This window comes from Methanocalculus alkaliphilus (genome assembly GCF_024170505.1).
Classification (GTDB): domain Archaea; phylum Halobacteriota; class Methanomicrobia; order Methanomicrobiales; family Methanocorpusculaceae; genus Methanocalculus; species Methanocalculus alkaliphilus.
The window spans coordinates 1-101,263 of record NZ_JALJYG010000007.1; the positions used below are offsets into that span (position 1 = coordinate 1).

General features: G+C 53.3%; 77 protein-coding genes and 2 pseudogenes. 39 read left to right on the forward strand and 40 right to left on the reverse strand.

The features are described from left to right. Positions 1 to 135 precede the first annotated feature (135 nt). The 10 genes from brxL to J2T58_RS06430 form a co-directional block, all read right to left on the reverse strand. On the reverse strand, positions 136 to 2,172 hold the full coding sequence (brxL, locus tag J2T58_RS06385) for a BREX system Lon protease-like protein BrxL (protein WP_253488280.1): 2,037 nt from the start codon (positions 2,170 to 2,172) through the stop codon (positions 136 to 138). A 4-nt stretch (positions 2,173 to 2,176) separates the two neighbouring features. Next, entirely contained in the window at positions 2,177 to 4,471 is a 2,295-nt protein-coding gene (gene pglZ / locus J2T58_RS06390) for a BREX-1 system phosphatase PglZ type B (RefSeq protein ID WP_253488281.1), read from the reverse strand. Further along, positions 4,468 to 5,142: a DUF4276 family protein gene (locus J2T58_RS06395; RefSeq protein WP_253488282.1), complete on the reverse strand. Its 675-nt coding sequence runs from the start codon at positions 5,140 to 5,142 to the stop codon at positions 4,468 to 4,470. Before J2T58_RS06395 ends, pglZ begins: the two co-directional genes overlap by 4 nt. A 4-nt stretch (positions 5,143 to 5,146) precedes the next feature. Beyond that, complete coding sequence (locus J2T58_RS06400) at positions 5,147 to 6,244, reverse strand: AAA family ATPase (RefSeq protein ID WP_253488283.1); 1,098 nt, start codon at positions 6,242 to 6,244, stop codon at positions 5,147 to 5,149. Next, positions 6,241 to 9,531, reverse strand: a complete 3,291-nt coding sequence (locus tag J2T58_RS06405; protein ID WP_253488284.1) for an Eco57I restriction-modification methylase domain-containing protein — start codon at positions 9,529 to 9,531, stop codon at positions 6,241 to 6,243. Before J2T58_RS06405 ends, J2T58_RS06400 begins: the two co-directional genes overlap by 4 nt. Continuing rightward, entirely contained in the window at positions 9,528 to 12,995 is a 3,468-nt protein-coding gene (gene brxC, locus J2T58_RS06410; RefSeq protein ID WP_253488285.1) for a BREX system P-loop protein BrxC, read from the reverse strand. The genes J2T58_RS06405 and brxC overlap by 4 nt, the downstream gene beginning before the upstream one ends. A 3-nt stretch (positions 12,996 to 12,998) precedes the next feature. After that, complete coding sequence (locus tag J2T58_RS06415; protein ID WP_253488286.1) at positions 12,999 to 13,544, reverse strand: BREX protein BrxB domain-containing protein; 546 nt, start codon at positions 13,542 to 13,544, stop codon at positions 12,999 to 13,001. Further along, positions 13,544 to 14,320 (reverse strand): hypothetical protein, encoded by a 777-nt coding sequence (locus tag J2T58_RS06420; RefSeq protein WP_253488287.1) that lies wholly within the window; start codon positions 14,318 to 14,320, stop codon positions 13,544 to 13,546. The genes J2T58_RS06415 and J2T58_RS06420 overlap by 1 nt, the downstream gene beginning before the upstream one ends. 283 nt (positions 14,321 to 14,603) lie before the next feature. Beyond that, complete coding sequence (locus J2T58_RS06425; RefSeq protein WP_253488288.1) at positions 14,604 to 15,227, reverse strand: 3'-5' exonuclease; 624 nt, start codon at positions 15,225 to 15,227, stop codon at positions 14,604 to 14,606. Positions 15,228 to 15,230: 3 nt separating this feature from the next. Further along, positions 15,231 to 21,578 carry a PAS domain S-box protein gene (locus tag J2T58_RS06430; RefSeq protein WP_253488289.1) on the reverse strand — a complete coding sequence of 2,116 codons (6,348 nt, stop codon included), beginning with the start codon at positions 21,576 to 21,578 and terminating at the stop codon, positions 15,231 to 15,233. A 349-nt stretch (positions 21,579 to 21,927) separates the two neighbouring features. On the opposite strand from J2T58_RS06430, the gene J2T58_RS06435 reads away from it, so the two are divergent. The 4 genes from J2T58_RS06435 (at position 21,928) to J2T58_RS06450 (ending at position 26,844) form a co-directional block, all read left to right on the forward strand. Continuing rightward, positions 21,928 to 23,091, forward strand: coding sequence for a tubulin/FtsZ family protein (locus J2T58_RS06435; protein ID WP_253488290.1), 1,164 nt, complete (start codon positions 21,928 to 21,930; stop codon positions 23,089 to 23,091). 227 nt (positions 23,092 to 23,318) lie between these two features. Next, on the forward strand, positions 23,319 to 24,986 hold the full coding sequence (thsA, locus tag J2T58_RS06440; protein ID WP_253488291.1) for a thermosome subunit alpha: 1,668 nt from the start codon (positions 23,319 to 23,321) through the stop codon (positions 24,984 to 24,986). 76 nt (positions 24,987 to 25,062) lie between these two features. Next, positions 25,063 to 25,536 (forward strand): redoxin domain-containing protein, encoded by a 474-nt coding sequence (locus tag J2T58_RS06445; RefSeq protein WP_253488292.1) that lies wholly within the window; start codon positions 25,063 to 25,065, stop codon positions 25,534 to 25,536. 60 nt (positions 25,537 to 25,596) lie between these two features. Then, the gene (locus J2T58_RS06450) at positions 25,597 to 26,844 is read left to right on the forward strand and encodes a hypothetical protein (protein WP_253488293.1); all 1,248 of its coding nucleotides are present in this window, start codon (positions 25,597 to 25,599) and stop codon (positions 26,842 to 26,844) included. Here the strand turns inward: J2T58_RS06450 and J2T58_RS06455 are convergent. After that, positions 26,835 to 27,305, reverse strand: coding sequence for a hypothetical protein (locus tag J2T58_RS06455; protein ID WP_253488294.1), 471 nt, complete (start codon positions 27,303 to 27,305; stop codon positions 26,835 to 26,837). The two genes, J2T58_RS06450 and J2T58_RS06455, sit on opposite strands and share 10 nt — an antisense overlap. Before the next feature lie 168 nt (positions 27,306 to 27,473). Here J2T58_RS06455 and J2T58_RS06460 point away from each other — a divergent pair, with 168 nt between their 5' ends. From J2T58_RS06460 to J2T58_RS06470, 3 genes are all read left to right on the forward strand, one after another. Next, positions 27,474 to 29,990, forward strand: a complete 2,517-nt coding sequence (locus J2T58_RS06460) for a beta-galactosidase trimerization domain-containing protein (protein ID WP_253488295.1) — start codon at positions 27,474 to 27,476, stop codon at positions 29,988 to 29,990. A gap of 199 nt (positions 29,991 to 30,189) precedes the next feature. Then, the gene (locus J2T58_RS06465; protein WP_253488296.1) at positions 30,190 to 31,830 is read left to right on the forward strand and encodes a sensor histidine kinase; all 1,641 of its coding nucleotides are present in this window, start codon (positions 30,190 to 30,192) and stop codon (positions 31,828 to 31,830) included. Between the two features lie 23 nt (positions 31,831 to 31,853). Then, on the forward strand, positions 31,854 to 32,456 hold the full coding sequence (locus J2T58_RS06470; protein ID WP_253488297.1) for a flavodoxin family protein: 603 nt from the start codon (positions 31,854 to 31,856) through the stop codon (positions 32,454 to 32,456). Positions 32,457 to 32,465: 9 nt separating this feature from the next. Here J2T58_RS06470 and J2T58_RS06475 read toward each other — a convergent pair whose 3' ends face one another. Then, complete coding sequence (locus tag J2T58_RS06475; RefSeq protein WP_253488298.1) at positions 32,466 to 34,232, reverse strand: histidine kinase N-terminal 7TM domain-containing protein; 1,767 nt, start codon at positions 34,230 to 34,232, stop codon at positions 32,466 to 32,468. A gap of 140 nt (positions 34,233 to 34,372) precedes the next feature. Here J2T58_RS06475 and cooS point away from each other — a divergent pair, with 140 nt between their 5' ends. Together cooS and J2T58_RS06485 are read left to right on the forward strand one after the other, a co-directional pair. Next, positions 34,373 to 36,346 carry an anaerobic carbon-monoxide dehydrogenase catalytic subunit gene (gene cooS / locus J2T58_RS06480; protein WP_253488299.1) on the forward strand — a complete coding sequence of 658 codons (1,974 nt, stop codon included), beginning with the start codon at positions 34,373 to 34,375 and terminating at the stop codon, positions 36,344 to 36,346. Then, on the forward strand, positions 36,336 to 37,106 hold the full coding sequence (locus tag J2T58_RS06485; RefSeq protein WP_253488300.1) for an ATP-binding protein: 771 nt from the start codon (positions 36,336 to 36,338) through the stop codon (positions 37,104 to 37,106). Before cooS ends, J2T58_RS06485 begins: the two co-directional genes overlap by 11 nt. Here the strand turns inward: J2T58_RS06485 and J2T58_RS06490 are convergent. Beyond that, on the reverse strand, positions 37,103 to 37,573 hold the full coding sequence (locus J2T58_RS06490; protein ID WP_253488301.1) for a peptidylprolyl isomerase: 471 nt from the start codon (positions 37,571 to 37,573) through the stop codon (positions 37,103 to 37,105). The genes J2T58_RS06485 and J2T58_RS06490 overlap by 4 nt on opposite strands. 82 nt (positions 37,574 to 37,655) lie before the next feature. On the opposite strand from J2T58_RS06490, the gene J2T58_RS06495 reads away from it, so the two are divergent. Beyond that, entirely contained in the window at positions 37,656 to 38,348 is a 693-nt protein-coding gene (locus J2T58_RS06495; protein ID WP_253488302.1) for a SagB/ThcOx family dehydrogenase, read from the forward strand. Then, positions 38,345 to 40,030 carry a serine hydrolase domain-containing protein gene (locus tag J2T58_RS06500; protein WP_253488303.1) on the forward strand — a complete coding sequence of 562 codons (1,686 nt, stop codon included), beginning with the start codon at positions 38,345 to 38,347 and terminating at the stop codon, positions 40,028 to 40,030. Before J2T58_RS06495 ends, J2T58_RS06500 begins: the two co-directional genes overlap by 4 nt. Here the strand turns inward: J2T58_RS06500 and J2T58_RS06505 are convergent. The 10 genes from J2T58_RS06505 to J2T58_RS06550 form a co-directional block, all read right to left on the reverse strand. Further along, positions 40,014 to 40,271, reverse strand: coding sequence for a hypothetical protein (locus J2T58_RS06505; RefSeq protein ID WP_253488304.1), 258 nt, complete (start codon positions 40,269 to 40,271; stop codon positions 40,014 to 40,016). The two genes, J2T58_RS06500 and J2T58_RS06505, sit on opposite strands and share 17 nt — an antisense overlap. Position 40,272: 1 nt before the next feature. After that, entirely contained in the window at positions 40,273 to 40,713 is a 441-nt protein-coding gene (locus J2T58_RS06510) for a hypothetical protein (protein WP_253488305.1), read from the reverse strand. Between the two features lie 3 nt (positions 40,714 to 40,716). Further along, complete coding sequence (gene feoB / locus J2T58_RS06515) at positions 40,717 to 42,717, reverse strand: ferrous iron transport protein B (protein WP_253488306.1); 2,001 nt, start codon at positions 42,715 to 42,717, stop codon at positions 40,717 to 40,719. Continuing rightward, positions 42,714 to 42,953, reverse strand: a complete 240-nt coding sequence (locus J2T58_RS06520) for a FeoA family protein (RefSeq protein WP_253488307.1) — start codon at positions 42,951 to 42,953, stop codon at positions 42,714 to 42,716. The genes feoB and J2T58_RS06520 overlap by 4 nt, the downstream gene beginning before the upstream one ends. A 1-nt stretch (position 42,954) precedes the next feature. Continuing rightward, positions 42,955 to 43,209, reverse strand: a complete 255-nt coding sequence (locus J2T58_RS06525) for a FeoA family protein (RefSeq protein ID WP_253488308.1) — start codon at positions 43,207 to 43,209, stop codon at positions 42,955 to 42,957. Positions 43,210 to 43,295: 86 nt separating this feature from the next. Next, on the reverse strand, positions 43,296 to 44,306 hold the full coding sequence (locus J2T58_RS06530; RefSeq protein ID WP_253488309.1) for a lysylphosphatidylglycerol synthase transmembrane domain-containing protein: 1,011 nt from the start codon (positions 44,304 to 44,306) through the stop codon (positions 43,296 to 43,298). Beyond that, positions 44,306 to 46,036: a FeoB small GTPase domain-containing protein gene (locus J2T58_RS06535; protein ID WP_253488310.1), complete on the reverse strand. Its 1,731-nt coding sequence runs from the start codon at positions 46,034 to 46,036 to the stop codon at positions 44,306 to 44,308. The genes J2T58_RS06530 and J2T58_RS06535 overlap by 1 nt, the downstream gene beginning before the upstream one ends. After that, entirely contained in the window at positions 46,000 to 46,908 is a 909-nt protein-coding gene (locus J2T58_RS06540; RefSeq protein WP_253488311.1) for a nicotianamine synthase family protein, read from the reverse strand. The genes J2T58_RS06535 and J2T58_RS06540 overlap by 37 nt, the downstream gene beginning before the upstream one ends. After that, positions 46,905 to 47,471 (reverse strand): SAM-dependent methyltransferase, encoded by a 567-nt coding sequence (locus tag J2T58_RS06545; RefSeq protein WP_253488312.1) that lies wholly within the window; start codon positions 47,469 to 47,471, stop codon positions 46,905 to 46,907. Before J2T58_RS06545 ends, J2T58_RS06540 begins: the two co-directional genes overlap by 4 nt. A 119-nt stretch (positions 47,472 to 47,590) precedes the next feature. Then, positions 47,591 to 48,040, reverse strand: coding sequence for a PPC domain-containing DNA-binding protein (locus J2T58_RS06550; RefSeq protein WP_253488313.1), 450 nt, complete (start codon positions 48,038 to 48,040; stop codon positions 47,591 to 47,593). Between the two features lie 86 nt (positions 48,041 to 48,126). On the opposite strand from J2T58_RS06550, the gene J2T58_RS06555 reads away from it, so the two are divergent. The 3 genes from J2T58_RS06555 (at position 48,127) to J2T58_RS06565 (ending at position 50,895) form a co-directional block, all read left to right on the forward strand. After that, on the forward strand, positions 48,127 to 49,692 hold the full coding sequence (locus J2T58_RS06555) for a beta-ribofuranosylaminobenzene 5'-phosphate synthase (protein WP_253488314.1): 1,566 nt from the start codon (positions 48,127 to 48,129) through the stop codon (positions 49,690 to 49,692). 96 nt (positions 49,693 to 49,788) lie between these two features. After that, a complete protein-coding gene (locus J2T58_RS06560) occupies positions 49,789 to 50,475 on the forward strand; it encodes a glycerophosphodiester phosphodiesterase (RefSeq protein ID WP_253488315.1) in 687 nt (228 codons plus the stop codon). 6 nt (positions 50,476 to 50,481) lie between these two features. Beyond that, the gene (locus tag J2T58_RS06565) at positions 50,482 to 50,895 is read left to right on the forward strand and encodes a rhodanese-like domain-containing protein (protein ID WP_253488316.1); all 414 of its coding nucleotides are present in this window, start codon (positions 50,482 to 50,484) and stop codon (positions 50,893 to 50,895) included. A 2-nt stretch (positions 50,896 to 50,897) separates the two neighbouring features. Here the strand turns inward: J2T58_RS06565 and J2T58_RS06570 are convergent, their stop codons facing one another. Then, complete coding sequence (locus J2T58_RS06570; RefSeq protein WP_253488317.1) at positions 50,898 to 51,815, reverse strand: tetratricopeptide repeat protein; 918 nt, start codon at positions 51,813 to 51,815, stop codon at positions 50,898 to 50,900. Between the two features lie 173 nt (positions 51,816 to 51,988). Between J2T58_RS06570 and J2T58_RS06575 the strand changes: the two genes are divergently transcribed. The 3 genes from J2T58_RS06575 to J2T58_RS06585 all read left to right on the forward strand — a co-directional run bounded on the left by J2T58_RS06575 (position 51,989) and on the right by J2T58_RS06585 (position 55,381). Further along, on the forward strand, positions 51,989 to 52,450 hold the full coding sequence (locus J2T58_RS06575; RefSeq protein ID WP_253488318.1) for a hypothetical protein: 462 nt from the start codon (positions 51,989 to 51,991) through the stop codon (positions 52,448 to 52,450). 44 nt (positions 52,451 to 52,494) lie between these two features. Further along, positions 52,495 to 54,294, forward strand: coding sequence for a dipeptidase (locus J2T58_RS06580; RefSeq protein ID WP_253488319.1), 1,800 nt, complete (start codon positions 52,495 to 52,497; stop codon positions 54,292 to 54,294). A gap of 340 nt (positions 54,295 to 54,634) precedes the next feature. Further along, on the forward strand, positions 54,635 to 55,381 hold the full coding sequence (locus J2T58_RS06585; protein WP_253488320.1) for an SAM-dependent methyltransferase: 747 nt from the start codon (positions 54,635 to 54,637) through the stop codon (positions 55,379 to 55,381). Between the two features lie 100 nt (positions 55,382 to 55,481). Here the strand turns inward: J2T58_RS06585 and J2T58_RS06590 are convergent, their stop codons facing one another. After that, complete coding sequence (locus J2T58_RS06590; RefSeq protein WP_253488321.1) at positions 55,482 to 55,847, reverse strand: HTH domain-containing protein; 366 nt, start codon at positions 55,845 to 55,847, stop codon at positions 55,482 to 55,484. Between the two features lie 342 nt (positions 55,848 to 56,189). On the opposite strand from J2T58_RS06590, the gene J2T58_RS06595 reads away from it, so the two are divergent. From J2T58_RS06595 to J2T58_RS06615, 5 genes are read left to right on the forward strand one after another with little or no spacing between them, the layout of a single operon-like run. Further along, a complete protein-coding gene (locus tag J2T58_RS06595; protein ID WP_253488322.1) occupies positions 56,190 to 57,743 on the forward strand; it encodes a type I restriction-modification system subunit M in 1,554 nt (517 codons plus the stop codon). Positions 57,744 to 57,745: 2 nt separating this feature from the next. Continuing rightward, on the forward strand, positions 57,746 to 58,957 hold the full coding sequence (locus tag J2T58_RS06600) for a restriction endonuclease subunit S (protein WP_253488323.1): 1,212 nt from the start codon (positions 57,746 to 57,748) through the stop codon (positions 58,955 to 58,957). A gap of 6 nt (positions 58,958 to 58,963) precedes the next feature. Beyond that, positions 58,964 to 60,793, forward strand: coding sequence for a GmrSD restriction endonuclease domain-containing protein (locus J2T58_RS06605; protein ID WP_253488324.1), 1,830 nt, complete (start codon positions 58,964 to 58,966; stop codon positions 60,791 to 60,793). A 3-nt stretch (positions 60,794 to 60,796) separates the two neighbouring features. Further along, positions 60,797 to 63,832 carry a type I restriction endonuclease subunit R gene (locus J2T58_RS06610; RefSeq protein WP_253488325.1) on the forward strand — a complete coding sequence of 1,012 codons (3,036 nt, stop codon included), beginning with the start codon at positions 60,797 to 60,799 and terminating at the stop codon, positions 63,830 to 63,832. After that, positions 63,829 to 64,176, forward strand: a complete 348-nt coding sequence (locus tag J2T58_RS06615; RefSeq protein ID WP_253488326.1) for a M48 metallopeptidase family protein — start codon at positions 63,829 to 63,831, stop codon at positions 64,174 to 64,176. The genes J2T58_RS06610 and J2T58_RS06615 overlap by 4 nt, the downstream gene beginning before the upstream one ends. A gap of 69 nt (positions 64,177 to 64,245) precedes the next feature. Here the strand turns inward: J2T58_RS06615 and J2T58_RS06620 are convergent, their stop codons facing one another. Beyond that, on the reverse strand, positions 64,246 to 66,642 hold the full coding sequence (locus tag J2T58_RS06620) for an AAA family ATPase (RefSeq protein ID WP_253488327.1): 2,397 nt from the start codon (positions 66,640 to 66,642) through the stop codon (positions 64,246 to 64,248). Between the two features lie 2,115 nt (positions 66,643 to 68,757). Between J2T58_RS06620 and J2T58_RS06625 the strand changes: the two are divergent. After that, a pseudogene (locus J2T58_RS06625) lies at positions 68,758 to 69,492 on the forward strand (DUF4367 domain-containing protein); the annotation flags it as partial. 135 nt (positions 69,493 to 69,627) lie between these two features. Here J2T58_RS06625 and J2T58_RS06630 read toward each other — a convergent pair. Beyond that, entirely contained in the window at positions 69,628 to 70,956 is a 1,329-nt protein-coding gene (locus tag J2T58_RS06630) for an ATP-binding protein (protein ID WP_253488328.1), read from the reverse strand. A 399-nt stretch (positions 70,957 to 71,355) separates the two neighbouring features. Between J2T58_RS06630 and J2T58_RS06635 the strand changes: the two genes are divergently transcribed. Continuing rightward, the gene (locus J2T58_RS06635; RefSeq protein ID WP_253488329.1) at positions 71,356 to 71,787 is read left to right on the forward strand and encodes a small multi-drug export protein; all 432 of its coding nucleotides are present in this window, start codon (positions 71,356 to 71,358) and stop codon (positions 71,785 to 71,787) included. 366 nt (positions 71,788 to 72,153) lie between these two features. Here J2T58_RS06635 and J2T58_RS06640 read toward each other — a convergent pair whose 3' ends face one another. Continuing rightward, the gene (locus J2T58_RS06640; protein ID WP_253488330.1) at positions 72,154 to 72,381 is read right to left on the reverse strand and encodes a dodecin family protein; all 228 of its coding nucleotides are present in this window, start codon (positions 72,379 to 72,381) and stop codon (positions 72,154 to 72,156) included. 179 nt (positions 72,382 to 72,560) lie between these two features. On the opposite strand from J2T58_RS06640, the gene J2T58_RS06645 reads away from it, so the two are divergent. Beyond that, positions 72,561 to 73,076, forward strand: a complete 516-nt coding sequence (locus J2T58_RS06645; protein ID WP_253488331.1) for a shikimate kinase — start codon at positions 72,561 to 72,563, stop codon at positions 73,074 to 73,076. A 38-nt stretch (positions 73,077 to 73,114) separates the two neighbouring features. Here the strand turns inward: J2T58_RS06645 and J2T58_RS06650 are convergent, their stop codons facing one another. Next, positions 73,115 to 73,816 (reverse strand): DUF4013 domain-containing protein, encoded by a 702-nt coding sequence (locus J2T58_RS06650; RefSeq protein ID WP_253488332.1) that lies wholly within the window; start codon positions 73,814 to 73,816, stop codon positions 73,115 to 73,117. Positions 73,817 to 73,878: 62 nt separating this feature from the next. On the opposite strand from J2T58_RS06650, the gene J2T58_RS06655 reads away from it, so the two are divergent. The 7 genes from J2T58_RS06655 (at position 73,879) to J2T58_RS06685 (ending at position 79,726) form a co-directional block, all read left to right on the forward strand. Beyond that, entirely contained in the window at positions 73,879 to 74,484 is a 606-nt protein-coding gene (locus J2T58_RS06655; protein ID WP_253488333.1) for a DOMON domain-containing protein, read from the forward strand. Positions 74,485 to 74,488: 4 nt separating this feature from the next. After that, a complete protein-coding gene (locus tag J2T58_RS06660; protein ID WP_253488334.1) occupies positions 74,489 to 74,719 on the forward strand; it encodes a hypothetical protein in 231 nt (76 codons plus the stop codon). A gap of 204 nt (positions 74,720 to 74,923) precedes the next feature. Continuing rightward, on the forward strand, positions 74,924 to 76,036 hold the full coding sequence (locus J2T58_RS06665; RefSeq protein ID WP_253488335.1) for a putative sulfate/molybdate transporter: 1,113 nt from the start codon (positions 74,924 to 74,926) through the stop codon (positions 76,034 to 76,036). Positions 76,037 to 76,173: 137 nt separating this feature from the next. Further along, on the forward strand, positions 76,174 to 77,619 hold the full coding sequence (locus J2T58_RS06670; RefSeq protein WP_253488336.1) for a DHA2 family efflux MFS transporter permease subunit: 1,446 nt from the start codon (positions 76,174 to 76,176) through the stop codon (positions 77,617 to 77,619). 85 nt (positions 77,620 to 77,704) lie between these two features. Further along, positions 77,705 to 78,832, forward strand: coding sequence for a GNAT family N-acetyltransferase (locus J2T58_RS06675; RefSeq protein WP_253488337.1), 1,128 nt, complete (start codon positions 77,705 to 77,707; stop codon positions 78,830 to 78,832). 212 nt (positions 78,833 to 79,044) lie between these two features. Beyond that, positions 79,045 to 79,305 (forward strand): UPF0175 family protein, encoded by a 261-nt coding sequence (locus J2T58_RS06680; protein WP_253488338.1) that lies wholly within the window; start codon positions 79,045 to 79,047, stop codon positions 79,303 to 79,305. 160 nt (positions 79,306 to 79,465) lie between these two features. Continuing rightward, a complete protein-coding gene (locus J2T58_RS06685; protein ID WP_253488339.1) occupies positions 79,466 to 79,726 on the forward strand; it encodes a type II toxin-antitoxin system HicB family antitoxin in 261 nt (86 codons plus the stop codon). Between the two features lie 228 nt (positions 79,727 to 79,954). On the opposite strand, the gene J2T58_RS06690 is transcribed toward J2T58_RS06685, so the two are convergent. After that, the gene (locus J2T58_RS06690) at positions 79,955 to 80,326 is read right to left on the reverse strand and encodes an HIT family protein (RefSeq protein ID WP_253488340.1); all 372 of its coding nucleotides are present in this window, start codon (positions 80,324 to 80,326) and stop codon (positions 79,955 to 79,957) included. Positions 80,327 to 80,496: 170 nt separating this feature from the next. Between J2T58_RS06690 and J2T58_RS06695 the strand changes: the two genes are divergently transcribed. Next, complete coding sequence (locus tag J2T58_RS06695) at positions 80,497 to 83,151, forward strand: PEP/pyruvate-binding domain-containing protein (protein ID WP_253488341.1); 2,655 nt, start codon at positions 80,497 to 80,499, stop codon at positions 83,149 to 83,151. Positions 83,152 to 83,493: 342 nt separating this feature from the next. On the opposite strand, the gene J2T58_RS06700 is transcribed toward J2T58_RS06695, so the two are convergent. Next, positions 83,494 to 84,672, reverse strand: coding sequence for an ATP-binding protein (locus tag J2T58_RS06700; RefSeq protein ID WP_253488342.1), 1,179 nt, complete (start codon positions 84,670 to 84,672; stop codon positions 83,494 to 83,496). A 79-nt stretch (positions 84,673 to 84,751) separates the two neighbouring features. Between J2T58_RS06700 and J2T58_RS06705 the strand changes: the two genes are divergently transcribed. From J2T58_RS06705 to J2T58_RS11305, 3 genes are read left to right on the forward strand one after another with little or no spacing between them, the layout of a single operon-like run. Next, positions 84,752 to 84,976, forward strand: coding sequence for a hypothetical protein (locus tag J2T58_RS06705; RefSeq protein WP_253488343.1), 225 nt, complete (start codon positions 84,752 to 84,754; stop codon positions 84,974 to 84,976). Beyond that, positions 84,973 to 85,221, forward strand: coding sequence for a type II toxin-antitoxin system HicA family toxin (locus J2T58_RS11210; protein ID WP_366518452.1), 249 nt, complete (start codon positions 84,973 to 84,975; stop codon positions 85,219 to 85,221). The genes J2T58_RS06705 and J2T58_RS11210 overlap by 4 nt, the downstream gene beginning before the upstream one ends. Beyond that, positions 85,202 to 85,462, forward strand: coding sequence for a hypothetical protein (locus J2T58_RS11305; protein ID WP_253488344.1), 261 nt, complete (start codon positions 85,202 to 85,204; stop codon positions 85,460 to 85,462). Before J2T58_RS11210 ends, J2T58_RS11305 begins: the two co-directional genes overlap by 20 nt. Before the next feature lie 106 nt (positions 85,463 to 85,568). On the opposite strand, the gene J2T58_RS06715 is transcribed toward J2T58_RS11305, so the two are convergent. From J2T58_RS06715 to J2T58_RS06725, 3 genes and pseudogenes are all read right to left on the reverse strand, one after another. Beyond that, complete coding sequence (locus J2T58_RS06715; RefSeq protein ID WP_253488345.1) at positions 85,569 to 86,117, reverse strand: hypothetical protein; 549 nt, start codon at positions 86,115 to 86,117, stop codon at positions 85,569 to 85,571. Between the two features lie 190 nt (positions 86,118 to 86,307). Further along, a complete protein-coding gene (locus J2T58_RS06720; protein ID WP_253488346.1) occupies positions 86,308 to 87,192 on the reverse strand; it encodes a hypothetical protein in 885 nt (294 codons plus the stop codon). 426 nt (positions 87,193 to 87,618) lie between these two features. Continuing rightward, positions 87,619 to 87,870, reverse strand: a pseudogene (locus J2T58_RS06725) (ARPP-1 family domain-containing protein); the annotation flags it as partial. A 54-nt stretch (positions 87,871 to 87,924) separates the two neighbouring features. On the opposite strand from J2T58_RS06725, the gene J2T58_RS06730 reads away from it, so the two are divergent. Next, positions 87,925 to 88,455, forward strand: a complete 531-nt coding sequence (locus tag J2T58_RS06730) for a hypothetical protein (protein WP_253488348.1) — start codon at positions 87,925 to 87,927, stop codon at positions 88,453 to 88,455. 61 nt (positions 88,456 to 88,516) lie between these two features. On the opposite strand, the gene J2T58_RS06735 is transcribed toward J2T58_RS06730, so the two are convergent. Further along, entirely contained in the window at positions 88,517 to 89,722 is a 1,206-nt protein-coding gene (locus J2T58_RS06735; RefSeq protein ID WP_253488349.1) for a cache domain-containing protein, read from the reverse strand. Between the two features lie 365 nt (positions 89,723 to 90,087). On the opposite strand from J2T58_RS06735, the gene J2T58_RS06740 reads away from it, so the two are divergent. Further along, a complete protein-coding gene (locus J2T58_RS06740) occupies positions 90,088 to 90,771 on the forward strand; it encodes a LytS/YhcK type 5TM receptor domain-containing protein (RefSeq protein ID WP_253488350.1) in 684 nt (227 codons plus the stop codon). Positions 90,772 to 91,272: 501 nt separating this feature from the next. On the opposite strand, the gene J2T58_RS06745 is transcribed toward J2T58_RS06740, so the two are convergent. Next, positions 91,273 to 92,259 carry an ARPP-1 family domain-containing protein gene (locus J2T58_RS06745; protein ID WP_253488351.1) on the reverse strand — a complete coding sequence of 329 codons (987 nt, stop codon included), beginning with the start codon at positions 92,257 to 92,259 and terminating at the stop codon, positions 91,273 to 91,275. Positions 92,260 to 92,449: 190 nt separating this feature from the next. Here J2T58_RS06745 and J2T58_RS06750 point away from each other — a divergent pair, with 190 nt between their 5' ends. After that, positions 92,450 to 92,893, forward strand: a complete 444-nt coding sequence (locus J2T58_RS06750; protein ID WP_253488352.1) for a hypothetical protein — start codon at positions 92,450 to 92,452, stop codon at positions 92,891 to 92,893. Positions 92,894 to 92,912: 19 nt separating this feature from the next. Here J2T58_RS06750 and J2T58_RS06755 read toward each other — a convergent pair whose 3' ends face one another. The 4 genes from J2T58_RS06755 to J2T58_RS06770 form a co-directional block, all read right to left on the reverse strand. Then, the gene (locus J2T58_RS06755) at positions 92,913 to 97,082 is read right to left on the reverse strand and encodes a PAS domain S-box protein (RefSeq protein WP_253488353.1); all 4,170 of its coding nucleotides are present in this window, start codon (positions 97,080 to 97,082) and stop codon (positions 92,913 to 92,915) included. Further along, complete coding sequence (locus J2T58_RS06760) at positions 97,079 to 100,024, reverse strand: response regulator (RefSeq protein ID WP_253488354.1); 2,946 nt, start codon at positions 100,022 to 100,024, stop codon at positions 97,079 to 97,081. Before J2T58_RS06760 ends, J2T58_RS06755 begins: the two co-directional genes overlap by 4 nt. Before the next feature lie 271 nt (positions 100,025 to 100,295). Next, on the reverse strand, positions 100,296 to 100,700 hold the full coding sequence (locus J2T58_RS06765; protein WP_253488355.1) for an AbrB/MazE/SpoVT family DNA-binding domain-containing protein: 405 nt from the start codon (positions 100,698 to 100,700) through the stop codon (positions 100,296 to 100,298). 214 nt (positions 100,701 to 100,914) lie between these two features. Next, on the reverse strand, positions 100,915 to 101,100 hold the full coding sequence (locus J2T58_RS06770; RefSeq protein WP_253488356.1) for a hypothetical protein: 186 nt from the start codon (positions 101,098 to 101,100) through the stop codon (positions 100,915 to 100,917). Positions 101,101 to 101,263: the final 163 nt, after the last annotated feature.

A 101,263-nucleotide genomic window follows, 5' to 3' on the forward strand; every position in this document is an offset into this window, starting at 1 on the left:
CCATACTGGCATTATATTTGTTTGTACATATAATTGTACTTTATGGTTTTTCAATATAATTAGGTGGTACTTTTACAAAGGGTTCGCAAAGTGAGGGCATGCCCCTTGGATGGCGGGGCGGATTTGCACAGTCATTCACTCGCCAAGCACTTTGTAGAGAGCATCTCGTGAATCCTTATAATAGACGACCGTCAGCCGGGAGGCGAGATCATCAGACATATCATTGAGCTGTTTCCTGCTTGATACCGGCAGCAGTATCGCTGATGCACCATTATCTGCTGCCATCTCGGCCATATCAAGGGCATTATAGACCGGTTCAATCGTTCCACCGACACTCATCGTCCCGGCGATCACGACACCCCCCTTGATACTCCTGCCAAGTGCAGCGGATGAGAGGGCAAGGAGAATGGGTATGCCAATCGAAGAGGCGCCCTTTGCAGCACTCAACGCCCGGACCTGAACGGAATACTCATTTCCATGAGGATCACGATCCCCTATCAGCATCTTATTCTGGGTATAGAGGACCTGCTCTGCTGCACGGAGACTCTCTTTGAGACCAAATGGCGCCCGGACATTTACCAGCCGGATTGATGAGCCGGGTGTAACGGTCACTTCAATCTTATAGAGGCCGCTCCCTTCGTTCGCCTCTCCCGGTCCAATCGCCCATACCTGTCCGGGAGGGAGGGGATCCGGCGAGATCTCGCTGTCACTATGGAGCTCGGGGGTTGAGACATACTGCTCGATCCCATCCATTCCGAGCCGGTAGCTGAACATCGTATTTCGGAACTCTGCTGATCCGATCCGTTTTTGCTGTTCCTTTACTCTCCGCCGGCATTCAAGTGCTATCCTGACAACCCATTCAAGCTGATCATCTTCAATCTCCATCTCCGAAGAGGGGTAAAGAATCTTGAGAAGACCATTCACCGTTTTGTGCACTGCACGCCGATCACGACCACTGAGTGCATCCCCGAAGAAGACCCGGTCACTGATGAGATGGAGGCGGCTTTCACTCCTCAGCTGCCGCCAGGCTTCACTCAGAAAGTCACTGACCAGCCCATAATGCTCCGTCATCATATCCGGGTGGATCTTTGGATAGTCCCATCCGGGGGCATAGGAATGGATTCGATCCATGAATGCGGTGTCGTCACGGATCTCTTTTGGCATGGGGCCAAAGAGATGGCCTATCCTCTGCTGGTGCTCGACATCGACATCGAAGTTGCCGAGCATGACGATACCACCCTCTGCCCGGATACTTTCCCGGCCTCGTGAGAACTCGCCACTCTCCATGTAGCCCTTCATAATATTGACACCGTCTTTCTGGTCGAAGCTGATCCCGGATACCTCATCAAAACAGACGACATCATACTGGCAGACCAGTCCCCTCTGCCCATTAGCGTTATTCACAAACATCTTGGCAACCGTGGCTTTCCCTCCGGATACCAGGTGTGAGTAAGGACTGATCTGCTGATAGAGGTAACTTTTCCCGGTTCCTCTTGGCCCAAGCTCGATCATGTTGTACCCTTTCTCGACAAACGGCACCATACGGAGGAAGAGGACATCCTGTGCACGTGCTGAGAGTGAGGAGGGCTCAATGCCGACACTCCGGATAAGAAAATCCTTCCATTCCTGTGTCGTCATCTCTTTCCGGCCACGTGCAACGTCCTGAAGAACACCCCGTTTCGAGAGCTGGATCGGACGGAGGCGTTCAAGGGAGAACGGGCGGTTGCTCTCCGGATCTCCATATGCCAGCTCCACTTCTGCATAGAAGCCACCGGTCAGCATCCGCTCATGTTCATAGACAAGATCTGAATTGATATGGACATCATTTAAGAGAAGAGAGGGAATGGTCGCCAGGAAAGTGTCTGAACGGACATCAAGCCGTGCGGTGATGAGATCGATCACTTTGACGATGCCGTGTACTTTCGCATTGGCCTTATAGAGCTCCTGCTCCCCTGCCCTGACGATCCGTTCGCTTAACTGACGCTGGACAATCTCAAGCCCTTCTTTGATCTCCTCTTCATCGGTGGTTGCACAGTATTTACCGATGAGAAACTCGGCGACATAGGTTGGAACCGCATAGTTTCCCTTGAACTTCTGAGCGAGATCCTTCCGGACGACATAGCCGTCGAAAGCTTTTGTGACAAGTTGATCGAGCTGATCCAATGCTGGCATACTCTCATTCCCCTCCGATAATCACCTTTCTCTGGGCTATTGGATTGCCATTATCATCCAGGATTACAATGAACGCTTCGGCTCCTTCAAACCGGTCATCCGGTATCACAAGAGATATCGTTCCATCTGCGGGGATGGTTTTGCCCGCCTGTGTGATGCTGGTTGCCGGATCTCCGGGCCTCTCACGGATATCAATTCTATATCCTTCTGCACCGTCCGTATGTACTGAGAGGCGTAACCCTCTCCAGACCGGAGGCTCGACCTCTATCACAGACTGCATACCCCCTCCCCGCCTGACAACGATCTCGGGAATGACCACTTCTTCAGGGCTCAACCCTCCGTGATCGAACTCTTTTCCTGCTTCAAAACAGCTGATTCCGGGAGCAAGGGCGATCCGGACCCTTCGATCCCAGAACCACGGCAGCACAGGATAGGCAACCTGGGCATCCGGATGGAGCCGGGCACACCTCCCTTTTTTGATGAGGGTATATGCCGGGGGGAGCTCGGTCTTCTGCAGGCCACCCGGGATAAGAAGCCACCCGTGATCGGTGACGATACGAACCTGTCTCCATCCTGCCTGGAGGAGAGACTGTATCCGCTTCCTGATGAGGGAGAGTTCGTGATCAAGGATTGAGGCAAGGGCGATTCCCCTGTCATGGCCGCTATGATCGATGTTACCGATCTCGGTCCATGCCGAACCTGCAGGATCACCATACTCTCCTTCTTTCAGGACCTGATACGAATGTGCCTCAAGGATCCGTCTGAGTGCCTGGATCTCTGCTGCAGCACCGCTCTGCGTGCATGGGGTAAGCCCTTCTCCTGATGCGAGCTCTCCAGCTATGGGCATAACAGCCGGCTTTGCCGTCTCGGTCAGGGTTGGGAGCACCGAATATCTGTATGAAAGGTTGCATTCCTCGCCTCCATCTTCGAGGATTTTTTTGAGCCGGTGACCACAGTCCATACGAAGCCCGTCAACAAAGAGGATCACTTCTCCCACAACTGGAGGACTGGTTTGTTTCACCTGCTCAGGAGGGGATAGAGACCATGCCCTCTGGAACTCCTCTGCACGTGCAGAGAGCCAGTTCATGGAAACCGCCCTGATAGCAGTGGTTACTGCCCTCATTGTATCAGCATCAGATGCATACGCAAGACTGCGTAGGATGGCATTATCAGCTTTATAGAGCGTCTCGGTATAGCGCTTCGCCTGCTCATCCACCGTGCCGCCAAAGGTGTACTGTGTGGAGAGCCCTGCCAGTTCGGCGAGTGGTTCTATTGCCATCGCAAGGGGGCTCTCCCCTATGGCTGCCCAGACCCAGCCCCTCCGCTCGGCATGGGCTTTTTCAAGCCTTTGAATTGTATCTGCAGCGATAGGTGGAGATACCTGCTCAAGTGCAAGGAGTTCGGTATGAAGGGTCTTCTCCTCTTCGTCATTGATCTGGGGCCATGACTCCTTAAAGACAATAAATGGCGGTCGTTGAAGGTTTCTGAGAAGGTTTGGAATATCCGAAAACCTCTCTGGCGTCTCGATAAAACGCTCCCACATCTGTTGCCACTTCCTCTCCTGGGATGCGAGTTTCTCGGCTGCGGTTGCGACGCCATCGATCTGGGGATCAAAGCCATAATCGACTTTACAGATAAAACGGAAGGATTTCCATTCATCATGCGACATCTTTCCCCGCTCCTCTTCCGGAGCATTCATCCAGAGGAGTATCTGCTTCTTCTCATCCGGATGGGTGAGGCTGGTGAAGAAACCGGCTTTGAGTGGCTGGTTTGCACTGAGTGTCTGCATCGTCTCCTGGCAGAGTTTCTCTATTGAGCTTCTGAGTGCATCTTTTGTCGCCTGATCCGGTTGGGTTTCGATACTATAGTTTGCCTGAAGATAGCCTGCAATCGTCCAGTCCCGCCCATTCCTGTGCGACCAGAGGAGGCCACGATACTGGAGATCAATCAGTGGCTTGATCTCATCAGGACAGTCCCTGCTATTCCTGAATGCATCGCGTGAATATCCCGGGAGGTAGATGATCGGGCAGTCATCCTTTGGGAAGGTGGTGTCGGGGATTGCTTCTTCGAGGAGGCATCTGAGATAGATGGCGGGACCCTGCCAGGCATCAGGATCATAGGAGCCGAATGTCATGATCGGCATCTGAAATGTCTTCTTGAGCAGCGAAACGACCGGTCGCCACTCTTCTGTGGGATCTGTCCAGAGGAGGGCAACAGGGGGCGCAGCATCATTGCGGTTGTATTCGGTTGTAGCGGTTGTCAGGGTATTGCGTACTGCCTCAAGAAATGTTTGTCTCATAATCTGCCTCCGGAGAGTTTCTCAAGCCGGGCGATCCATGCATCAAAGTGCGGGCATTCCTCCCGCATGGTGCCAAGGGCGATCCGCCGGGCAATCTGGATGCCCCTTGTTCTCTTCTGGTATGATGGATAAAGTTTCAGAAGCCGCTTTGAGGGGGCTGTCTCCTCTCCATCGTTTATCGACTCAGGGCCATTTGGGAACTGGCGGATTATCATATCCAGGTCATGAATCCTTGATCGTTCCTGGGCAGTCATCACCTCATCTATGGTTGTCACATCAGAGAAGAGGAGCGCCTCGAACTCATGGACCTGGATATAGGGGATGAAGAACCGGTTATTGATGCTCGCCTGGAGTGCTGATTCTATTGTTTCAACACGAGTATGGGGGTTTGAGATGCGTTCGGCCTCATCCATTCCCGGAAAGGTCTCCGGGAGTTTATAGAGATCAAACATGGTGGTGACATAGGCACCCTGCTTCTCAAATGATTGAAGAATGATCTTCCTGACACGGTCATAGGGCATGATACCACCGCGATGAGTCTTTTCTCTGACTGCTGTCGGGAGGTTGATGGCAAAGGCCTCAATATGGAACTGCCGGAGATGGGGGGCGAGGATTTGACTCACGAACCCCTCTTCGGTCTGGCCTTCTGTGATAATCTTGAGCCTGATCATCTGATCACCGTGAAGGCTTCCCACCGAGGATGTTCATCTCCCAAAGTTCACCCAGCGAGTAGTCGTTCAGCCAGTCCCGAAGCTCTTCCTCTAAAAGCCGTTTAATTGTTGTCTCTCCATTATAGCGGTCAACAACAAGGATATCCTCCACCTCAAACTGGTTTACCAGGCTGACAGATTGTGTCGAGATGATGATCTGCGATTTTGTTGCCGCACTCTTGATCAGATCAACCAGGATATTCAATGCATAAGGATGGAGGCCGAGCTCCGGTTCATCAATGAGGATCAGATCCGGAGGATTTGGCTGGAGGAGAACTGTTGCGAGGCAGATGAACCGGAGTGTCCCGTCTGAGAGATGGGAGGCGATGAACGGGTAATCGGAGTCTTTTTCCATCCACTCAAGTTTTATCAGATCCTGGTTCTCGGGGAGCGGTCTCAGAGAGAAGTCGTCAAAGAATGGTGCGACAAGCCGCACCATATCCCGGATATCATTGTAGTGCTTCTCATGGGCGTTTTTTAAATAGTAGAGGAATGGGGCGAGGTTTGATGCATTGTAGCGGAAATACCTGTTGTCATTTATCTGCTCGATTGCCTTCATCGGGGATTCATCGCTTGTATCATGAAAATGATAGACCCGCCAGCTCTTCAGGCTGTTCAGCACATGGCGGGTTACGTTGTGATCCGACTTTTTTGCATAGGGGATCAGTTGTGTCTCCTCATGACCGGATTGTACAAAGTCATAATAGGGTGGTTCATCCGGACCATGACCATAGAACTCAGCAACTTCCCTTCCAAAGACGATCCCTTCGCCCTCTGCCTTCTCCCAGGTGCAGGAGTACCCGTTCTTCCCAAAGAGCAGTTCGATCTCAATTCTCCCTGTCTTCTTTGGGCCGTAATGCAGGAGCGACCTGATGCCTCCGGCTTTCCCGACCGCATACCGGAGCCTCCCCTCGACCATCTGGTTCAGAAGCCGGAAGAGCGTGATGAAGTTTGTTTTTCCTGCTCCGTTCGCCCCAATCAGGATATTGAGGTTGGTTAAGGTGATATCAAGATCCTTGATCGATTTGTAGCCTGAGATATGAATCTTATCCAGTGTATTCATCCCTCTTCTCCTTCTCCCCTCTCCCGTGCCTGCTTCTTCTCTGCAATGGTGAAGTGCCGGTCATTATGCCGTTCCACCGTCCCGGATGCATTCGGCACCGGATCTTTCCCCCGGTCTGTCCTCCAGTGGATCTTCGGGGTGGATCGAAGCACCCCCGCCTCAACAAATGGCCGGATATTCAGCCGGACACCATCATTGAGATCGGGGTCCCAGCCGATGGGCTGCTCATGAATCGGCTTCCACCTGATAAAAATATCATAGGGCTTCTCACCCTCAAGTATCTTCTCAAGCCGTCCTTTCAGGTCCAGGGCGGCAACCAGCCGCTCTTCTGCACCGGGGGTGGCAGCGGCGATCTCTGATCGCTGCTGGGTGATCCAGCCGCCGAGGTAGGTGTAGATGAGCCGCTCAAGGTTGCGCCGATCCAGTTTATGATAGTTGAGGAGGACCGAAAACCCGTCCGGCCTCCCGTCCCAGACCTGCCAGACGAAGGGCCGGTGGTGGAAGAGCTTTGCATGCGATGCGAAGAACTCATCCCTCAGGAATCCTTCAAGATCACCTTTCAGCCGCCCGTCATTCCTTGTATAGCCGGCTGCCCTGAGGAGTTCGTTCTCCATATCTGGCGACCACGCAGCCCCGTATGCGGCGGCAAGAAGCGACCGCAGCCGGTCCACGAGCCGGCCTTCGCCCCGGAGCGAGGGGATACCGGCGATTCCGTCATCATCGGCGAATGGGAGCAGGGCATCGCACCGCTGCACCCATTCCCGTGCCTCTGCTGCAAGCTCCATATCGGGATCGGTCTCGGCAGGCCATCTATAGCCGAGGAGGCGGGCGATGGCGACATGGAGGACGGTGCCATCGGTCCGGAGCGGCCCGTGGGCGAGCCGTTTCGTCTCCTCATCCCAGATGACGGAGCCGCAGGGGTGGCCGTGGAAGAGCCACTGGGTGGGATCATCGGAATAGGGGTCGGGGAGGCCATTGGGGTACTGCTCCTCGGCGACTTTTGTCCAATGGTCGAGATCGAAGGGGACTTTGACGAGGGTAGTACATGTGACATAGAGTTTAGAATCAATTTTGCGAATATTACTGCAATACTCTTCACTTGAACAATAGCTAATAATGGCAGGAAGATATGATGGATCGGTTGGTATTATTGCAGAAACGCCATTTCGATAAAGACCACCGTGGTAATATGTTGCTGGTAGGTTAGCCATCATACTAATTGCGACACCCTTTTTACCCCAAGCCAGTCTTCCTTGAACACGGGCTTGAGGGTTATCAAAATGTAACTGGCCTTTGTTTTTCCAATAAAGCACATAATTTAAACCAGAATATAACTTGGAATTAGGAACCGCATTTTGCATTTTTTGCCATAATTCAGATGGATATGTACTATCCCAAAACTCTCTTCTGAATCGTTCCCAGTCTCCTACATGTAATCCAATATATGGTGTTGTATATTTAAGGAGCAATTCACTTTTTGATCCCTGTTCAATCAAAATTCTAGAGTCTGGATTGTTAAATTGTTTTTTTTGTTCAATGCATTTCAATTCTGCATCCAACAAAGATTCTGCCTTTCCCGCCGCGTCACGTTCTTCCGATACATCAAGCCCGCAGAGTTCGTGACTTCCAAGTGCTTGTGTATGGGCGATACTCAGGAGAATGGCTTTCACCACCTCTCCGGAGATGGTTTCAAAAGCTCCCGGACCAAGTCTCACCACCAGCTCCCACCGCTCCTGCTTCAGCAGCTCCTCCCGGAACTTCGTATATGATGTAAGGAAGAGCCAGTTTTGCGGCAGAACAGCACTGACCGTACCTCCTGTTCGACAGAACGTAAGGCACCGATCAAGAAAAACCGTTGCGATATCAGCTTTTGCATCCGGGTGTCGTTCTTCACAAAATGAACGCAACAGATCTCCATGCTTCCCCCGTGAGAGATACGGCACATTCGTCACAATACAATCATACTTCCTCGAAAGCAGATCAACCGCTTTCATCACCCCGTGTGCCGTCTCCCCGAAGATGGCGGCAACCGGATCCCCGGCATCCTTCTCCTGCCGGATTGCCCGGTCAAGTGCCTTCTTCAAAGTAGCAGGGTCGGCAAGCGTCCCCCCGGAATCAACCTGAATCAGGCTCCCGAGGGTGTCAGCATTCTTAAAGAGCTCATAGTACTTCGCCAGCTCCCCTTCAAGCAGCCCTTCGCCTCCGGCGAGCCGAAGCCACTCCTCCTTCTCCGCCTTGATCGGAATCCCGGTACAGGCGAGATTTGGGACCGGCAGGTAAGATGCCGTCGGCGAGAATCCCTCCTTCCATGCCTCAAGGGCAATAGCAAAGGTGGCGATCTGGATGCACCGGGGATCGAGTTCGAGGCCGTGGAGATTCTTTCCGATGATCGCCCTGATGGCCGATTCATCATCCTCGCCCATTTCCTGCCGCATCGCAAGGAGCATATGGAATGCCCGGACGAGGAAATGCCCGGATCCACAGCAGGGATCGAGGATTCTGAGCTCATCAATATTCGTCGGCCAGGTGGAGAAGTCATGCTGCACCTGATCCTTATAATAGACCCATTCAGATCGGAGCGGGCTCTCGGGATGGCGGTCAAGCCACCAGGCACCAAGGCTGTTCTCAAGCAGGAACTGTACCATGTACGGCTCGGTGAAGAGCTGGGTGACAGCACAGAGATCATATCCCTGGATCTTCCGTTCAGAGGCATTCACCTCCTTCTTCTTCTCGGTCTGCCAGAACTGGTAAGTCCAGCCGAGGGCATCTTCGGCAAGGAAGGTGGTATCGGAGATCCCGGCGAGGATCGCCTGGAGTGCGGCAGAATCTTCAGGTGCATACCGGATCGCAAGGAGCGGATCACCCTGCCTGAAGATGCCGGGGAGCATCCACTCGGCATACTCAGCCGCAAGCTCAAAGAGATCCCGGTTCTCTTCGCTGGCGATCTCCCCGCACTCGGCGAGGTTGACAGGAATCTTATACTTTGGATGGAAGAGGAGATCGTTCTCGGCAAGGAACCGGGCAAAGAGCATCCGGTGCCACTGCTCATACGCAACCGTCCGGACCAGTGCCTCAAATCCCTCGGGATTGATCCCCCCAAGCCTTCTCAACTCTACCCGGAGCCGCCGCCGGAGCTCTGCCTGCTCCTCTGTCAGATGGGCCGGCTTCTTCTCCTCACAGACGCCGAGGACATGGAGGGCGTTTCGTGCCCCTGTTTCTGCCACACGGCGGGCCGCCTGGACGGCGGTATCGAGGCCACCCCGTTCTTCCCGGGAGAGGACGGTCATGAGAGCATCACCGGATTGCCCTTCTCAAGTTCTGCGAGAACCCTGTTCCGTACCTCCGCAAAATACTCATCCAGATCCTCAATTCTCTTCACGGTCATCGATCTCCCAAGAGGTACCATCACCGTCTTCGGCTCAAGGATTGTTGCTGCCTGCTTCCGGATGCTGGTGAGAGCATTCTCGATCAGCCGGACCGTGCCATCAAAGGATTGGAGGGGCCTCTTCTTCAGCTCCTCGATGATCTCGCCATCGGTGCCGGTCTTTAAGGGGGGGAGTTCCTCCAGATGATAGGTGCGGATCAGCCGTCCCCGATCATCGTCAGAGAGCCGCTGCCAGAGTGGATCGTCTTCCAGTGTAGCAAGCACATCAGATCGGGCCGTCTCAATCCGCCCCCTTCCTTCCCGGATCGCTTCCCGAAGCCCATTCCGGAGATCCGCAAGCAGCGGCCCGACCGGATCGGGATCTGCGAGCAGACTCCGGTGTTCATGAATCGATTCCGCTTCGGAACGAATCTCATCAAGTTCAGGGAGTCCCTCGGCATGGTCGATCAGGTTCCAGAGCCATCTCCACTGCGGGAGCTTCTCCTGGATCGTATCTCCTGTCTTTTGCCAGCGCCTGATATCCGGAGTGATCTCATCCTGCCTGACAACAAGCTCCCTGATGAGCTGATTTCCCGAGTAACCATGTAATTCAGAGAGATATCCGGGACGCACAATATTTGGAAGCGGCTCCTCCCCCCCGGATGACTGGAGAAGCTCCTCAATCTTTTGAAGAAACAGAATAGCCTGTTCAACTTCTCTCCCTGATTCAGGGGTGAGCGAAACGGTCGTGTAGAGTGATCGTGCTGCAAGCCGTTCATTCTGCGTCAGAACAACATTCTCAGCTGCAAATGCCGCTCTTCCAATCTGCTGCCGGTCAAGATCCGTCGCTGACAATGGTCGGCCGTTTATCCCTGCCTTCAGATGGTTGGTCGCAACCAGCACCAGCAACCCCCCATCGATTGCATCCTTTGGCCATCCAAATGGCGGCTGATCAAGAGAACGCCGGAGATCATTTCCGCTCTTTGGATTCGTCACCCGTTTGAGGATCTCCTTACAGACAGGATGATCTTCTGCACCTCTCTCCCATCCCACTTTTGTCAGAGGGGCCTGATCTCCGCTCTTTACCCGGGTAATGACCTGATCCCAGCCCCTGGTGTCAGCATCCCTGAATCGTGGGTACATACGGATAGCAGCGCTCTCCGTTGCCTTCTGAATGGCACCGTCGAGCGTATCATTCTCAACCTTCAGACCACCCCCGAGATAGACTGATGCCTGGGAGAAGATCTCCCTGACGATCTTCCCAATCCGCTGGATGTGTGCCATTCTCTTTGCATCAATATTGGATCGTGCCTGATCTCCTTCGGCGGTGGTTGGAGCAGGACGATCTTCAATCACCTTTTCTGCGGCGAGAAGCCCTGCAATCTCATCCTTGAAGGCATCATGTTCAATACGGGGGAGGAAGACAAAGACAAGCGGGCTCTCGCTCCCTTCAGCTGCTGCTTCATGTGTTACCGCCGTGTTATTCGTCTCCCATCCATGCCTGATCCAGATCGGCACTTTTGATCCGATCTCCGGTCTCTGGGATGTGAAGTAGACGAGATCTGCCTCACGCGGAGTTCTGCTCTCACCCTGCAGGATGGAGATTCGCCCCAGGTGCTGGTTGAGCTGCTTCTGGAGAATCTCATTCCGCTTGAAGATCAGCATGGAGTCATCGGCTTTATAATCGGTCTTCCGCTTCTGATAATCTCCTTCCCAGATACTTCCCTCTTCGGTCTGGATACGATATTCATCACCAACCTTTGCGATGACGCCCCGGTCATGCATATCTGTGAGGAGATCCGGCAGCTCACGCCTGAGATTCTCAGAGCCGGCGACGAGGTCGGTGATCAGGAGATCTGCAAGTATCTCGGGTGTTGCCCGAAGGCCAAACGAGGCATCGACCTTCTGAATAAGGAAGAGAAGAGCAGCAATACGGGATTGCAATATCCCCTGCTCGGTTCCATCATCTTCTTTTGCAATTGCATCGGCAATCTGCTGCGGGAGGATATTGTTATTTCTAAGCTGTGTCATCTGCTGTGAGAAGATGAAATCAGCAGGAATGATGGTTCCAAGCGGCTTGTCGGCATACTTCCTGGCACCATCGAAGGTGATCCGGAGCTGGTTTCGAAGCTGTGTGCTCATCCCCCCGGTATCGACCGCATGCAGCACCTTCTCCCAGAAGCGTTTTCTGGTTGGCAGAAGGGGGTAGTCAAGAGCAAGGAATTCGCCATCACCACTCCGATGGGCAAGTTTTGATCCATCCAGATGGCGTGAGATCTCCCCGGTGACAGAGTCGAGTGTCTTGTTGAGTGGTTCTTTCATCGACTCCTTTTTTCTGAGGATGGTCTGGCGGAGGACCGTATCGACATCTTTTGAATCGAGTGTGACCCGTAATGAGAACCTCCCCTGAAGCCTCTGGAGAAGGGTGTTTGCCTGCAGTGCTTCCTGACCGGTTGCCACAATCAGCAGCCGTGATTTGAATCTGCTGCAGATATCTTCTATGACACCCTGGAATGCAAGGAGCTGCTCTGCCCCCTCTCCAATCGTCAGGTACTGTTGTACTTCATCGAGGACGATCAGGACAAGCGGCATTCTGCCCTTCTCAGTACTCTTCATGGCAAAGATATCATTGAGCATCGATTCCATCAGATCGTTTGTCATCTCCATATCTGTCCCGAACTGCCGGCGGAGGTCATCTCTGGCCTCTTCAGGTGTCCGGTTTGAGAAATCCGGGTGGAACTCGATGAGTGCCTCCGCAAAGGCACTGGATACGAAGGGGCGGGTCATATCCCTTGGCTTCCCGCTACCAATGAGTCGCTGCCGCATCTTTTCAAGGATGCCATATTCGGCAAGCCAGAGATGAATTCGTGCGACATCAATCTTCTCTGGCAGATCGGCTGCCCGAAGAACGATCTGGAGGATTGCAGTTCTTGGGTCGTCACCAACACCGGCACTGAGTGTTCCTGCCGCAGACCAGATCCCCCCGTTTCGTCTTCCCTCTGTGTTCAGTTGTATAAGGAGATCATTAATCTCGGGTGGCACTTTGGCAAGATTTCGTGCGGTTGAACCATCGGGGAAAGCCAGATCGCTCCAGAGAAAATCAAGAACCCGGACAAGATGCGACTTTCCTGATCCAAAGAATCCGCTCACCCATACCGCAGGTTGAACCGGCTGATCGAGATTATCAAGGAATGACTGAAGAATGTTCTTCAGCCCGGTGTTGTAGGACCCCTCACAGACGAAACTCTCGAGTTCATATCTGGCGACGGTAAGCTGGTATTCATCGGTGATTCGTCCAACTTTGGTTACACCATCGTTTGGTATGGTGTACTCAGTCGGATCTCGATAAAAAACTGCTTTATTCTTGGTATCCCGGTTTTCTAACATAGCTTACTCCTCCACCTCAATAGGTGTCGCAAGATAATTCCACCCGTCCCGTGCCTTCAGAAGGCGGTAGTTTCTTCCGTCCCGATCACCAGGGAAGAAGAAGAGCAGCCGTCCGCTGACTCTTGTCTGCCTGATGAGATTATCGATGATGGTACTTGCACGAACAATCCCAAAAAGGGTGCCAATACCGGTGATTGCAGATACGGTGTTTGAATCCCCGTCTCCCAGCTTTGTACTGAGAGTATCTACCATATATGAGCAGAAATCAGGAAGATCATACTCGAGATCGGAAGGTTTTTTGAAGTATTCCTCATGGTACTCATTCTCTATCAGCCAGGACTCAAAATCCCCGCATATATCGTAATGAACCCATCTATGGCCGGCAGTTACGGTTTTGATCTTAAATTCCTCAAGCCGTGCCTGTATCCGGCGTTCATATACAGGTTCATAGACACAGAACCATACCTTCTCCTGATCTGAAAGCATCTCTTCCCATGGAAGTGCGACCCGCCTCCCATACACTTCAATGAGTTCTTCGACTCTTCCCATTATGTATCATCCCTTCTCTGATCAAACGTGAGCGTCAGTTCAATAATCCCTCCGGCGCTCCGATAGATGAGCCATCCTTTCTTCATGGCTGCATGGAGGTATGCCTGGATCTCGGTATCAGTTGCATCCAGAGCATCAACATAGACCGTATCAAAGAGAGAAGCGCCCTGCAACCCGGTGAGCTGGCCAAGGTAGATGGCATATGTCAGAGATGCAGGACCCGCTTGTGCTCTTCTCCGGATCTTCCTTATCCTCCCACGCAGATGGCCGGATTGTACCCAGGATGAGAGGAGATTGCGGGAGGTTGAATCTATTAACTTCGGTGAATAGCGTTTCCCATACTCCTGCTCGATGAATCCGATCATCTCTTCCTTTGTGATCGGCGTGTCACATTCAAGAGGAAGAATCTTTTGCGCGGAATAGCGCAGGATATGATCCCGAAAAAGAGCCGCTTCCAGAGCAATCAGCGGCCTCTCATCCGGTGCTTCATCCCAGAAGAAACGAAGGGCCGCAAAGAGCGGGTTTTGAATATCGAGACTATACAGAATCTCTACGTGATAATAACTTTTCTTCCTGCTTGAGATGCTGGTCTTCTTAAGAATATTCTCCTCAACAATCAGCCGTTTGATCTCCTCAGCCGGACAGTCCCAAGATGTGGAATCAAGAATCCGGGATAATTCATTGAGCATCATGGTCCTACCGGTATGGGCACTTGCAATGCTGGTAAAACCATAATCATCTGAGTCCGTACCTGCCTTGGGCGCTTCTAATGGCACTAAAGGAGATATATTCTTTTCAGACTTATAAAGGATTAGATTTGATTATGGGGGGCTTTCTTCGTATAAATCAGAGTCCGCACCTCTCATAGAACACATGCTCCATTAGCGGTTTTATTGAGAAAAAATTCAATCCCCACAGGTGTGGGGAACACAACTCCAAGATGGGCGGCACCCATCGTGTCATCGGTTCATCCCCACGGGTGTGGGGAACACTCATCAATCATATCATCTCAGGAAAGAAGTAGCTTTCTCCTGACTGGTCGGTATCCCCTCCCCCCTCCTATTTTTCACGTTCCCTCCTCCCACCATCATCCATCACAATACACCCCCGTCTCACCAGCTCAAAGAAACACCGGGCGGTCGCCTTCGCATCATGCAGAGCATCATGACAGCCCTCATACCCGGCACCAAACAGGAACCGATGCAACTCAGCCAATGTGGGGTACTTCCAGCCCTCCTTCCGCCGGAGCCGGCAGACCGGAACCGAAACCTCCATTGTACAGATCCGTAGCTGGTCCAGGAACGGGGTATCCCTTCCAAGACGGAGGCACTCAGAAGCGATCACCCCCTCATCAAAAGCGAGATTATGGGCAACAACACTATCAGAACGATCCATCTCATCCCGGAACCTTTGAAGAGCATCAGAGACCGGAATCCCTGTGACCTCTGCGGATCGGGTTGAGATCCCATGCACCCTCTCAGCGTCTGCGGGGATCGCAAATCCGTCAGGCCGGATGATCAGGCTCTCTTCAGCGATCTGTCCCCCGGAGGCAGTACAAACAACCCATCCAACCTGAACAAGACGTGGCCAGGCATGCAGATCCGAAAACGGTGCACCGGGATAGAGGGGCAGCCCGGTCGTCTCGGTATCGAAGATGAGGTATCGAGGCCCGTCACGAATCACCCATCACCCCTTCCTCCACTCACCCTCCGGCACCCGCATCACAAACCTCGCCCCCTCACCATCGACCCCCTCCTCGGTGATCGTGATCCTGGTGATCCCGAGGATCTCCCGGATAAAGAAGAGGCCAAGGCCGGTATTCTTCCCGACGCCACGCTCAAAGATCTTCTTTTTCTCCTTCTCCGGGATGCCGGGGCCGTCATCCTCCCAGACGAGGAGGAGATCCCCGCCGTCCTCCTCGCAGAAGACCCTGACCCGGGTCGCCCCGGTCGCATACCGCTCGGTATTCTCCATCAGGTTCGCAAAGGTTTGGGGGAGGAGGGGATCGGCAAAGATCGCAGTATCTCCTGTCTCATCGATGATCGGGATCGCCCTCGATCCGATCCCGGCAAGCTGCTCTCCGACCTTCTGCCATGCCGGAGCCTTAACCCCGAGTTCCTGGTATTCGCGGGTGAACTCGATCTGGCGCCTGATCCATCTGGTCGCCTCATCCATCCGGTTGAGATACTTCGCCAGCGTCTCATCGGTTGCCATCTCCTGTGAAAGCGAGAGATAGCCTCCAAGGACCGTCAGCTGGTTGGCGATATCATGCCGGGTGATCCCGGTCATCAGGTTCAGCTTCCGGTTTGCATCGGCGATGGCAGCAGCGTTCCGTGCAAGCTCATCATCGATCAGTTTTGCAGCCGTTATATCGCGGGCGATCCCCTCGATGGCGATCATCCGGCCGCCATCATCATAGACGGGGACATTCTTCTGCTCCACCCAGATGATCTCCCCGTCTCTCCGTATCCAGCGGAGGAGGAGCGGTTCGGCCAGCCTCTCTCCATCCGCCAGATCAGTGAGGAGGTGACGGTCATCGGGATGAATGATCGTATAGCCAAGCATCGGATCATGGTAATGATCCTCTGGTGTATATCCTGTGATCCGGGTCACTGCGGGGTTCAGATAGGTGAAACGTTGACTGGGAAGGAGATCGACCCGGTAGATGATATCCCCGGCATTCTCGGCGAGACGCCGGAACCGCTCTTCACTCTCCCGGATCTTCACCTCAGCCTCACGGCGCCGAAGTATCCCGTACGTCATGTTGCCAAGCGTCACGAGGGCGTCTGCATCATCCTCCATGTAGTGCTCGTCCTTGTTTGCAACCGCGATGACAGCAGCGATCCTCCCCCCCATAAAGATGGGGACGGCAAGGAACCTGGTGATCGCAACATGCCCGTCCGGGCAGCCCTTCTTCGCCGAGTGATCACCCGCGTACTCGTTGATGATCACCGCCTCTCGCATCCTGACACATTCACCCAGAATCCCTGAGGTCCGAACCGGGATCGCCACAGGCCCATGGTCCATCCGGCAGTCCGCCATCACCTCCTCAGACCAGGAATGGATCGCCATCACCGACTCATCAGGAGAGAGAAGCCCGATGAACGCATATCTGCTCTCCGCCATCTCCTTACTGGCATCAAGGGCAAACGCCATCATCTCCTCTTCCGGAGCATCACCAAGGCGGTAGAGGTCCAGAAGGTTCTTTGTCCTGATCAGATGGAGAAGAACCTCCTCCTCAGCCTCCTTCCGGTCGGTGATATCGGTGAGGATCCCCTGGATAGAGACCACCCCGTCGTCCCGGATCACTGGCCTGGCCGAGGTCCTCATCCAGATATAACTGCCATCCTTTCGTCTGAATCCAAATTCGGTCACGACAGGATTGCCTGCAACAACCTTGTTGAATACCTCAACCTGCCCGGCAACCTGATCGGGATGAATAAAATCACCGATGGTCTGCCCGATCAGCTCATCGCGTGAGTATCCGGTGATCCCCTCGACATTTGGGGAGAGATAGGTGATCTTCCCGTCGGTGTCGAGGGAGTAGACGAGCTCGGTCAGGTTCTCGATGAGTGCCCGGTACTTCTCCTCATTCTGACGGAGCCGCTCCTGTGCCTTCCTGATCTCTGTGACATCCCGGATCGTCTCTATCGCCCCTGTGCACCGGCCATGATCATCGAAGAGGGGGACCGCCCGGGCCCAGAGTATCGCCTCTCTCCCACGGGGGCGTGCATCGTCCGTCTCCACCTCAATGATATTCCCCTTCTGCCGGAGGCTCGGATACATGGAGATATCCCCGACTCCACGTGCGATATCGATGAGGATCGGTCTCCTCTCTGAATATAAAAAGAGTGAATACTCAAAATTCCCCTTCCCGATGATATCGGCTGCGGGAATACCGCTCATCTGCCCCATCGCCAGGTTCCAGGCGGTCACCACCCCGCTTTCATCGACGACGAAGGTCGGCTCAGGGAGCGATTCGATGATCTGGAGGAGCCGCTCTCTTCCGGCTGCAATCTCTGCCTGCATAAGGATGAGCTCATCCAGCTGTGACCTCATCTCCTCCTCTGCAGCCTGAAGATCATCGTTCTTCACAAGGAGCATCTCGCGGGACCTGATCTGCTCAAGATATCTCCCAAGCAGTGCAGCAATCGTCTCAAGGAGTGCCTCCTCCTCTTCAAGGAACGCTCTATCCTCATGATAGAAGAGGCCGATATCCCCGACTGCCTGATCGCCTGCGATGATTGCGCTCTGCAGTGACCAGGGGGTCTCCCGGAAGCCCTCGGTCGAATAGATCTGATCAGCAACGGTGATCTGGACAGAGAGAATATCCGGGTGCCGGTACCCTGTCGGGATCATCTTAGCCGACTCCCCGAGGATCTCATCTATGTTCATCCCCATCTGGCCCACAAGGGATGAGATCCGGTACAGGCACCCCGCCTCCTTCACCCGTTCATGGAGTGCAGTGGTTGCATTCTTCTCACTGGTGACATCCCGGATGATCGCAACCACCTCATCGTCGGCATACGGGGCGATTCGGGCCTCGAAATGGAGGGTTCCCGCTGGAACGTCAAGCGTATACTCGATCTGCTGTACATCTCCGGTCGCAAGGGCAGCTCTGATGGCCCCCCCCGTCCGCTCGCCAATATCCGGCGACAGCAACTCTCCAATCGTCCTTCCCACCATCTTCTCCTTTGGCAGGAATAACCGATCATCATCAGGGCTGAGGATATCGAGGTACGTTCCCTCGCTGTCAAGCCGGATAAGGATGTCAGGAATCGCGGTCAGGATCGCATGTTGAAGGGCTTCACTCCCCCGGAGCTTCAGCTCCTGCTCCTTCTGAGGTGTAATGTCCCGGATCGTCTCGATCCCGCCGATACACCGGCCGGAGTCGTCATACAGGGGGACCGCACGAATCCAGAGGGCGGCTCTTCTCCCCCTGGGGGTCGCATCCATCGTCTCTGCCTCAATAACATCCCCTTCTCTACGGACGGATGTATATGCATCACATCCACCCGTCACGCCCCGGGCGATATCGATGAGGATGGGCTTTCGCTCCCCGTAGAGGGGAACCGCATACGCATAGTCTCCCTCTCCGATCATATCGCCTGCAGGAACGCCGGTCAGCTCCTCCATCGCCTGGTTCCAGGCGGTCACGACCCCCTCTGCATCCACCGCAAGGGTCGGATCGGGGAGGGTATCGATGATCCGTGCAAGCTGATTTTTAATACGTTCGTTCTCTCTCTGGAGGGTGAGTACCTCTTCGAGCTGTGATCGGATCTCCTCCTCGGCTCCCGCAAGCTCTTCATTCCGCTGCCTGAGATCCTCCTCCATCAGCTTCCGATCGTTGATATCAACTGCAACCCCGTACCCGATGATGCTTCCATCAGACCGTGCTTCAGGTACTTCCCTGAGAAAGATCCACCTGATATCGCCATTTCGGTCCCAGATCCGGAACTCGGTCGTCAGCTGGCTCATCGTTCCAAGCGACGCCGCTTCAAGCCTGGCAAGCTGCTCATAATCCTCCGGGATGATCCGGCTGTACAGGAGGGAGGCATCCTGACAGGCCTGATCAACCGTTATTCCGCAGATCGATTCAATCCCGGAGCTGACGTACAGGAAGCGGCGTTCTCCGGACGGGCTCGTCTCAATCTGATAGATGATGCTATCCGGGATGGTGTCACTGATGATCCGGATCTGCTCCTCAAGCAGCCGCTGGTCGGTGATGTCCTGGCCCTGAGCGATTGTTGCGATGATCCCCCCGTTGCCGATGATGGCTGCCGAATTCCAGCGGATGATCCTCTTTGTTCCCTTCCTTGTGAGGATTGGGATCTCACGATCCATCCACCCTTCTCCGGCGCCCGCCCTGCGAATATATTCCATCGCCCTTTTCCGATCTTTGGGATCAAAGAGGATCGTAAGATCGGATCCAATCGCCTCCATCTCTGAGATCCCGGTGAGCTCTTCAAACGCATTGTTGAAGAGGGTGATCCGGCACTCACTATCCCAGACGATGATTGGGCAGCTGGCGTGGGTGATCAGTTTCCCGAGGTACTCGTTCGATTCTGACAGCCTCTTCTGTACCGAGACGAGCTCATCGACCTGTGACCGCATCTCCTCCTCTGCTCCCGCAAGCTCTTCATGTGCCCTCCTGGAACGGATGGTCTTCCAGAGCCCGTCCATCAGGAGGGTGAGCTGGCGGAGATCCTGGTCTGAGTAAGGCTCCTCTTTATTGCCGACCCCTGCAACGAGGACGATCCGTCCATCATCAAAGATCGGGAGATTCATATGCCGTGTGATCGGGAGATGCCCCTCCGGATATCCCTTCTTGAGGGGGTTATCTGCCTGGTAGTCATTTGTTATGACCGGTCTCCGCTGCCTGACCGCCTCTCCCCAGAGCCCTGTCTCAGAGACGGGATAGACCATCGGCGTATCCAGTACACCGCAATCATCCATCGCAGTCTGAGACCAGGAGTACATCGTCATCAATGACTCATCAGGTGAGAGGAACGCAAGATACCCGACCTGGCTTTCGGTGATAGTGACAGCCCGTTCAATCGCGGTATCGATGATCGCCGTCTCGGGCTGATCTGCAATCTCCGCAAGCTCAAGGAGGGCGGCCATCCGGCGTTCGTTCAGCTCACGCTCCTTCTCTACCCCTATCCTCCCGGTGATATCCCGGATATAGGCGAGAATATAGGTCTTCCCCTCCATCCCGACCCTTGTAAGGAAGACCTCGGCATCGAAGGTTGAGCCATCCCCTGGCCGCCTGGCCTTCCATGGGAAGAGGAGGTTCTCCCCTGCAATGACCCGCTCCCACTTCCCGGCAACCTCTTTCATTGACGACCCGGGACCACTAAACTCTGCAATGGTAAGCCTGAGTGCCTCCTCCCGGGTGACACCATACATCGAGAGCATCGTCTCGTTGACATCAAGGACTGTCCCCTTCAGATCATGGATGAAGATTGCATCATATGAATGGTCGATGAAGGTCCGGAAGAGATCCCGGGACTGGCGGAGCTCATCCTGCACCGAGACGATATCATCAAGCTGTGATCGCATCTCCTCATCTGCAGCCGCAAGTGCTTCGTTCTTCTCGAGGAGTGCCTCCTGTGCTCTCTTCTGTTCAAGAGCTCCTGAAAAGAGGCTTGCACTGATCCTGAGGAGATCTCCTTCTTCTTCTCCCCATGTACGTTCCGAGAGGTTATTGTCAAGCCCGATGAATCCGGCTATCTCTCCCCCGATGATGATCGAATGGACGATCAATGATTCGATACCCTGTGCCGCCAGGATATCCCGTTCAGCTGCTGCCTCGTCAGGGAGTGATGCGACACTGTTGATCCCGAAGTGCCCGTCTCCCTTTAACCTCTCCATCCACCAGGTAAAATGGGATGTCGGGAGATCCTGGAGATCTTCTTTCTGGGGGGTGATGCCATCTGCACACCACTCATGGGTGTTATCAACCACATGCCGCTCCTGGGTGAAGAGGAAGAGGTAGGCACGGGAAGCGTTTGTAAACTTTCCAATTTCAGAGAGTGCCTGGTTTGCCGCGATATCAAATGAGTTCGCATACAGGAAGAGCGAGGAGATGTCAGCCACCAACCGCTCAAACTCGAGCCGGTATGAGACCTCCTCCTCTGCCCGCCGCCTCCCGATCGCATGCTCGAGCTTCTTTGCAAGCTCGGCAAACTGTGACTTGGGATCTCCGCCCTTCTGAAGATAGAAGTCAGCACCGTTGTTGAGCGCCTCAATGACGACATCCTCGCGCCCCTTCCCGGTGAAGATGATGAACGGGACCCTGCACTCCGCCTTTCTGATCTCCTGTAAGAGTTCAATCCCGTTCATGCAGGGCATCTGGTAGTCGGAGATGACGGCATCGTATCCCCCGGTGAGCACCCTGCCAAGGGCACTCTCCGGATCCGCCTCAACATCCACTGCGTAATGGCCGGTCCGTTCGAGGAATATCTTTCCAATCTCAAGGAGGGCCGGCTCATCATCGATATAGATGATCCGAAACGGGGAGGATTGAGTCATCTGATATATTTATATCATTCCGAGCATCTTTATCCTTCCGAACTATGGGGTGTGTATACTATCTCATGAATAATTCGATCCCAGACTCCCCACCGATGCGCCACGACGGTTGAAAGGCTTCCTCTCTCCCCCTCTCACCAGCCGGGGCACGGACAAATCCCTCTGCCTGAACCCCCATTCTCCCCCGGATCCTCTCCACTCATCGGCTGGCCGGTATCGGTGATCCTGCAGATCAAACCAGAAGCGCTTTGTTGGAGGAGTATCAACCGTACAGGACCTTGTAGATACGTCCCCTCACCCAGTCCGGGATGCCGGGGAGGTATGATCTGCATTTTACTGGTGGTTAGAGATGAGAGTATTTTTTATCGGATATGGACAGGCCGGGGGCAAGATCGTTGATATGTTCCTTGCAATGGATAAGAAGATCCAGGGGAACAGCTTCCGGGGTATCGCTGTAAATACCGCACGAACCGATCTGATGGGGCTCAAGCACATCGAGATGAAGGATCGCCTCCTCATCGGCCAGACGGTCGTCAAGGGGCATGGTGTCGGGACCGACAACGTCACCGGCGCAAAGATCGCCGCTGATGAGATCGATACCATCATCAATGCCATCGATATGCGGGGGACCCATGACATCGATGCTTTTATCGTCGTTGCAGGTCTTGGAGGGGGAACCGGCTCCGGGGGAACCCCGGTCCTCTGTCGGCACCTGAAGCGTATCTACCGGGAGCCGGTCTATGTCCTCGGGATGATCCCGGCTCCGGAGGAGGGGAAACTCTACTCCTATAATGCCGCACGGAGCCTTGCAACACTCGTCAAGGAGGCGGATAACACCTTCATCTTTGATAACAGTGCATGGAAGAGTGAGGGGGAGAGTGTCAAGGCAGGATACGATACCCTCAATGACGAGCTTGTCCGCCGATTCGGCGTCCTCTTCCGGGCAGGAGAGGTTGGAAAGCTGGGTGTCGGTGAGATGGTCGTCGATTCGTCCGAGTTCATCAATACCCTCCGGGGCGGGGGCATCTCAACCGTCGGATATGCCATCTCCGAGGTGACCACAAAGACCAAGCCCAAGAAGAGTCTCTTCTCCGGATTTGGGAAGAAGAAGGAGGAGGCCGAGAGCCCCCTGACCGGGGAGGATAAGTCTGCAAAGATCATCGGGGTCATCCGGCGGGCGATGCTCGGCAGGCTGACACTCCCCTGCGACTATACCACAGCAGAGCGGGCACTGGTTCTTGTTGCCGGCCCTCCAAATGAACTGGATCGGAAGGGTGTCGAGAAGTCCAAGTCATGGGTTGAGGAGAATATCGCCGGGGTCGAGGTCCGGGGCGGTGACTATCCTGTGGATTCATCATATATCGCCGGGGTCGTCATCCTTGCGTCCATCGGTAATGCCCCCCGGATCACCGAACTCCTTGAGATCGCCAAGGAGACGAAGAAGGATGTCCTCGTCTCCCAGGAGCGGAGATCGACGATGTTTGAGGATGCCGTCGATCCCCTCTTTGAGTGATCACCCATCTGCCATCTTTTCTTTTCCATCGTATGCGCTGATACACCTCTGCAATAACGCCCATTCCTCCTGCCTCTGCCCCTCTCCCCGTTAAATAATTCGTTCATGGCATGGAATCACGTTCCCGTTCCCGGATGGTCAGGCCTGACAAATGAGACGGCTTCCCCCCGGTTTCAGGGTTAAATTTATGTAGACTCTCAAACCACGCACCTGTGGTAGTGATGAATATGCAGCAGTACGGAGGAGGACCAGAGATGCAGGCAGGCATCTATCGGGAAGGAACAGAGAAGACGGGCGGCCGTGATGCCCTGAGCAATAATATTGCCGCCGGAAAAGCCGTAGCTGCCGTCATCCGGACGACGCTTGGCCCTCAGGGGATGGATAAGATGCTCGTCGACTCGATCGGGGATGTGGTCATCACCAATGATGGCGTCACCATTCTGCAGGAGATGGCGATAGAGCATCCTGCCGCAAAGATGATGGTCGGGATCGCAAAGACCCAGGATGACGAGGCCGGGGATGGAACCACGACCGCCGTTCTCCTCGCGGGGGAGCTCCTCAAAACGGCGGAGGCCCTCATCGACCAGGACCTTCATCCGACCGTCATTGTGCAGGGATACCGGATGGCACAGGAGAAGGCAGCATCGATCCTTGATGAGCTCTCCTTTGCGGTCGGCCCTGAAGAGAGGGAGATCCTGACCAGGATCGCCTCAACCGCGATGACCGGGAAGGGTGCGGAGACGACAAAAGAATATCTTGCAGATCTCATCGTCGAGGCTGTCTCGCTGATCACCGATGATGAGGGGCATGCGGATGTCACGAATATCCGGATCGAGAAGAAGGTCGGGGGCTCGGCAGACGACGCAGAGATCATCGAGGGGATCGTCATCGATAAGGAGCGGCTTCATCCGTCGATGCCCGGCTCCGTCACCGATGCCGAGATCCTCCTCCTCAATGCCGCCATCGAGATGAGGAAGACCGAGATCGATGCCGAGATCACCATCACCCGCCCCGAAGAGCTGGACGGCTATCTGGCACAGGAGGAGGAGATGCAGCGGGAGATGGTCGGGAGGATCATCGCATCCGGTGCGGATGTCGTCTTCTGCCAGAAAGGGATCGACGAATTTGCTGAGAAGATCCTTGCACAGGCGGGTATCTTTGCCGTACGGAGGATGAAGAAGTCTGATATGGAGACGATTGCGGAGGCGACCGGTGCCTCGATCGTCTCCTCCCTTGATGCCATCTCCGGGGATGATCTGGGAAGGGCAGGAATGGTCGGGGAGAAGCGGCTCTCCGGTGAGCGGATGGTCGTCATCTCAGGGTGCAGAAATCCCCATGCCGTCACCATCGTCGTCAGGGGGGGAACCAGCCATGTGGCAGATGAACTCGGCCTTGCCGTAGAGGACGGGCTCCGTGCCGTCGGGGCGACCCTTGACGATAAGAAAGCGGTTGCCGGGGGCGGCGCCGTCGAGATCGAACTCTCCCGCCGCCTTTCTGCCTATGGCTCCGGTATCGGCGGCCGGGAACAGCTCGCCATCGATGCGTTTGCAACCGCCCTTGAGGCGATCCCCCGGACCCTTGCCGAGAATGCCGGCCTTGACCCCATCGATATGCTTGCCGCTCTCAGGACTGCACATGAGCAGGGGATGACGACGGCAGGACTCGATCCCGATGCTGAGGGGGCAGTCGATATGCGGGAGGCAGGGGTTATCGAGCCGCTCCGGATCAAGGCCCAGGCGATCTCCTCTGCCGCAGAGGCAGCCGCCATGATCCTCAGGATCGATGAGATCATCGCTTCATCCGGAACAGGCGGTATGCCCTCTGAAGAGGAGATGGCCGCCATGCAGGCGATGGGCGGCATGGGCGGCATGGGCGGCGGCATGCCGATGATGTAGATCCCTCATCTCTGACCGGATCTTCCCTTTTTTTTATTGGCATACTATTATCTTCTCATCTGATTGAACTCATTCTATGGACCCACAGCTCCGGATGGCCCGGCCTGGTGATCTGGCCGGAAACTTCTCGTTGAAAGACCAGAATAACGAGACCTTCAGCCTCCTCGAACACGCAGAGACCCGGCTCCTCCTCTCCTTCCACCCGCTTGCATGGACCGACTTCTGTGCAAAGCAGATGCTCTCCCTCGAAGAGAACCGGGATACCTTCGCATCGCTTGAGACGTACTGCGTCGGGATCAGCGTCGATTCGGTCCCCTGCAAGAAGGCATGGGCCGCAAGCCTCGGTATCCGGCATACCCGGATCCTCTGCGACTTCTGGCCGCATGGCCAGGTGGCCAGGCAGTTTGGGATCTTCCGGGAGGCAAACGGCTTTTCGGAACGGGCGAATATCATCGTGGATGCAGATCAGAACGTCATCTTCTCAAAGGTCTATCCCGTCCACAGTGTCCCGGATATCCATGAGATCATCAGTTTTCTGGAGAAGGGGTAAGGATCCGGGCTCCCGCCGATAACAGAAACGCTTTCATCTCCGGCACCTGATACCTTCTGTATGTTCAATAAGCTGCGTGCACTCCTTGGCAGGAAGGAGGAGAAGCCGGAGAGCCTGGTTCTCCCTTCCGCCGACCTCCCCGGCTGGCTTGACCGGAAGGAAGAAGAATACCAGGCAGAGCTTGCCACCAGGATGGAGGCGCCGCAGACTGAGATTGCTCTTGCATTACAATCGATCCGGGATCTCATCGCTACCATCGATCATGATCCTGAGAACGACGAGCTCCATCCGAAGGTGAAATCGGTGATAAAGACCGCCCGGCCGCAGGCGATCCGATCCCTGACGCTGATCCTTGAGAAGGAGCCGGCCGGTCCCCCGAGGGAGTACTATGCAACCGCAGCCGAGATCCTCAAAGGCTGTATCACCGTTGCAAAAGGGCCGGGGAAGTACCTTGCCGCCGCCTACAATGAGGAGATGGCACAGTACCGCCGGATCATCAAGGAGATAGGCCGTGCCGTCAACGACATGACAAAGGCGATCGGCGAGGATGATGCCAGGCAGGCACGGCTCCGGGAGATCCGTGATATGCATGGGAAGGTTCTGGAGATGGTCCGGGTGCATGAGACGGCGCTTAGGACGATCAAATCCGCCAATGAGGAGATTGATCACCTCGATTATAAAAAAGAGGAGCTTCAGGCGGCGATTGAGGCGGTCGATACCGGGGATGTCGCGGAGCGGATCGAGGCAGCGGTGGCAGAACGGGAGGCTGCGATCCGGCATCTCGCTCAGATACGGGCTCCGGCAGGCTCTGTCCTCGGGAGAGCAGAGAAGCTCCTCAGACGGCATAAGGCACCGGTCGGGGATATCCAGGAGCTCCAGAAGATCTGCAAAGAGGATCATCCCCGGAGGGAGGCACTGGATCTCATCCCGCCGGTCCTCTCCTCGATCCGATCCCTCATCCAGTCCGGCGAGCTGCAGCTGAAGAACCGGGAGGAGCAGCAGCTCTTCTCAGGCGATCACTTCGCAGAATCGATGAAGAAGGTCTATGAGGAGTACCTGGCGGCTGAAGAGAAACTCGCTACAGTACGGCAGGAGGCGGCCCGCCATCCGGGGGTACAGGAGGAGATCCGGTTAAGCGGGGAGCTGACCGTTGCTATCGAGAAGCAGGAAGCCCTGAAGAAGGATACTGCAAAGGCTGAGGAGGAGCGTCGAAGGATCGAGGAGGAGTACCCGCGTTCCTGTGAGATCCTCATCGACCGTCTCCAGAAGATTGACCCGGCGGTCAATCCCGAGCTCCCTCATCTCTGATGGGCCTCAACGGCTGCCATCATCTCCCCGCCCCTCTTCGTCCCGAGGAGGACCTTCTGGCCTGACCGGAGCGTGCACCGGAGTACGTCTGCTCCGCTGACGAGATAGGCGATCCCCTGCCCCCGGCAGAACCGTATCCCCCATCCCCCGCAGTCACGGATCGGCCGGACCGTCGTCAGGTCAGCCTTCTCCAGATCGCTCCAGGTGATGGTCCGCTCCTTCCGGACCACCGGGGGCATCCGGTAACGGATCCCGGCGGATGAGACATGGGTCTCAAGCCTGAGTGTCAGAAAGAGGAGGGGAACGATAATCCCGATCGTTCCGAGGATGAAGAGCTGAAGTGGTTTGAGCTCCTGAACTTCGGTGATGAAGGTGTACCAGGTGACCGTCGCCGTCCCCCCGACGATCGCAATGATGACCGGGTGGCGGAAGTACTGGGTCTCGTGAAAATCTTCTGCCATGAATGATAAACTGTATTTATGTATGCTTACGTTAACCTATCCATTGTATCTGGTGTCTGAAGGTCCGATATGGATATGACCTGAAATATCTTTTAATATTTTTATATAAAAACTATAATTTTCATTGGATCAGAACTGTCAAATACTGTATCTTCCAAAGACATCGTTATGTCAGAGTCATCTCGCCATCCATTCTGGTATGGGCTCATGGGCGGTATTATCGGTATTTTATCTGCTGCCCTGTTCTTCGCCATGGAGATCTACCCTTTGCTTCTCATTGCAGATCTTGGTGCAGCTGAAGCTCCCCTTATGGGAGAATTTCTCCCCATCATCATCGCTCTTCTCTTCTCACTGACAGGGATCGCCGGTGGCATTCTCTCCCACAACAGAATAGGAGGAGGATTAATGGCGATATCGGGTATCGTGCTTCTCCTTGTATTTGGACTGAACATCGCCATCATCGGGGGTTTGCTCCTGCTCTATGGAGGGTATCTCAGATTATCCGGTCAGGATTGTAGGATAATGACACTCCTCTCTTCACGAAATCAGGCAGGAAAAAGCCCTTTTATACTCGTAGCCGCAGGAATCGGAGCAATTGTTCTGATCGGTATCACAATGATGGCTGTTCTTCAGATCTGTCCGCCACCCGGACCATGGCCGAGCCCGCCATGGTGCGAGGATCCTGATTTTATGTATATACAGGCAGGAGAGGCTGACCTGTTCTTTGAAAGACCGGTATTCCTGCTTTCTGTTACACCCTATGATATCGATCGTGAGGTCCTTGATGATCTCCGGCCCCATGCAATCTCCTGGAGTCCGGTTGTTCTTGAATCGTTCTACCGTCTGGGCCATATGAACAAGATGGCGATCCTCAGAGAGAAAAATATCCATTTCATCGGTGCCGGGCGGGATGAAAATCTGCCGACCAGTCCACACCCGGTAAAACGGGAGGATCTCGCCAGTATCGATATTTATGGAAATCCGATTCTTTGGGTTGATCCTCACAATCCAGGCTATCTTGAAGGTCATTACTATCGGAATATCCTTCATCCCCTCTGGCAGGAGGAGATCAGATCTGATCTGAAGGACTATGTCGATGCGGGTGTGCAGGGGACACTTGTTGATCATCCTCAGAGCGGCTATGTGGTTATAAACATGGGCAGAGGATCGTTTGATGAATACTCCATGGCAGGGTTCAATGCATACATGAAAGGCAGGTATACGGAAGAAGAACTTCAATCCCGCTATGGCATCTCTGATATTGATTCATTCCATCTTGGCGAGTATCTGCTCGAACAGAATATGGAGCATCTTCTGGATGAGTCAGCATATAATCCCCATCCGTTGATCTATGAGTTTGGAAGATTTCAGAAGCTGGCTGGAATGGAATTTTGGGAGATGACTGTTCTGGAGATGAAAGACTACTCCAGAACAAACTATAACAGGGAGTTCTTCTTCAGTATGAATGTCGGCCCGGCATTTCCCGGTCGCTTCCTCCCGATGGATTCTCTGGATTATATCAGTGGTGAATTCTTCTACTTCAACACAGTATTTCATAGCCCACAGAAGCTTGGAATCGAGCAGAAGATGACAGAAGGATATTCGAAGCACTTCTCCCCCTATGTCGAGGTCAGCTTTGACCGGGGGAGACTACCCCGAAATACTGAAAATCTGTTCAAATACATCTTTGCAGATGCCTACTCATCAAATACCAACATACTGATTCGTGGGCCTGACGGGATCCTTACGATGGATGGAGAGCAATATGTTGATTTCCGTGAGTATGTGAGGTATGATGCCAAAGCCGCCGGAGAATACATCCGGTACCTCCATGACCATCCTGAACTCTTCCATGCCGGGGAGCCTGCAAAGGTTGCGGTTATCCATTCACTCCCTTCACGAAAAGGCCAGTATCTGCCGCTTGCATTAAGCGGAACATCTGACATTGACCTTACCGGAACACTCGATCTTCTCTTTGACCTCTATGTCCCTTATGGCATGATCGTCTCTGGCTGTGACATTGTCCCGCGTGATATAACACGATCTGACCTTGACGGGTATACGGTTGTCATCCTGCCATCTCTTACGATCATAGATGAAAATGAGATAGACATCCTGCTTGATTATGTCAGAGACGGAGGTGTTGTGATCCAGACAGGGAAGTTTGGCCTCTATAACAAGGAATTTGAGACCAACACTCACAATCGGCTTGCTGAACTGCGGAGACCTGGTGCAAAGCAGATAGGGGCCGGAACCTGGCACACGATAACCGAGCCGCTTGGGTACGAGTACTATCTCTATCATGGAGAGATTATCCTGCCCTCAGAGAAGACCGGTGTAAATCCATACCTGACACAGTACAGCACCATTCTCCATACCTACTATGATCCCGAGATCAGAACTGATGCACCAGGCACCGTTGGTATCCGGAGGTATGTGACAGATGAGAGCGTGTTGCTCCATCTCGTCAACTATCATTTCAATCACATGACCGATACATTCACCACCACTCCGGAATTTGAGATCTCTCTTGAAATGCCATATGATCGAACTCCGGAGAGGGTCATTCTCCATAATCTTGAGACGGGTAGTACCGGGGATATTCCGTTTACCTATGATGACAACCGGGTGATCGTTTCAATTGAGAGACTGGAGGTCTATACAATCGTGGAGATACGGTCATAGCTGAGAATAGTCGGAATATGATCCTGGCTGATGCTATTATGCAAATCCAGCAAGGATTCATCTCTTTTTTGTTTCCAGGTGCGCAAGGCCGGTATTAATTGAAGTACACTCCATTCAGACCCTGAAGAGAACACCAAGACATGGCAACTGTATTTATGTCTGCATACGTTAACATTGTCCTACCTTCCGGTGTCCTCCGATGATCCTCCAGTACTCCCCGTTCATCCTTATTTACCTTGGATCATGTCTCATCGGCCTCTATCTCCTCCATTACACCCGCCGCCTCCCTGATACCCCCGGCCTGCTGCCACTGCAGGGGATCTGCACCGGTGCCTCGATCTGGGCGCTGGCGTATGCACTGGAGCTTGTGATTATAACTCCCGGGGGAAATATCGTCACAACGGCAGGTGAGTATCTTGGCATCTTCATCCTCGTCCCGTCGCTCCTCTTCTTCGTCCTCTCCTATACCGGCCGGGCACGATACATTACCCGGAGAAACGTCCTCGTCATCGCCCTCCCCCTGATCCTCTTCTATCTCGCGATGATCACAAACCCGCTCCACTCCCTGTACTATACGTCGATCACCCCGTATTCTCTTGGGGATCTCGTCCTCTTTGTCTATGAGTACGGCCCGATCTTCTGGATCGCCTTTCTGTATCTGATGGCACTCGTCGGCTTCTCCCTCTCCCTCCTTCTGGCGGCATGGATCGATTATCCCTCCTTTTACCGACCGCAGATTGGGCTTCTGATCCTTGCCATCATCCTCCCGATCCTGACAAGTGGCGTCTATGTCGCCAAGCTCGGACCTGCTCCGGGCCTCCAGATAACCCCGGTCATCTTCCTCCTCGTCGCGGGTATCCTGGTCTTCGCCTCCGCGAAGTACAAGCTCTTTACCATCCTCCCAAGGACCCAGTGCAGTATTCCCGACATCCTCCCGGATGGTATCCTGATCGCAGATGAGACCGGGGCGATCATCTACCAGAACAGGGCATCGGTGGCATATCTTGCATCAGGAGATGCCATCGGGAAGGGTATCTCAGACGCTATCCCCCCCTTTCCACCCGGGGAAGAGACACAGGAACATGCGATGCCGGATGGCCGTATCCTTGAGATGAGGAGGTACCTCCTCGCCGGAACCGGTGCCGATGATCAGTGCATCATCATTCATGATATCACGAACCGGAGAATGGCTGAGGTCAACCTCCGTGAGGCGAACCGGAAGCTCTCCCTCCTCTCAAGCGTCACCCGCCATGATATCGTCAACCAGATCGCGGTTGCACAGAGTGCCATTGAGCTTGTACGGTTCGAGACCGATGATCCGACCATACTGAGATATCTTGCTGCAACGGAGACGGCGGTTCTGCGGATCCACTCAGAGATCGAGTTTACGCGGATCTACCAGGATCTCGGCAGCCAGGAGCCGCAATGGCAGCCCCTCTTATCTGTCATATCGCCCCCCTGCTGCCTCCCCCTTACCCTCTCCTGTGGGGAGTATACCGTCCATGCCGATCCGATGCTCCCGAAGGTCTTTGAGAACCTCTTTGATAACGCCATCCGGCACGGCAACGAGGTGACCGGGATCACCATCTCCTGTGAGGAGGTCGCCGGTGAGCTTCAGATCATGGTTGCAGATGATGGCATCGGGATCCCGGAGGATCTGAAGGAGCGTATCTTTGACCACGGGTTTGGAGGGAATACCGGGCTTGGCCTCTTCCTGATCCGGGAGATCCTTGCGATCACCGGGATCTCGATCATCGAGGACGGTGTCTCTGGTGAGGGGGCGAGGTTCCTGATCACGGTCCCCGAAGGGAGGTACCGGGTCCAACCGGTAAGCAGATGACTCCTGAAGAGAAACCGGAAGGCATGAACCGGAATACCACCCAAAATACCGTCCTTGGCATCTCCGGAAGCCCCAGAAAAGGCGGGAACTCCGATATCCTCCTCCATTACATCCTCAAGGGTGCAGAGGCCGCGATGATGGAGACAAAACCGGTATACCTCCGGGATATCGATTTCTCATCATGCACCGGCTGCGAACGGTGCCGGAAGGACAAGATCTGCACAGGCCTTCAGGACGGGCTCACCCCGTTGTATCCCTCCATCCAGCAGTCCGATGCCCTCGTCCTCGTCTCCCCGACCCATAACTACAATATCACCGCGTTGATGAAGGCCTTCATCGACCGGCTCTACTGCTTCTATGACTTCGGTGATGCCCGGCCCCGCCCATGGTCGAGCCGGCTTGCAGGCCAGGGGCGCCGGGCGGTCATCGCCGCCATCGCCGAGCAGGAGCATAAGGAGGATATGGGATTTGCCCTTGAGGCCCTCCGTCTCCCGCTTGAAGCCCTCGGCTATGAGATTGTCGATGAGGTTACGGTCTTCTCCATCTTTGATGCAGGCGGCGTGAAGAATCACCCGGATCTTCTGGATCGGGCGATGGAGGCGGGCAGGCGACTCGGACGCCCCTGATCGCGAGGATCAGATCGCGGTGCCGTGATCATCAGCCTGCCCCTTCCGGATCCATCCTTTCTCTGGAATCCTAATCCCAAACCGGGCTCCCCGCCCCTCCTCTCCGTCTTCGGTGAGGGTGATCCCTGTCACCGCCGTGATATCACGGGCAAAGGCAAGGCCAAACCCGGTGTTCTTCCCATACCCGTACTGGAATATCAACTCCTTCTCCCCATCCGGGATGCCGGTGCCATCATCCTCAAATACCAGAAGGAGGCTCCCGTCCTCCAGTTCACTGGTCGATATGGTGATGGTTGTGATGGTCCCGCCATGGCGAACCGCATTTTCGAGCAGCGTATGGATCACTTTGATGAAGAGGCGATCCGCATAGATTGTCACCGGATCAGCATGATCTACTACCCTGACCCCCTCCATCCGGATATCCCGGGCAACCTGTTCGATCAGGGGCTGAAGCGCCAGCCATACCGGGTCATATGCCCCGATATCCTGGTATTCGCGGGAGAATCTGAGATGGCCGGTGATGGTCCCGACCTTCCGGACAGCCTGGTCGAGATAATGATCCCGTCTCTTTGGATCCTCTTCATCTTTCAGCAGTTCAAGGTAGCCGCCAAGGGCGGTCACCTCGTTTGCGATATCATGCCGGGTGAGCCGTGTCAGCCAGCTGATCCTCTCGCTGGCGATCCGAAGGGCTTTCTCAGCCGCCTTTCTTGCTGAGATATCCCGGATAATGAGGATGCAGCCTGCCGGTTTGCCATCAGGGGCCCGTACCCCGGATGCTGCGATGCTGATAGCCTTTCCCCCGATATTTTCCGGATATGCCTCAAGATCTGTGATCGTCTCCCCCTCCTCCCCATGCATGCGTATTGTTGCAGAGATATCCTCGGGGAGGATCGTCCGGATGCTTGTTCCCGGAAGACTGCCGGCAAATGCTCCGAAGAGTCCGTCTGCTGCTGCATTGGCCGAGATGATCCTGCCGCCGGGATCGACCAGCAGCAGCCCGTCCGGCATCGTTGCGATGATCTCCGGCCCTGCAGTCTCCGGTTTCAGGGTGAAGAGGCCGTATCGCAGAATCGCGACGGTGATGCAGCATGAGAAGATGGCAAGTCCGATAAAGATGAAGTTCGGTGTTGTGATACCGAGTACCGGGAGGAGTAATCCGGAGATCATCCCAAAGCCGATGGCAGCGAGCAGTCCGATGCAGACGAGGCGGTTCTGCTGCCGGATTCGTTCGTTTGGTGCATTGAACCAGGCTGAGGCGATCAGATACACCGCGAGGATCATCACGATGATAACATAAAGTGCAGAGGCGATGTAGAAAGGCCCGGAGAGTACCGGCTGGTATATCCACCGTCCTTCATCGAAGACAACGGTATAGATGGTATCCGTAAAGCTCCCCAGCAGGGCAAAAAAAGAGGCGGGAAGATAGAGGAGAGCAAGGATTAGGGGTATCCTTCTCCTCTCAGATAATGGGTGTTCGGTGTATATCAGGATAAAGTGGGCGGCAAGGACCGCAAGGACCGGCCAGAATGAGCTGATCCTCAGCCAGAAATAGACTCCTTCATAACTGGTCGCCTGCCAGAGAAAGAACTCTCCGAGTGCCCAGTAGGTTGCAGTCGCCATTGCAGCGAGAAAAAGGATGGCGGCCTTTTCACCCGGGATCGTTGCATAGACATAGATCCCTAGCCCGAAGGTGATGAAAGCGGATACAAGGCAGGAGGCTATCAGGAGTGTTTCGAGGATCGTGCAGACCTCCCATAGATATCTATTGTGTTCCACTTAATGTTTGATACACTTTTGTATTATGGAGGATTTCCGGTTCATCAGATAGCAAAGCCCGGACCTTGGCAGTTGAGGCAAATCTTTATAATATACCAGGATAGTGAGATTCCTGTGGAGTATCCCACTCCGGAGAGGTGATGCTAGTGTCTGGTGAAGAGAAGAGAGTCAAAGCAGAGCTGATCGGGGAGCGTATGGAGACATGCGACCTTGACCGGGCGAAGATGTCGCTGATGAACCCGAAGGTGATCCAGGAGAAGGTTCTGGAGAGGACGATTGATGAGACCGCCATGAAGGCGATCGAACACTGCCTCAAAGAGGGGATCGAGACCGTCTGGGACAGGGACGAGATGCAGGATCCCCGGTGTAAATGGTGCTCCTCCGGCCTCTCCTGCAGCCGGTGCACAATGGGGCCCTGCCGGATCATCCCTGAACGGAACCGTGACCGGGGTGTCTGTGGCGCAGATGCCGACCTGATCGTCGCACGGAACCTGCTGGACACCCTCGCAACCGGGGCGGCCTCCCATTCGGATCACGGCCGGGAGATCGTCGAGACCCTCCTCCTTGTCGGCAAAGGGGAGACGAATGACTACATGATCACCGATCGGGAGAAGCTCTTTGCCCTTGCGGAGGAGTATGGCATCCCCACCAACCGTGAGGCGATCGAGATTGCCCATGATCTCGCACTTGCCTACCTTGATGAGTTTGGGAGCGTGAAAGGGGAGATCGAACTGACCCGGCGGGCACCGACTGCCACCCATGCCATCTGGGAGGAGACCGGGATCCTGCCCCGGAGCATCGACCGTGAGATCGTCGAGGCGATGCACCGGATCCAGATGGGTGTCGGGGCTCATTATGGCAACATCCTCCTCCATGGCCTCAGAACCGCGCTTGCCGACGGCTGGGGCGGGTCGATGATGGCGACCGAGGTCTCCGATGTTCTCTTCGGCACCCCGGTCCCCTGCGAGTCGCAGATCAACCTTGCCGTTGTGAAGGAGGATATGGTGAACATCTCCCTCCATGGCCACAACCCGATGCTCTCGGAGATGGTCGTCGCTGCCGCAGAGGATGAGGCGATGCAGCAGCGTGCCCGCGATGCCGGGGCGGCCGGGATCAACCTCGTCGGCCTCTGCTGCACCGGAAACGAGCTCCTGATGCGCAAAGGCATCCCGATGGCAGGCAACCACTTCAACCAGGAGCTGGTCATCGCAACAGGCGCCCTCGAGGCGATGGTTGTTGATTACCAGTGTATCTTCCCATCACTTCCGAGGACGGCAAGCTGCTTCCATACAAAGATCATCTCGACCAGCCCGAAGGCGAAGATTCCGGGTTCATACTACATGGAGTTTGAACCCTCGACCGCACGGGAGACCGCCGAAGAGATCGTCAGGACAGCAATCGGGAACTTCAGACTCCGGGACCCCGAGAAGGTCTTCATCCCTGGAAAACCGGTCGCCGTCCAGGCCGGGTTCTCGGTTGAGGCGATCACCGCCGCCCTCGGGGGAACCCTCCAGCCGCTCGTCGATGCGATCGCAGCCGGGACGATCCGGGGTGCTGTCGGGATCGTCGGCTGCAATAACCCGAGGATCAAGCATGATTACGGCCATGTCACCCTCTCAAAGGAGTTGATCAAGAATGATATCCTCTGTGTCGAGACCGGGTGTGCCGCCGTCGCCTCCGGGAAAGCCGGCCTTCTCACCCCGGATGCCGCGTTCCTTGCAGGAGACGGGCTGAAATCGATCTGCAAGGCGGTCGGTATCCCGCCGGTCCTGCATATGGGCTCCTGTGTGGACTGTTCACGGATCCTTGTCCTCCTTGCGGCACTCGGCAATACCCTCGGTGTCGGCATCCACCAGCTCCCGGTCGCCGGGGCAGCTCCGGAGTGGTACTCACAGAAGGCGGTTGCCATCGGTGCGTACTTTGTTGCATCCGGTGTCTATACCGTCCTTGGCCCGATGCCGAATATCAGCGGCAGCCCGGCGGTTGTTGATCTCCTGACAAACGGCCTCGATGATATCGTCAAGGCGAAGTTTGCTGTCGAGCCTGACCCGGTGAAGGCGGCTGACCTGATCATCGCCCATATCGAGGGGAAGAGGAAGGCGCTTGGTATCTGAACGGAGGATCAGGAGGAGAGGGCCGCTGCCGGGGCTTCGGATCCTCGTCAGCGGAAAGGGGGGTGTCGGCAAGACGACCCTCACCGCCCTCCTTGCCACCTCTTTCACCGGGGCAGGCTTCTCGGTCCTCGCCATCGATGCCGATCCGCAGGAGGATCTCGCCTATGCCCTCGGATGCAGTCAGTCCATGATCACCCCGGTCACAAAAAACCGCCAGTATCTCAGCGAGAAGATCGGGGGTGGCGGGGTGATCTCCCTCACCCCTGATCTCTCGGATCTCGCCTCGCGGTGCGGGATCATGACGCCGTCCGGCATCCGGCTTCTTGTGATGGGAACGGTCGAATCCGCAGGGACCGGATGCCTCTGCCCGGAGAATACCCTGATCCGTGGGATCGTCAGGCAGGTGAAAGTACGAGAGGACGAGGCGGTCCTGATGGATACACCGGCCGGCTTTGAACATCTCGGCCGTGGCCTCGGGCGGGGCTTCTCCCATCTCATCGCCGTCACCGAGCCGACGGAACGGGCGATCCGGACCGCATCCCGGACGGCAGCACTGGCAGCGGAGCTTGGGATTTCGGATCGCCGGCTTGCCATCAACAAGGTCCGTTCAGATGAGGAGTACGAAACAGCGATGGCGATCCTCGGCCCGGATCATGGCTTCTCTGCCATCTACCGGATACCGTATACTGAAAATGGACCCGGATCAGGGGCTGTCCTGACGATACTGTCGGATCTCTGCGGAAAAAAGGAGAGTGCTTAGATCATCGATGCCTTGATGATCTTGACTTCTGTCTGGGGCCGGTCGTTCCTGCCGGTCTTCGTCTTGCCGATGGCGTTGACGACATCGATCCCATTGACGACCTTTCCAAAGACCGGGTGCTTGCCGTCGAGGTAGGTGTTATCGACGAGATTGATGAAGAACTGGCTTCCGCCGGTGTTTGGTCCTGCGTTTGCCATAGCAATTGTTCCCCTGACATTCTTCCTCCCCGGTGCAAACTCATCCCGAATGGTATATCCCGGACCACCGGTTCCGGTTCCCTTCGGATCCCCGCCCTGGATCATGAATCCGGCGATGACCCTGTGGAAGATGATCCCATCGTAGAAGCCCTTCTTCACAAGGCTGGCAAAGTTGCCTGCCGTCACCGGCATATCATCAAAGAGTTCGATTGTAATATCGCCCATCGTCGTCTCGAGGAGGACGGAGCCCTGTTTCTCTGCTTCTGCCATGGTATGTACTTGGGGAAACGAAGACAATAATGGTTCTCCTGATCACCCATACCCTTTTTATTCCGGATGCTGAATGGAAGGTATGATCCGACTGTTGGTTCTCCTTGGTATCCTTGCCTGCATCCCCCTCTGCACCGGGGTTGCCGATGAGCCGGCTCCCGTTGCCCCCCTCTCCGATGCGATCAGCCTTCCTCCGCCGGATATGGAAGGCACCCTCTCGCTCGAGGAGGCGATAGAAGCCCGCCGTTCGATCCGCTCCTACAGCAGTGAACCGCTCAGTACCGCCGACCTCTCCTCCCTCCTCTGGGCGGCCCAGGGGATCACCGACGCAAACCGGGGCTACCGGGCGGCCCCGTCTGCGGGTGCCCTCTACCCGCTTGAGGTGACGGTCGCCATCGGGGATGTCGAGGGGATCGCCCCCGGTACGTACCGGTACCACCCCGATGGCCACCGGATCACCCTGCTAGAGGCTGGCGATCCCCGGAGTGCCCTCTCCGCCGCCGCCGTCGGGCAGCAGTCGGTCGCCGACGCCCCCGTCACCCTCGTCATCTCCGGTGTGTATGACCGGCTCCGGGTCCGGTATGGCGACCGGGCAGAGCGGTACACCATCCTTGAGGCGGGCCATGTCTCCCAGAACTGTTACCTCATCGCAACGAGCCGGGGGCTTGGAACGGTCGCGGTCGGTGCCTTCGATGATCGTGCCGTCCAGGAGGCGATGGGCCTCCCTGCCGATGAGGCCCCGCTCTACCTGATGCCGGTGGGTCGGATCGGATGATCCGGCTCCTCCTCTTTCTTCTTCTCACAACCCTTGTCGCACCCGTTGCCGCCATCGATCCCGATGCATGGATCGAAGCCGATCTCGAGGATCCCGGGATAGCCGGGGCGGTCCTTGCGGTTGTCCATGAGGGACGGATCATTCATCTGAAGGGATACGGAACCGCGGAGATTCATGGCAGCTATCCCCTTGATCCCAGGGTGACCCTCCTCCCGGTCGGTTCGGTGACGAAGCTCTTCACCTGGAAGGCGATGGAGCAGCTCGCAGCGGAGGGGAAGCTTGATCTCGACGGTGATGTCAACCTCTATCTTCCCGAGCCGATCATCCCTCCGACCTATCCCGATCCCATCACTCCCACGCACCTGATGACCCATACCTCCGGCCTTGATGAGCGGATCACCGGCCTCTTCGTCCGGGATCCCGGAGATATTCTCTCACCATATGAGACCTTTTTGAAGAACCAGCCTCCACGGGTCCGGCCGGCCGGGGCTGTCACAGGATACTCAAACAGCGGGGCACTCCTCGCGGGAGCTGTTATAGAAGAGGTATCCGGGATGCCGTACAGCCAGTACATCCGGGAGACGATCCTCACCCCGTACGGGATGTCCTCGACCGGGTTTGATCCCCTTCCCCCGTTCCTCGCCGCCCGGTATCCGGGTCCCGCCCTCACCGGCGGCGTACCCATCTATTCCGCCTACCTTCCGGCCGGGGGGATGTACGCAACGGCTGAGGATATGGCGATCTTCATGATCCATGAGCTTGAATCCGATACCGAATCCAGGCAGATCTTCACCCATGATCCCCGCCTCCCCGGCATCGCTGAAGGGGGCTATATGGAGCAGTACCGGGGAGATACCCGTATCCTGATGCATTCAGGGGATGTTCCCGGCGCCTCGTCCCTCCTTGCCATCATCCCCGAAGAGGATCTCGGGATCTTCATCTGCTATACCGGGGTGGGAGGATCATCAAGGCGGTATGCCCTTCTCAGCCTCTTCACCGGGGATGCTCCACCGGGAGCGGCGATCACCGATCCGGTGCCGGGATCGAAGGAGGAGTATACCGGGACCTATCTCTCCACCCGGAGCCCGGAGACCGGGTTTGAGGCATTCATCCGGGTCGTTGCCCCCGCCCAGAAGGTGATCACCGTCACCTCGCGGGACGACACCCTCATCATCGGGGATGGCATCTATATCGAGGCGGAACCGGGGTACTTCCTCGGGATCAACAACCCCGGCATGCTCGTCTTTGAGACGAGATATGGTGACGACTGGCTCTTCATGGGGGAGACGCCGGTCGTTGCCTGGAGGAAGGCGGCATGGCATGAGATCCCGGATCTTCATCTGGCGATCCTCATCCTCTTCTCCGGCCTCTTCCTCTCGGCCGCCCTCATCGGGGGTCTGCGGAGTCTCAAAGGGGAGGAGTACCGGATGATCATCATCCTCTCCGGCCTCGCCGTCCTCTTCCCCCTCCTCTTCTTCGGATCGATGGAGGTCTCAGGGCTCCTCTTCGGCACCCCGCCGTTCTTTGGAGTCATCCTCTGGATGCCGATGGCAATCGCGGTGCTTCTGCTCTACTCCGGACGTTCTCTCCTTAAAAACAAGGAAGGACGGTTTCTGGCCGGCCTTCTGATCCTCTATCTTGGATGGCTCCAGTACTGGAACCTGCTCATCTCTTTCGGATGAGTTTCATCCCTTTTTCGGTGAGGAAGAACCGGTCCCCCGACTCCTTCGAACACCCGGAGCAGCAGCCGCAGCCACCCTTCTCCGTCTCTTCCGGGGGACACTCCGGCCGGGCAAGATAGCCCATATGCTCCATCATAGCGAGCCGCTCCCTGAGCTGGTCCTGGGTGATCCCAAGGTCCAGTGCAAGGAGGGGGAGTGCAACCCCTCCTCCCGCTATCTTCTCTGCGATATCTGCAAACATCCTAACCCCGCAGCAGGCCGGCAGAGAACTCTTTGCCCCATGCGATGAACCCGGCAAGGGCGATGACGGCAAGGTACAGGACCGGCACCAGCTCCTCCCTCAGCATCCCGAGGGTGATCATCTCATCCTCAAAGAGTGCCATCGTGGCAAACTCTGCCCCAATCGAGAGGAGCCGGATCATCCCGAAGACAAGAGCGAGGGCGATCCCGACATGCAGGAAGGCGACCCCTTCATTGATCCCTCTTGAGAGCTCCAGGTACCCATAGAAGAGGGTTCCCCCGATGACGATGAGGATGAACCCGCCTGCGGGATCCCCGGTGATCCCGAGGATCTCAATGATCCCGATCTCCGGGATGGCGACTGCAATGAGGGTGGCTGCTCCCGCAAGGAGATAGAGGGCTCCAAGGAGAGCCGCAAAGATCCGTTTCTGGTATATCGACATCGTTTATGCACCTCCGAGGAAGAATCCGGCCAGATGGAACGTGACAAACGCCAGCACCCATGCAACCACCAGTCCATAGATGACCGAGAAGGTTGCCCAGCGCCATGATCCCGTCTCTTTTCTGATGATCGCAAGGGTTGCGACACAGGGCATATACAGCAGGACAAAGACCATCACCGCAAGGGCGCCGGCGGTCGAGAGGGCGGGGTCTGCAAGGAGTGCATCAGAGAGGGCGGCTGATCCCTCCTCTGCTCCATAGAGGACACCAAGCGAACTGACGACGATCTCCTTGGCAACGAACCCGAAGATGAGTGCAACGGCGATCTTCCAGTCGAGGCCGAGCGGGGCGACGAGCGGTTCAACCGTCTTTCCGATCATCCCCGCAAAACTCTCTTCGCTCCCGTATTCGACCCCGGCGGGGAACGAGGCGAGGAACCAGACGATGAGGGAACCGATGAGGATGATCCCTCCGGCCTTCTTCAGGTAGGTCGATCCCTTCTCCCACATATTGAGGAGTGCGTTCTTCAGGGTCGGGATCCGGTACGGGGGCATCTCCATGATGAAGGGGGAGGACTCCCCCGGAAGGACGGTGCTCCTGAAGAGCTTTGCCGAGAGGATGGCGACGAGGATGCCGAGGACATAGAGTCCGAAGATGACATTTCCTGCATCGCGGCCGAAGAAGACACCGGCAAAGAGGATATAGACCGGGAGGCGTGCTCCACAGGAGATGAAGGGATTGACCAGGATGGTGATGAGCCGGTCCCGTTCATCCTCGATGGTCCGGGTGGACATGATGGCAGGAACATTGCAACCAAAGCCCATCAGCATCGGGATGAAGGATTTGCCGGGCAGCCCTATCGCATACATCAGCCGATCCATGATGAAGGCGCCGCGGGCAAGGTATCCGCTCCCCTCGAGGATCGAGAGGATCAGGAAGAGGATGAAGATATTCGGGACGAAGACGAGGACGCCGCCGACACCCCCGATGACCCCGTCCCCGAGGAGGGAGGCGAGCCATTCGGTCCCGACCGATGCGGCAACCCCTTCGCCGAGCCAGCCGAAGATATGCTCGATCCCCTCCATGAACGGTTCAGCAACCGCGAAGGTGAGCTGGAATGCACCCCACATCAGGGCGAGGAAGATCGGGATGCCGAGATACTTGTTGGTGACGACCCGGTCGATCATATCCGATCCGGTCATCTTCCGGACACAGATAGTACAGGCCTGCGGAAGGATGGCGCCGATCGCCTCGTACCGCTTGTCTGCAAGGGTCGCCTCGTACTCATCAAAATCGATATCGGCAAGCCGTGCAAAGACGGCATCCCCGACACTGCTCCCGGAGACGACCCTCCTGATATCCGCGTCCCCTTCGATGAGACGGACGGCGAGCCAGCGGAGCGGGTACCGGGGAGCGAGATCGGGATCATCATCGAGGATCCCGACGAGGTCGGAGATGAGTGCCTCGGCATTGTCCCCGTATCCGATGGTATGGGTATGCTTCTCCCCTTTCGCCGCAATTGCGACGACTGCGTCCAGGAGATCCTCAAGACCCTTGCCAGATGTCCCGACGGTCCGGATGACCGGCATCGCAAGGAGTTCTGCGAGGCGTCTCTCATCGATGGTGTCGCCCCGTCCTTCTGCGACATCCACCATATTCAGGGCGATGATGACCGGCCTGCCAAGTTCGGCAAGCTGCATCGTCAGGTAGAGGTTCCGTTCCAGGTTTGAGGCATCCACCACCTGGACGACGACATCCGGCCGGTCCTCGATGATGAAGTTCCGGGCGACGACCTCATCGGCCGAGTATGCCGTCAGGCTGTAGGTTCCGGGGAGATCGGTCACCTCGATGGTCCTGCCGGCATGCTCACAGGTCCCCTCTTTCTTCTCGACGGTGACGCCGGGCCAGTTGCCGACATGCTGGCGTGAGCCGGTTAAGGTATTGAAGAGGGTCGTCTTTCCGACATTCGGGTTCCCTGTGAGGGCAACGGTGATCGCCTTCTTCATACCGCCACCATCTCCGGTGCAACCAGGATCTTCATCGCCATGCCACGGGAGAGTGCATACCGGCATCCGGCGACGGAGACGATGATCGAGCCGCGATCTGCCGTGACAACCGTCACATTCGCCTCAGGGACGAGTCCGAGGTCATAGAGGCGCCGGCGAAGCCCTTCTCCGGCATTCACCATCGTGACGATGGCCTTCGTCCCCGGGGCGATGAGGGAGAGCGGGCATGACGCCATCTCACTCCACCTCCATCACAACGTCAATACAGGAGGCATCTTTCTTCCTGATGGAGAGGCTGTATCCCTTTATCCGGAACTCAACGGGATCGCCGAGCGGCGCTACCCGTATCGACTCGATGATCGCACCCGGGATGATCCCCATCTCAAGGAGCCGTTTTCGAAGCTGCCCTTTCGCCCGGACGCTTGCGATCCTGGCCTTCTCCCCGGTGATGACGGTATCAAGGGGTACAGGTGATGGATCCGGTGGACTCATTACTACTCTTTTGGTTGTTTGGGGAAGATAAGCCGGAGCCGAACATTCTTCGGTTTCCATAGAAAAACCGAGATCAGGGGGTGCGGTTATGCTGTAAAGACCGCCTCACTCCTCTTCTCCTGGATAAAGAAGAGCGTGACTGCCGCAGAGAGGAGGAGGGGTATCCAGAATGTGATGCACCGTGTCATGATGGCGACTGCGGCCGCATCGGGGAGCGCCATCCCGCCCGAGACGAGGACCAGGGCCATCGTCCCCTCAAAGGTGACGAGCCCACCGGGGAGGAGGGGGATCATGCTGACGAGGTACGCGGTGAAGGTGGCGATGATGATGACGATGGGGCTGACCTGGAAGCCGAGCAGGTATGCAACAAGATACACCTTCACCGGATAGAAGGCCCAGACGATGAAGGCGAGGAGATAGAGGGTCGCACTCTTCGTTGGATCCCTGACGATCTCTGCCGCCATCCCTGATGACCTGCTGAGAAATGATCGTGCGGCTTCTGTTCTGGTCCGCAGCCTCCCGATGATCGACTGATCCCTCCCCGTCTCCCGTACCTGCTCTCTCTCTCTGGTCCTGAAAAGGAGGAGATAGACGAGGCAGCAGCAGATCAGAAGTCCTGCAAAGGCTGAGTACACGACTGCCGGGAGATCCAGGATGAAGAGGGCGGCGACGATGGTGATGAGGCTGATGAGAAGGAACGGGACGAGGTAGAAGATCTTGCTCGCGATTGCCACACCCGTCACCTCCTGGTAGGAGAGGGCACTCTTCTTCTTCATCAGGTAGATCTTCATCGCCTCCCCGCCGAGTTTCACCGAGGGGGTGATACTCTCGATGAAGGTTCCTGCCATTGTGATCAGGAATACCGATGACTGGGTGATGGCTGCACTCTTCTCCCTCAGAAGGAGGTACCAGATGGTCGATGTGAGGTAGAGTGTTCCAAGCTGGAGGAGGGTCAGGGCGATCAGCCAGGGGAGGGTGATCCCGCTCATGATAGCCACCATCTCCCCAACCCCGATGGCAACGATGATCCCGGCTATCACGATGACGCCGAGGAGGAGGAGAAGGATCCGCCTCGCCGCCTCACCTCGCCGGGCCATCAGAGGATCACCGCCCCGATCTGGGCGATGAGCCCGCCGATCAGGAATGCCGCCCCGGTGGTCAGGATGAGTGCCGCAAGGGTGAATCTCATCCCGAAGTACCGGTACAGGATCGCAAGCATCGCCACACAGGGGACATAGAAGAGGGCGACGACGGACCCGACGACGAGCTGGAGGGTCGTGAGATCCATCTCAAGGAGCGGGAGGACCGTCAGCTCCTTCCGAAAGACCCCAAGCAGCAGCGGGACGGCCGCCTCTTCGGGGAGATGGAGCCATCCCCGGACGAGCGGGCTCATGACTGTTCCAAGCCGGGCCATCAGCCCCGTCTCATAGAGGATCGCCGCAACCGCAACCCCCCCGATGACCGGAAGGACCCCGTCAACAAGATAGTGTTTTATCCTCATCCAGAGTTTCTTTGCCAGAACCGATGCCTTCGGGAGGAGGAGATCGGGGATCTCCATCACCATCGGGGTCGGCCTTCCGGGGAGGAGCCGGTTGAGGACCGCCCCGGTGATGATGAGGGCAGCGACAGAGAGAAATGCGACAAAGATGAGTGCCGGGACTGATCGTACCGCAAGGAGCGAGATGAACGCCCCGGTCTGGGCCACACAGGGGACGCTCAGCGATACCATCAGGGCGATCATCATCTGGTTCTTCCGGGACGGGAGTGCCCGTGTCGATATGATCGCCGGTATGCCGCAGCCATAGCCAAGGAGGATCGGGATGATCGACGGGCCGGTGAGCCCGATCTTGCCGAGGAGGCCGTCAAGCATCACGCCGAGCCTCGGCATATAGCCGCTGTCCTCGAGGATGCTCAGCGCAAGGTAGAATGAGAGAATATACGGGAGGATCAGCGTAAACGGCCACTCGATACCTTTATTCAAAAACCCGTACTCCCCGATGAGGATATTCTGGAGGAGGCCCGGGGCGACGATCCCTGCAACCTGGGTATCGATCCAGGGGATGATGTATCCAAGAACTATCGGCTGAAGGATGAACCGCCGCAGCCCCATTCCCATCCCGACGATGATTGCCAGGACGCCGAGCAGGACGACGAATGCTACGGCAACGCCCGGCCATGGACGCATGATCGCATCCCCGATGATCTCACGCCGGGTTGGGGGCCGTTTCTCCGGTGCGCCGGTTACGGCTTCACGGATCCGCTCGGCCGCCTCCCATTCGGCAGGCACCTCTCTCTTCGGCTCTGCATCGAGCTTTCCCGAGAGGACCTCAATGATGGTGGATCTGAGTCTCTCAAGCCCTTCTCCGGAGAGGGCGGTCGTCGTCAGGACCGGGAGGCCGAGCTCGCGGGAGAGAGCGTCGGTATCGATCGCCCCCCCCTTCTCACAGAGGAGGTCCATACGGTTGATGACGAGGATCATCGGGAGGCGGTGCTCAAGGACCTGCAGGGCAAGGTAGATGCTCGACTCGAGGTTGCAGGCATCGAGGATCTGGACGACGAGGTCCGGGTCCCCCTCGAGCATTGCGCCTGCGACCTCCTCGGCATCATTTGATCCGGTGAGGGTGTAGGTGCCGGGGGTATCGATGATCCGTGCCTGGATGGTGCCGAGAACTGCCTTCCCTTCGGTATAATCGACGGTCGTGCCGGGATAGTTGGCCATCTCGACGGCCATCCCGCTCAGATTGTTGAAGATGACGCTCTTTCCGACATTCGGTGGGCCGACGAGGAGGATCAGGCTCTGCCTGCCACGGCCTTCCGGCTGATCCACCCGTCGGTCACCTCCGCCTCGGTAACAAAAATCCGGCGTGCAAACTCACGTGCCAGTGCCACCCTCCGCCCTTCAACGGAGAGGACGATCGGCCCCCCCATCGGGTGGCGACAATGGATGATCACCTCTTTTCCCGGTCTCAGTCCAAGGGGCGGGATGAGGGAGTAGTCAGGGATATGCCGGATCCTTGCCGGCCGGTCTGTTCCAAGATTCTCAAGGGAGATATGACTGGACCCCTCAGGGATCTCTTCAGGAAACGGTGCTCTTCTCATACAAACTGCCTCTTTTACCCGGTCTGTCGGTATTCTCCTGTGATGGTACTCTTCACCGAATGTCTCGGGGAGGATCTGCTCATAAAGCTCCGAAGATCTCTTCTCCCGCGGGTTGCGGTAGATGATCGCACCTCCCTCCCGCATCCCGGCAAGGAGGTTCTTCAGGACCTCCTCCTTTGGTGCGACATTGAGGGAGACCCAGATCGCATCGTAGCGGGAGGGATCGACCGACGCACCATCATCCTCGATGAAGGTGATATCCGCACCCGGTTTATGATACTCGGTGAACCTCCGGGCTGCCGCGATGGAGGCGGGGTCATTATCGACTCCGGTCACGGCATATCCTTTCTCTGCCAGGGCGAGTGCGGTGAAGGGGAGTGAGCCGCACCCGATATGAAGGATGGAGCTGCCGGGTTTCAGCCCTGCCAGCTCCACCTCGCAATCGACAACATCCGTGTAGAGGTACGTGCTGTAGAGATGGCCGAGTGCAGGCCACCTGCTCCCGATATCCTCGATCTTCTTTGTTACCTTTCCGATATTCGGAAGCCGGAGCCTGGTATTCTCCGAACCGAATGGTTCATTCCGGTACATCGATCTCATAGCTGGCCTCCCGTATAGAGGATCGAGCGGTCAAAGGTCTTCATTTTCTGTTCAACCCATGCAGAGATCCCCTCCTTTCCGGGGAGGGCGTCATATCTGCTGGTAAACTGCGGGCTCGGAGCCCGGAAGATGAACCGTGCCTCCGGAGCCCCCCTCTTCTGGAGGATCTCCAGGATCTCCTCCTTCGGGTGTGCCTGGAGTGCAACGATGGCCGCATCGAATCCTTCGGGGAGATCCAGGGCGGCATCCATGCAGATCACCCGGATCTGATCCGAGAGGCCCAGCCTCCGGATACAGGCTTTCGCGGCAGCGACGACATCGGGCTGGTAGTCGATTGCGATCACTTCGGCATGGCTCTGCCGTGCCAGGTGGATTGCGGTAAAGGGGACCGGTCCGCACCCGACGCTCAGAACCTGATCATCGGAAGAGATACCGGCGAGGGCAATCTCCCGTGCAACGACCTCACGGTATGGAAGGGCATAGATCTCTGAAAGAATACTGTTTTTGGATGCGATCATCTCGACCAGACTGGTAACCCTTGCGACCATTGAGTACCGCTTCATCCCTGTTGATTCTCTTGTTCGGAATAGATAACCCCGAGCCGAAGATGTTTCGGTTCCATTCCGATGATACGAATGATCTTCGGTTTCCAGAGAAAAACCGAAAGAAAAGAGGATGGTGATCAGGGGTTCTGATGGCGGAGTACCGGGAGTGCCGCACCGATGACCGGGTCCGGGAGGCGGCTGCCGTCGATCCCGACCGCCTCGTACAGAACCGCCTCGACGACGAGGTAGACGCGGCAGTCGGTCCTGAGGCAGCCGGTGATCGCATCCCGCCCCCTGCCGGCGGTTGCATGGAGGTGGAGGGAAGGGCCATCCTCTCCCGGATAGATGGTCGCGGTCCCGAGGCATTCCCAGCCCCCCTCGATCTCCTCATGGTGGGGGACCGGCGGAATGACCGGCTCCTCCGGGCCGGTGACGAGGCCTGCCCGTTTCAGTGCCCCAAAGAAGGTGATGGTCCCATGGCTGATCCCGTGGTCCCGTGCAAACCCGGTGAGGGTTGTGATCAGCTCCTCGCCGTCATCGATCCGGATGAAGAAGACCCGTCCGATCCTCCCTTCTGCATACTGCATATGGAATAGATCGGCACTGGTCAAAGAAGAGGGTTTGGATGACATATAGATAGAAGTAAGAAGGGGGGTGCCGATACCGGATCTGAATGGATGATACTGAAATGTTTCAGCCGCTTGGCGCTCCGGAACTCTCCCGGAGGATGAAGGAGATCGAGGCGAAGACGGGATGCTTCTCCCCTTTCCAGAAAGTACTCCTTGGCACGGACGGCTCGGTGACCCACCTCCTCTCCCTGGCGACGGAACGCGATATCGGGGTGGTCACCCGTCTCCAGGAGGTGATCCCCGCCGACCGGAGGGTTGCCGCCATCCTGAAGATCCGGGAGGGAGATCCCGTGAACCACCGGATCGTCGATCTCGGTGAAGGGGAGGATGGCCGGCCGCTCATCTATGCCATCTCGTATACCCCGCTTGAACGGCTTGCCCCGGAGATCGCAACTGATCTGATGAAGGCGGATATTCCCATCGGCAGGATCTTAAAACAGCACCGGATCGAGTCGAGGCGGGAGATCCTCTCGATCGAGTCGTATCCGGCCGATGCTCATCTCGCATCGGTCTTTGGGATCCTGCCGGGTGAGCCGCTCCTCTCCCGGCTGTACCGGATCATCCATAAGGATGCTCCACTGATGGCGATCACCGAGATCTTCCCCTCAAGCACCTTCGCCGATACCCGCCGGGTCATTGTGGATGCACCGGCCCGGCTCCATCTCGGCCTCATCGATCTGCATGGCGGGATCGGGAGGGTGGACGGCGGGATCGGGATCACGCTCGACCGCCCCCATCTCCTCGTCGAGGCACGGGCGGCCGGGACGGTCACCGTCACCGGGGGGGATGAGGAGAGCAGGCATCGGGCAGAAGAGGCTGCACGGGCGGTGATCGGGTTCTTCGGGCTGACCGGCGGGGCGGCGATCATCCTGCATACAATACTCCCCCGCCATACCGGCCTTGGAAGCGGAACCCAGATCGCTCTTGCGGCAGGGAAGGCGGTTGCAGAGCTTTATGGACGGGACGTATCTGCACTCGATCTTGCCGGGATCACCGGGAGGGGCGGGACATCCGGGATCGGGACGGCCGCTTTTGATTCCGGCGGATTCATCATCGACGGCGGCCACCGGTTCGGGGAAGGGGAGGAGAAGTCATCGTTTCGGCCATCCTCGGCATCACGGGGTGTTGCACCCGCCCCGGTCATCTTCAGGCATCCCTTCCCCGAGAAATTCGGGATCCTCCTCATCACCCCGGATACTCCGCCGGGTGCCTCTGATGAGAAGGAGGTCGATATCTTCTCTGCATGCTGCCCTGTCCCGCTTTCGGAGGTGCAGGAGATCTGTCACCGCGTCATGATACAGATGCTCCCTGCGATCATTGAAGAGGATATACATCGGTTCGGGGCGGCCGTGAACCGGCTCCAGGAGATCGGGTTCAAGCGCCATGAGATGGCGCTGCAGCATGAGGTTGTCCGGCGGCTGCCCGCCCTCCTCTGTGAGGCTGGGGCGTACGGGGCGGGCCTCTCCTCCTTCGGCCCGACGGTCTATGCCATCATCGAAAAAGGCGATACCGGGGTTGCCGATGCCGCCCGGCAGGCGCTTGCCGGGATCGGCGGGACGGTGGAGGAGGTTGCGGCGAGGAACACCGGTGCGATCATCAGGAAGGTCTGATCCGCTGCTGTGCTGATGTACGAGCGGACGGGGGTATGGTCCCCCTTCCCGGCCCCTCCGGAATCTCTATTATCCGGAGCCCCGCACTGGTAGCATATGATCATCATCGGCCATCGCGGGGCCCGTGCCATCCGGCCTGAGAATACCATTGCAGCACTTCAGGAAGGGGGCAGGTGTGCTGATTATGTTGAGATTGACCTCCGTATCAGCCGGGACGGGGTGCCGGTCGCCATCCATGATCCGACCCTGGATCGGACGACGGACGGGACCGGCCCGGTCTCTGCGTACACCCTTTCGGACCTTGTGCAGTATGATGCCGGGGAGGGGGAGGTGATCCCGACACTTGCGTCCGTCCTTGCCCTGGATCTTGGGGACTGCGGCCTTGTCATTGAGCTGAAGGAGGGGGGATATGAGGATCTGATCGCCGGGATGGTGCAGGCGAGTGGTCATACGAAGGTGATGATCGTCTCCTTTGATCCCGACTGCCTCCGGCGGATCGCCCCCCTGCTGCCGGATGCACGGATCGGGTATATCTTCCGGTCGATGGAGGGGGATCCGATCCAGGTGGCGTCCTCGTTCCCGGCCGCCGCCATCCTCCCCCGGTTTGACCTGATAGACGGGGATCTGGTCGCGGCAGCCCGTGCGGCCGGGCTTCTGGTCATCGGATGGACGCTCAATACCGACGAGGAGTTTGCAGGTGCGGTATTGCTTGGGATCGATGGTGTTGCGTCCGATGATCCCTGCCGTGCAAGGCAATATTATGATGGAGGAGGGATGAGATGATCCTGTATGATCAGACGACGGACGGCGGGATTCTCCTGCATCGTTCTTCTCCTCATCATCGCGGCCGCCGGATGCACCGCTCCGGATGGAGGGGATGAGATGCCGGTCCTTGTGACGATCACGGCTGAGGAGGCGATGCTGCTTCTTGAAGCAAACCCGGCGATCACCATCATCGATGTCAGGAGGCCCGGAGAGTACGAGGCCGGGCATATCCCCGGGGCGGTGCATATCCCGATTGCATCATCCTTCCATGAAGGGATCGCGGGGCTTGATCGGGACCAGCCGTACCTCGTCTACTGTGCAACCGGGGGGAGGGGCAGCCGGGCTCTCCGGGCGATGGGCGAGGCTGGGTTTACCGAGGTCTATAACCTCGGCGGTGGCATCGCCGCATGGGAGAGGGCCGGCGGTGCAGTGATATGAGATTATACCAGCTTCCCCTTCTCTGCTATCATTTGCATATACCGGGATAGGGTCAGCCTGATGTTTTCGGGGTCAAGCCTCTCCGCCTCCCTGAGTGATGCTGTCGCCTCGTCTCTCCGGCCGAGGGTACGGAGGACGAAACTCCGGTAGAACCAGGTGTTTGAATTCTCCGGAGTCAGGGTGAGGGCGGTATCAAAGGATCCAAGCGCCTCCTCATGCCTTCCGGCGCCCATCAGGGCCCTCCCCTGGTAGTGCCAGGCATACCCGCTCCGGGATCCCTCTTCAATGGATTTGGCTAAGATCGGGATCGCCTCTTCATACCGCTCAAGCTCCGTCAGTGCCGCTCCGCAAATCTGGAGAAATCCGGGTTCATCAGGCCAGATTCTTCGCCCTTCGCTTGTTGCGGCAACGGCATCGGTATATCTCCGCACTTTGATGAGGGTGTCGCACCGGAGAAGGGCCGCTCTCTTGTTTTTTCTGATGGATAGTTCCTTCTCAAAGGCGGAGAGGGCTTCTGTGAACTCTCTCCTTCTATGATGGGTGAGCCCCTCCCTGATCAATGCATCCGGATCGTCGGGGTCACTCTCCATAGGAGAGAGTACCTGCTTTGCCTGCTGAAGATAGGGATGATCGGGGTCGATCTCTTCCGCCCGGGCAAGCGATGCGGCCGCCTCGTCATGCCTGCCGATCTCGTCAAGGACCATTGCTTTGCCGATCCAGACCGCTGGATCAAGGGGATGTATTGTACCTGCCCGGTCATAGGCCTCGAGAGCCTCCTCGTAGCGGTCCAGGGCGACAAGGGCAGATGCCTTCCTCAGCCACAATCCTGCATGATCCGGTCTCTTTGCGAGGATTTCACCGTATATTCTGATCGCCTCCTCATATTGTCCGGTCTGAAGAGCGGTATCGCCTCGTTCCATCTTCTGGCTGAGTACTTTTGGGTTGATGGTGCAGCCTCCGCAGTTGTATTTTCTCCATCTGATGCAATAAAATTGATCTTCTTCGTTTCCCACAAAGGAAATCATTATCTGGAGATCCCACCCAGACAGGAAGAACTGCAGGGCGGAGGGCCTGCATAGCAACGAGGCCCGGAATGTTTGAGTATCTCAGATTCAGCCTCCTCTTCATGCTGATCCATGCAGGGGCATACATGATAGCCGGTGCCCTGATCCTTCGGGTCAGTTCCGATATCTACGAAGGGAAGAGCCGGCTGATGGACTATCTCAATGATATGTCGGTTGCTGAGGAGGCCGGCCATGTCACCCGGTGGTTTCTGCCCGGAAACCTCCTTCGGGGTCTCCTCCTCTCGCTCGTCCTCTACCCGATCCTGACGCCGCTTGGAGAGCTGGATCCGATCCTCAGGTTCCTCTTCTTCTTCGGCCTGGCCTTCGTCTATACCCACATCGGCTCGGCGGCACCCTGTCCGGACAATATCGAGGGGCTCATCTACATGAAGCGGAAGTACCTCTCGCGTTCGGGGTTTCTGAAGTTCCAGTCCGAGATGCTCCTCTACAGCCTCATCTTTGCGGCCGGAGCCGCCTGGCTCCTCTTCTGAATGACGGGTAGATCTTAAGTACGAGGCAGACCGAATCTACATCTATGGATGTTCCGGTCATAGGATTTCAACGGCTTTTCTCTCTTCTTTGTATCCTCTCTCTCATCATCCCGGCCTCTGTGTCGGGGTGTACGATCTTCGGCATAACCCCCGGCGCCTCGGATGACGGATCGTCATATCTTGGCCATACCAACGATGGCGTCGGGCGGGACTGGCGTGATCGTGATGATATCGTCCTCACCTACATCCCCCCGGCGATCCACCAGCCCGGTGATATGCGGCCGGTCTTCTTTGATCCAAACAGCGGCTCGGATGCTGCCGGGAGTACGGTGAACCCGTCTGAAAACCCTGTTCTCGGCTACATCGATCAGGTCCCATCGACCTATGGCTATTACACCGGCTCATACGGGATGATGAATGATCAGAACCTGATGAGTGCCGAATGCACAAATTATGCAAAATACGAGCCGCCTGCCGAGGAGAACAGGAGGATCTTCTACTCCTCGGAACTCTCCAATGTGGCTCTCGAACGATGCACAGGTGCCGAGGAGGCGGTGCTGCTCGTCGGGGAGCTGATCGATCGGTACGGGTACTATGGCACCGGTGAGACCCTCATCTTTGCAGATGCAGAGGAGGTCTGGGTCATCGAGATGTGCGGAAACCCGGAGGGTGATGGCGGGCTCTGGGTTGCAGCCCAGGTTCCGGATGGCGAGATCTTCGTTGCCGCAAATACCTTCCGGATTCGTGAGGTGACGCCGGATATGCACCATTCGGCAAATCTCTTCTCTGTTGCTGAGAATATGGGCTGGTGGTCGCCTTCCGATGGCCCGCTCGACTGGCTTTCGACGGTCAGTTATGGCGAATATGCACACCCCTATTACTCACTGATGCGGGTCTGGCGGCTCCAGGATATCCTCGCCCCATCCCTGAATCTGAGCCCCTATGTCGAGGACTCCTATACACGGGAGTATCCCTTCTCGATTGCCCCGGATGAGAGGGTGAACCTGAGCACCGTCCTCAATCTCTTCCGGGATCATTACGAGGGGACACCCTTTGATATGACGAAGGGGCCGGCGGCGGGTCCGTTCGGGAACCCGTACCGGAACCTCGGCCCCGAGGATTCCCATTCGAACTTCCAGAATGCAACCACCCTTGAGATTCGTGCCGGTGCCTATCCGCGATCAATCTCGGAGATATTCTGCAGCTACAGCTATGTCGGCATGGTGCGGCCGGATCTCCCGCAGGAGGCTGCAGGGGTGCTCTGGTTTGGCCCGGCCGTCCCCTATGAGACGGTCTATGCCCCCATCTATGCAGGGGCGGTGAATGTCGCCCCCTCCTACATAACCGGCACCCGGGGTACCTATGATCCGGATGCCGCGTACTGGACGTTTGGGTTCCTGACGAACTGGGCGATGCTCCGGTATGATGCGATGAGTCAGGATATCCGAGGAGAGCAGCAGGCCCTTGAAGCAGAGTCGTACCGGCTCCTGACGCTGGCTGATGAGGAGGTGATCGCCCGCCTGGATGCCGGTGATGCCGCCGGTGCAGAGGCGGTGATGACGACCTTCACGGTGGAGCGGGGCGATGCGATCATCGCAGGCTGGCAGAACCTGACGGCGAGGATGATCGTGCAGTATTCAAACGGGATCCTGACCGATCCGGCGACGGGTGCGGTGGAGGAGCCGGGCTATCCTGACTGGTGGTATAATGATACCGGGTACCAGTACGGGCCGAGGATCTATCAGTACAGCGAGCTCCGGGATACCCCGGGCCTTCTATATACCGGCGAGCGGGTGGAGGTCCCGAAGGGGAGTCTGTTTGAATGGATTATCGGGTTTTTGTGAGGGGAATTTTCTTTTTTTGATCTGTTTTTTGTGATATTACAATAAATTTATAAATAGTAATTCCAAAGCATATCATTGAACCCCACGTTATGATTCAAATTTCAGAATTAGACATCACAAGTATATCCGACTCATTCACGAGGCACTATCCTACGTTGCAATCGAACCTCTAATGCCCAGGGTGGATCGTGCCCTGAGGTGAGGCCTGGTTGAATTATGGAACACCAAAAAACAGCTCGAAATCTCAGGGCTATGGGGTGATCTCCAAATCCTTATGTGTAAAAAACACGGATGATATAATTCAATCATTATCTAATTTACGTAAAGGAGTTTTTTTCCATTGGACATACCACGTATCTTTACTATTTCTGAAAGCGCTCACCGCATCCATAACCCGTTCACACCGGAAAACCTCGCCACTCTCGGAGCAGCGTTGCGCCTGGAATCGGGGGTTCGCCTGCTCGATCTCGGCAGTGGTTCGGGCGAGATGCTCTGCACCTGGGCACGCGATTTTGGAATCACCGGCGTAGGCATCGATATGAGCCAGTTGTTCACCGGTCAGGCGAAACTTCGTGCTGAAGAACTCGGAGTCACTGATCGTGTCGAGTTCATCCACGGCGACGCTGCCGGCTATGTCGCCGACGAAAAGGTCGATGTGGCAGCCTGTCTCGGCGCCACGTGGATTGGCGGGGGATTCGCCGGAACCATCGATCTTCTGGCAAAGAGCCTCAACCCCAACGGGATCATCCTCATCGGCGAGCCCTACTGGAGGCAGCTGCCGCCAACAGAGGACGTTGCCAGAGAGTGCGAAGCCGAATCCATCTCCGATTTCCTCCTGCTCCCAGACCTTCTCGCGTCTTTCGACAAGCTCGGATACGATGTTGTAGAAATGGTTCTGGCGAACCAGGATGGCTGGGACAGGTATGAGGCGGCCAAGTGGCTCACCATGCGCCGATGGCTCGAAGCGAATCCCGACGACGACTTCGCAGAGGCGGTCAGGGGCAGGCTGACCTCGGAACCAAGACGCTACGCCGCCTACACGAGAGAATACCTTGGATGGGGGGTGTTTGCGCTGATGGCGAGGTGAGGGGGGAGAGGGCAGGGGAGGTTGTTTGATCTGATTTGGTAGGAGGGGGAGTGGGATGGCGGGATCGAATCCGGCCTCTCATTATTTTTATTGCCAGTAGCTATTTCGCCAGAAGATCAAGGGTCGCCTTGTGCTTCTTCATGAGCATCTGCATATCTTGCCTCTCCTCGTCCTTCTCTTCTGCAATGATACGCCTGATCAGTGCATTGTTCACGATCTCGAGCCCCCGGATTATCGGCGATGATGAATTGATCGAATACCGGGGAATCTTCCGATTATTGACATTGAGGATTCCCCATGCAACAAACTTCTTCACCACCCTGCCAACCGTCACCCGGCTGACACCAACTTCTTCCGAGAGTTCGGTGATATTGAATTCCATCCCCTCAAGCGGTAACAGGAATTCGAGAAGTCGTAATTCGCAGGTATTTCCAAGGATTCCTTCAAAGGGACGGGGCATATGCATCACGTTTTCTGAATTATTGCTCCGGATTTATTTCACTGGAGAGGTGTGATAATGTATTTTATCATATGTGATAAAAATATTTATCATGTAATATTTGCAATAATGGGTTCTACTCGTTTGAGCTGATTATTGATTTCATTCAGAACAGCAAAGAGCCTCTTTTATAGTGAGATAGATTCTATTCTATTGAGAGTGGGCAATCAGGAATGATCAAATAACAAAGTATTCTCTAATGGTTGGTTAGAATGTAATTTATAACCTCCAGAAATTCAACACACCGGCATATGTTGTAATTTCGATTTGATCAAATATAATTATTCTAAAAAATGAGGCAGACCCAAAATGGCTACGATTAACGGAAAATCACTGGAGAACTGGATATGGGATGCAGCATGTAGTATTCGCGGTGCTGCCGACGCACCAAAATACAAGGATTTCATCCTTCCTTTGATCTTTGCAAAAAGACTATGCGATGTTTATGATGACGAGATTAACCGTATTGCCGGGAAGGTTGGCTCCCGGAAAAAGGCATTCGCTATTGCGGAAAAGGACCATAATCTTGTCCGGTTCTATCTACCGTTTACTCCTGAAGATCCTGATGAGCCGGTCTGGTCAATTATCCGGAATGTAACAACCGGAATCGGGGAAGAAGTAACCACCCGACTACGTGAGATTGCAACACACAATCCTTCGCTTAACGGTATAATTAACAGGGTAGATTTTAATGCGACAACTCATGGAGTCAGAGATATCGAAGATGACCGCCTTTCAAATCTCATTGAGAAAATAACTGAAAAGCGTCTTGGTCTCAAAGATGTTGAGCCGGATATAATCGGCCGGAGTTATGAATATCTCATCCGTAAATTTGCTGAAGGTGGAGGTCAGTCAGCCGGTGAGTTCTATACTCCACGTGAGGTAGGGCAGATTATGGCCCGCATCATGGACGCTGAACCGGGGATGGAAATCTATGATCCCTGCTGCGGCTCAGCGGGTCTTCTCATCAAGTGTGAGCTTGCAATGGAGGAGAAGATGGCTCTTCGCTCAACGGAGAAATATGCCCCTCTGAAGCTTTATGGGCAGGAGTATACTCCAGGCACATGGGCGATGGCGAACATGAACATGATCATTCATGATATGGAAGGGGAGATCGCAATAGGCGATACCTTCAAAAAACCGAAGTTCCGGACGAATGGTAAGCTGCGCACATTTGACAGAGTAGTTACAAATCCGATGTGGAATCAGGACTGGTTCACCGAGAATGATTATGATGCTGATGAGTTTGGCCGGTTCCCGACAGGGGTAGGGTTTCCTGGTAAACAATCAGCGGACTGGGGCTGGGCTCAGCATGTACTTGCCTCACTGAAAACAAATGGCAAGGCTGCTATTATCCTTGACACGGGAGCGGCATCCCGTGGGAGCGGGAGCGCCAACAGGAATAAGGAAAAGACTGTCAGGTCGTGGTTTGTGGAAAATGACCTGATTGAGGGAGTTATATATTTACCAGAAAACCTCTTTTACAATACCTCGGCACCTGGCATCATTCTTATCCTGAACAGACAGAAAACCATCGATAAAAAGGATAAATTATTCCTGATAAACGCAAGTGAAGTATTTGCGAAGGGTGATCCGAAGAACTACATCACTGATGACGGAATCGAAAGAATTGTTGCCACCTTCCTTAACTGGACTGAAGAGGATAAATTCAGCCGCATTGTGGAGAAGACCGAGATTGTAAAGAACGACTACAATATCTCTCCATCCCGCTATATCCACACCGCTGATGCTGAAATTTATAGGCCCATCGGAGAGATTTTAGCAGAGCTCGATGTCCTCGAAGCCGAGGTCGCCGAGACGAACCAAGCACTCCGGGCTGTGCTGAAAAGGTTGGGGGTTTGAAGGTGGGAGAATGGACAAAAAAAACTCTTGGCGAGGTTGTCAGATTTAACTATGGCAAGAGTCTCCCAGCCAAAAAAAGAATTTTTGGCGATGTACCAGTATATGGTTCAAATGGTATTGTTGGATATCATAAAACTGCAATTGTGAATGGACCTGGAATTATTGTTGGTCGAAAAGGAAGTGTGGGAGCTGTTCATATTTCACGTCAGCCGTTTTGCCCCATCGACACAACGTATTTTATAATTAGGCAGGGTTTGGACCATGACTTAAATTTTCTATATTATTTGCTTTTATCCTTGGATCTTTCTCGTCTAGTAAGTGATCTTGTTCCCGGTTTAAACCGCGACTTAGCTTATTTACAAGAAATTTATATTCCTATTGAAAAATCTGAACAACGCCGCATCGCCGCCATCCTTTCAGCGGTGCAGCGGGCGATCGAGCAGCAGGAGGAACTCATCGCCCGCACGACCGAACTGAAGAAGGCCCTGATGTACAAGCTGTTTACCGAGGGCACCCGTGGTGAACCGCAGAAGGATACGGAGATCGGGATAGTTCCGGAAAGTTGGGAGATATTCCGCTTGGATGATATAGCAGACTCTTTTACCTATGGTACTTCGGTTAAATGTGATTATAATATTTCAGGAGTCCCTGTACTAAGAATTCCAAATGTTGTAGGGGGACAAATAGACCTAATTGATATAAAATATGGACTTCTAAATTCTGCAGAAATAGAGAATTTAAAACTAAAATATGGAGATCTTCTTTTTGTAAGGACAAATGGTGTTAAAGAAAACGCTGGCAGATGTTCAATGTATAGAAATGAGATATTAAATGGTTGTTATTTTGCTTCTTATTTGATACGTGTCCGTTTTCAAACTGATAAAATACTACCAGAGTTCGTTAATGAATATACCAGAACAGAAACAGGTTCAAGTTTTCTTTCTGGCAAAGCATCCAGAACGGCTGATGGAAAGTTCAATATTAACACAGGAACATTGAAAGGTGTTATCATTCCTGTTCCATCATTAGATGAACAAAGGGAAATCGTGGAAGAAATAGGATTAATTGATGAAAAATCTGTTAATCACAAATCTCATCTTCAGCTTCTTAAAGATCTCTTCAAAACACTCCTTCACCAGCTCATGACGGCGGAGATCCGAGTGGATAACGTGGACCTCTCAAAATTAAGGGATATTGGTATTGATGTTGAATGATTAATTGTGGAGCAGTTAATAAAAGTTGATACTGGGAGAGAAGATATGCAGGCACAAAACAGGAAACTTGAAGATTGGTATTGGAAGATTAAACGGAGTGAAATAAAATTACCACGTTTTCAGCGATTTGAAGCATGGGACAAGCACCGGATCAGTAGCCTACTGGAGGTGGTTGTCCGAAATCTTCCTCTTGGAATTACACTTGTCCTTGAAGTTGGAGATAATGAGAAATTCATCTCACGTTATCTGGAGACATCTCCTGAACATAAAGGCCGCGTCTATGAGCATCTATTGGATGGACAACAACGGCTTACCGCCCTTTGGCGGGCTTTGCATAACAACTATGAAAACGAGACTTACTTCATCTATCTTGAGGAGTTCGATAATTACGAAGCTGATGATGATCGTGAAGATCTCAGTGCATTTTGTAAAACCCGTTATTATCGAAAGAATGGATTGCGTTATCCACTCTGGTGTGATAACCCAGCGGAATGCCTTGAGCGAGGAATGATCCCGACTCACCTTCTACAACCAGGAGATATCCACCAGGATATTAATGCGTGGGTAGATGAAGCCACCAAATCAAAAAAACCTGAAGATAAAGATGAACTTGAAAAATTTTATGAAACCAAAGGCAGAATTCGGAGCCGAATTCAGGATATGCGGAGCATAATTGCCAATTATAACCTCCCTTATTTATCACTCCCATCCCATACGGATAAAACCGTCGCTCTCAATGTCTTCATCAACATGAATACAAACAGCAAACCTCTTTCACAATATGACATCATAGTTGCGGAGGTTGAAAGTATCATGGAACAGTCTCTTCACGACCTTGAGGAAGGACTTGACATGCAATATCCCAAAATTTCCCGATATTCACCTCTCTCTGATCAGATCCTTACAACATCCGCACTTATCCAAGGCCAACTGCCTAATCAAAGAGGAGCCTGGGATATGGATAAGATCCAGATGGTTAAAAACTGGGAAATCATGGCTCGTGGCTTAAACAGGATGGTAAACTTCCTAAATCGTGAGGGGATTTATGACAGAGAGCGCCTTCCAACGAATGCAGTACTCGCTGTAATTGCAGCCCTATATACATTTATTCCAGAATCAGGAGATAAAATGGGTAAAGACGAACTACTCCTGAAAAAATATTTATGGCATTCATTTTTCACTGATCGCTATGAGAATTCGGCTGCAACCCATGCATTCGCTGATTTCAAAGGATTAAAAGCAGTTATTTGCGAGGATAAAAAACAGGATGGATCATTATATGAAATTCGTGACATCCCAATCTTTTCGGACCATAAGATTGCTGAAATAGATGAGTTAATTAGCTCTGAATGGCCAAAAAGGGTCACAATTCGTGGCCGTGCCATTCTCGCAGTCGCTTGTCGACTTGGAGCTTTTGATTTTGCAACAGGAGAGACGATAAACGAGAGCAATATTGAAAATCGCCATTATCATCACATATATCCCGACGCATTGTTAAAAGAAGCGGGAATTAATGGATCAATAGCTCTAAACTGTGCACTCATCACAGACAAAACTAATATAACAATCGGGCGAAAAGACCCTCTAAAGTATCTCAAGGACAGGTACGAATGGACATCCGAAGAAATCGTCAGCGAAAGGCTTCAGTCTCACCTTATTCCGATACAGCAACTGGCAAACGGTGGTTATGAAGGTCTTTCGGACACCGACAAGAACCAAAAACTCGCCGCTGACTTTGACGCATTCATCCGGAAAAGGGCAGAATATATACATAAGGCTGCTAAAAACCTTGCAGAAGGACGCCAGTTAAGTCTCAGAGAAAAATACGGAGAGTAAATCATGCCGAAACCCGGAGAGCACAAAACAGTCCAAGCCCGCATACTCGCTTATGCTGAGGAGATCGGCTGGACATTTGTGTCACGTGCCGAGGCCGAACGCCGCCGTCATTTCAACCAAAGTGCCCCAAGCCCCTCCGCTGCAGCTCATGTTGCTTCTTTGTACTTTGAGGATCTCCTGTATGAAAAGGTCAGGGAGTTCAATCAGGAGTATCGTGCAATAACTGGGTGGCAGGTGGGTGATATCCATACCTTTCCTGATAATCCAGCCACCACTCTGCCTTCGGTCATGGAAGTCCGTGAGACAACACCTGCATACCATGCAACACCGGGTGCATTAATCAGTGAACTTCAACGCCTCCAAAATAATATCTACGGCAACAGGGACATGCACCGCTACCTTTGTAATGAAGCAACCTACTACTCCGCTGAAGAAAAAAGGGAGCTAAACCTTAATCTGATAGATTACGATAATCCGGAAGCAAACGTCTACGAAGTAACCGAAGAATATACCATCAGTAATGGTCGATACAGCATCAGGGAAGATGTCGTCTTTCTGATAAACGGCATACCCGTACTTGTAATCGAATGTAAAAATGCAAACAAGGATGAAGCAATCGCCCTCGGAATTGACCAGATACGAAGGTACCATGCCGAAACACCGGAGATCTTTGTCCCTGAGATGATATATTCCGTAACAGAAGCCATTGGATTTTCATACGGAGCTACATGGAATACTATACGTAGAAACATATTCAACTGGAAAGATGAAGAGATCGGAAATCTTGAGGCGAAGATTAAAACCTTCTGCAGCATCCCTCACATCCTTGCCCTAATTAAGCAGTACATTCTTTTTGCTGAAAAAGACGAAGAACTCCAGAAATTTATTCTCCGCCAGCACCAGACATCTGCTGTTGAAAAAGTAGTTGAACGTTGTCTTGAACCAACCAAACAACGAGGTCTTGTATGGCACACTCAAGGAAGTGGCAAGACCTTCACAATGATTAAAGCCGCAGATCTCCTATTCCGTGCCGCAGATGCCAACAAACCAACAATAATCCTCATGATTGACAGGAATGAGCTTGAGGATCATATACTTAGAAACCTTGCTATGCTCGGTCTTCAGAATGTTGAACATGCCAATAAAATCAACAGGCTTATTGAACTTCTAAGAAACGACTATCGTGGTATCATCGTCACCATGATCCACAAATTCAACGATATGCCTGCAAACATCTGCGAGCGTTCAAATGTATATGTTTTAATCGACGAAGCCCATCGGACAACGGGGGGCGATCTTGGTACATACCTCTTTGCTGGACTTCCAAATGCAACCATGATCGGTTTTACCGGAACACCTATTGATAAAACTGCTCATGGTAAAGGAACTTTCAAGACATTCGGTTTAAATGATCCAAAGGGCTATCTTGATAAATATTCTATTAGCGACAGTATAATTGATAAGACAACCCTGCCCCTCTTCTACAATCTAGCGCCAAATGAACTACTTGCCAATCCCGAATTGATGGAAAAAGAATTCTGGTCATTAGCAGAAACTGAAGGGGTAAGTGATATCTCTGAACTTAATCGAATTCTTGAAAGAGCTGTAAACCTTAAAAATTTCCTGAAAGCTGATGAAAGGGTTGATAAAGTAGCAAAATACGTTGCTGACCATTTCGTCAGGAATGTTGAGCCACTTGGATACAAAGCTTTTCTCGTTGGAGTTGACCGTCCAGCATGTGCCAAATATAAATTAGCACTTGATAAATATCTCCCTGCTGAGTATTCTGCAGTAGTCTATACCGGCAATAACAACGATACAAAAGAGCTCAAGGCATACCATTTGGATAAAAAGGCAGAGAAACAAATACGTAAAAATTTTCCCAAATTTGGAATACAACCAAAGATACTCATAGTCACTGAAAAGCTACTTACCGGGTATGACGCCCCAATCCTTTATGCCATGTATCTCGACAAACCTATGCGGGATCACACTCTTCTTCAGGCTATCGCGAGGGTGAACAGACCATATGAAAATGAAGCCGAGGAAATGGTCAAACCACATGGTTTTGTACTTGACTTTGTTGGAATTTTTGACAAACTTGAAAAGGCACTTGCATTTGATAGCGATGAAGTAAATGCAATTGTCAAAGACATCGCCCTCTTAAAAGGACTATTTAAACTGAAAATGGAGAAAAAGGTACCACAATATCTTGCACTAATCCACCATAACTTTACAGATAAAGACGTAGATGGACTCATAGAACATTTTCGTGACAAGGATCGGCGAAAGGAATTTTTCCGCGAATATAAAGAAATTGAAATGCTCTATGAGATTATCTCACCTGATGCTTTCTTACGACCTTATCTTGAGGATTATGCAACACTTTCAGCTATTTACAGTGTGGTCAGAAAAGCATACGCAAAGAAGATCATGATTGATCGGGCCTTCCAAAGAAAAACAAACGAACTAGTTCAGCAATATGTGGATATTGGTTATATTGAGCCGATTCAGGAATTTATCGAAATTAACGCTGAAACAATTGAACTAATAAAAAATAATGATAATGGAGATAGTACTCGGATAATTAACCTCATTAAAAGCATTCAGACAATCGCTAAGGATGAAAGTGACGATCCATTTCTTATCGCAATGTCAGAAAGGGCCAGGATGGTTCAGGAGCGTTATGAAGACCGGCAGACAAGTACAGCGGAAGCACTGTCTGAACTCTTCGATGAAATAAATAAAAATGAAGAGCGAAAGAAAGAACAGTCTGAGAAAGGTTTTGACGGACTTACGTTCTTTGTTTACCGGGCTCTTCTGGATGCCGGAGTTGAAGATGCAGAAGAAGCCAGTATTCAGATAAAACAGGCATTTATAGAGTATCCAAACTGGAGAACAAGCGAGTCAGAACTCAGAGAGGTCCGTAATAATGTGACCTTTGCAATTTACGCAAAAATAGATAATCTTGATGAAGTGGCAGCAATTGTTGATGAACTATTCAGTCTTCTAACGAAGGCATATGAGATTGATAAATGAAACAGAATAAAAAAGAGCAGTTCAAGGGGCGTGTAAGAGATTGGGCGGAGAAGCTTGAGATTGAGATTCACATTATCGCTATTCGTCCGATGAAGAGGAAATGGGCCTCATGCTCCACCTCAGGTATTTTAACCTTTGACACAAATGTGCTGGATCTTAATCCTGAACTTCAGGATTATATTGTAGTGCATGAGTTACTGCATTTTAAGATACCTAATCATGGAAAACTCTGGAAATGCCTAATGCGAGCTCATCTTGGGGATTATGAGAAACAAGAAGATGAGCTTAAAGAAATATTTACGGCTTGGAAAATGGCAGCGGCCCAGGTTTCAAATGAAGCTTAAAAATTGATGTTAAAATTATAATTAATTTTTATAAAACTATATAAATTGCATGTAGTAAGGGTAATGCATTTACTTTTCTTTATATTTCATACATTCTCTCTTACACGCCCACACTCCCTCAATTTGAGGGATTTTCATAATGAATTGATTACAAGCATCACAATAAACGCTTTTTCTCAAATCAATTACAGATTGGGCAAATTCTTTAGCTTCTTCAGTAGTAAGGCTCATTGCCCATTCATTATAATGAGCGCCGACTAAATTTCTCTGTGAACGTAACAATTCTATAGATTCAAGACAATTTTTTGCATGTTCGTAGAAATCTTTCTGTTTTTTTGCCCGTGAATTAAAAGCATTCCAAAGAGGATCAATTGTGTAGTCACCTCGAATTTTAAATGGAACACTAATGGTTAGAGAATCACATAGGTTCTGCAGACACTGTTCAAGCAATCGTCCGGCTTTACTCACAATATCGGAGGGTTGCGCCTTGTTACACTCTTCAGATACCAACCATTCATAGTCCGAAAGATGATCGCCAAAAACCGGACCGCTATCTAACGTCCATCGTGTAATATGGTATTCTTTGAATTTTTTTTGACTCCCATTTGAACGAGAAATCTTCTTTAAATCCTCAAACCATAAACGATCATGAGTTGTAATGATAATTTGATAATCCTTAAACTCCTGAAATATTAATTCCGCGGTCCTTCTGCGGTGATTGCCATCTACACTATGAAGAACATCATCGAGAATCAATAGAGCAAATTCCTGATTCTGTTGTTGCTGCACTTGAGTTATTGCGAGGAAAAGGCAAAGGCCGAGTGTATCAATATGACCTTCGCTATAAAGCCCTCGTGGGTCATCTTCTTTCCCAAAAAATGTGCTAATTAATTTGATACTTCCAGTTCCACGTTCTGTTATTTCCAGTTGAGGTTTGCCAATCGCTTCATCTGGATGAATTTTCTGATAATATTTATCAGCGAAATCACCAATAGTATTCATTAATTTCTGAACAGTATTTTTTCGCGCCTGTTCCGCATGCTTTAACAGTAGTTGTATTTGATCACTCGATTCTTTATAGTGAACCAATTCACATTCACATAAATTGAGATTTTTTTGGTGTGTTTCTATAGCTTCCAGGCTAGTTTTAGCATTAAACAATTTGCCATACCGCTCATTATCAGAAAAATTTCTACAAATCGCTGTAATTTTCGTTTTTAGGTCTTTAATAATATCATCAGGGCTAATTTTACTTAGGGATCTAAGATCATCGTCAATTTTTTCTGGCTGGTTTTCTTCGCTATGAGTCAGTATGAGTTGTTTGTAGGTCTCAATCAGGAGATCCATTTTTTCAAACTGCTTCGGATCATGACCCTCCGGTAAACTCTCCTTGAATTTAATTAGGACACTCCTGTTGGTTTTTATGATGGAGAGAAACGTCTGTTTTTTTTGGTTTTGATCGTCTTTGAGAGTAATAATCTCATTATTATCCTGGAATTGTTTCTCCACATAAAGAGCAATATCATCAGCATTTATTTCGCTGTCACATAGAGGACAGCGATCAAGTGAATCCTCTTGGATCCATTTTAATCCCACCTCAAGGACTTCAGCATAAAAATTGCCCTTCATTTCAGTTTGCTTCGCTAACAATTTTTTTCGACTTTCAGAGAAAATTTGGCCTGCTGAAACTATAACTTCGGTATTCTGCACACCATCAAGAATTGTAAGTGAAATTGACCACTCGTGGAGCTTTTCATCAAAATTTAAATTATCGAGATTATGTTCAATTTTTTGCACACGGTCGGGTATTTCTCCGAGAGATGTGAGGGACGGTATATCGATAGAGAGTAATTGTTGATTTACCTTTTTGATGCAGGTTTCTGCATCGGCCGGGGTATCTGTTGGTAAATCCAAACGTACTTGTAATGCACGAACATTTTCCTGATATCTATTAAATGCATCACGATATTTCGCATTGCTGTCATCAATTAATGCTTTCACTTTTTGTTCAAATAGCTTAAAATCATCTAATTGCAAAAAACCTTCAATTGCCTTATATCTGTCTCCGGGTTTTGCATCAACGAAATCTAGCAATGTTTTCCGGTGAAGAATAAAGGGGTGATTATGGGCAGAGTCTAAAAAATCTTGCACTTTTTTCGGATATTTATCAGGATCCTGTTTATTACTGATATGATAATCTGAGTTTCCATCAGTGATAATAAGTTCAATTTCGGGATTCCCTTTATGTTTTATATGAGTCCCATGTTTTTTCCAAGAGAGTCCCTGGGTTCCTGAATCCAAAGATGAACATTTTTCAGTCAGAATTTTTTCAATGGCATCTATGTAAGAACTCTTGCCTGTACCATTGTCTCCACATAATAGCAACCCTCCAGTCTCAAAAACAAGGTTAGGACCATCCCGAATCCCACGACAATTTTTAATGTTGAGTTGTTTCAGCTTTAACATATGGAACACCTTTAATTAGATCTTTGAGAGGGGTGAGATCATCAGGGATGCTTTCAGAGATTAGAGGTATTAACGTATTCTTCCAAATCTGACTTAATGATGTGTCAGCTGTTACCAGATTGAGAAATTCCTCTCGTGCCTGGGAATTCATATCTTTGTGAATAACAGTCGACTTAACAGCACTCTCAGTTTTAGGTTTTTTTACCATTACTACTCCTCTCAATCATTAATTTCTTTCATACACTCTGAAGGGTTCTGCTCGAATCCTGATCTCCTGCATAACAGTCACACATGAAATAATTAAAAAGAACAATATTCTCGATATTAAATACCAAATTCAGATTTTCATCATCATAAGTAAGATGCTGGATATATGACCTAGTTATATTTGTATTATCCGGAAAATTGTAAGACCTATGCATAAAACCTATTGTATATTATGTATAATAAACTAATGGTAAATTTGATCAGCGGGAAAAGTTATGTTGGTAATCGGCTCATTCTCAAAAACAATCCAGCGATCCGAATTTGGCTCAAATCACGTGTTCACCGTCGTTACTTATCTTTTTCTTGAATAATCTCCCAATAGCCATCCTTTGCAGGGCTGATGCGTTACACTTTTCCTGATTTTTTGAGTTTTACCATTTACACATCTCGGTCGCCCTGGTATTCTTACCTTGGGATTCGGCCATCTCCGGTATGGTAATCTCTGGCTGTCGTCGGATCATACCCAGAATTGACTCTGAAGTTTTTACCGAAGTTTCTTCCCCACTCTTTATCCAGCGGATGATTGTCTGGAACCCATAACTGACGTAAAAAACCGTTTCAGGCAAACCAAACTCATTGCAGTGACGGATCAGATCCCGCGTGCCCGTTCCCCATCCTTACAATATAATTAATCAGATACATCGACTCTGCAAGAAGAAGATTTCCCGGTACTGATGCATGGATCTGCCTGAGATTTTCCAGAGTCAGGGGCGGCGGGAGCGTGCCTGAATTTCAAATTTCCAGGCACTCCGAAAAGAGCATCACCGGGACGCTACCTTGCTCGATAAATAGAGACACGAAAGCTGCCCAGTTGCCATCTCCAGGTCACAGCTGCAAAGGGGTATTAATCGGTGGATCATCCGGGAGCCATCCACAGGTCTTATCCAACTGCCATCGAGCCGTGAATTGAAGGGTTTGTGCCTTTCAATTATTGTTGTTCGGAGATACTGATATATAGGTTAAATTTAAGTAGAATGAAAAATTGCGATATACATACTAATTTAAAAGAGAGGAGAAGGAGAACGAGAAAAGTAACCAGTCAGAGACATAGAATCTGCAAGAAGAGGGTTCCCCGGCACTGACCCAGAGAGCTGCCGGAGTATCTCGATTGTCAGTTGTGGCGGTAGCCAATCAAGTACTGACATCCCCCATACACCGCACATCCCCCAAATCACCTCCCAAAAAAAAACCCTACCACACATAAAAAGATCTCTTGTACTAGTACTGCTCACAACAATAACACGATAACACCCGGATCGAAGAAAAACTCACACCCCCCAGCTCTTTCAAATATACCCATGAAACAAACAGAAGAGGCAGAATCGGAGAGAATGAAAGGACGGGGTTCTTTCCGGACGTTGGAGTGAAACCTCCTCTTCTAAAGGCTGCTGAGTAACAATAATAACACGATAGTACCTGTTGTCCGGCATTTCCAGCCTTCCCTCTCTCCCTTTTTTTCCGGCAAGCTTCATCAAACCCCCATTCACCCAAAAGAACTATCGTTTCTTTTCACCAATCCCCTGATATCTGATACCACTCACGAAAAAAGCAATATGAAAACCCACAAACCATAACCAAATCCGAGAACAATCACACATAACCGAAAATCTCCTCACCATCCTCCTCCTCCTGACAGCTGCCTGCCTCCTCTGTGCGGGATGCACCATGCCATCAGACCTCCCCACACCTGCGGATGGGGCTAGCAATCCATATAATGATACCATTACCGACATCTCCCCCACCCCCACCGGCCCCGCCTTCCGGACAACACCACTCTATTTCACCTCCCTGCATTCCATGCAAAAGCTGCTCCATCCGTAGGTCTGCCTTTCCCTCCCCGGCTATCTCCCGGAGGGGTATCTCTTTACTGACGGCTCCTATGCTCCTGCATCAGAGACGGGCTGGCGCAGCGTGGGGTACCAGCGTGGCAGCGAGAGGATCGTGTTGTACCAGCAGCCCCTTGATAAGGGAACATTTCCGATTGGAAGCGCCGTGGCTTCCATGGCTCCGGCTGATACAACAATCGCTGGCGAACCGGCGGTCCTGGTTGTGGGGAAGATGACGGAGCTCTTCTGGAGCCGCGATAACCTGACATTTCGGCTGACGGGAACCCTCCCGGCAGAGGAGATGATCAGAATCGCCGAATCCGTCCGTCCTGCCCCCTATGATCCAAACACTCCCCCTCCCTACGAGTACCTGCCGCCAGTAAACCCGATGGAGAAGAAATTTGAGATCGGCCAGACGCTCTCGGCAGACAACCGCACCGTCACCTTCGTCTCGCTGGAATGCACCCCGGATGGGTGCGAGGCGGTCTTCCTTGTCGATCTGGTCGCCTCGCCCACCATCGATCCGCCCCCAGGCGGGATCAGCCCGCCCCGCTCCCCCGATCCGGTTGCCGGGTTCTGGATCGATAACGGTACATTCCTCAGGACAACGGGATCATATAGCTACCGTGCCGAGAGGGATGGCACCCTCATCTTCTGGAGGACCGATCCCATCCCCTCTGACGCAAGGGTATTTTATGCAACCTTTACCCAGTTTCGGGAGCAGGAGGGCCTCTGGGAGTTTTCGGTAAGCCTGTAGGGAGGAGAGCAGGAATCCTGTGGCTGAGGTGGTCGTGTTGAGGTGAGGCAACGATCCGGTATTTCCGGATAGTTGACTTCTTCTGAGGCCCTGATTTGAGAGAGATCTGGTACATCCAACCAGATGAACAAACAATCAGGAGAGGTATGCCTTCAGCCTCCAGATAAGGTAGAGCGGAATCTCCAGAACCTCACCATGTTCATCGGAATGCCTCGCAATATTCCTCAGACTGGTCCGAAGAGCAATGCGGGGGCTGTATTTCTTCCGATATTCTGTAAGGCTTCTGGAACGGGTCCTTCTTGCTGATTTGACCTCGATTGGAATGACATCAACGCCCTCCTGAATGACATAGTCGACCTCGGCCATGCCACCGGATTTCCAGAAATACGGCCGATGGAAACCGTTTGCAATCAGTTCAGTCAGGACGAAATTTTCTGTTAACATCCCCCGCATATCGGCGGTCAGCGAAGAGGTATCAAAAACAACATCCGCTGGAAACCTGCTCATCCTGCGGAGAAGCCCGACATCGGAGAAATAGATCTTGAAGCAGGTACTGTCACCATATGTTGGAATCGGAATATAGGGGCGCTCAATCTTTTCGACCTTATAGATAAGTCCTGCTGAGATCAGCCATTGGATGGAATCCTCGAGATCACGTGCACGCATCCCCTGCTTAACATGAGAGAATATAAATTTCTGATTGTCCTTTGCAAGCTGTGCGGGGATTGCATTCCAGATAAGGGTTAGTTTTGGAAATTCGGATGCAGACGCATATTTAACGAAATCCTTCTCATAATTACTGAGAATCTCGCTTTGCAGTGATTCCACAACTCCGATATCGTGGTTTTGTACCCATGAGCTGACAACCTCGGGCATGCCTCCCGTGATCAGGTATTCACGGTATGCCTCCTCCAGTTTGCCGGTAAAGGCATCCGGCACCCGTTCATCCGGTGATAACTCATTCAGGTACTCAAAGAGGAGCTCTTCGTCCCTTGAAATAAGAAACTCCGGGAAACTCAGGGGGTACATCTTCAGCATCTGCACCTTGCCAACCGGAAATGAGACATTATTTCCCATCTGGGCAACAGCCACTCCCAACAAGGAGCCGGCAGCAGCAACATGGAGGTCCGGCAGGTTTTCGCAGAAATATTTCAGAGATGTTATTGCACGGGGGCAGATCTGAATCTCGTCTAAGATGAGGAGGGTTGTTCCGGGCTGGATGGATTTGTTCCTCAGAATGCCAAGGTCTTTGATAATCCTCGATACATTCAGGTCGCCCTCGAATACCGTTTGGAGCCGGCTGTCATATTCGAAGTTGAAATATGCGACATCGCTGAATTCCGTCTCGCCAAAATGCTTTAATATCCAGGTCTTTCCGCACTGGCGAATTCCTTCAATAATCACCGGCTTACGATCTTTACTCTCTTTCCATGTGAGTAATGTATCGTAGATGAACCGCCTCATGAAATGACTTTTGCACTTTTAAGTTTATAATATGTGTGTTTTGTACACATTTTTGCAACCTATTATGTGGATTAGGTACACATTTCTCCAACTTAACAGATGAAGAGATGTAGTTTACATAGATCTCCACCCGGGAGATCCAAAGATCCAGCCTGCCTTGTAATGCCTGAAGCAGATCAACAGTTGAGTTCTGAGTCATATCATCAAGCCATTAAGAGAATTTATAATTCCCTCAAAGGATTGTTCATTATAATACCACCGGATAGCAAGCAAAGAGCCTCTTTTATAGTGAGATAGATTCTATTCTTTTAAGAGTTGGGCAATCAGAAATGATCAAATAATAAAGTATTCTCTAATGGTTGGTTGGAATGCAATGTATAACCGGAGCTACAGCAGCTGATGTATGAGTACCCGGCACGTTCGGCAATGGCATTCATCATGGGGTTCGTTCCCATCTTTGAGATTTACCTTGCAATCCCGATTACGATGGCGCTTGGGCTTGATGGCGTCTCCGCAGTGCTCTGGTCATGCCTTGGAAACTTCCTTGCCATCCCATTTGTCATCGTCTTCTATGATAGGCTCAACAGATGGAAATGGTGGAGCAGGTACCTCCAAAAGATAGCAGATTCAAAGTGGAGCCGTAAAATGAGGCAGAACGGCAGCCTCTTCATCCTCATTGCCACCCCGATCATCGGATCATGGGCAGTCGGGGTGGTTGGCAAGGTGATAGGGATGGGGAAGACGAAGCTCCTCGTATCGTCAGGTGCCAGCATATTCGCCTATGGGATACTGATCGGAGCCCTCACACAGTTTGGGATAGATCTGATGTAGATGGTGGAGAGAGGCGGCAGGTGAGCATGTTTCGGCCGCCACTTTTGTGCATTCCTACACCGCCATTGACAATGCGGAATCCTGTGGCTGACGTGATGGCGGAAGTGTGCGGCAACAATCCGGAATTTCCGGATAGTTGACTTCTTCTGAGGACCTGATTGGAGAAATCTGACACATGCACCAGATCAATGAAATGACCATTGCACTTGTTACGTTGGTATTTCGTGTACCCGGTACACATTTTTGCAACCAATTATGTGGGGGGTTTACACATTTTCCTAACGTAATCGATGAAGAGCTGTGGCTTTTGAAATGACTTGGGCCATCGAATCATCTGATTCTGCGACGATGATGCAATTTCTGGTGTCAGTCTTTTCTGTCCACTATAAATGTGATTTTAACATTTGACCTGTATTCCACAATTTTGTTATCCGCTACTTTAGCGGTGCATTCCTTTAAGTAGACCCCTTTGATGTTATGGATAGTCTTTGAGGCTTCCTTTACGGCATTGTGAGCCGCATCTTCCCAGCTTATGGGCGAACTGCCAATGATCTCTATGACTTTTGCCACCGTGGGTACGAGTGTTTTGGACATATATCACCAGCCCTCCGTATATTGTGCAAGTATTATATAAATATCGGATTCGGATGAGCTGTTGCTGATCATTCGAATCTTTATCAGAGATTTCAGACACCGGCTGCCTCGTCTACCCAGACTCCCTATCCAATCAGTTATCAGATCAGAGGAGAGATGAAGGACCAGGAGTATTCCCGTTGATCCACCCCCCAGACAACATCATCCTCATCGGCATGCCGGGTGCCGGGAAGAGCACCGTCGGCGTCATCCTTGCAAAGACACTCGGGATGCAGTTCATCGATACCGATATCCTGATTCAGCAGCAGAGTGGGCGGATGCTCCAGGAGATCCTTGACCATGACGGCCCTGATGCGTTCCGGCGGATGGAAGAAGAGACTATCCTCTCACTTCATCCCAGTAATTCCGTGATCGCAACCGGTGGGAGCGTCGTCCGGAGCAGGGCGGCGATGGAGCACCTGCGATCTCTTGGCGTTGTTCTGTACCTGGAGATCTCCTTTGAGGAGATGGAGAGGAGGATTAAGAACATCACGACACGGGGCATCGTCCTCCTGCCGGGCCAGAGCCTCCGTGCGATGTATCTCCAGCGGGTGCCGCTCTACGAGGAGTATGCTGATGACATAATTCCCTGTTCCGGGGAGGATCTGGAGTCTGTTGTTTCTCAGATACTGATCCGGTATACGCACCCCGGATAGACCCAGCCGCTCGCGTGCCCCCCCCCCTCCTGCCGGCTCTACTCCTCCGGGACGCTCTCATAGATGAGTGCCGAGTACCGTGCGGCAAAGACGGCCAGGACCGGGGTTGCGATGATGACAAGGATCCACCCGATCTGCGGGATCTGCATCAGCAGGTACTCAGTGCCCCCGATGATCAGGAGGAGGATCCCGATTGAGAGGAGATAGGAGATCCATCCGATCCTCGTGATATGGCGAAAGATCGCCAGAAACCTGAAGGCATCCAGCATCTTCCCTGTGTGTGCAAAGCGGGCAAGCCCTATCGGGAGGCTGAAAGCGATGAGAATGGTATAGAGGAAGATGAAGAGACCTGCAAGCACCCCGATGAAGATGATCGCCTCGTCCGGGAGACCAAAGATCCCTGATCCGACAGCCTCGACAGGATCGCCCTCCCCAAAGATGATGGCAGCGATAATCGGGCCGAGGACGAGGGCAATTGGCGTTGCATAGAGTATCTGGATGATGAATGCCCGGATGCCGTCATAGAAGAGCCTTCCCAATGTCTTTGTACCAGTTGCGAACGCAAAGGGATTGTCAGATTGGGATGAGATCTTCCCCCGGTATATCTCGACGATATATCCGAGGAAGAGCGGGAAGATGAAGTATAATAAGATGATGAAGAGAGGCAATCTCGTCTTCTTTTCAAGGAATAGCTCTTGTGTATAGACACCGGCACCGGTGATCAGACTGATGATCTGCACTCTCGTCCCTCTCCCCTTTCTATATAGAAAACCTTTTTATATTAAACAACCTGCATCTGGCTATGCGTCTGATATCAGTATTCTCTACCGGGATCGTCCTTCTGCTCCTGGTGTTTGCAGCCGGGTGTGCCGGCGATCCGGCCACGCCGCCGGCTCCGGTTAATGATGCTCCCGTCACCGAAGAGTGGGTCCCTGACGGAATCATCGGACCCGGTGAGTATCAGTATTCGATGAGCCTCTCCGACAGTATGGAGATCCACTGGTCGACAACAGACGAGACGATCCGGATGGCCATCTCCGGGAGGGCAGACGGCTGGGTTGGTATCGGCCTTGGAGCCCCCCGGATGATGGCGGGTGTCGATTATATCGCCGGGTATGTCGATTCCGAGACGGTCGTCGTCCATGATCTCTACAGCCAGAGTCCACGGTGCCCGATCCAGATGGATACGGAGATCGGCGGGAGCAACGACATCCTCAGGTATGGAGGCCGCCAGGTGGACGGCGTCACCACCATCGAGTTTGAACGGCTCTTTGTGACTGGTGACGAGTTTGATTATCCGATCCGGCAGGGTGAGGAGGTTGCCATCATCTGGGCACTCTCGGACAGCAATTCGATGACCACTCCGCACCGTGAACGCGGCTCATCCGCGGTTGTGTTATGGAGGTAAATAGATGACGATCGCTACAGTTGCCTATATGCCGGTCCTTGGCCTCCCCTTCGTTGTGGTCCTTGGTATCGTCCTCTTCATCTTCCTCTCTATCACTGCATCCATCGCAGTGCTGAAGAGGAGGGGGGCACTTGAGAATGTTCCATTTACCTGGCATTTCTGGTTTGCACGAATCTCTCTTCTTCTTGCACTCGTGCACGGGATCCTCGGTATCTCGGTGTATATCGGGTTGTAGGAGAGGTGATCCAGCCTGAACAGGTGGGGTGCCGGAAAGCACCCCCCTGGCTGAACAGCATCAGGAAGAGATGCCCTCTTCCCTCGCTGATCTCAGACGGGATCTCCTGCAATTGCAGGTCGTCTTCCCTTGAGTGATCCCCTTGGCATCCATCTTCTTTATCACCGGCTCCTCCCTATTCCTTCTCAAGGAAGCGTGTGAGGGATGACTACCGAAAGAACTCCGGAGGAGCAGCAATGTACCGGTATTCGGTTCTCCCTTCGGGAGTTTGCCGGGTCGGTCGGTGACTTCGGGACGATCTTTCCGATCATCCTCGGGGTGGGGATTGCAGCCGGGGTCAATGTCAGCTATGCATTCCTTGGGGTGGGCCTCTGGTTCATCATCGCCGGACTCTATTACCGGCTCCCCATCCCGATCGAGCCGATGAAGGCGATCGGTGCCATCGCCATCGCCGAAGGGCTGACGGCGGGGGAGATCGCCGCCTCCGGGATCATTATCGGGATCTTCCTCCTCCTCCTCGGGTATGGAAAGGGGATGGAACGCCTCCAGAGGGTGATCCCGGTGAGTGTTATCCGGGGGATTCAGGTCGGCCTTGCACTCATTCTTCTCAGGACATCGTCTGGCTATATCATGATCGACCCGGTCTTTGCGGGGTTTGCCATCCTGATCATCGGTATCTTCTTCATCGCCTCGTATCTGAAGCAGATTCCGGATCTCTCTTCCCTTATTGTTATCGGAACCGGGCTCGGCGTGGGGATCTATATGACCGGGATGCCCCCGTTTCGGATGATCGAGGTCCCTCATCTTATCATCCCGGCATCCGGCGACTGGCTCTTCTCGACGATTCATCTGGTGATCCCGCAGATCCCCCTGACGCTTGGGAACTCGATCCTCGCCACCTCGCTCCTTACGCTCGATCTCTTCAGGCATGAGGTGAGGCCGGATCGGCTGGCAAAGACAGTCGGATTGATGAACCTGACGACGGTTCCATTCGGCGGGTTTCCGATGTGCCATGGTGCAGGAGGGCTTGCGGCACAGTACCGGTTCGGTGCCCGGACCGGCGGTGCAAACATTATCGCCGGACTCATCATCATCGGTTTTGCCATCGCCTTTGCACCCCCCGAGGTGCTGACCCTTATCCCCTATGGCATCTTCGGCGGTCTCCTCATCTTCGTTGCCCTTGAGATCGGAAAGCATGGCATGAAGACCGACTCCTATCCGGTGACGATCATCATGGCCGTCGTTGCTCTCATCGGCGGCATCACGCCTGCATTTGTGATCGGGATGATCCTGGCATATATCATGGGGAGCAGGTAAGAGATTTCGCGGGTGGATCATCGCGTCGCTCTGGTTTCGCCGGGTTACCGGGGGTTCATCGAGATCCACGGCTGACAGAGGAAACCGGGATTTTTTTATACATGTAGATCGTTTCCTTCATATACAGAGAGGTTCTTATGGCGCAATCCGCTGTTCCCCGGAAGATGAGCAGGGATGAGCTGACGCTTGTCATTGTGATCGCCCTTGGCTCGTTTATGGCCGGCCTTGATGCGACGATTGTCAATATCGCACTCCCTTCGATTGCACAATACTTCGCTATCTCCACCGTGATGGTCTCCTGGGTACTGACGGCGTACCTTATCATCCTCGTCAGTCTCCTCCTCGCGGCATCCCGCCTTGGCGATATGAAGGGGTACCGGACCGTCTTTCTTGGGGGATTTCTTCTCTTCACGGCCGGATCGGTGCTCTGTGGCCTCTCCCCATCCATCGAATTTCTTATCCTCTCCCGAATGGTTCAGGCCACCGGTGCAGCAGGGATCTCGGCAGTCGGGGCGGCGATGGTCACCACCATCCTCGCCCCCTCCCTCCGGGGCCAGGCTCTTGGTATCGTCGCCATGTTTGCGATGCTCGGTGCCGCCCTGGGCCCGGTGGCCGGGGGATTCCTCACAAGTCTCCTCTCATGGCAGTACATCTTCTTTGTCAACCTGCCGGTCGGGATGGCTGCCATCCTCCTCGGGATGAGGCTCATCCCGCATATCCCGCCCGCTGCCCCGGATTCGAGGATCGATCTTCCCGGTGTTCTGCTGATCTTTGTGGCGCTGGGTTCCCTGATCATCGGCCTGACCTCAATCCAGGGGCATGCACCGATAACTGGTGCTATCGCCCTTCTTCTGTCAGGGATCGTCTGGATCCTCTTCATCGTGCAGGAGCGGCGTTCCCCCACACCACTGATCAATCCAGGGCTCTTCTCGAACCGGAACTACTCGTTCCAGAGCGTGGTTATCATGCTGGTCCAGATGACCATTGCCGGTGTGATGGTCATAATGCCGTTTTACCTGGAGATCGTCCGGATGATTCCAACCGACCACGCCGGGTCGATCCTCCTCGCCCTCCCTGTCGGGATGATCCTGACCGCACCACTTGCGGGGAAGATATCGGATGCCATCGGGACGAAGACGCCGATCCTCACGGGTTTGATCATCGCTGCTGCCGCCCTCTTTCTCCTCTCGACCCTCTCCGCCGGGACCGGCATCGGGCATATCGTCATCTACCTATTCCTCTTCGGGGCCGGGACGGGGATTGCATTCTCCCCTCTGAGCAGTGCTGTGATGGGGGAGTGTACGGCAGAGGATCGCGGGACAACGAGCGGACTGGTCAGGGTGATGACCAATCTTGGCTCGTCTCTCGGGGTGGCGATGGTGATGCTCGTTGGCACGATCGCTGCGGGCCCGAAGCTTGCCCTGTACAGCGCTCATCTCATCGATGGTGCAGAGATGGTATCGGCGTTTCGTGCGGCATTCCTCTTCTGTATGGCCCTTGCAATCCTCGGGCTTCTCCTGATGCTTGCGGTAAGGGGGAGGGAGCCTGCCGGGGATTTGGAATATAGTGAAGGGATCTGGTGACGGGGGATCAGGATGATCGTTCTCTGAGGCAAGGAGATAAGAGAGGGGAGATCAACTCTGATACGAGGAACCGGATGGTGACGAGATGGGCGAGGCACTCCTGATCCGGGAAGTTGAAGAGGCTGAGATTCCATTGGTAAAGCAGTTGTTTCGGGAGAATCTCTGGCTTTTAGATCGCCTCTTTTTCACCAGCACCTTCACCTCCATCATGAAAGAGAGGGAGGGTGGCGGGGGGACCTCCTTTCTAGCCATGATGGATGGCCAGGTGGCCGGGACTGTCTCTGTCAGGGTGGTTCGGATACAGGGGGAGCAGCACGGCCTGATCGACTCCCTGGTGACGGCAAAGGGGGTGCAGGGGCGGGGTATCGCCAGGAAGCTGCTGGATGCGGCCATCTCCTGGCTGGAAGAAGGAGGGTGCCGGCATATCTATGCGATGGTGGATCGGTATAATTCCAGATCCTGGAATATGTTTGTTCATCACGGGTTCTCGCCCTTTGACATTCCTGCCCAGCTGAGGCGGTTTGGAACCGGTTTCCTCAGGGTCTGGACAACGGACAGCCACTTCCTCGGTATCGGGATGTACTTTCTCAGGAAGGAGCAGCCGGGGGAGGGTATCGGGGAGAGTAGTTCGCTGTATAACCATTCCGTCGGTTTTGCCGGATTTCTCATTCCCTGGCTTCTCTTTGCCCTCTGGGGTGGTTTTGCCGTGGCTGTATTCCCCTACCTGGCTCTGCTGGCACTCATCAGTTTTATCGGGCATGAGTACAGCCATGCACTCATCGCCCGGTTCTTCGGGCTGAAGACGTACTTCCGGGAGAATATGCCGGGCAGCATCTTTTACCTCGGGATCTCCCTGCTCAGGGGCATCTATCCCTTCTCTGGCTCCACCTATATCCGTCAGACGGACTGGTCATATGCAAGCCCGGAGAATGCACGTGTCAACGGGCTGATCTACTTCATTGGCCCCGTTGCCAGCAGTATGCTTGCTGTTGTCTTCCATCATCTGGCCGGGATCACCGAGGGGTACTGGCAGGCTGCCTTCTCGTTTGGTGTATTGTTCAATGTGGCCATCGCCGTTGTGAATCTGCTGCCACTGCGTGTGGCCGGCGGGTTCCCCTTCGATGGGACAAAAATCTACGGCTGGAATACGGGGGCCTGGGCGCTGGCGGTCGCTATTGTGGGGGTGTCGGTCTATTTGGTCTATTTTGTCTGAGGGGGGGGACAGCCTGTTCGTCTCCGGTTGCCTCGAAGAATGAGGCCACGTGCCGGAGGGGATGAGGAGGAGGTGGCCGGGGCTGACCGGGTAGAGGTCGAACCGGGCGAACGTATGATCCCATTTGAGCATGTGTACAATCTCTGGGAGAATGGCCGGCATCCGTTAGTATTATACGGTTTCTATACAATTCTTATCCACGAGGAAGATGTATGTCTGACATAACTATCACCATCCCCCGGGAGATTGTTTCTGCACTTCGCCTTCCCCCGGATGGAGTAGAGTCTGCCCTCCACCAGGAACTTGCCCTTGCTCTCTATATGAGAGGGATACTCTCCTCAGGAAAGGCTGCTTCACTTGCTGGTCTGAAACGCTGGCAATGGGAAGAACTTCTCGGGGTACGCAAGATTCCACGTCATTATACAGAAGAAGATCTCCACGTGGATATCGCTTATGGTTCGAGCGATGAGTAATTCACCAACACATAATACTGCTTTTGAACGTGTCAGCCGTCTTAACCCGTCGCGGACGGGTGTCATCCAGATCTTCAGTAACTTTTTTTACAGTATAAAAGAATGAATAGTGAACGGCTCTGGAAGAAGTACTCTGTATCTATTGGGAAATGCGATTATCATGATCCTGGAATATATTGAAAAAGCCCTGTCACATGCACGATATGAAATAATCGAGGATGATGAACCCTATTACGGGGAAGTACCAGAACTGGCTGGAGTGTATGCGACAGGAAAGACCCTTGAAGAGTGCCGGGAAAACCTCAAGGAAGTAATAGATGGATGGATCATTGTCCGTCTCCGTCGTGGCCTCTTGATTCCACCGATTGATAATTGTACTATCGAAGAACTGACCCGGTTGGATCAGAGTGTCAGGGCATAAAATACACCCGGTCTCATGGGCAGAACTCGTTAGGACGCTCAGAAAAATGGACTTTGATGGTCCGTTCCAGGGCGGAAACATCCATACATGATTCGTGGTGATCTGGTTCTTACTCTTCCAAACCCCGACCGGAAAGAAATTGGAGTGGATCTTCTTCAAAGAATTCTCCGCCAGGCTGGTATATCACGGGAAGAATGGCTTGAGAAATGGTGAAGCTCTTCTTTTATTTCAACAATGAATCCCACTCAAGTACCCCTGCTTCCCCGGGATCACCCCTCTCACCCCGCCTTTTGGCTCCTCCATATCCCCTTGATACCGTGGGATCACATGCAGATGGAGATGCATCACGCTCTGGCCGGCCGCCGCCCCGATGTTCACGCCGATAGTGTAGCCGTCGGGGGCGTACCGCTCGTCGAGCAGCCGACGGGCATCATGGACGAGGGAGAGGAGGGCGGCCTGTTCGGCCTCGGTCGCCTCGAAGAATGAGGCCACGTGCCGGAAGGGGATGAGGAGGAGGTGGCCGGGGCTGACCGGGTAGAGGTCGAACCAGGTGAAAGCCGGGAAAAGCTTGCGAGGAGTATTCACGAGGAGAGGTGTCATTCAGATCTTCAGCAATGTAATAGTGCCATGATTCTGGAGTATAGGCTGGACAAGCCATGGTTGTGAAGAGATATGCAGGGTGCAGGATGAGCCTGTTGCCTGAACCCGGAAAACAAAATGATCTGAAGACGAGCATCATTTTATGCTAGATGAGGAGTATATCGCCGTATATGCCATCCTCAGACGCTGGTTCAGAGAACGTTATTCTGGATCTGGTTGCGGTTTGGGCTTGTGATAAGGCTCGGACAGGAGGGAAAGGTGCACATCTTGCCAGACTTATCCATGCCGGATTTCCCGTCCCGGAAGGTTTCTGCCTGACAACAACCCTCTACCGCAAGCTCACAGATGATCCAACGATAAGCCGGCTGATTGATGAGCTTGAGAGTATTTCTGCGGCAGAGAGCGACGCACTGCATGATCTGGCAGGCAGAATACGAGACGAGATCCGGGGCAAAGAGCTGCCTTTCGATGTTCTGAAAGCTATTGAGCGTCGTATTGATGCAAAGGCCTCCTATAGTGTCCGTTCAAGTGCGACGGCAGAAGACCTTCCAACCGCGTCATTTGCCGGCCAGCATGACACACTTCTTGACATAACCGGCATCGAAGCCATCACCCGTGCAATTCTTCAGTGTATGGCCAGCCTCTATACTGACAGGGCTGTCTCATATCGTGTAGCCAATAACATTCCCCACCGGGATGTCTCGATGGCTGTTGTGGTTCAGCAGATGATTGAAGCCGATATCTCCGGTGTACTTTTCACCGCCGATCCGGTGAGTGGAAGGCGAACGACTGCATCTATTGATGCCGCCTTCGGACCGGGTGAGGGGGTCGTCTCCGGAACAGTCACAGCAGAAAACATCCGTCTGGATCGGAGAACTGGTGAGGTTCTGGGAATTGAGGTGCATACAGGCAATAAAATAACGCAAGACGGAGGAGGACTGGATGTTCACATCCTGACAGAAAAACAGATACAAAAGCTGTATGCAGGTGGTGAGGCAATTGAACGGCTCTTTGGATCTCCACAGGATATCGAGTGGTCATTTGAAGGTGAATATCTCTGGATACTGCAATCGCGTCCTATTACGACACTTTTTCCGATTCCAGAACCGCGACCGGATGGTGATGGCCTCCATGTCTACTATAGCTGGAATCACCGGCAGGGGATGACCGAGGCGATGCCCCCGCTCGTCGTCGACTACTGGATCCAGACGATGGATGCATTGTTTCACCGGATCGGGTTTGCCCCTGCAACCGGCTCCCTCGGGGCAACTGCCGGGGGCCTCGTATACTTCGATGTTACTCCGTTTCTTACCTCAAAGAGGCTCTTCCCTTATCTCAGGGAAGGGCTCAGTGAGTTTGACCAGCAGTCTGTGTACCTGCTTGATGACATCGTTTTCCGGCGGCGTGATGAGATGGCAGAGGTTTCCCTGCTCCGTGGGCTATCACCTGGCAGGTCTCTCATCGCCGGGCTGCGCCTTGGGTATACCATCTGCCTGACACTTTTATCCATTCTCCACGGGCTGGTCACGAAAACCTATGAACAGGTGCCTGCAAGAAGCCGGAGATGGGCGGATCAGTCGGTGGGGGAGATGATTCTGGCCATCCGCTCGGCAGAAACTGGGGAAGACCGCATACGGATGGCCCTCGAGAAGAATAAGGAATTTGTCTGGACTGCCATGAAACAGGCATTGCTCCTCTGGAACATCTTCGTCTACCGGGCTCTCCTCAGGAGGGTTTCCAATCCATCGGATGATGAATTTGAGGCGCTTGAACGGGGGTTGTCAGAGAACGTCACGACAACCATGATGCTTGAACTCGGGGATATCACGGATCGTGCCCGTGATTCTTCTCCTGTGCGTGATGCTATCATACATGGAGGTGATCTTGAGGAGATTCGCCGTGTGGATGATGGAGATCTGTTTGTATCTGCATTTACGACCTATCTTCAGCGGTATGGATTCCGGGCGCCATCTGAGATTGAGTTTAGCCGTCCCCGCTATGATGAGGCTCCATCAATGCTCCTCCAATCGGTCAGAGCGTCCTTGCGAAGGGAAGTTCGAGGCGGCCATCGAAGACAGATCAGGGAGCTGGAAGCACGGGCAGAGGATGTGATCGCGGACCTTGAGAAGGCAGCACGGCGAGGGTTTTTCGGATTCCTGAAACCCCGCCTGGTCAGGGCCTTTGCCTTGCGATACAGGAAATATCTCTCGATCCGGGAAATCACCAAATACGCTCTCTCCCAGCTTATCGCCGAGACGAGACATCAGGTGCTGGCTGCAGGAGAGCTCCTGAAGAGAGAAGGCGGGCTCAGAGAGGCAGAGGATGTATGGATGTATACGATGGACGAACTTCAGTCTGCACTGAGGGACCCCAAAAAACCTCTTGATATCGATCTCAACCAGCGAAGAGCAGACTTTCACCGCCACCAGACGCTTCGTGCTCCGGCGGTTATCACAAGTGATGGTGAAGTACCCCGTGGAGCCATGCCTGAGGGTGCCGGTGATGGTGGGCTCACCGGAATTGCAACCTCGGGAGGTGTGGCAGAAGGGGTTGTCCGTGTCATCCTGTACCCCGGCGATGCTGCACTCCGCCAGGGTGAGATCCTTGTTGCACCTCATACGGATCCCGGGTGGACACCGCTCTTCCTCAATGCTGCCGGACTGATCACCAATGTCGGTGGTGTTATGACGCACGGCTCACTCGTTGCCAGGGAATATGGCATTCCGTCAGTTGTTCTGGCAGGAGCCACCGACACACTCAGGACCGGTCAGCGGATCCGCCTTGATGGAAACCACGGCATCATCGAACTGCTGGAGAATGATTGAGCCCGGACTCTTCGACTCATAGGGCATAATCTCTTCACATAACACTCTTTTCATCGAACGGATACTGCACAACCTAATAAAGATCGATAGAGTACCATTCCCCAATGGTATTCCATAAAAGACCGGGCAAAAAAGTGGCTTGCCAAACAAGCGCAAGATGATAAAGAAGTCCCTTGAGATCAGGTATATCCAGGGGAAACCCTACGCCTATTACTCGACCAGTACTACAACAGGGAAACCCGGCCGATCAGAATTCTAAAGAAGAGTCAAAATGACGACATATGTCAGAGACTCAATAGAAATCCAAAACCATATTTCGTAGCGTCTTCTCTCTTGTCAGTCTCATTTCCCGCTTGTAATTTGGGATAGAAATTTTCTTCCTTTCGCTGTTAAACGGTATTTCTGATTTTTACTATTGGGCTTATCAGGTATGGTCATCTCGATATATTCAAGATTCAGCAGGTATCTGACTTGTTTTTTAAGCTCTCCTGAAACACTCTTATGCCCTACTCTCTCTACAAGTTCAGACATGCCCATATCGCGTATACTGAGATGAATTATTACTTTATGGGAAAGTGGCGACTCTCTCTTTGTTTCCTGCATCAACTCGGGCTCCAACTCCGGCTGTAACTCCGGCCGCAACTCAGGCTGTGCATCTCTTTCACGCACAAGTCTGTATATGTTTTCTATAGGAAGAACTTCTTTCAGGAACACGGTGACCCTCACCCGCATTCCCACTTCTATGATCTCGGGCTCAGGCAGCCCAAGATCCTCTGCCTCCCGTAAAATCCGGCGAAACCCGCTGCCCCACTGCTCGATGAGATCCAGCTCCTTGAAGACCCTGGCGATAACCCGGTTTCGTATCTTTGACACTCCCTGTTTTACGTCCTCGATTGTCATTCCCGGGAGGAGAATGCCTGGATTTTCGATCTCAATTCTGTCATCAAAGAATGACACCCTGATCGGTGCTCCCTTCTGGGAGTAATCGGCATGGACGATAGCGTTGATAATTGCCTCACGGAGGATGGTGAGAGGGATGCTCCAGACATCGCGACGCCGGATCTCCGAGATATCTGCACCTCTGAATGCATGTTTTTTAAGAAAGAGCATCACACTCCCGGCCGCATCCGGAAGATGTTCGTGTATCTCGATATGGTCGAAGATGTATGCCTTGTCAATCCCGATGAACCTCCCGCACTGAATCCAGGCATCGGGGAAGTAATACTCTCTTTTCTTCCCAAACAAGAGCATGCCGCCGATTGTCGGGGCAAGCTTCCCCTGCACCGGAACCAGAAGCTTCAGCGTGAGGATCTCTTCTTCGTTTACCTCCTTACGACCCCTGAATTGTCTTCTGGCAGCCTCAATATCAAGATCATCTGAAGAGAGATCGGGCATTGGCATCTCATCAAAGGAGATACCGGAGACACTCCGCTGAAGCTCAGTGATCAGATCCTGATCCGCTTTACGGTTGGTTGAGCCGAGCCTGACATACACACCATCAAAAGGACCTTCCCTCTTCACGAAATGTGGCCGCTGATGGGACCGGTGGGGGGGGAGGGAGATGATACTTTCTTTACGATGGAATACAGACCATACCTTGTTGAAGGCAATGTACAGAGAAAAGGAAATCATATTCATTGTCGAGGAATCCCCGGAGGGAGGGTATGAGGCTTACTCGCTTGGCCACTCTATCTTTACTCAGGCCGACAGTTACGAAGAATTGAAGGCAATGGTGCATGATGCCGTATCCTGCCATTTTGAGGAGGATGAACGACCCCGTATTATCAGGCTCCATCAGGTTAAGGATGAGCTAATTGTCGTATGAAAACCCCTCGGAATGTCAGTGGCACTGAATTAATACAGCTGCTTTCTGCAAAAGGGTACAGGCTTGTTCACCAGACGGGGAGCCATGCAAGACTCAAAACGACAGCGAATGAAAGGTCTCACACAATTACCGTTCCACTTCATGATCCGATTCGTATTGGGACGTTTCGAAAAATACTCAAAGACGTCGCTGATCATTTGCAGATTCCAATCAGCAACCTTGTAGATGAACTGTTTTATCCTTGAAGATGTGCATACCAGGGGATCACATGCAGGTGCAGATGCATCACGCTCTGGCCGCCCCGATGTTCACGCCGATAGTATAGCCGTCGGGGGCATACCGCTCATCCAGCAGCCGACGGGCATGATGGACGAGGGAGAGGAGGGCGGCCTGCTCAGCCCCGGTCGCCTCGAAGAACGGGGCCACGTGCCGGAAGGGGATGATGGCGGAGTGGCCGGGGCTACAGAAGGAGCAGGTGGGGAGTGATAGGCGTAACTGTTGGAGAAATGATGATCTGTGGATTGTGGATACATGGGGAGTATCTGAACAATCGATATGGGATCTTCTCTTGTTCCGGATAAGCGGATGGCATTTACCTGATAATGCGAAGGAGATCTCCAATCACAATTTGTGCAGTCTCACGATTCATATGCCCGTACATCTGGAGAGCATCCCGGTCATCAGGGATTATTGAGATGACGTCCAAAAGAAATGGATACAACTGCATCATCTCACCCAGAAACATGATATCGAGTTCCATCCCCCCATTATGGGGGTCAAGCAAGGAGAGGATATCCGCCCTGTCTTTTCGGAGTTTGCCTTTTTCCCAATCCTCGTTGTCTGAGGTGTTTTGCTGAATACGGTATGCACGATCCCATGCAGCTTTTACTTTCAAGAGGAGCAAGAGAGAACGGTCAGGGATGGTGACTAATGATCCCGGTGTTATCTCTTTCTGAATTGTCCTGCCATTGAGGAGTGTCATCGGGCATTTCTCAACCCGACCCTCGAAACAATTCTTTTCATCCCGTGAAATAAAATCGATGATGATATTGCCTTTATGTGGAGTTACCTTTACAATACAATTGCGAAACGGAGGATTACGCCTCCTGATGAACCCCTGAGTCTCCAGAAGATGACGCATGAGGTGCTGTTTTCTTCTCGAATTTGTAACCAGGTCGATATCTATCGACCCATACCACGGGTTATAACAGTAGACTGCCCATCCTCCAATCAGAACTGTGACTGGTTGCTCCGGACTTTCCCGGTCATTGACCCAGCGATAGATCTCCGCAAGCTCCGCTAACGAGGCTTCGATCAGAGAAACGGGCACTTCATAAACGGGCATATTTCTCCACGAGTTGTACGGTCAGGTCACGGCCACTGTAGCCCATCCCTGCAAGATCAAGCAGGGTCTGTGCCGGCGATACCAGCCGGATATCTTCGATCATACGAGTATCGGAGAAGACGTCCCGATCCGGTTTGTATACCCTGACCGTAATTCCCTGCTTCTCTGTGGCTTCAAAAGAATCGAGGAACTGATCGAGGTGCTTCTCAGTGATATAGACATAAACCGAGTCATGGCGGAACCCATATTGTGTGTAGATCCCTCCTGCTGTAAAAGATGTGAACCCACATTCAATATCCTGGGAGTCGCACATACGGGTGATCATCCGGGCGGCTGATATGGCATCACTCTCCGGAAGAACCCTCTCGTCATAAAATAATTTCTCAAATGGGCGTTCCCATGCTATACCGTTGAGCAGCTTGGGAATATCATGGAGTTGAAAATACTTGTTTTCAGCGACGATTCCCTTTGCAATCAGACTCTTCACGGTTGCATGGGCCCACCCGTATGAGACATCTGCTTTCAGGGAGATCTGCCGGACGGAGGTTGCATTTCCGATGAGGAGTATCATTACGATCCTCCAGGCTTTTGGCGAACTGATCTTTTCGATACGGCGTACATCTGATGGAACACTTTTGCTGGTGATCTTTGACCGGTATGGTACTGTGATGATCCGGATATCGCAGGATTTGGCGATCCTCTCGATCTCCGATGGTATCAGCTTGCTTGCGATGACGAACTCTGGAGCTGTATTATTCAATTCCGTCGATCCTAAAAGCGTTTTCAAAACGAGCTGGCGTCCAATGGTATCGATGGTCAGCCGTGATGTGATCTCGATAATGTATTTTTTGGATATGTCTTCGATAATCAAATCGGCTCTGAATGGAAGACCCTCTAAAATCGGGACCTCCCATGCAAACGATGCGTTCTCACTGATTTTGAGTGTTCGTTTTATATGATCCAGTATTTGATTTTCATCTGAGGTTGCCATGGCGTCATTCTATCACTATAGTGCGATACCTATTTAAACATATCAGTGATAATCTGTCGTGTTCATACTATCGCATTTTAGTGATTATTATATCAAGATATCAGTGATAATAAGGTGGGTAAACATGATCTGGTGATTGTTGGAGACGCTCATGGTATCAAGGCTGCACTGAATACGGTGATGCAACCAAAATGGGGTATACCAGGCTGACGGCATGTCCATCACCCCTGGATCTCATTGGCCAAACCAGATTCCCCCAATCCCCAATATATGAATGACGGCTCTGTATCAGGTTGAACCCTCCCCTCAATACACCACCGGCCCCTCATCCCGTGATCCATAGGTTCTCCGCCGGGTGCGGTATCCCGCCATCCGCTCATTATCCGGGGTAAAGCGCCCGGTATGGCCGGTGAAGCATGCAATATGGATGACACAATCCTCATGAAGAAGTGCAGAACCGATGATATCCCCTCCTTCGAGACGGATATCGGTACCCAGCCCCACGGCAGCGAATGACTCCGTTTTGCACGCCGCGATCCGTTTGAGGAGATCCTGTGGACTCTCCGGCTCCCGGTCCTGTCCCGGATACGGGAGATGACTATATCACCGCAGATGCCAGAGATGATCCCTATGCCTTCTGATCGATCAACCATCCAGAAAAAATTCATCGAGCTCTTCGGACGCCATGATCTGAAGATACCCGGCGACCACCTCCGGGATGGAACCCCCGGCTCCCTCCCCTACGGCAGCGGCCGGCTCATGTTCACATTTGGCACCGACGACGGGGCATTCTTCATGGAGTACTATGCCCATCACCGGATCGGCGGGGATGCCCGGGGCAGGATCTATGAGGATGGGAGGCATGTCCAGCTGCCCGAGCTGAACACCATGGTCGTCTTCAACGACACGATCCCCGGCGACCGGGAGCGGCAGGAGCAGAAGAGCCGCGAAGAGTATGAGCGGATCGAGCGGGAGCTTGTGGAAGTTGGGATCTTCTCGGGTGGCCCGGTGCCGGGGGATATGGTGATCAATTCGTATCTGATGAGGAAGGGGAGCGACGCCAGACTCAGAACGGTACCAAATGAAATGCAAAGAGTATCATATCTGAGCTCAGGACGAGAGTGGTCTTACTCCGGCTTCTGATACAAGAAAAGAATTTCCAGAGGGTTCTGCCCCCCAGGAACGGTCTTCTGGCTGTTCAATCTCAATCCTGGTGGGGGAGATTTGGGTTGGCAGTATATAATCCGCTGACGACAATGTACTGGTTGTTATCGCTCCCCTCAGTCAGTTGGAAATAGGCTGATTTATGATAGATCCCATTCTTTTCAGGTTGGGTCCATTTATAATCGATCCAGCCTGAACCTTCTGCCAGGGCAATATTAGTGAACTGGTCGCGGAAAGGTGTACCTTCAATATCGGTCTTCCCTCTCATGCTCACCCCGATAAGGCGTGGGTTGTCAGCCTCGGCAACAATCGTTACATTGGTGTCATAGACAAAGACATAGAGTGCCCTGTTGTCTCTGTCCCGGAAGGGATGCTCACCGGCATTGACTCTCGTGAGGGTGGCTGGTGCGTCCTTCTCTATGGCATCAACTGTAAGGTTGACGAGTTCAATCACCTTCTCTCTTGTGATGGAGGGATCCGGATCATACGAAGCGCCAATGTAGCTGTAAAGGATCCTCTGGTATTCTGTTACTCCGGTCTGGTCGGGCTGATAACGGAGGGTTTCAAGGGATTCCTGGAATGCCTCGACGAGATGATCGGGTGTCTCCCTGTTGAAGGCAAAATAGAGATCATTGCTCTCAATTCTGTAGACAATACCGAAATGGTCTGGATCATCAGTTGTCTTTTCAATGAAGTACCTGCCGGCAAAATCTCCATAACAGAAGAGATCAATTTCCCCATCATGAAGGAGAGAGATGAGCTCTGGTGCATCCTCGGCGACAATGATGTTTGTCTCTGGAACCCCCATATCCTTAATCAGAACTGCTGAATAATCGCCCTCTACAACCCCGATTCGGTACTGCTTCAGGTCATCCGGTGTGGAGATCTCAAATCCCCGATCCAGCTCTCCAAAGATAACAAAGACCCCAGTTGCAAATGGTCCCGCCCATTTGAAGAGCTCTTCCCTCTCCGGGGTCCTGATTATACTGAAAAGGACGGTATTCTTCTCTGAGAGGACGGTATCATAGGCGGTATGCCATGGCAGTACCTTGATCTCATCTCTTGGTACCGGGGTTCCCATCTCTTCAAGTGCTGCAAGCAGGATATCTACAGAGATCCCTTTGACAATCCCGTCTTCGATATAGTTGAATGGGGGATGCTCTTCTGTTATGAACGTCATCTCCCCGATCCCTCTGAGGCCCGGATCGCCGGTCTCTTCAGAGGTTGTGCATCCTGCGGCAAGCATGAAAGCCAGTGCGAGGCAGAATGTGAATATAATAGTACTCTTTACCATAACAATACCAATAAAACTGGTTCTTCGGCATTATAAACCTCTGCTTCGGCAATAAGACCCGATTTCTCATAAAAAACAGTACACAGGCATATATATGTGTATACTTTTATCTGTACATTACACTATGGCCACCTTCCGTCGATAGCTCTTAAGCGCCCACCGAAGGCAGGTGTTTTGTCTCGTGGTGGGGCGGGTACTGGTACGCTTTGGTGATACGAAATAGTGGAGAAGCAAAGCCCATTCATACGATCCCGAAAATGGGGCGTGATCTCACCAGTTAATAATTAATCACAAACAACTTGTTTCTGGCATTTACTATGAATGGAGCAATTCTCACCCAGCTCAATGTTCTCCTGCAGCTCATCTGTGTCATCATCGTTGCCGCATATCTCCTGACACGGAGCAGGATATTCCCGGAGATCCTGGATGGAAATCCGACGATAAAAACCCGGATAATCCTTATCCTCCTCTTTGGCGGCCTCTCCATCTATGGATCAGTCAGCGGAATCGAGTTCCTCGGATCGGTTGTGAATGTCCGCGATCTTGGACCGATGGTCGCGGGCCTGCTTGCGGGTCCCTGGGTTGGGATGGGCGCAGGGCTGATCGGGGCCGCTTATCGTCTGAGTATGGGAGGTATCACCATCTATGCCTGCTCTATTTCAGCGGTCTTTGCCGGGCTCTTTGGTGGACTTATATGGATATACTATAAGAGGAAGTTTGCGGGCACAACGATTGCCGTCGCATTTGCCATTCTGATGGAGGTGTTCCATATGGCACTCACACTTCTGATGGTCAGACCATTTGATATGGCACTTGAAATTGTCAGCAGAGTATCTATTCCGATGATCCTTGCTAATGCCGCCGGGATGTTCGTCTTTGCTGTTATGGTTAAAAATATTCAGAACGAGCGAAAGATTCAGGCAGAACGTGATGAGCTTATGCTGGAGATGGAGCAGAAAGTGGCCGAACATTCCTGTGCCGATACGCTTGTGCAGAAATAATTATTTTCGTTTCATCCCTTTTTCACGATCGTCTGATAAAGATACCAGTGATGATCGGGGTCTATAGTATCCACATGATCAATCTGACCCCCGTCCTCCTATGATACGGGGAATCTCTCCTGATACTCCCTCTTCCACGGGATCACCCCCTGGACCCGCCCTTCGGCTCCCCGCGTATCCTCTCTCAATCCGGTCTTGGTCTCCCCAGATCCACCAGAATATAATACCTAATCTGCACCCAGCGAAGATCCAGTATTCGCATCCTCGATGACTTGGAGTATTGTATATTATTTGTTTGTGCTCTGGCTCGCAAAAGAGGGTCCCCATCCCGGGAAACCAGGTATGGCAGGCAAAACCTATCCCGGCATCTCTCTTTGGATCAACCACCCAATCCTCCTCAGACCCGACCCAAATGAACCGGATTTCTCCATACTAATGCAAAAAATACGGGGAAAGCAGAGGACATACCAATAGCCACCCCTTTCTCCATCCGCAAAGACTTCAGTACAGCACCGGTCCCTCTCCCCGCGAGCCATAGGATCTCCGCCGGGTGCGGTATCCCGCCATCCGCTCATTCTCCGGGGTAGAACGCCCGGTGTGGCCGGTGAAGCATGCCATATGGATGACGCTCTCCTTATGGAGAAGTGCAGAACCGATGATATCTCCCCCTTCGAGACGGATATCGGTACCCAGCCCCACGGCAGCGAATGACTCCGTTTTACATGCCGCGATCCGTTTGAGGAGATCCTGCGGACTCTCCGGCTTCCGGGGCGGTCGCGCTGGTGTTTTTTCTTCGCTCAATGCCTCCATGACGTAACTTCGGATCAGCTTCTCGTGGATGCGGGTGTAGGCATCCGGGCGGGAGAGGAACTCCATTCCTGCCGGCCGTTTGTCTAGGGAGATGATAATCCCCTGCTGTCCCTGCCGGATTGGGAAGGCATCAAGGTATTCCTTCATTGCCGGGGCCCTGGCCTCGAAGATATCCTTCATAGCCCCGGTCGGCGACGAGACATCTGCCCTCATTGATCGATGGGAGATCTCATCCCAGATCTCACGCTGGTCCGATGCCCTGCTCTCCTGATGCCGCATGGACTCCCCGACCGACGCCATCTTTTTTGCCCGGATTGAACAATCCATCATGATTCCGGAGTCCGAGAAGGATGAGCCTGAGTACGACCATCGACCCTGCTCGGTGCAGCTGACCGGGATGATCAGCTCCGCCATCCCGGGGACGAGGATGCTGGTGTTCAGCACACGGTTCTGCTTGGCCCCGGTAATCTCCTCGCCATCGATGAGCAGGACAGGGATCGTATCCTTGTTCACCACCATGAGCTCAGGCACTCTCCCCTCCTTGTTCACTTCGGTGATGAGGATCCGGCTCTGCTCAAGGGCCTGGCTCAGCGTGAGGTACTCAAAACCGCTATCCTGGGAGGAGAAGAGTGGGAAGACCTCCATTCTCTTATGATCAATGCCCTCTCCGATCCGCATTTGGTTGAAATAATTTTCAACTATTGTATGCATATTTTAACTATATTACTCTCGTCACCATAATACTATCTCTCTTCCTGAACTGCCCCCCGGAGATGTTTCTTGATCGAGAGAGGTGGTGGTACAGTTTCCTGGTGTTACCCCTACAAGAGAGATTGATATATCGCTGTGGTGAACAGAGATGATCCCCATGCCCTCTGACCGAGCAGCCATCCAGCGAGTCTTCATCGAGCTCTTTGAACCCCATGACCTGAAGATCCCAGACGAACACCTCCGGGATGGAACTCCCGGCTCCCTCCCCTATGGCAGCGGCCGGCTCATGTTCGCATTTGGCATGGATGACGGGGCATTCTTCATGGAATATTATGCCCATCACCGGATCGGTGGGGACTGTCGCGGCAGGATCTATGAGGATGGCAGGCATGTCCAGCTGCCTGAATTATGCACTATGATCTGCTACAACGCAGACATCCCCGGCGACTATGAGCGGCAGGAGAAGAAGAACCGGGAAGAGTATGCACGGATCATGAAGGAGCTGACCGATGTTGGCATCTTCTCAGGCGGGCCGGTGCCGGGATCGCTTCTGATCAACTCGCACCTGGTATTGGGGGAGGAGGAAGAGCAGGAAAAATAAAGAGGTGCCCCCCCCGGTATCAGGCAGGTCCACCCCGCCATGCACCCGCCGGGACCCGGATCTCAAACCTCGCCCCCTCTCCATACACCCCGGTCTCGATAATAGAGATCCCGGTGATGGCGAGGATCTCGCGGGCAAGGAAGAGCCCAAACCCGGTATTTCTGCCGACGCCCTTTTTGAAGATCTCCTCCTTCTGGTCATCCGGGATGCCGGGGCCGTCATCTTCCCAGGTGATCAGAAGGGAGGCCTCCCGAGGGGTGCAGGTGATCGTGATGGCGGTTGCCCCTTCCGCATACCGGATCGTGTTCTCCATCAGGTTATACAAGACCTTGACTATCATCGGATCAGCCAGCACCTGGTGTCTGCCACAGACTGCATGAAGAGGCAGATCTGATTCAGGGATTGCCATGATGAGATCATCGATGGTGTGCCACGCCGCCTTCTTCACACCAACCTCTTCGTAGATCCGGGTGAACTCGATCTGCCGCTGTATAGCGGTCGTGGCCTTCTTCACTTCGTCGAGGTAGCGTGCCTGAACGGGATCCACACTCATCTCCCCGGCAAACTCGAGGAAGCCCTGGGATACCATGACCTGGTTGAGGATATCGTGCCGGGTGATACTGGAGAGGAGCTGGAGTTTTCTGTTTGCGGTATGGAGGGCTTCCTCATAGGTTATCCTCTCGGTGATATCCCGGGCCGCCGCGTAGATCAGGGTACCTTTGGGATGCGACCGCCACTCGATATACCGGTATGATCCGTCTTTACAAAGATATCGGTTGGTGAAGTTCAGGACCTCTTCGCCCCGGCCAAGATCGGCGATTGCATCGAGAGTGGCCTGCATATCATCAGGATGAACAAAATCAAGGAACTTCCGTCTATTGAGTTCTTCGGTTGTGTATCCGATACTACTGCTCCATGCCGGATTGGTCTTGATGAAGTTCCCCTCAAGGTCGGCGATGCAGAGCAGATCAAGATTAACATTGAAGAAGCTCTCCAGCTCCTCTGCCTGTTTCTTCTGTTCGGTGATGTCGATATTGGTCCCTGTCCAGCGAACCGGTCTGCCGTCTGCATCTCTCTGGACGTCGCCGCGGGTGAGGATCCACCGCCAGCTCCCGTCTTTGTGGCGAAGACGGTGTTCAACCTGGTAGGTATTCGCTCTTCCCTCCTGATGATCGCTGACTGCCTTCATGATGCGGGCGGTCTCATCGGGGTGCCAGAGGTTCATCCATCCGGTGAAGGTATTCTCGATCTCATGATCCTCATACCCGAGCATCCTCTTCCACTGTTTGGAGTAAAATACCCGGTCATTGATCATGTCCCAGTCCCATAACCCCGCCCCGGTCCTCTCAATTGCCCGGCTGTAGCGATCCTCGCTCTCCCGGAGGGCTGCCTCCGCTGCTTTTCTCTGGGTGATATCCGTGAATGTAACGGCACAGAGTTTCGGTCCTGCCTGGTAGGCGGAGATCTCAAAATCCGAGCCAAGAAGTTCTGACCCCTCCTCAAACTGCAGTGGTATCCCATTCTGTCCGACACTCCCGTACTTTTCTATCCAGCCCGCCCTGTCACGTTCTATCCCCGGAAGTACCTCTGTCAGGAGCCTCCCGGCCACCTTCTCCATCGTCAAGCCGGTCGTGGCAGCAAAGCGATTATTGGCGGCAAGAATACGAAGATCCACCGGATCACCGGTCTCATCCTCAACAACCTCAAAGAGGACAAAACCGGCATTCATATTTTCAAAGAGCGTTCTGAAACGCCTCTCACTATCAGACAGTGCGTTTTCTGTTTCCTTGCGGCCGGTGATATCCATGACAAACCCGGCTATCCGGACCGGCCGGCCGTCCTGATCGCGGATGACGCCTGCCGACTCCCTCACCCAGAGGATCTCCCCGGTTTTTGTCTGGATCCTGTGCTCGTACTCAAGCGGTATCCCTTCCTTCAGGTCTGTTATCGGCTTATTGGTCTCGATGACATATTCTCTGTCATCAGGATGGATACAGTCGAGAAACGCTTCAAAAGTGCCTTCAAACGCACCCTCTTCCAGCCCGAAGAGGGCCTCGCATTCAGGTGACCAATAGAGCCTGGACGATCCGATATCATAATCCCATGTACCTGCCCGGGCGAAGATCTGTGCCTGGGAGAGCCTCTCCCGGTAGAGCTTCAGTTCGTCCTCCATCTCTTTTCTCTCGGTGATATCGATCCAGGCACCGTTCACCTCCAGCTCTGCATCGTTTTTCCTTGAAACAATCTGGGTGTCAAGTAGCCAGTGCCAGTTGCCGGCGGCATCCCTGAACCGGTACGTTACCGCCACGGGCGGGCTATCCCTGAGCCGGGCAGGCACCGCCATGAGATCCTGCATATCATCGGGATGTACACAGGCTGCCCAGAACTCCATGTTCCCGATGAAGTCTTCGGGAGCATAGCCGAGGATATCGTTCACCGTATCGTTGATAAAGACGATATCAGGTACACCATCCTTATCGACGGTGTAGCTGTAGACCACTGCGGGGGTATTGGTGAGGATGGTTTTCAGCCTCTCCTCGCTTCTCCTCAGCCTCTCTTCTGCCAGTCTGCGTCCGGTGATATCGTGAAATATGCCGCGTGTATGGATCTCTCCGTCAGAGTGTCTGCAACTGACATTTCCTTCAACGAATACGGGTCTTCTGCTTTTTGTGAGAAAGATCGCCTGGACATTCTCCACGGCCTCACCTGCAATAACCCTCTGAAATGTCGCCTGGCAATGGTTAAGAGAGTCCGGATGAATGATATCAAAGAGGGTCAGGCTCCTGAGATCCTCGTCGGTATAGCCAAACTTCTCCTTCCAGGTCTGGTTGACAAAGACAAACCTGCCCGTGTCATCGACACTCTGGATAAGGAGATTGGCTTTCTCAAAGAAGTCACGGTACTGCTCCTCGCTCGCCCGGAGTGCTGCTTCTGCCTTCTTCAGATCGGTGATATCATGGAATGATGCAACCGACTGCCGTGTGCCGGGGATCATCCCGACGGTCAGGTGGACTGCATGGGCCTGGCCATAACGGCTGATGAACGTAAACTCGTACTGTTTTGGTGGTGCTCCCCCCTCCTCCCTCCTCTGCTGGTGGTAGGCGTTCATCCGGTCGAGATCCGATCTGCTGACAAACTCCGTCCAGCTCCTGCCGACAACCTCGTCAAAGCTATATCCATAGATATCCAGAAACGCACTGTTTGCCAGCGATACTGTGGTATCCTCCTCAAGGATGACGGTCGGTGCCTCGGTATATTCAAAGATTGCCCGGTACCGCTCCTCGGAGAGGGCACAATCGCGCTGGATTGCACTGTTCTCATCCAGCCGGGATCGCAACTCCTCCTCAGATGCGGCAAGCTGTTCATATGCTGCCCGTGCCTCCTCCTCCGAGGCTTTCCGGTCGGTGACATTGATATGGGTTCCGATGGTGATATTGGTCAGTTCTCCCTGTTCATCCCGGAGCCGCCACCCGCGTGACCAGATCCAGACCCAGTGCCCATCGGCATGTCTCATCCGAAAGTCGTTTTCGTACATTCCGGAGTTGTTGCCTGCAAGGAATCTCCTGAAGTGGTCTGCAGCCCTCTTTCCATCCTCGGGATGGATCAGGTCAATCCAGACCTCCTCCAGATTGGGGTTCCCGGAGAGGTCAAAGTCCCGGGAATCGCGGCCGAGCATGGCGAAGTACTCAGGTGAGCACCAGAGAAAACCAGTATCATACGAAAATTCCCATGCCCCGGTATTTGAGACGGCTATAAGAGCCTTGTATCGCTCGCCAGCAGTCCGCACCTCCCTGTCTGCTCTCCGTTGCCGTACTGCATACAGAATCTTATTTGAGAGTTCGGCAAACTGCGACTTTGGATCCCCGCCTTTCTGGAGGTAGAAGTCAGCACCTTCGTTTAATGCCTCAATAACGACATCTTCTCTCCCTTTCCCGGTGAAGATGATGAAGGGGGTGGACCTATTCCTTGATCGTATATATTTCAGAAAGGCGATCCCATCACAACCCGGCATCTGGTAGTCGGAGACGATGGCATCAAAGGAGCCTGTTGCAAGAAGCTGTATCCCCTCCTCAGGGCTTCCTGCCACAGTCACCTGGATCTCCCCGGTCCGTTCAAGGAAGATCTTTCCAATCTCAAGGAGGGGGGGTTCATCATCCACATAGATGATGCGAACAGGCTGCTCCTTCATATCTTTCCCTCCCTGCTGTTCTGCCATGCACCCGCCGGGACCCGGATCTCAAACCTCGCCCCCTTGCCGCAGATCCCGGTCTCGATAATAGAGATCCCGGTGATGGCGAGGATCTCGCGGGCAAGGAAGAGCCCAAACCCGGTATTCCTGCCAACGCCCTTTTCGAAGATCTCCTCCTTCTGGTCATCCGGGATGCCGGGGCCGTCATCCTCCTGGATGATGATGAGATCGCCATCCCGCTCCTCACACCGGATCCGGATATGTTCTGCCCCCTCGGCATGCCGGATGGTGTTGTCAGAGAGGTTGTAGAGGACCCGCTCAAACATTGGATCCGCATAGACTGCATACCCCTCGCAATCATGATGGATCGGGAGGCGGGCATCCTGTGTCTGTTTGATGATGGCCGGGAGCTGCTGCCAGGAGGGTGTGTGAAGACCAAGCTCCTCATACACCTTTGTAAACCCGATCTGTTTCTGGATGGCAGTGACAGCCTTCTTTGACCGCTCCAGGTAGGTGACCAGTTCGGGGTCGCCGACCTCAGGGAGGGTCACATCAATATATGCCCGGATGACCATGATCTGGTTGAGGATATCGTGACGGGTGATGCTTGAGAGGAGCTGAAGCTTTTTGTTGATGGTGTGCATTGCGTCCTCAGCAGCCTTCCGGTCGGTGATATCACGCCCGGTACCGATCACCCTGATGCTCCCATCCCCATGCCGGATGGGATCGCCACTGCTGAGTATCCATCGTATTGAACCATCCGGTCTCTGTATTCTGTATTCCATCGATCGTCCGGACCTCTGTTGTATCCCGTCCGCCATCGTCCCCTGCACCTTCGGTAGGTCTTCGGGAAGAACATACGAGAACCATACAGCAAAGTCATGATTGAGCTCCTCTTCTGTGATACCCAGCACTTTGGAGCCTGCAGGTGAGATATAGCTGGAGAGGAATCTTCCTTTCGCGTCAAGATCATAACTCCAGACGATATCCTGTATATTCTCCAAAATTGTATTCAGTCGCTCCTTATTTTCCAGAAGTGTCGCCTCTGCCTGCTTCCGTTCGGTGATGTCCTGCACCGTTCCATGAAGTCCGATGAGATTGCCGTTCATATCATGGCTCTGGTGCCCCAGTCCGTGGACGATTCGTATCGTGCCATCGGGGCGGACCATCTCAAGTTCCAGGCTGAAGGGTTTACCGGTTCTGAAGGTTGAATGAATGGCCGGCCTGAGACGTTCCCAGCTTTCGGGGGTATAGAGTGGCTGATGGTCGCGATAGTTTGGTGCCGGCAGAGCCGGATCCCTCCCGGCGATCGCATACAGCTCTTCCGACCACGTCATGGTATCCGTCTCCCTCACCCAGTCCCAGATCCCGATATGTGCGAGACGGTGTGCTTCCATCAGCCGTTTTTCTGCGATGGCAAGATCATAGTCGGCCTCTCTCTGCCTGGTGATATCGACAAATGATCCCATCATGGCGACGGGGGTCCCGGAGGTATCACGGACGAGGTTGGTCGAGAGTTTCAGTGGCAGTGATGATCCGTCCCTTCTTCTCCCCTCTATCTCTCCGGACCATGTTCCCCGGTTCAGAGTCTCCCAAAGAACCTGCCCGGCTATCTCTTTTGATATATAGAAGTCGGATGCCGGCCTCCCGAGGACCTCATCGGGTGATTCATATCCCGATGCGGTAAGAAATGTGTGGTTCACATACCTGAGGATCCCATCGGGACCTGCAATGACAATCCCATGGATTGAGGAATCAATGGCGGCACTCTTCAGGAAGAGCGCCTCTTCTGCTGCTTTTTGGTCGGTGATATCCTGGGCAATCTCGATGACACCGATCATCCTCCCTTCAGCATCGAAGACCGGCTCGGCCCTTTCGTCCCAGTACTTCCCATCAGGGGTGTGGATGATCGTCTGCTCACTCTTCATGGACCGGAATGCCTTCACCGTGGGGCAGTTCGGGCAGGGGCCGGATGCATCCCCCCATACCTCATAACAACGGCGCTCCTTCACCTCCTCTGGCTCCATCTTTACGGATGCAGCGGCGGTTTTATTTGCCCAGAGTATCTCAAGATCATGGGTTACGTACGCGATATTGATATCAATGCCGTCCAGAAAAGCCCCCTTCTGCGCCTCGCTCGCCCGCAGCGCATCCTCGACCCTCTTCCGCTCGGTGATATCCTGCAGGCTTACAGCAAACTTCCCATACCCCGGGCTGTATGCGAGTACATCATACCATCTGCCAAGCTCGGATGAGTAATCCTGAAAATGACGGGAGATCCCGGTGAGTGCAACATCACCAAACGCCTCGATCCAGAAGTCTTCTGTTCCGGGCAGGATCGTACGGACCGTTCTGCCAATAATCCTCTCCTTTGAGAGGCCTGTCATCTCCTCGTAGGCGGGGTTGACGTTGATGAACCGATAGTCGGCCGGGGTGCCGTGTTCATCAAGGATGATCTCATGCACTGCAAAACCGGCGTTCATCTGGTTGAAGAGGAGGGAGTATTCCTTCTCACTCTCAGAGATTGCCTCTTCGGCCCGTCTCCTGGTTACCGCATACCGGATCTTATTTGAGAGTTCGGCAAACTGTGACTTCGGATCCCCGCCTTTCTGGAGGTAGAAGTCGGCACCTTCGTTTAAGGCCTCGATGACCACCTCCTCACGCCCTCTTCCGGTGAAGATGATGAACGGGGTGGTATTGCCGGCGGATCGGAGGTGTCTGAGAAAGGTGATCCCATCCATTCCGGGCATCTGGTAGTCAGAGAGTATTGCATCAAAGGACCTCTCCGGGATGATCCGGAGTGCATCATGGGGATTTGTACAGGTGGAGACCACATAGGCTCCTGTCCGTTCAAGAAAGAGCCTGGCTATCTCAAGGAGGGCGGGTTCATCATCAACATAGAGGAGAGAGATCTTCGGCTCGTCATCTGCCGGGGCGGGCATACTCTACTTCTGTCGTACGGGACGATATATACATCTACTTCTGCAGCATCCCCACATGCCAGAAGAGGTCCTCCCGATGATGTCATCCGGAATGAGGAAGGGGTGCCTTCCGCTCCGGATACCGGCTCTTCCGGACCTGATATCCGCGATGGCCACTCCCGAAGGAATAAAAGGTGGAAGAGCCATAATAACGCCGGTATTGAAAGAAAAGACCCCATCGGCTCCATTGGAGGTTCTGCCACGGCTCGGAGAAAGGACTCTCTCTCCTCTATCAGGATTGTACGGCGTGGATTCGTTCATATCGCAGAACAAGCGTGCCGTTCTCCCCGGTGACAACGAGACGGAAGATATCGCCGGGTTTGATCTCCATTGATCTGTGGACTTCAGAGGGGATGGTGATTCCCAGATTCTCCCCGGTGGCCACCGGCAGACAGGTGGCTTCGTACAGGGGATGTTCTGCCGTTGCATCTGCTCCCTTCGCCCCTGGTGGAGCACCCTTCTTTGCTCTTCTGTTCCTCCCGTCAGTCGGGACGATCTCGCCGGTCTCTTTATCAACCCGCCCGATGAGGGTACGCCTGGCACGTGACTGCTTCTTCTCCTTATCCCAGTAGGATATGGATTCGTAGGCATAGGTGATCCCGGATCGTTTATCTGTCTGGTAGATGATTGCCGTCATGGAATCTCGTTAGGTATGGTGTATGATGCATAACGATCATAAGGCTTTGGCTCTGATACAGAAGAGTGATATCCCCTGGATAAACACCACCTTCTTGGACTTTGCCTCTTTCCAATCGTTCTATTTCAGCAGCTCACCCGATCTATCCATATCGTCCGGATTCGTGTTCTCCCTGAAGAAGCCGGGCAGGTCCTATCGAACAGTATCCATTGCATCATCGCCCTCGCCTTCTTCTGGGTATGGCAACAGGTGTGACTGGTTCATAGGCCTTGAGCCCTTGATCACCGGTGAGGATCTCCACAGCATAGCCCGATTGCGCATAATACTCGGTCACATCCTTTATCGTAGCGTCACCGAGAGAGAGCTTTTCCGCCGCAAGAGCGGGCCAGGAATCAGCCAAATCCCTCAACTTTTCCGCGGTCCATAATACAGATTGGTCGGAAAAAGCCGCCCAGGGAGACTCTTCATCTCACTTTGCGAGGCAGCTCCCATGATCCGTTGAATTTCATCACTCCGAATCAACAATCAGCCATCCCCAGCGATCTCTTCCCCATCATTTCCAG

Bases quoted from the DNA above. Each gene is read 5' to 3' on its own strand.
- J2T58_RS06435 (WP_253488290.1), top strand. From the start codon at position 21,928: ATGAGAGTATTTTTTATCGGATATGGACAGGCCGGGGGCAAGATCGTT.
- J2T58_RS06760 (WP_253488354.1), bottom strand. From the start codon at position 100,024: ATGCCCGCCCCGGCAGATGACGAGCCGAAGATCTCTCTCCTCTATGTT.
- J2T58_RS06635 (WP_253488329.1), top strand. From the start codon at position 71,356: ATGTATGAGTACCCGGCACGTTCGGCAATGGCATTCATCATGGGGTTC.
- J2T58_RS06610 (WP_253488325.1), top strand. From the start codon at position 60,797: ATGCCGAAACCCGGAGAGCACAAAACAGTCCAAGCCCGCATACTCGCT.
- J2T58_RS06695 (WP_253488341.1), top strand. From the start codon at position 80,497: ATGCCATCCTCAGACGCTGGTTCAGAGAACGTTATTCTGGATCTGGTT.
- J2T58_RS06530 (WP_253488309.1), bottom strand. From the start codon at position 44,306: ATGGCCCGGCGAGGTGAGGCGGCGAGGCGGATCCTTCTCCTCCTCCTC.
- J2T58_RS11210 (WP_366518452.1), top strand. From the start codon at position 84,973: ATGAAAACCCCTCGGAATGTCAGTGGCACTGAATTAATACAGCTGCTT.
- J2T58_RS06620 (WP_253488327.1), bottom strand. From the start codon at position 66,642: ATGTTAAAGCTGAAACAACTCAACATTAAAAATTGTCGTGGGATTCGG.
- J2T58_RS06655 (WP_253488333.1), top strand. From the start codon at position 73,879: ATGCGTCTGATATCAGTATTCTCTACCGGGATCGTCCTTCTGCTCCTG.
- J2T58_RS06615 (WP_253488326.1), top strand. From the start codon at position 63,829: ATGAAACAGAATAAAAAAGAGCAGTTCAAGGGGCGTGTAAGAGATTGG.
- J2T58_RS06455 (WP_253488294.1), bottom strand. From the start codon at position 27,305: ATGGCAGAAGATTTTCACGAGACCCAGTACTTCCGCCACCCGGTCATC.
- J2T58_RS06630 (WP_253488328.1), bottom strand. From the start codon at position 70,956: ATGAGGCGGTTCATCTACGATACATTACTCACATGGAAAGAGAGTAAA.
- J2T58_RS06730 (WP_253488348.1), top strand. From the start codon at position 87,925: ATGCCAGAGATGATCCCTATGCCTTCTGATCGATCAACCATCCAGAAA.
- J2T58_RS06750 (WP_253488352.1), top strand. From the start codon at position 92,450: ATGCCCTCTGACCGAGCAGCCATCCAGCGAGTCTTCATCGAGCTCTTT.
- J2T58_RS06560 (WP_253488315.1), top strand. From the start codon at position 49,789: ATGATCATCATCGGCCATCGCGGGGCCCGTGCCATCCGGCCTGAGAAT.
- J2T58_RS06685 (WP_253488339.1), top strand. From the start codon at position 79,466: ATGATCCTGGAATATATTGAAAAAGCCCTGTCACATGCACGATATGAA.
- J2T58_RS06555 (WP_253488314.1), top strand. From the start codon at position 48,127: ATGGATGATACTGAAATGTTTCAGCCGCTTGGCGCTCCGGAACTCTCC.
- J2T58_RS06675 (WP_253488337.1), top strand. From the start codon at position 77,705: ATGGGCGAGGCACTCCTGATCCGGGAAGTTGAAGAGGCTGAGATTCCA.
- J2T58_RS06740 (WP_253488350.1), top strand. From the start codon at position 90,088: ATGAATGGAGCAATTCTCACCCAGCTCAATGTTCTCCTGCAGCTCATC.
- J2T58_RS06415 (WP_253488286.1), bottom strand. From the start codon at position 13,544: ATGGGAAGAGTCGAAGAACTCATTGAAGTGTATGGGAGGCGGGTCGCA.
- J2T58_RS06405 (WP_253488284.1), bottom strand. From the start codon at position 9,531: ATGACCGTCCTCTCCCGGGAAGAACGGGGTGGCCTCGATACCGCCGTC.
- J2T58_RS06665 (WP_253488335.1), top strand. From the start codon at position 74,924: ATGACTACCGAAAGAACTCCGGAGGAGCAGCAATGTACCGGTATTCGG.
- thsA (WP_253488291.1), top strand. From the start codon at position 23,319: ATGCAGCAGTACGGAGGAGGACCAGAGATGCAGGCAGGCATCTATCGG.
- J2T58_RS06570 (WP_253488317.1), bottom strand. From the start codon at position 51,815: ATGGAACGAGGCGATACCGCTCTTCAGACCGGACAATATGAGGAGGCG.
- J2T58_RS06640 (WP_253488330.1), bottom strand. From the start codon at position 72,381: ATGTCCAAAACACTCGTACCCACGGTGGCAAAAGTCATAGAGATCATT.
- brxC (WP_253488285.1), bottom strand. From the start codon at position 12,995: ATGTTAGAAAACCGGGATACCAAGAATAAAGCAGTTTTTTATCGAGAT.
- J2T58_RS06510 (WP_253488305.1), bottom strand. From the start codon at position 40,713: ATGTCGATATACCAGAAACGGATCTTTGCGGCTCTCCTTGGAGCCCTC.
- J2T58_RS06670 (WP_253488336.1), top strand. From the start codon at position 76,174: ATGGCGCAATCCGCTGTTCCCCGGAAGATGAGCAGGGATGAGCTGACG.
- J2T58_RS06430 (WP_253488289.1), bottom strand. From the start codon at position 21,578: ATGACTCAATCCTCCCCGTTTCGGATCATCTATATCGATGATGAGCCG.
- J2T58_RS06465 (WP_253488296.1), top strand. From the start codon at position 30,190: ATGATCCTCCAGTACTCCCCGTTCATCCTTATTTACCTTGGATCATGT.
- J2T58_RS06575 (WP_253488318.1), top strand. From the start codon at position 51,989: ATGTTTGAGTATCTCAGATTCAGCCTCCTCTTCATGCTGATCCATGCA.
- J2T58_RS06580 (WP_253488319.1), top strand. From the start codon at position 52,495: ATGGATGTTCCGGTCATAGGATTTCAACGGCTTTTCTCTCTTCTTTGT.
- J2T58_RS06540 (WP_253488311.1), bottom strand. From the start codon at position 46,908: ATGAGATCGATGTACCGGAATGAACCATTCGGTTCGGAGAATACCAGG.
- J2T58_RS06500 (WP_253488303.1), top strand. From the start codon at position 38,345: ATGATCCGGCTCCTCCTCTTTCTTCTTCTCACAACCCTTGTCGCACCC.
- J2T58_RS11305 (WP_253488344.1), top strand. From the start codon at position 85,202: ATGAACTGTTTTATCCTTGAAGATGTGCATACCAGGGGATCACATGCA.
- J2T58_RS06680 (WP_253488338.1), top strand. From the start codon at position 79,045: ATGTCTGACATAACTATCACCATCCCCCGGGAGATTGTTTCTGCACTT.
- J2T58_RS06660 (WP_253488334.1), top strand. From the start codon at position 74,489: ATGACGATCGCTACAGTTGCCTATATGCCGGTCCTTGGCCTCCCCTTC.
- J2T58_RS06490 (WP_253488301.1), bottom strand. From the start codon at position 37,573: ATGGCAGAAGCAGAGAAACAGGGCTCCGTCCTCCTCGAGACGACGATG.
- J2T58_RS06550 (WP_253488313.1), bottom strand. From the start codon at position 48,040: ATGCAGTATGCAGAAGGGAGGATCGGACGGGTCTTCTTCATCCGGATC.
- J2T58_RS06745 (WP_253488351.1), bottom strand. From the start codon at position 92,259: ATGCGGATCGGAGAGGGCATTGATCATAAGAGAATGGAGGTCTTCCCA.
- J2T58_RS06545 (WP_253488312.1), bottom strand. From the start codon at position 47,471: ATGAAGCGGTACTCAATGGTCGCAAGGGTTACCAGTCTGGTCGAGATG.
- pglZ (WP_253488281.1), bottom strand. From the start codon at position 4,471: ATGAGACAAACATTTCTTGAGGCAGTACGCAATACCCTGACAACCGCT.
- J2T58_RS06715 (WP_253488345.1), bottom strand. From the start codon at position 86,117: ATGCGTCATCTTCTGGAGACTCAGGGGTTCATCAGGAGGCGTAATCCT.
- J2T58_RS06520 (WP_253488307.1), bottom strand. From the start codon at position 42,953: ATGGCGTCATGCCCGCTCTCCCTCATCGCCCCGGGGACGAAGGCCATC.
- J2T58_RS06505 (WP_253488304.1), bottom strand. From the start codon at position 40,271: ATGTTTGCAGATATCGCAGAGAAGATAGCGGGAGGAGGGGTTGCACTC.
- J2T58_RS06755 (WP_253488353.1), bottom strand. From the start codon at position 97,082: ATGAAGGAGCAGCCTGTTCGCATCATCTATGTGGATGATGAACCCCCC.
- J2T58_RS06395 (WP_253488282.1), bottom strand. From the start codon at position 5,142: ATGATCAGGCTCAAGATTATCACAGAAGGCCAGACCGAAGAGGGGTTC.
- J2T58_RS06690 (WP_253488340.1), bottom strand. From the start codon at position 80,326: ATGACACCTCTCCTCGTGAATACTCCTCGCAAGCTTTTCCCGGCTTTC.
- J2T58_RS06565 (WP_253488316.1), top strand. From the start codon at position 50,482: ATGATCAGACGACGGACGGCGGGATTCTCCTGCATCGTTCTTCTCCTC.
- cooS (WP_253488299.1), top strand. From the start codon at position 34,373: ATGCTAGTGTCTGGTGAAGAGAAGAGAGTCAAAGCAGAGCTGATCGGG.
- J2T58_RS06450 (WP_253488293.1), top strand. From the start codon at position 25,597: ATGTTCAATAAGCTGCGTGCACTCCTTGGCAGGAAGGAGGAGAAGCCG.
- J2T58_RS06590 (WP_253488321.1), bottom strand. From the start codon at position 55,847: ATGCATATGCCCCGTCCCTTTGAAGGAATCCTTGGAAATACCTGCGAA.
- J2T58_RS06765 (WP_253488355.1), bottom strand. From the start codon at position 100,700: ATGACGGCAATCATCTACCAGACAGATAAACGATCCGGGATCACCTAT.
- J2T58_RS06595 (WP_253488322.1), top strand. From the start codon at position 56,190: ATGGCTACGATTAACGGAAAATCACTGGAGAACTGGATATGGGATGCA.
- J2T58_RS06495 (WP_253488302.1), top strand. From the start codon at position 37,656: ATGATCCGACTGTTGGTTCTCCTTGGTATCCTTGCCTGCATCCCCCTC.
- J2T58_RS06460 (WP_253488295.1), top strand. From the start codon at position 27,474: ATGTCAGAGTCATCTCGCCATCCATTCTGGTATGGGCTCATGGGCGGT.
- J2T58_RS06445 (WP_253488292.1), top strand. From the start codon at position 25,063: ATGGACCCACAGCTCCGGATGGCCCGGCCTGGTGATCTGGCCGGAAAC.
- J2T58_RS06470 (WP_253488297.1), top strand. From the start codon at position 31,854: ATGAACCGGAATACCACCCAAAATACCGTCCTTGGCATCTCCGGAAGC.
- brxL (WP_253488280.1), bottom strand. From the start codon at position 2,172: ATGCCAGCATTGGATCAGCTCGATCAACTTGTCACAAAAGCTTTCGAC.
- J2T58_RS06525 (WP_253488308.1), bottom strand. From the start codon at position 43,209: ATGAGTCCACCGGATCCATCACCTGTACCCCTTGATACCGTCATCACC.
- J2T58_RS06400 (WP_253488283.1), bottom strand. From the start codon at position 6,244: ATGAATACACTGGATAAGATTCATATCTCAGGCTACAAATCGATCAAG.
- feoB (WP_253488306.1), bottom strand. From the start codon at position 42,717: ATGAAGAAGGCGATCACCGTTGCCCTCACAGGGAACCCGAATGTCGGA.
- J2T58_RS06735 (WP_253488349.1), bottom strand. From the start codon at position 89,722: ATGCTTGCCGCAGGATGCACAACCTCTGAAGAGACCGGCGATCCGGGC.